The organism is Variovorax sp. LjRoot290 (assembly GCF_964253985.1).
Classification (GTDB): domain Bacteria; phylum Pseudomonadota; class Gammaproteobacteria; order Burkholderiales; family Burkholderiaceae_C; genus Variovorax.
The window spans coordinates 5,181,089-5,291,721 of sequence record NZ_CAXURW020000001.1 but is presented as its reverse complement, the minus strand read 5'-3'; the positions used below and the strand labels follow the sequence as shown (position 1 = coordinate 5,291,721).

The following is a 110,633-nucleotide window of genomic DNA, read 5'->3' as shown; positions in this document are numbered from 1 at the left end:
TGCAAAGCCGGGCTGGTGTTCAACCCGGGCGCGGGGCTGGAGCCGCTGGACTGGGCGATCGACGAGATCGACCTGATCCTGATCATGAGCGTGAACCCGGGCTTCGGCGGCCAGAGCTTCATCGATTCGGCGCTGCGCAAGATCGAACTGGCGCGCAAGCGCATCGAAGAGACCGGGCGCGACATCCGGCTCGAAGTCGACGGCGGCATCAAGGTCGACAACATCGCCCGGGTCGCCAGCGCGGGCGCCGACACCTTCGTCGCCGGCAGCGCGATCTTCAATGCCAAGGACTACGCGAGCGTGATCTCGGCCATGCGCGCTCAACTCCAGACCCCGCTCACGGCTTGAGCTGGTCGTTGTAGACGCGGTCCGTCACCGGCCCGCGGTCGGTGTCGACCACGCCGCGCTCCACGTCCTCCAGCGCCTGGCGGCCCACGCGCGGTGCGCCGCTGCCGTCCTGGTTCTGCTGGCTGTCCGAGGACTGGTCGCGCTCGTGCGGCAGGCGCGGCGCCGATTCGCCGTCCTGTTCGACTTTGGTCTTTCCGCCTACAGCGTCCTTCGCCGGATCGGTCTTCGCGGGGGCTTTGGGCTTGCGGGCCATGGCTTGCTCCTTTGTCATCGATCGCTTGTCGCACGGCGAAGTGCCAAGCCCGGTAGGACCGCCATGCGCCGCGTTGTAGGATGGCCGACGAGATGAGCCCGCAACCCACCGACACCCTTCGCATCCACGGTTACGCCGCCTTGCAATCGGGCCCGCGGCTCATGGTGTTGGGCGGCGTGCATGGCGACGAGACCTGCGGCACCGCCGGTATCGAACGCGTGGTCGCCGAGCTCGACGCCGGGTTGCTGCAGCTGCTGCGCGGCCAGCTCACGATGGTGCCGGTCGCCAATCCGCTCGCGCGCCGCCTGGGCCGGCGCGAGGGCGAGCGCAATCTCAATCGGCTGTTCCGTCCGAGCCGGCCGGGCCTCGATCCGGCCGACTACGAAGGCCGCATCACCGACTTGCTGTGTCCGCTGCTCGACCGGCACGAGGTGCTGCTCGACCTGCATTCCTTCCAGAGTGCGGGCGAGGCCTTCGCGATGATCGGCCCGCGCGACAACACCGGCACGCTCGAGCCCTTCGCGCGCGCTTTCGAAGAGGGCCGGCTCGCGCTGCACCTGGGCACCCCGCGCGTGGTCGAGGGCTGGCTCGACATCTATGCCGCGGGGCTCGCGCAGCGCGCCGGTGGACAGCCGGCCGACGATGCGGCGCTGGCCTTCGGCTGGGGCACCAACGAGTACATGCGCAGCCGCGGCGGCTATGGTGTCACGCTGGAATGCGGGCAGCACGAGGACCCGGCCGCGCCCGAGGTGGCCCACCGGGCGATCCTGGCGGCGCTGCGCCTGCTGGGCATGATCGCGCCCGATCCTCAGGCAGCGCCGCCGGCGGCACCCTCCCTGCTGCGGCTGGTCAGCGTGACCGATCGTCTCGACGAAGAAGATCAGTTCGTGCGCGAATGGGCCACCTTCGATCCGGTGGCGAAGGGCGAGCCCATCGGCGTGCGCGCCGACGGCGGCGTGGTGCAGGCCGATCGCGACGGCTTCATCGTGTTCCCGAATTCGGCCGCGCTGCCCGGCACCGAATGGTTCTATTTCGCGGTCGAGAGCGAACGCGACCTGAGCCGGCCCCTGCCGGGCGTCTGAGGCGCGAAAGCGCCCGCCGCCTCCCAATTTCCTCCGTTTTTGCCGGCGAGCATCGGGTGCCTGTCACCCATTCGGAGCTATTCCCATGGCACTTTCGCCCGCCGTCGGCGTTGCCCTCAGCCTGAGCTGTTTGTTCGTTGCGCTGCCGCGCGTCATCGCCAGGCGCGAGGCCCGCGCCGCAAGTCCCGCCGCCGTGCGTTTCGAGCCCGTCGAGCGCCGCTGCATCGATCTGCGGCAGCTGCTCGAGGAGATGCCCCGCGCAAGCGGTGCGGCGCTGCGAGCTGCCGGCATCGAGATCGATCAACGCTTGCCGGATGGCGCGCTCTGCGTCTGGGCCGACGCGGAGGAGTTGCGGCGCATGCTCGCGCACATCGTGCGCCTGGCCTGCGATGCCATGCCGCGCGGCGGCGTGCTGCGAATACTGGCGCGTTCCGAAGGCGCGCAGGCCGCGGTGAGCTTCATGGATTCGAGCCTCGCGTCGCAGCAGCCGCGGCTGGCGCCGATGTTCGATCGCCTGTCTGCCGCGCGGCAGAAGACGGACCCGGCCGACAGCGAGATCCGCGAGCGCGCCGTGCTGTCGCGGCGGATCGCCGATCGCCATGGCGGCCGCCTGTACGCCGCGCCCTCGTCTCTCGGCGGTCTCGGGATCACCTTGCGCATGCCCTTGGCGAACGTCGATGCGGCACCGGCGCCATGGGGTGCGCTGTCATGATGGCCGGCGATGCCCGGCAGCCCATGCATGCAAAGAGCGGCCCCCCGGATGGGCTCGATGCGCGTGCGATCCTCGAGGCCGTTCTGCCCTATGCGGCAGCGCTGTGCTTCTTGCTGGCGGTCCTCGTCGCGGCGCTGGACGAGCGCCGTTGCGACGGCGCCGCTGCGGACCCCTCGACGCTGGCGCCATTGATGTCGACCGCCCAACCGGCGCCAGCTGCCGACGGCGAATGCAGGCCGCAAGCCGGCGTCAGCGGCGCGCCGACGGAATAAGCGCGGCCGTGCGAGCGCTGCCTTGCAGCGCCTGCGGCCGGCCCGGGCCCGGCATGTCGGGCATCCCGGCGCCGCGGGGCGGGCGCCGGCCCGGAACCGGCGGGCGATCGATCGCCGGGCTGGCCGCCGGATCCACCACCAGCGTCAGCGTGGCCACGTACTGCTTGCCTTCCTCGCGCACGGCACCGATCGTCGTGCCGCCGGCCTGGAGCGCGATTCCGTCGTTGCTGTTCAAGGTATCGCGAAGGCTGGCGCGCCGGTACTGCGGCAGCTGGGTGTAGAGGAATTCGCTGAGCGCATCGGGCAAGAAGAACTGCGAGGTGAGCACGGCGCGCGTTGCGTTGATCACCTTGAAGTGGATGTGCGTGGTGCGGCCCGCGTACCAGCCGGAATAGATGGTGCTGAACACGACGGTACCGTCATGGGCGGTGGTCTGGCTGCCACGCAGGAAGGTCTTGCCCTGCATCGACAGCCCGCGATCGTCGCCCTGGCTGTCATAGCCCGAATAGCGGCCTTGCGCATCGCAGTGCCAGATGTCCACGCGCAGTCCGGGCAGCGGCTTGCCGTTCATGTCCAGCACGGCAAAGCGCACCTCGAGCGGTACGCCTTCGAGGCCTTCGGTGATGTCGGAGCGGACTTTGAGCGCGTCGAAGTAGTAGGGGCCCTCGGTCGTTGCGGCGGTCAGCGGCAGCTTCGGGGCCGCGGCTTGCGCGGCGGGGGCGGCGGCGGCCAGGCCCGCGGCGCCCAGGCTTGCGAGCAGGCTGCGGCGGCGCAGCGTGGGGTGTTGGTCTTGTGTCATGGATCTCTTGTTGCTGAAGTTTTGAATGCTCAGAAAGAGGTTCCGATCTGGAACTGGATTCGCTGAGTCCGGTCCGCGGCAATGCCGTTGGCATCGTCCTGCTTCTGGTAGTTGATCGGAACCGCATAGGCCAGGCGCAGGGGACCGAGCGGAGAGATCCAACTGATCCCCAGCCCCGCGGAGGTGCGGATCCGGTTCTGCGCGCGCCATTGCGCGTCGGTCATGCCGGCCGTGCGCTCGGCGAAGACATTGCCCGCGTCGAAGAAGCTGTAGAGACGCAGGGAGCGGTCGTTGCCCGCGCCGGGAAAGGGCGTGCTGAACTCCATGTTGAAGATGGCCTTGCGCGTGCCGCCGAGCGCGCCGGCCGTGACGGCATCCCGCGGGCCCAGCGAGTTCTGCTCGAAGCCGCGAATCGAGCCCAGGCCGCCTGCATAGAAGTTCTTGAAGATGGGAAAGTCCGTGCCGCCCAGCGCGTTGGCATAACCGAGCTGGCCGTTGACGGCCAGCGTGTACTGCTTCGACAGCGGGAAGTACTGCTGGTACTGGTAGCTGCTCTTCATGTAGCGCACGTCCTTGCCCACGCCCAGCTCGAGGTTGGCGCTCTGCAGCTTGCCGCGGGTCGGCACCAGTGCGCTGTCGCGGTCGTCGCGCGACCAGCCGATGGTGAAGGGAACGGTGTAGATGCTGTTGTTCGCGCAGGTGACGCTGGGTGCAGTGCCGGTGCACTGGAAGTAGTCGAGGTAGGCCTGCGGCGTGGCGGTGTAGACATAGCTGCCGTTGACCAGCGTGTAGCTGCCATTGCTGCCCGGCGTGAAGACGTAGCGCTCCAGGCCGGCGCCGAAGTAGACCGTGTCCAGCTCGCCGAAGGGCACGCCGAACTTCACCGAGCCGCCCTGGCTCACCAGCTTGTAGTTGCCGTCGGCCTCGTAGTACGGGCGGGTCGAGGTGTGGAAGAGATTGATCGTGCGGGAGATCCCGTTCATCGTGAAGTAGGGGTCGGTGGTCGTCAGCGAGAGCGCCCGGTTGTATTTGCTGGTGTTGACCTGAAGGCCGAGGTAGTTGCCGGAGCCGAAAACATTCTCCTGCGCGATACCGAAGGTGAACGACACCTTCTCGGCACTGGAAAAACCTGCGCCCAGTTGCAGCGTACCGGTCGGCTTCTCGGCCACGTTGATCGTCAGGTCGACCTGGTCCGGCGAGCCCGGCACCTCCTGCGTCTCCACATTCACCTCAGTGAAGAAGCCCAGGCGGTCCACCCGGTCGCGCGACAGCTTGATCTTGTCGCCGTCGTACCAGGACGCCTCGTACTGGCGGAACTCGCGCCGGATCACCTCGTCGCGCGTGCGGTTGTTGCCCCCGATGGCCACCCGCCGCACGTACACCCGCCGCGAGGGCTCCGCCTTCAGCGTCAGCGACACACGGTTGTTGGTGCGGTCGATCTCGGGCTCCGCCTGCACGCGCGCGAACGCGTAGCCGAAGGTGCCGAAGTAGTCGGTGAAGGCCTTGGTGGTCTCCGTCACCTGCTCGCCGTTGTAGGGCTCCCCGGGCTGGATCGTCACCAGCGACTTGAACTCCTCCTCGCGCCCGAGGTAGTTGCCCTCCATCTTGACCCCGGCCACCACGAACTTCTCGCCCTCGGTGAGGTTCACCGTGATCGCGAGGTCCTGGCGGTCCGGCGAGATCGCCACTTGCGTGGAGTCGATGCGGAACTCCAGGTAGCCGCGCGTGATGTAGTAGGAGCGCAGCGTCTCCAGGTCGGCGTTGAGCTTGGCGCGCGAGTACTGGTTGCTCTTGGTGTACCAGCTCATCCAGCCGCCCGCGTCCTGGTCGAAGAGATCCAGCAGCGTGCCTTCGCTGAAGGCCTTGTTGCCCACGATGCGCACTTCGCGGATGCGCGCGGCCTCGCCTTCGGTGACGGTGAAGGTCAGGTTGACGCGGTTGCGCTCGATCGGCGTGACGGTGGTGACGACCTGGGCGTTGTACAGGCTGCGGCTGACGTACTGGCGCTTGAGCTCCTGCTCGGCGCGGTCGGCCAGGGCCTTGTCGTAGGGGCGGCCGTCGGCCAGGCCGACCTCGCGCAGCGCCTTCTGCAGCGCGGCTTTGTCGAACTCCTTGGTGCCCACGAAGTCGACGTCGGCGATGGTGGGGCGCTCCTCGACGATCACCACCAGCACGTTGCCGCTGACGTCGATGCGCACGTCCTTGAACAGGCCCAGGTCGAACAGCGCGCGGATGGCAGCCGTGCCGCGCTCGTCGCTGTAGGTGTCGCCCACGCGCAGCGGCAGCGAGGCGAAGATGGTGCCGGGCTCCACGCGTTGCAGGCCTTCGACCCGGATGTCGCGTACCGTGAAGGGCTCGACGGCCCAGGCGGCGCATGCGGACACGGCCATGCCGATGAACGCCGCCACGCGACGGAGGCGGAAGCGAGTACCTGTTGCAGGGATGAATGGGGCGAAGCACGGCACCGCAGGGGCGGTGCCGTCGGGTGAGCGGCGCACATGCCGAGCGAAGTTCATGGCACCGATGATCGATGCCGAGTTCGGAGAAATCTGGGAGCTGCTCCGCACCGCCGGCGTGGGGCCGCGGCAACAGCGATCGAAGGCTGACGGCGCCGATTTGCGAATTCCTCAATGTCTCCGCAGTTGACACACAAAGTCACAGGGCGAAGACCAGTGCGCTGGAGAGGGGTCACACCCAATCAATGCCGGCACTGGCTGTCCATAACCGCTGCCAACTTGAGCTCCAAGTGAACGAACAAAACTCGCCCATTGCGCCATTGCTGCGCACCGCATCTCTTCTGCTCGCGATGGCCGGTGCCGCCGTCGCAGCCCAGGCGCAGAACGCGATCGAATCGGTCACGAGTTCGATGCAATCCGGCTCGGAAATCATCCGTGTCGATCTCGCGCAGCCGTTGGCCGCGCTGCCGAACGGCTTTTCCGTCCAGTCGCCGGCGCGCATTGCGCTCGATTTCCCGGAGGTCGCGAACGCCGTCGGCCGATCGGCCATCGAGATCAACCAGGGCAATCTGCGCTCGGTCAACGTGGTGCAGGCGGCTGAGCGAACGCGCCTGGTGCTGAACCTGAAGCAGGCGACCGCGTACAAGATGGATATCCAGGGCAAGTCGCTGCTGGTGTCGCTGGAGCCGGCGCCCGGCGCGGCGCTGGTCGCGTCCACTTCTTCGGCCTTCGCGGAAGACCGCAGCCGCGCCACGCTGCCGTTGCGCGACGTCGATTTCCGCCCGGGCTCGGACAACACCGGCCGCGTGATCGTCGACCTGGCCAACAACCAGGTGGGCGTCGACATTCGCCAGCAAGGCAAGAACCTGGTGGTCGAATTCACCAAGTCGACCCTGCCCGAGGGCCTGCGCCGCCGTCTGGACGTTTCCGATTTCGGCACCCCCGTCCAGTTGGTGACGACGCAGCAATCGGGCGACCGCGTGCGCATGACCATCGAGCCCAAGGGCGACTGGGAGCACAGCGCCTACCAGAGCGAGAACCAGTTCGTCGTCGAGGTGCGCCCGCGCAAGGTCGACCCGACCAAGCTCACGCAGGGCGCCGGCTACAGCGGCGAGAAGCTCTCGCTGAATTTCCAGAACATCGAGATCCGCTCGCTCCTGCAGGTGATTGCCGACTTCACGAACTTCAACATCGTGACCTCGGACTCCGTCACCGGCACGCTCACGCTGCGCTTGAAGGACGTGCCCTGGGACCAGGCGCTGGACATCATCCTGGAGGCCAAGAACCTGGGCATGCGCAAGAGCGGCAGCGTGCTGCGCATCGCACCCGAGGACGAGATCAACGCCAAGGAGAAACTCAAGTTCGAGGCGCAGGCCACGATCCAGAACCTGGAGCCGATGCGCACCCAGTCCTTCCAGCTGAACTACACCAAGGCCATCGCGATCGCACAGGGCCTGACCGGCACCGGCGCATCGAGCGGCGGTGGCGGCGGTTCGGGAACGACGACGCGCATCCTGAGCCCGCGCGGCAGCGTGATCGCCGAATCGCGCACCAACCAGCTCTTCGTTTCGGACATCCCCTCGCGCCTCGCGCAGGTCGCCGAGCTGATCCAGAAGCTCGACGTCCCCGTGCGCCAGGTGCTGATCGAAGCGCGCATCGTCGAGGCTTCGGACACCTTCAGCAAATCGCTGGGCGTCAAGTTCGGCGGGTCGTCCAGGGGCAGCCGCAGTTCGATCGGCACCCAGCCCACGACGAGCAGCGACGGCACCGCCTCCTTTTCGGAGACCTCCACCAGCAATTTCGTCAACCTGCCGGCGAGCAGCTCAAGCGGCGCCTCGGTGGGAAGCTTTGCCGTCTCTCTCTACAACGCCAGCATGTCGAAGATCCTGAACCTCGAAATATCCGCGCTGGAAGAGGATGGCAAGGGCAAGGTCGTGGCGAGCCCGCGCGTCGTCACCGCCGACCAGACCAAGGCCCTGATCGAACAGGGCACCGAGCTTCCCTACCAGGTGGCCACTTCGAGCGGCGCCACCTCGGTCGCGTTCAGGAAAGCGAACCTCAAGCTCGAGGTCACGCCGCAGATCACGCCGGAAGGCAACATCATCCTGACGCTGGACGTGAACAAGGATTCCGTCGGGCAATCGACAACCGCCGGCTACGCGATCAACACCAAGCATGTGCAGACCGAAGTGCTGGTCGACAACGGCGGGACGGTCGTGATTGGCGGCATCTTCGAACTGACGGACAACAACGACGAGTCGCGCGTTCCGGTGCTGGGCGAACTCCCGGTCGTCGGCACCTTGTTTCGATCGCGCACGCGCGAGATGAAGAAGACCGAGCTCCTGATCTTCATCACGCCGAAGATGATTGCCGACCGCAACGCGGCCAGGTAGGCATCCAGCCCGAACCTCCGGGGTTTCTCGCCTTGGCAATCGGCAGGGGAGCCGTGATGCCAGGCACGGCAAATGGCGCCACTCAGGGCGCCAGGTTGATGACAAGGCCGGGTCGCGACGGGGCAGAGTCCCGTCGCGACTCACAGTGCGCTATCAGAAAGCGTGGCGGATGCCGAAGTCGTAGCCGGTGGAGGAGCGCGGCAGGCCCGTGTAGCTCACGCCGTTGCTGCTGTAGCCCGTGGTGATCGCCGAACTCAGGCTGCCGGTGTAGGCCGCATCGTTGCGGTTGTTCACGCGCGCGACGGTGGCGTACAGCGCGGTGCGCTTGGACAGGTTGTGCACATAGCCCAGGGCCAACTTCTGAACGCGCGGATCCTCGCCGGTGATGCCGGCGGCGCCTTCGTTGTAGCGGACCGTGGAGTACGACGCGCGGATCAGGCCTGCACCCACGGGAACGGTCGCGCCGATCAGGTAGCCGTTGTAGCTGTCATGAGTGTTGCCGAGCGCGGTATCGAACTTGTTCTGCACGTTCGAGAGTTCACCGAACAGCTTGACCGGCCCGAAGTCGTAGGACGCGCCGAGGTTGATGGTCTGCACCTTGCGCGTGAGCGCCAGGGTGTCGACGGCGATGTTCTGGCCCGCCGACACTGCGACGTCCAGCGGCCCGTTCGCCCAGCCGAAGCGCCCGCCGATGTAGCGCCCGGCGTTGCTGTTGGTCGACGCCGTGTCGGCCGCCGTGCTGCTGTCGGTGTTCTCGTGCAGGCTGTACTGGAGCTGGCCGTAGAAGCCGCCCAGGTTCGGCGGCAGGAAGTAGCCGATCGAGTTGCTGGCGCGCACGTAGTTCGTGTTGTTCAGGCCGGTGCTGCCGTTGACGGAGCTGATCACGTTGGTGCCCGATCCGTTGGTGCCGAAGGGGTCGAACACGGTGTCGTTCCAGAAGGTGGGCGTGTAGTCGCGGCCCAGGCGCAGTTCGCCGAAGCCGCCGGACAGGCTCACCGTCGAGCGGCGGTTGAAGGTGGAAATGCCCGTCGCGCCGTCGTCGTTGGTGATCGGCGCTTCGAGCCAGAAGCTGGCGGCGAGGCCGCCGCCGAGGTCTTCGGTGCCGCGGAAACCGATGCGGCTCGAGTTGTAGCCGGAATTGGAGAGCGTCGTCCTGGTCTGCTTGGAGCTGGCGCCGGTCGCCGCATCTCGTGAAGTCGCAGATTGATAGCTGACGCCGGCGTCAACGACGCCGAACATCGTGACGGACGACTGCGCAGCGGCCAGGCCGGTCACAGCGAGAGCGGCGATTGCCGTAAGGGATTTTTTCATTCAGGTTTTCTCCGGTTTCGAACGAGGCACGACCTCTTCGAGCCATGACCCGCTCAACAGGCCGAAATTGGTCCAGGTGCGAGGCGATCCTGGACAACATCGCGACCGCCCTCATCGGGCAGCTGGTCGGATGGTCTCGTTCAAAGTTGGAGGAATCTGGTAAGTGCGGGACGCATCGCATTGCCCGTTGTTTGTACGCACCATCTGCAAAGCGTCGGCTTGGAACCTCGTCTCAAAGAGCCGCTTAGATTTCTCCCCATTCGCACGAAATGATGTCGGCATCGCCCGCTGTCGCAACGCGAAAGCGCGAGCGGGTGAAGACCGACTGCTGGAGATCCACACACATGATTCGCTCCTGGCCACTGATGGCAGTGATCTGCGGCACGCTGGCGCTTGGCTGCGCCGACACAAGCCGCGCTACGACGAGTTCCAATTCGGCCCTCGAAGTCGGATCGTTCCTCGACGGCGCGATGCCCTCCCGTTCGCAGTCTTGGTGGTCCGGCTTTGACGACGAGACGATGACCGAGCTGATCGGGATGGCACGCCGGCATTCCGCTTCGACGAGCGCTGCGAGGCCGCTGAATGCAGTGCCTGTCGAGATTGGTGTTGCCACCGCATACGTCTCGCTCAGGGTACAGGCCTTCAGCCTGACGTACCTGGAGAACGCGCGGTCCGCCGCCGCACGGCAGTTGCAGCTGATGATTGCGAGCAATCCGGAGCACGATGACTTCATCAAGGAACTCGTCGGCCGCAAGACCAAGGCTGACGATGCGATCAGGAAGATCAGGGCGCAGCGCGAAATCCATATCGCGTTTCTTGCCGCCCAGTGCGGCATGTCGGAAGCGGCCCTGACCGAGGTCATCGGCGCCGCCCTCGCAGACCGGACGAGAACGCTTCCCAAGTTCCTTGCGCCGGTGCCGAGCGCGCTGCCGGAGGCGTTGCTCGCAAACCGCGACGATGTCACTCTCGCTGCGGCGCTCTACGGCATCGACTCGGCGGCAGCACTCGCCGACGCGATCGAGGCCACGGATGCGTCGAGCGAGCGCGCGGCGAACGATGAGGCTCAGGCGGCGCTCCTCGGCCCTCCCCTCTATCTCGCCATCGTGGCCCAGGCGCGAAACGAAGTGTCCGAGGCCTTGCAGCGCCTGCAAACGCAAAGCGATATCGCGAACGCCGCATACAACCGGATGCGCGACGCGAATGCCGAATTCGAGGCGGCCAAGAAGCGCCGCGATCGGGGCGAAATGTTGGAAGTCCAGCTCATGGAGGATTTCCTGGGACTGTTGCAGCATCTGCAATTGGTCGCCGTCGCCAACGGCGATCTCGCGGTCGCGTGGATCGCACTCTTCGCTCGGCTGGGCAACGGAACGTCGATCGACGGCAGCCCGGCTTCGAGATCGGCGCTGCTCGATGCTCTACCTAAAGTCTCCCAAAAGACGCGTGATCCTCGGGATTCGAAGGAGCCCTGAATGACCATTTCCTTGCAGAGAACGCACGGCGGCGCAGTGCCCATGCTGCCCCGCCACGGATACCCGACATCGGACCCGGTCCAGAGCCCATACCGCATCCCCGGCACATCGTCTTTCCACGAGCTGGCGGCATCGCTGGGCGTGCAGCAGCTCGTCCGTACATTCGGTCCTGCGTTCCCCCACATGCGCATCTTGCGGGACCTCGTCATCCCGATGCCCGCAGCTTGCCCGGTGCGCACCGCCAGGATCGATGCCGTGATCGTGTGCGAAACCGGCGTCTATCTCTTCGAGATCAAGGCTTGGCGAAATGCCTTTGTCTACCGGAAGAACTCCGACCAGGCGCCGCCGCGCTGGTTCTTGCGCCTCCATGGGTGCAGCAGGGCTCGCGAGGTCTCGGACCCTGCCTTGCAGGGCGGCCGCAAGACCACGCAACTGCGAAGCCTGCTGCCCGACGACCTGAGGCTGCAGTATTTCGTCCTGCTGCCTTGCGAAGGCGTCGAGCTCGAAGGCGTGATGCCGGCCGCCATCGTCACGCATCAGGACCTGTCCTATATCGCGCGCCTGGCACGCAACAACGGCCGTACCGCGCGAAGCTATCCGCTGCTGAATGCCGATGCCATCGAACGGACGGTGCAATTGCTGGTGGACATCCAGGGCGAGCTGACGATCGACGACCACATGCACAACTGCCGGGAAGGCAGGGAAGGCAGGGAAGGCAGGGAAGGAGCCTCGGCCCTAACGACTCAATGAGTCGCGTCCCGGCATCCTGATGGCCCGCATCGTCATCGTCGAGGATCAACTCGACATCGCATCGGTCGTTCAGGACTACCTGCGCGCTGCGGGTTACGAAACCACGCATTTCGCCGATGGCCAAGGTGCGCTCGAGCACATCGTCGAATCGCCGCCCGACCTGACTCTGCTCGATATCGGGCTGCCACGCCTCGATGGCATCGAAGTACTTCGCGGCGCGCGCGAGCACACCGACCACCCGGTCATCATGGTCACTGCCCGGATCGAGGAGGTCGACCGCCTGCTCGGCCTGGAGCTCGGTGCCGATGACTATGTGTGCAAACCCTTTTCTCCGCGCGAGCTGGTCGCACGCGTGGGCGCCGTGTTGCGGCGCTTTTCCCCCAACGATGCAAGGACCCGAACCGGGCAGGACCTGCCAGGCCTGGTGCTCGACGGCGTGTACTGGCGAGCCTCGCTCGACGGAACAGCGCTCAATCTGACGCGCCGCGAGTTCAGCCTCCTGCAGGTGCTGTCGCGGCATCCGGGCCGCATCTATTCGCGAGCACGCCTGCTCGAACTCACGTTCAGCGCCGGAGCCGACGTGACCGATCGCGCGATCGACAGCCACGTCAAGAACCTGCGGCGCAAACTTGGCGTCGTCACGCCCACGCACGAGTGGATCCGATCGGTCTATGGCGCAGGGTTTGCGTGGGAGCCTCCGCTCGGACCTTCTCCCAATTTCCTCCCAATTCGGCTTCCAACATCCGCCCGCCGCGCGTGATGGAACTGCCGCCACGCGCGTGCCGCAGAATGCGGCCATGCGCCGACCTCCCCACCAATGCCACGCCTGACGCTCAGCAGAAAGATCTTCTTCGCCCTGGCCACCCTGCTGGTCGTCCTGCTGCTGCTTTCCGCGGCCTTTTCCATCTTTGCGCTGCAGCGCGGCCTGGGCCCCTATGTCGCGGAGATCGAGATCCGCCGCATGGACTGGCTGGCGCAGTTGCTGCAGAAGCACTACGCCGCCAACGGCAGCTGGGACAAGCTGCGCAAGGACGAGGGCGCCTGGCATCGGCTGCAGATGGGGGATCCGGGCACGGCGCAGGTCGAGACCCGCGACAAGGACGATGCCCGGCTGCCGCCGTGGTACGCACGGCCGCGGCGCTTCGAAGACCGTCCTCCGCCTGGTTTCGCGCCGCAGCTGGAGCTCTTGCCCAGGCATTTCATGCCTCCGCCTCCGCCCGGCTTTTTCGCCGATCCGCGAGAAGCGGCAGATTCGATCTACCAGCGGCTGGGCGTGGTGGACGCATCCGGCGCACGGGTCGCCGGCGCCAGCGTCGATATGGCGTCGGCCGCCCAGCTGCCGATACGCAGCGGCCGCCTGGTCATCGGCCATCTAGTGCTGGCGCCCGTCGAAGGACTCGACAGCGAAGCCGACCGGGCGTTCTTCGCGCGCCAGTCTGGGGTCATCGTGGTGACCGGCCTCGTCGGCCTGGTCTTCGCGCTGGTGCTGTCCTGGCAGTTGGCGCGGCGCTGGCTCAGCCCGATCGATGCGCTCACGCAGGGTGCGCAGGACGTGGCGCGCGGACGGCTCGGCACCCGCGTACAGGTGCGCGGTTCGGACGAACTGGCCTTGCTGGGCCGCACCTTCAACAACATGGCCGAGCGCCTGGACACGGTCGAGACCTCGCGGCGCGCCTGGCTGGCGGACGTGGCGCACGAGCTGCGCACGCCGCTCGCCGCCATGCGCGCCGAGATCGAGGCCTTGCAGGATGGCGTGCGCAGCTTCGACGATCGCACCGCATTGCGGCTGCACCGGCAGGTCATGCGGCTGGGCCAGCTGGTCGACGACCTGCGCAGCAGCATGCGCGATCCGCCGGCCGAATCGTTGACGAGGGCGCCCGTCTTTCCGCTCACCTTGCTGAAGGAGGCCTTGGCCATGACGCGCAATCGCTTCGCCCAGCACCGCATTGCGGTGGATGCGCAGGCTATCGAGGCCCTGGCGGCACAATCGCAACCGGTGGTCGACGGCGATGCGCATCGCCTGCACCAGGTCTTCATGAACCTGCTCGAAAACACACTCTCCTACACCGATGCGGGCGGCGCCCTGCGCATCGGCGCCGCCGTCGAGGGAAGCAGCGGCGCGCAGCGGATGGTGCTGCGCTTCGACGACAGCGCGCCGGGCGTCGCGGCCGACGAGCTGCCGCGGCTGTTCGAGCGGCTGTTCCGCGCCGAAGGGTCGCGCAGCCGCGCGCTGGGCGGCTCCGGCCTCGGCCTGTCCATCTGCCGCGCCACGATCGAGGCGCACGGCGGCGAGATCGACGCCTTGGCGTCTCCCCTCGGCGGCGTGCGGATCACGCTGTGGCTCCCGCTAGCGCCAACGTCATGAGCCGGATCCTCATCGTCGAAGACGAAGCCGACATCGCCTCGGTGCTGCAGGACTACCTGCGCCATGCCGGCTACGAGACCGAGCACGTGGCCGATGGCCACAGCGCGCTGGCCCGCATGCTCGAGGCGCCGCCCGACCTCAGCCTGCTGGACATCATGCTGCCGGGTCTCGACGGCCTGAGCGTGCTGCGGCAGGCCCGCGTGCACACCCGGCACCCGATCATCATGCTCACCGCGCGCATCGAAGAGGTCGACCGCCTGCTCGGCCTGGAGCTGGGTGCTGACGACTACGTGTGCAAGCCCTTCTCGCCGCGCGAAGTCGTCGCGCGCGTGAAGGCAGTTCTCCGGCGCGTTCAAGGCGAGGCCGCGGCGGACCAGGCGACGTCGTCCCTGCAGCTGGACGACGTGCATTGGCGCGCATCCCTGAACGGCACCGCGCTCAACCTGACGCGACGCGAGTTCCGCCTGCTGCAGGCGATGTCGCGGCACCCCGGCCGCATCTTCTCGCGCGCCAGGCTCTTGGAACTGGCCTACGACGACGACGCCGACGTGTCCGAACGGGCCGTGGACAGCCACGTCAAGAACCTGCGCCGCAAGCTCTCGAGCGCCGCACCTTCGCACGACTGGATCCGCTCCGTCTACGGTGTGGGATTCGCGTTCGAGGCGCCGCTCGAATAGGGAACGCTTCCCAGATTTCTCCCAAGTCGATTCGCACACTTCGTCCCATCCCTCGACTGGATGAACGAATGAAAACGACACACGCCTGCACGGCCCTTCTGCTGGCCGCGACCTTGACGGGCTGCATCATGCTGCCGCCCCCGCCTGCACCGTTCGCGCCGCCGCCCCGGCCCGGCGCTTCGATGCCGCCCTTCGCCTACCGCGGACCGCCTCTGGAAGTGTCGGACGCCTGCGCCGGCCAAGCCGAAGGCGCGCGCTTCGAGATGCCGGGGCGGCGCGGCGACACCCTCTCGGGCACCTGCGAGCGAGCTCCCGATGGCAGGCTGATCCTGAGGCCGGACGGTTCGCGCTGACATTTCCCCGCGGAGGGCGGGAAAACCCTGATCGGCAGTCAGCTTGTATATCGATATAGTAAACCGGTACAGTAAATCGATACACCGCGATTCTGTGCACTCTTTCGATACAAGTCTGGAGACAAAGCATGGTTTCGATCCCACGCCGCCGATTCGTGCATGCGGGCGCTGCCGCATCGCTGGCCGCCCTTGCAGGATTTCCTGCCCTCGTCCGCGCGCAATCGACCATTGCGCTGCGCTTCTCCTCCTCGATGCTGGCGGACGACAACGCCGCCCACTACGTGTGGTGCCAGCGCCTGCAGGCCAATCTCAAGGCGGCTGTCGGCGACGCCATCCGCATCGACTACTTCCCCAACAACCAGCTGGGCAAGGAAAGCGACGTGGTTCAGCAGGTCAAGGTCGGCTCGGTCGACATGATGGTGACCGGCTCCTCCATCTTCGCCACCATCTCGCCCGAGATCGGCATGCTCGACCTGGGCTACCTGTTCGACAGCTACGCCCATGCCGGCAAGGCGCTCGAAGGCCCGGCCGGGACAACCCTCAACGAACTGCTGCAGAAGCGCTCGGGCTGCACCATCCTGACCTGGGCCTCGCACTTCGGCGCGCGCAGCGTCTACACCAAGGCACCGGTCAAGTCGCTGGCGGAGATCAAGGGCGTGAAGCTGCGCGTGCTGCCCACGCCGGCCTTCATCGAGACTTTCAAGCTGATGGGCGCGATCCCCACCCCGATTCCCTTCGGCGAGCTCTACATGGCGGCGCAGACCGGCGTGGTCGACGGCTTCGAGCACGATGCGGCCACGGTGCTGGCCAGCAAGCTCAACGAGGTGGTCAAGTCCTGCTGGCTCACCGAGCACCTGTTCAGCCCGATGGTGGTGGTGATCGGCAAGCGCGGCATGGACAAGATTCCCGCCAGCCTGCGCCCGGCCTTCCTGAAGGCGGTCCACGATGCGACCACGCAGCAGCGCGCCATCGCGAGCGACAAGGGCAAGGCCGCGATCGAGGAACTGCAGCGCAAGGGCATGAGCTTCTTCCCGATGGCCGCGGCCGACCGCGCCGCTGTGCGCAAGGAGATGGAAAGCAGGCTCTGGGCCGACTTCGCCAAGCAGTACCCGGCGACGGCGCCCCTCTTCGCCGCGGTCAACGCGGCGCGGGTCTGAGACCATGTCCGCGCTCGCCGCACCCGCGCTGGGCTTTCGCCAAGACACCGTCTCGGGCGGCTGGCTCAGCGCACTGAACCGCTGGACCGAGATCTTGTCGGCCGTCGTGCTGGCGGCCGACGTGGTCGTGGTCTTCCTCTCGGTCGTGTTCCGCTACTTCCTGCACGACCCGGTGGACTGGGCCGAGGAGATCGCACGTGCGCTGATGATCGTGCTGGTCTTCTTCGGTGCTGCCACCGTGCTCGCGCGCAGCCAGCACGTGGGCATCGACCTGTTCCGCCACCTGCTGCCCGCGCACTGGCAGCCGGCGCTGATGCAGGTGAGCCACTGGATCATCGCGGGCGTGGCCGCGAGCCTCTTCGTCTCGTCGACCCTGCTGCTCGTCGACACCTACGGACAGACCACCTCGATCGGCCTGCCGCAATGGCTCTACGTCTATCCGGTGGTGATCGGCAGCCTGTTCATGACGCTGTTCGGCCTGGCCAATGCGCTCAACGGTCCGCGCCGCGTGGTGCTCGGTACGCTGGCTGCCTGCGTGCTGCTCGCGGCGACGGTCTTCGGCTGGAACGCGCTGGTGCCGCAGCATGCGATCCCGAGCGGCCTGCTGCTGGCGGCCGGCTTCATCGGCGGGCTGGTGCTGGGCGTGCCGATCGGCTTCGTGCTGGCCTTCTCGGCGCTGCTCTACTTTCTCTCCGATCCTTCGCTGCCGATGCTGATCTACTCGCAGCAGGTCATGGCCGGCACCGACCACTTCGTGCTGCTGGCCATTCCCTTCTTCGTGCTGGCCGGCCTGCTGATGGAGTCCAACGGCATGTCCTCGCGGCTGATCGAGTTGCTGCTGCGCATCTTCGGCCGCGTGCGCGGCGGGCTGGGCCTGATCACCATCACCGCGACCGCCTTCTTCTCGGGCGTGTCGGGCTCCAAGCTGGCCGACATCGCCGCGGTGGGCGGCATCGTGATGCCGGCGGTGCGCCGCACCAAGCAGGACCCGAACGAAGCCGCGGGCCTCTTGGCCTGCACGGCCGTGATGGCCGAGACCATCCCGCCCTGCATCAACATGATCATCATGGGCTTCGTGGCCAACATCTCGATCGCCGGCCTTTTCATGGCCGGCCTGGTGCCCGCGGCCGTGATGGCGCTGGCGCTGGGCGCGCTGGCGATCATCGTCGGGCGCAAGATCAATCCCGACGATGCCTTCGAAAAGCGCACGCCGCTTTTCAAGCTGCTCGGCGGCGCGCTGGTCGCGATCGTCATGGTGGGCATGATCGGCAAAGGCGTGACCTCGGGCGTCGCGACCTCGACCGAGGTCTCGGCCTTCGCCGTGGTCTATGCGCTGGTGGTCGGCAGCCTGGCCTTCCGCGAGCTCAGCGCGCGCGCCATGGCGCAGCTCTTCGTGCGCTCGGCCTCGATGGCGGGCAGCATCCTCTTCATCGTCGCGGCCGCGTCCAGCGTGTCCTTCGCGCTGACCATCGAGCAGATCCCGCAGCTAGTGTCGTCCACCATGATCGCCTTCGCGCAGCAGTACGGCAGCGTGATGTTCATCCTGCTGTCGGTGGCGATCATGATCGTCTTCGGCGCCGTGCTCGAAGGCGCGCCGGCGCTGATCATCTTCGGCCCGCTGCTGACGCCGATCGCGCAGCAGCTGGGCATCAACCCGCTGCACTTCGGCACGGTGATGGTGATCGCGATGGGCCTGGGCCTGTTCGCGCCGCCCATCGGTCTCGGCCTGTTCGCCACCTGCGCGATCACCGGCACCGAGGTGAAGAACGTGGCCCGGCCCATGATGAAATACCTGGCAGTGCTCCTGGTGACGCTGGTCGTGCTGGTGCTCGTCCCGTCGTTCTCCTTGTGGCTCCCGAACCGGCTCGGGCTGTAGCCGAGAAAACCGAACTCATGACCACCATCCAGGACGTCGCCCGCCATGCCGCCGTGTCGGTGAGCACCGTGTCCAACGTGCTCAATGGCCGCACCGACCGCATGCGCGCCGAAACGCTGGCGCGCGTCGAGGCGTCGATCCACGCGCTGCAGTTCCGGCCCAGCAAGCTGGCCCAGCAGCTGAAGACCGGGCAGACGCCGCTCCTGGGCCTGCTGGTGCCGTCGATGGCGAACCCGATGTACGGCTACATCGCGCGCGAGATCGAAAGCATCGCGCAGGAGCGCTTCGGCTTTCGCCTCCTGATCGGCAGCACCTACCGCGACCGCGAGAAGGAAAGCGCCTTCTTCGAAGACCTGCTGGCGCACGGCGTGCGGCGCGTGATCGTGATCTCCTCGCTGGCCGACGAGCGCCACTTCGAGTCGGCGGTGGAGCGCGGCATGGTGGTGGTGAGCTACGACCGCGGCGCGACGCCGGGCAAGCCTTCGAAGGTGGGCCACGTGATGCCCGACAACTTCGAGGCCGCGCGCCTGGCGACGCAGCACCTGATCGACAAGGGCCACCGGCGCCTGGCCTTCGCCACCGTGGCCGGCATGACCATGAGCCGCAGCGCCAAGATCGACGGCTTCTTCGCCGCCGCCGAGGCCGCAGGCCTGCGTGCGAGTGCTCAGGTGCTCGACGGCGGCGCGCTCAACGAATACGGCGATTCGGTGATCGCCGAGGTCGGCCGCGCGACCGCGCTGCAGATCGCAGGCCTGCCCGAGCATCCGACGGGCATCGTCGCGCTCAACGACCTGATGGCCCTCGGGCTGATGGCGGGACTGCGCGAAGCCGGCCTGCGCGTGCCGGAGGAGGTTTCGGTGGTGGGCATCGACGGCCTGTTCCTCGCGACCTTGTCGAACCCGATGCTGAGCACGGTGCAGTTGCCGGTGCGCGAGATGGCGCGCGCCATGGTCGAGCGCGTGATGCAGCACCCGAGCGAGGCCGGCGAGGACGAGCGCGAGCAGGTCTTCACCGAAGTTCAACTGATCGAACGCGAGTCCGTCGCGCCGCCGCCGCCCGCGGCCGGCCGGCCCCGCAGCACAAGAAAAACCAAGCCCGAGAAGGCAGCCACATGACGACCGTTTTCGTGACGCATCCAGCCGACAAGCTGGCGCAGTACTTCGGCCCCAAGGCCACCCAGGCGCTGGAGGCGATCGCCGAAGTGCGCTTCAATCCCGAGGCGCGCGAGCTCTCGACGCCCGAACTGGTGGCCGCGGCGCGGGGCTGCGATGCGCTGATCGCATACCGGCAGACGCCCGGCCCCGAATCGCTCTTCCGCGACCTGCCGCAGTTGGCAGCCTTCGTGCGCTGCGCGGTCGACATCCGCACCGTCGACGTCCAGGCCGCGAGTCGGCACGGCGTGCTGGTAACGCAGGCCAGCCCGGGCTTCGTGCCGGCGGTTGCCGAGTGGACCGTCGCCGCGATGGTCGACCTCGCCCGCGGCATCGGGCGCTACACGCATGCCTATCACCGCGGCGAGCCGCCGGCGCCCTTCATGGGCCGGCAGTTGCGCGCGTCGACGCTGGGCATCATCGGCTTCGGTGCGATCGGCCGTTATCTCGGCGACTTGGCGCAGGCCTTCGGCATGCGCGTGCTGGTCAACGATCCGCAGCCGATCGCCAGGCAGCCGATGCGCGAGCAGGTCGCGCTGCCGGCGCTGCTGGCGCAGTCCGACTTCGTCGTCTGCCTGGCGCCGGCCAACGCGCAGACCGAGAAGCTCATGAACGCCGAAGCCTTCGCGGCCATGAAGGCGGGCGCCTTCTTCATCAATGCGGCGCGCGGCGAGCTGGTTGACGACGAGGCCCTGCTGGCCGCGCTCGAATCCGGCCGCATGGCCGGCGCCGCGCTCGACGTCGGGCGCGCGCCCGACCAGATGCCCGCGCCGGCGCTCGCGCGCCATCCGCGCGTCGTCGCCACGCCGCACATCGGCGGGCTCACGCTGCCGGCGGTGGAGCACCAGGCGCTCGAGACCGTGTCCCAGATCGCCGCGCTGATGCGCGGCGAGATGCCGCCCGGTGCCGTGAATGCGGCGCATGCCACGCGGATTGCGCAATGGAGGCTTGCCGCATGACGATTGCTCCCATCGACTACGCCGGCGCCTGCGATTGCCATGTCCACATCTACGAAGACGCCTGGCCGCTCGCGCCGACCGCGACCTTCAAGCCGCCGCATGCGCCGGCCTCGGCCTACAGCGAGGTGCAGCAGGCGCTCGGCCTCACGCGCACCATCGTGGTCCAGCCCACGGGCTACGGCTTCGACAACCGCTGCACGCTGTCGGCGCTGGAGCAGCTGGGCGCCGAGGCGCGCGGCATCGCGGTGGTGCCGCCCGAGGTGGCCGATGCCGAGCTCGAGCGCCTGCACCGTGCCGGCATGCGCGGCGTGCGCTTCATGATGTTGTCGGGCGGCCTGCTGCCCTGGTCCAGTCTGGAGGGCATGGCCGCGCGGATCGCGCCGCTCGCCTGGCACATCAACCTGCAGCTCGACGGGCGCGAGCTGCCGCAGCACATGGCGATGCTGGCGCGCCTGCCGGGGCGCTTCGTCATTGACCACATCGGCAAGTTCCTCGGACCCGTGGCGCTCGACGGCGAGGCCGTGGGCGCGCTCTGCCGCCTGCTCGACAAGGGCAACTGCTGGATCAAGCTGGCCGCGCCCTACGAGACCTCCAAGAGCGGCCCGCCCGCGTACGCCGACGCAGTGCCGCTCGCGCGCCTGCTGGCCCGGCGCTATCCCGAGCGCTGCGTCTGGGCCAGCAACTGGCCGCATCCCAACGTCAAGCCCGAGCCCTCCAATGCAGCCCTGCTCGACTGGGCGCTGGCGCTCTTTGACAGCGAAGCCGCGCGCCGCAAGCTGCTGGTGGACAATCCGGCCGAGCTCTACGGATTCCTCGCCTAGAGGCGCGGCCCTTACGACGCGCGCCGTCGCGTTCCTACATGCGGCGCCGGGCAGCCGCTCTACGGTGGCGCTCCGGAGGATCGCCGTCATGCCCACATCCAAAACCCCCGCACCGCGCGTCCTGTGGAAGGGCGCCATCAGTTTCGGCCTGGTCCACATCCCGGTGGCGTTGTACTCGGCCACCGTCGACCACAGCATCGACTTCGACTGGCTCGACAAGCGCACCATGGACCCGGTGGGCTACAAGCGCGTCAACAAGAAGACCGGCAAGGAGATCGCGCGCGAGCAGATCGTGAAGGGCATCGAGTACGAGGACGGCGAGTACGTGGTGCTGAGCGACAAGGAAATCGCCGACGCCTACCCCAAGACCACGCAGACCATCGAGATCGAGACCTTCGTGCCGGCCGACAGCATTCCCTTCGTCTACCTCGAGCGGCCCTACTACGTCGCGCCGATCAACCGCGGCGGCAAGGTCTACGCGCTGTTGCGCGAAACGCTCAAGCGCGCCGGCCGCATCGGCGTCGCCCGGGTCGTGATCCAGACCAAGCAGCATCTCGCGGCGCTGGTGCCGGTGGGGCCGGGGCTGGTGCTGAACCTGCTGCGCTGGGGTGCCGACATCCGGCCATGGAAAGACCTGCCCCTGCCTTCCGAAAGCGCCAAGCAGGTGGGCCTTTCGGAGCGCGAACTCAAGATGGCCGGGGAACTGGTCAAGGACATGAGCTCGGACTGGGACCCCGATGAATTCAAGGACTCGTTCAAGGACGAGATCATGCGGCTGGTCGACCAGAAGGTCGAAGCGGGCCAGACCGAGGAGGTCACGAAACTCGAGCCGATCGAGGAACAGGAAGGGCGTTCTGGCGCGAAGATCCTCGACCTCACCGAGCTGCTGCAGCGCAGCCTGCGCAAGGGTGGCAAGGCGGCGGCTGAAGACGAGGAGGAAGAGCCGGAAGAAGCCAAGCCGACCCGCAAGCCGGCCGCCAAGGCCACGGCCCGCAAGCGCGCGCCGGCCCGCAAGTCCGCATCGCGCCACAAGGCGGCCTGAGGCAGCGCGTGGCGAGCAAACCGAGTGCGCGCGAAGCGCTGGCGCGCTATCACGGCAAGCGCGATTTCAAGAAGACGCCGGAGCCGCACAAGCTCGGCTGCGGCAGCCGAGGCGCGCATTCCTTCGTGGTCCAGAAGCACCATGCGAGCCGCCTGCACTACGACTTCCGGCTCGAGCTCGACGGCACGCTCAAGAGCTGGGCCGTGCCCAAGGGCCCCTGCCTCGATCCGAGCGTCAAGCGCATGGCGGTGCACGTGGAGGACCATCCGGTCTCGTACGCCGACTTCGAAGGCACCATTCCGCCCAGGCAGTACGGCGCCGGCACGGTGATCGTCTGGGACCGCGGCGAGTGGGCGGCCGAGGGCGATGCGCGCCAGGGGCTGGCCGAGGGCAAGCTCAAGTTCGAGCTGTACGGCGACAAGCTGCGCGGCCATTGGACGCTGGTGCGCATGCGCGGCAAGGACGAGAAGCAGGAGCCCTGGCTCCTGATCAAGGAGAACGACGATGAAGCGCGCCCGCTGGCCGACTTCGACGTGGTGGAAGAACTGCCCGACAGCGTGCTGAGCGGCCGCGGCGTCGACGACGCGGTGCCGCCGGTCGCAAAGACGACGACGAAGCAGCCGCCTGCAGCGAAGAAGGCGAAAGCCGCACCCAAGGCCGCGCCGCCGCGCAGCCTCGAACCCGAGCTCGCCACGCTGGTCGCGGCGCCGCCCGCTGCGGCCGACGACTGGCTGTACGAACTCAAGTTCGACGGCTACCGCCTGCTGGCGCGCATCGACGGCGACAAGGTGCAATGCATCACGCGCAACGGCCACGACTGGAGCGCGAAGCTTCCCGGCCTGGTGAAGGCGCTCGCGAAGCTGCCCACGCGCTCGGCCTGGCTGGACGGCGAGATCGTGGTCCATGGCGAGAACGGCGCGCCGGATTTCCAGGCGCTGCAGAACGCCTTCGAACGCGGCGCCACCTCATCGATCGTCTACTGGCTCTTCGATGCGCCCTTCCTCGACGGCCGCGACCTGCGCGAGGCGCCGGTGGAAGAGCGCCGCGCGTTGCTGGCGAAGTTGCTGGGCAAGAAGCCGCCGGCGTCGCTGCGGCTGTCCGAGGCCTTCGAGGCCGCGCCGCGCGCTCTGCTGGCGTCGTCCGCGCAGCTCGGCTTCGAGGGGATCATCGGCAAGCTGAAGGGTTCGGGCTATGTCTCGCGCCGCTCGCCGACCTGGATCACGCTCAAGAACCAGCAGCGGCAGGAGTTCGTGATCGGCGGCTACACCGCACCCAAGGGCGCGCGCACGGGTTTCGGCTCGCTGCTGCTCGGCGTGTGCGACGACCAGGGCGCGCTCAAGTACTGCGGCAACGTCGGCACCGGCTTCGACGCCGATCGCCTGGCGGACATCAAGGCCCGGCTCGACAAGTTGGCGAGCGACGACTGCCCCTTCGACGAGCGACCCGCCGGCGTCAAGGCGCAATGGGTCAAGCCGAAGCTGGTGGCCGAGATCTCCTTCGGCGAGTGGACGCGCGATGGTCGCGTGCGCCAGGCCGTCTTCCAGGGCTTGCGCACCGACAAGCCGGCCACCGAGATCCGCCGCGAGAAAGCGCAGGCGCCGCCCAAGCCGGCTGCCGCCGCGCGCGCCGGCAGCAGCAACAAAGGAGCGAGCCGCACCATGGACCTGCGCATCACCCATGCCGAACGCGTGATCGACAAGAAGAGCGGCACCACCAAGGGCGAGCTCGTCGCCTTCTATCAAGAGGTGTCGGCGCTCCTGCTGCCGCATCTGAAGGGCCGGCCGGTAGCACTGGTGCGCGCACCCGAGGGCGTGGGCGGCGAGCTGTTCTTCCAGAAGCATGCCAACCAGAGCGAGCTGCCGGGCGTGAAGCTGCTGGACCCGGCGCTCGATCCCGAGCACGAAGCGCTGCTGCAGATCGATGCCGCGCGCGGCCTGCTCTCGGCCGCGCAGATGAACGTGATCGAGCTGCACACCTGGAACGCCACCTCCAACGACATCGACCGGCCCGACCGCATGACCTTCGACCTGGACCCGGGCGAGGGCGTCGACTGGTCGAAGATGCTGGAGGCCGCGATGCTGGTGCGCACGCTGCTCACCGAACTCGGCCTGCCGGCCTTCCTGAAGACCAGCGGCGGCAAGGGCCTGCACGTGCTGGTGCCGATCCGGCGCCACTACGGCTGGGATGCGGTCAAGGGTTTCTCGCAGGCGGCGGTCCAGCACCTGGCGCAGACCATCCCCGATCGCTTCGTCGCCAAGAGCGGGCCGCGCAACCGGGTCGGCAAGATCTTCGTCGACTACCTGCGCAACGGCTTCGGCGCCACCACGGTCAGCGCCTGGTCGGCGCGTTCGCGACCGGGGCTGGGCGTGTCGGTGCCGCTCGAATGGGACGAACTGCCCGAGCTGAAGAGCGCCTCGCAATGGACGATCAGGAACATCGGCGAGCGCATCGCCATCGGCAACAAGCCGTGGGCTGCGATGGAGAAGAGCCGAAAGGGCCTGGGCGCGGCGATGAAAACGCTGGGCTACGCGTCGCCGCCGGACTGAAGCTTCAGACCACCTCCTCGGTGGTTACCTCGAAGCGCTGCAGCGTGTTCTCCCCGAACACCATCGTGATCGGCACATCGGCCGCGTCGCGGCCGCGCGCGATGGTGATGCGGCCGATGCGCGGCGTGTTGTGGCGCGCATCGAAGGTGTGCCAGCGCTCGCCGAGGTAGATCTCGAACCAGGCGCTGAAATCCATCGGGTAGGGCACGGGCGGAATGCCGATGTCGCCGAGGTAGCCGGTCACGTAGCGCGCCGGAATGTTCATGCAGCGGCACAGCGTGATCGCCAGGTGGGTGAAGTCGCGGCACACGCCGACGCGCTCGCGCCACGCTTCGAGTGCGGTGCGCGTGGCGCGTGCACGCTGGTAGTCGAAGCGCAGGTGCTGGTGCACGTAGTCGCAGATGGCTTGCGCCAGCGGCCAGCCCTTGGGCACCTGGCCGAAGGTGTTCCATGCGAACTGCAGCAGTTCGCTGTCGACCTCGCAGTAGCGGCTGGGCAGCAGGAAGGGCAGCGTTTCCACCGGCAGATCGGCCGGCATGTGCTCGACGGCCCCCAGGTCGATCGGGTCGGCCCAGCCGGTGTCGAAGACCACCGCTTCGTTGCGCAGACGCACGCTGCTCACGCCGGCGGGCACCTGCACGCGCGCGCAATGGTTGTCGAAGGCGTCGCGGTAGTGGTCGGTGTAGAGCGGCGGACTGATCGTGATGTGTTCGCCGTCCGCGATGTCGGCGGCGCGCGAAGGATGCACCTGCAGCATGTAGAGCAACGCCGTGGGCGCCGTGACGCCGAGTTCGATGTCGAAACCGATTTTGATGAGCATGGTGGCGCGGGCCGGTTGCGAAGGTCAGAAGTGTGATGCCGCACAAGCAGGTTTGGTGCCGAGCGCAGCCGCTTCATCCTATCGCCCGCCGCGCCTGGCGGGCATAGATGGGTACGCGAAGCGGCGTAGGCAAGCCCACAAAGCCGTCAGTGCGGTCCTACTGTGTACTCCTCGCCGCTCCCACACGCCGGAGCGCGCGGCCACTACGGGGTTTGCGCGGTGCCAAATCTAAGCTCATGGCTTGCTCGCAGCCGGCATGCAGCGCCTGTCGAACCGTCCCGCAACGATGATCTGGAGCGAATCATGGAGCTTTCCTCACTGTTTGGCGCGCTCGGAGATACCTGGATCGACGGTGTCCTGTTCTGGGCCATAGCGGCTGCGGCCGGCGTCGTCGGACTCGTGGCGGTGGTCAGCGCACTGGACGTGTTCTTCGACGCGGAAGCCGGCTGATCCTGCGGCGCTTCGAGGCGCCGCATTCCAAGAGAACGAAGGAATCTCGATGACGCCACAGAACAAGGCGGCCGCCGCCCGTCGCCCCAAGCCGGGGGACGGCAGCAATGCCAAGCAGGAACAATTGGCCGCCTTCACGAGCGACAACACCCCGCAGCTCAGCACCAATCAGGGCCTGCAGATCCCGGACAACCACAACTCGCTGAAGGCGGGCGCGCGCGGGCCGACGCTGCTCGAAGACTTCATCCTGCGCGAGAAGATCACGCACTTCGACCACGAGCGCATTCCCGAGCGCGTGGTGCATGCACGCGGCGAGGCGGCGCACGGCTACTTCGAAGTCTACAAGTCGATGTCGCAGTTCACCTCTGCCGATTTCCTGCAGGACCCGGCGATCCGCACGCCCGTTTTCGTGCGCTTCTCGACCGTGGCGGGTTCGCGCGGCTCGGCCGACACGGTGCGCGACGTGCGGGGCTTCGCGGTCAAGTTCTACACGCGCGAGGGCAACTACGACCTGGTGGGCAACAACATCCCGGTGTTCTTCATCCAGGATGCGATCAAGTTCCCCGACCTGATCCACGCCGTCAAGCCCGAACCGCACCACGAGATGCCGCAGGCCGCGAGCGCCCACGACACCTTCTGGGACTTCGCCTCGCTGATGCCCGAGACCACCCACATGCTGATGTGGATCATGTCGGATCGCGCGATCCCGCGCAGCCTGCGCATGATGGAAGGCTTCGGCGTCCACACCTTTCGCTTCGTCAATGCGCGCGGCGAGAGCCATTTCGTCAAGTTCCACTGGAAGCCCAAGCTCGGCATCCACGGGCTGGCCTGGGACGAGGCGCAGAAGATCGCCGGCAAGGATGCCGACTTCCACCGGCGCGACCTGTGGGAGGCCATCGAGCGCGGCGATTTCCCCGAGTGGGAGCTGGGCGTGCAGCTGATTCCGCAGGACAAGGAGCATGCCTTCGGTTTCGATCTGCTCGACCCGACCAAGATCGTGCCCGAGGAGATGGTGCCGGTGCAGCGCATCGGCCGCCTGGTGCTCAACCGCAACCCCGACAATTTCTTCGCCGAGACCGAGCAGGTGGCCTTCCACCCGGGCCACGTGGTGCCGGGCATCGATTTCACGAACGATCCGCTGCTGCAGGGCCGCCTGTTCTCCTACACCGACACGCAGATCTCGCGCCTGGGCGGCGCCAACTTCCACGAGCTGCCGATCAACAGGAGCGTCTGCCCCTTCCACAACTTCCAGCGCGACGGCATGCACCGCCAGACCATCGCGCGCGGCCAGGTGGCCTACGAACCGCACTCGCTCCTCGACGGCAAGGAGTTCCGCATCGACGGCGCGAGCGGCGGCTTCCAGTCCTTTCCCGAGGAAATCGACCCGCCCAAGCTGCGGCGCCGCAGCCCCTCCTTCGACGACCACTTCACGCAGGCGCGGCTGTTCTTCAACAGCCAGAGCGCGGCCGAGAAGGAGCACATCATCGCGGCCTTCCGCTTCGAGCTCTCGAAGGTCGAGGCGCCGGCGATACGCCAGCGCATGGTGGACAACCTCGCGCACGTCGACGAGAAGCTCGCGCGCCGCGTGGCCGAGCCGTTGGGCATCGACGCCCCCGATGCCAAGGCGGCCGCGGGCCGGGCCGGCTTTCGCGAGCACCGCATGACGCTGCCGATCGAGGAATCGCGCGCGCTCAGCATGGCCGACACCGGCGATGGCTCGATCAAGACGCGCAAGGTGGCGATCCTGGTGATGGACGGCATCGACTCGGCCTCGCTGAAGCCGATCCGCGAGGCCCTCGAACAGGCGGGCGCGCAGTGCAAGGTGGTCGGTCCGCGGCTCGGCACCGTCGCGAGCGCGTCGAGGCGCCAGCTCGAAGTCGACGCCACCTTCGTCAACATGCCTTCGGTGATGTTCGACGCCGTGCTCGTGCCGGCCGGCGCGCAGGGCGCCGAGGCGCTGGCGCGCAACGGCGATGCGCTGCATTTCGTGCTCGAGGCCTATAAGCACTGCAAGGCCATCTGCACGGTGGGCGAGGGCGTGAAGCTGCTCGCGACGCTGGGCGTCGGCGCCGACCCGGGCAAGGCGCCGGCCGGCGTGGTGGTGGCCGCCACGCCGACCACCAACCTGGGCGACACCAGCGCTGCCACGCAGATCGCGCAGGACTTCATCGCGGCGATCGCGAAGCACCGGCACTGGGACCGGGCGAACGTGGACGGCGTGCCGGCCTAGGACCGGAGCACTTCCGGCAACGTCTCTACCGCACTCAGCTTCTCCAACACCAACCCGATGAACGCCGACACCGCCAGCGGCAGGTGCCGCCGGCTCGGGTAGAGCACGCTCAGGCCTTGGCTGGTGCGCTGGTATTGCGGCAGCACCGGCACGAGCAGGCCGGCCTGAATGTCGAGCCTGGCCATGGCGGGCGGCAGCAGCGCGATGCCGAGGCCGGCCAGGGTGGCTTTGCGCAGCGCCTGGGCCGTGTTGCCGCTGAAGCGGCCGGCGACCTGCACTTCCTCCTCCACCCCATCGGGGCCGGCCAGGCGCCAGGTGGTGCGGCCGCTTGGGTGGGCGGAGCTCACGCAGTCGTGGTTCGCCAGGTCTTGCAGCGTGGCGGGCGCGCCGCGCGCGGCGATATAGGCGGGGCTGGCCACCATGCCGCCGCTGCGGGCGCCGAGGAGCCGGCGGCCGACATAGCCCGAGTCGCGCAGCGGGCCGCCGCGAAACGCGACGTCGATCTGCTCGGCAATCAGATCGGCCTTGGCATCACTGAGCACGAAGTCGAGCCGCACCAGCGGATGCGCGGCCAGAAAGTCGGCCACCCACTCCATCGGAAAGAAGTCGAAGAAGTCGGCTGTCGCCGCCACGCGCACCAGGCCACTGGGTTCCTGGCTGCCCGTCAACAACGCCTGGCCGGCTTCGACCAGCCCGTCGACCGCACCTGCGCAGCGCTCGTGGAAGGCCTGGCCGGCGTTGGTGAGCGTGAGCTTGCGGGTGGAGCGTTGCATCAGCCGCGTGCCGAGCCGGGCTTCGAGCTGCTGGATGCGCCGGCTCACGGTGTTGGGCGGCACGCCCAGCCGCCGCGCCGCCTCGGCAAAGCTGCCGCAGCGCACCACCTGCACAAACATGGCGATGTCGTTCAGGTCGAACACGAGGCGATTCCTTCTATCTGTGGACGAGTGCAATCCGATTGTGCGGTCTAGTCGATCAATGGGTGCGACCCTAATCTTCTGCGCATCGGGCTCCCACGCCTCAACGCACACGCAAGGACACCTTTCCATGGCTTTTTTTCCGGTTTCCCCCACGCAGCGCCGCATCGTCTGGGGCGTTCGCATTCTTCTGGCGCTGGCTTTCGGCCCGGCTGGCCTCTCCAAGCTGGCCGGCGTGCCGCAGATGGTCCAGGTGTTCGATGCCATCGGCTTCGGCCAGTGGTTTCGTTACCTGACGGGCGCGGTCGAAGTCGTGGGCGCCGTGCTGCTGCTCGTACCTGCAACCGGCTTCTTCGGCGGCCTGCTGCTCGCCGCAACCATGGTCGGTGCGGTGGCGACGCACGTGGTGCTGATCGGCGGCAATCCCGCGCCGGCCGTGGTGCTCGGTGCGCTCGCAGCCTTCGTGGCCTGGCGACTGCGGCCCGTCTCGCTCCTTGGCGGCGGGCTGAAGGAAGCCGCATGACCGCCGCCGTCGACACCAAAGCCCGCGCCATCGTCTACCGCACAAGCGGCAGCTCGCATGGGCCGATCACGCGGCTCGTGAGTCCGGGCGAGCTGGGCGAGTTTCTCAAGCCCTTCGTGTTTCTCGACCTCTTCGGCTTCCAGCCCGAGCCCGGCCACAAGGGCTTCGGCATGCACCCGCACTCGGGCATCGCGACGCTGACCTTCATGATCGAAGGCGACGTGGGCTATGAAGACACGACCGGCAAGAAGGGTGTGCTGCCCGCTGGCGGCGTGGAGTGGATGCGCGCCGGCAACGGCGTGTGGCACACCGGCGCGCCGGTCGGCAACTCGCCGGTCCTGGGCTTCCAGCTCTGGGTGGCATTGCCCGCTTCGGAAGAGAACGCACCGGCTCAGAGCCTCTACCTCGCGCCCTCGCAGGTGCCGCAAGAGGGCCCGGTGCGCGTGCTCCTCGGGCGCTACGGGAAGGCGCAAAGCGCCATTCCGGCGCCGGCGTCGATGAACTATCTGGCCGTGCGCCTGAAAGACGGCGAGCGCTGGCGCTACACGCCGCCCGCCGGCCACACGGTGGGCTGGGTCGCGGTCAATGCGGGCGGGCTCGATGCGGGTGGACCGGTCGTTACCGGCGAGCTCGCGATGTTCGAGGAATCCGAAGACGCCATCGACTTCGTGGGCCACGGCGACACGGCCTTCGTTCTGGGCTCGGCCGTGAAGCATCCGCACGAACTGGTGATGGGCTACTACTCGGTGCACACGAGCAAGGCGGCGCTCGATCAGGGCGAGGCCGGGATCCGGCGCATCGGCGCGCGGCTGCGGGAGGAAGGGCTGCTGGGCTGATCGACGCTGCGAGCGGGTACCTGCCCATCCGGGCAGTGCTTCAGCCCCTTGTGGCTTCACAGAATGAAGCCATCTGAAGCCATGCTCAACACGGAAGGCACCGGCCCCGAGCCGGCCCAGGACGCCCTGATCGACGCCTACTCGCGCGCGGTCGCCGCAGTGGCCGACAGCGCCGGACCGGCCGTCGTGCGGGTGCAAAGCGCAGCGCCCGGCCAGCGCGGCGGCGGCCTCGGATCCGGCGTGGTCATCGCCGGCGACGGGCTGGTGCTCACCAACAGCCATGTGGTGGCAGCGGCGCGGCGCGTGCGTGTCGGGCTCCCGGAAGGCGGCGACCGGGAGGCCGAGGTGCTCGGCGACGATCCGGCCACCGACCTGGCGCTGCTGCGCGTCGAACTCCCGCGCGGCGCCGCGACCGCGACGCTGGGCGATTCGAAGGTGCTGAAGCGCGGTCACCTGGTGGTGGGCATCGGCAATCCGCTGGGCTTCGAATCCACCGTCACGGCCGGCATCGTCTCGGCGCTGGGCCGCTCGCTGCGCTCGCAAAGCGGGCACCTGATCGACGATGTCATCCAGACCGACGCGGCGCTCAACCCTGGCAACTCCGGCGGCGCGCTGGTGGCTGCGTCGGGCCAGGTGGTCGGCATCAACACCGCCATGATCGCCGGCGCGCAGGGGCTCGCCTTCGCCGTCTCCAGCAACACGGCCCGCTTCGTGATCGGCGAATTCATCGCCCATGGCCGGGTTCGGCGCGCGCATCTCGGCATCGCGGCGCAGACGGTGCCGCTGGCGCGGCGCGTGGCCCTGGCCATTCATGCGGGCGCCAACGCGGTGCGCATCGGCGAAGTGCAGACCGGCGGCCCCGCGGACCTGGCAGGGCTGAGGGTGGGCGACATCCTCGTCGCGCTGGAAAGCGTGACGATCGCCGGTGCGGACGATCTCTTGCGATTGCTCAATGCGGAGCGCATCGGGCGGCCGGTCCAGGTGTCGCTGCTGCGGGAAGGGCGGCTCGTGACGCGCACGGTCACGGCGCGGGAGCGCGTGCAGCCGGCGCCTGCACGGCGCTGAGGGTGCCGCTCAGGCGCGCGCGACGGAAAGCAGGCCGTCGATCGCGAGCACCACGCCCTGCTGGGCATCCTGGCTGGGCGGGCCTTCGGCGAGCATCTTGCGCACCAGGCTCAGCGTGTTGAGCAGTTCCGCTTCCATGTCGGTCAGCAAGGGAATCATCTCGTAGTCGGGGTATCTACCTCGCGCTCCCAACGGCCGGCCGGGTCCGGACAGATCGACTTCGTAGCCTTCGCGAATGGCTTCGGTCTGGGTCTTCATGGCGCGACTCAACTCAGTTGCATCAGTTGCGAAAGCCGCTTGCCCATCGCCTGGATCCGCTCGCCTCTTTCCCGCGCGCGGCGCGTGGCGATGTAGTCCAGTGCGGCCGCCACGGACTCTGCCCCTTCGTCGCCCGACTCCGAACGCCTGCGCCACTGGCTGGCCACCTCGGTCAGCTGACGGCTGTCGAGGCGCGCCGGGGGCGCAGGGAGTGGGGTCGCCCCGGGTCCCGCAGGTGGCAGGCTGGCGCGCAAGAGACTGAGCAGCCCCTCGGGGGACCACCGCGGTTGGGAGAGGTTTTGACGTTTCATGTAATACATTGTGCCTAGCTGTGCACGCCGTAACAAGGTATTTCAAGAGCTTTTTACTTACTTCTTAACGAAGACTTGCTCCGGTCGCCATTCAAGCCGCGCCATGCGTTTCCACATAGAGCGCATAAAGCGAGTGGCAACTTGCCATGTAAAGCCGGTTGTTCTTGGCCCCGCCGAAACTGAGGTTCGCACAGCGCTCCGGCAGGCGGATGAAACCGATCGCCTTGCCCTGCGGGTTGAACACCATCACGCCGTCCAGGTCCGCTGGGTTTGCGCCGGGCGCGCCGTTGCTGCCCCAGCCGCACCACAGGTTGCCGTCGACGTCGACCTTGAAGCCGTCGATCGAACCGGGCCCGTTGGCGTCCACCAGCCGGGTCTTGTTGGACAGGCTGGCGCCGCTGCCGACGTCGTAGCTCCAGATCACGCGGTGGGGCTGGGCGCGTCCCTCGACGATGTAGAGCTTCTTCTCGTCGGGCGAGAAGGCCAGGCCGTTGGGGCCGTTCAGGTCGGCGGTGACGAGGCCGATCTTGCCGTCCGGCGCGATGCGGTAGACGGAGTGCGGCAGTTCGGAGGCGGCCTTGTCGCCCTCCCAGTTGCCGCCGATGCCGAAGGGCGGATCGGTGAACCAGATGGAGCCGTCGGACTTGCACACGATGTCGTTGGGCGAGTTGAGCTTCTTGCCGTTGAAGCTGTCGGCCAGCACGGTGATCCTGCCGTCGTACTCGGTGCGCGTGATGCGCCGGGTCAGGTGTTCGCAGGCCAGCAGCCGCCCCTGCCGGTCACGCGCCAGGCCGTTGGAAAAGTTGGACGGCTGGCGAAACACGCCGAAAGTCCCGGTGGCCTCGTCGAAACGCATGATGCGGTTGTTGGGGATGTCGCTCACCAGCAGATAGCGTCCGTCGCCGAACCACACCGGGCCTTCGGCCCAGCGCATGCCGGTGCCCAGTTGTTCGACCGTGCTGCTGTAGATGCGGTACTTGCCGAAGCTCGGGTCCAGCACCTGCACCGCCGGATCGGGGTAGCGCTGGCTGGGCTTGAAGTCGAAGGCCTGCGCGGCGGCGGTGCCGCCGAGCGCGGCCAGCGTGCTGCCCGCGGCCGTCTTCAGGAAAGCGCGGCGCGCGCTCGCGCCTTGTTGTTCTTGCATGCTCGTCTCCAGGGTTGTTGTTCTTCGTCGGCGGCGCGATGCGGCTTCAGGTCTGCGGGTTCGCCACCTCGTGCGCCGCCATCTGCTCCAGCGCCTTGACCAGCGCCGAATGATCGAGCTGGTCCCAGCCGTGGGCGGCGCAAGACTGCATCAGCTGCGCGGCCGAAGCCGTCTGCGGCAGCGCGACGCCCATCGACTTGGCACCGGCAAGCGCGAGGCTCAGGTCCTTCTGGTGCAGCGCGATGCGGAAGCCCGGGTTGAAGGTGCGCTTGATCATGCGTTCGCCATGCACTTCGAGGATGCGGCTGGCCGCGAAGCCGCCCATCAGCGCCTGCCGCACCTTGGCCGGATCGGCGCCGGCCTTGCTCGCGAACAGCAGCGCCTCGCCGACCGCGGCGATGTTGAGCGCGACGATGATCTGGTTGGCCACCTTGGTGGTCTGGCCGTCGCCGTTGCCACCGACCAGCGTGATGTTCTTGCCCATGGCTTCAAGCAGCGGCTTCACCTTGTCGAAGGTGGCTTCGGAGCCGCCGCACATGATGGTCAGGCTGGCGGCCTTGGCGCCGACTTCGCCGCCGGAGACCGGCGCGTCGAGGTACTCGCAGCCGAGCGCGTTGATCTTGCTGGCGAAGGCCTTGGTCTCGATGGGCGAGATGCTGCTCATGTCCATCACCGTCTTGCCGGCGCTCAGGCCGTCGGCGACGCCGTCCTTGCCGAACAGCACCGACTCGACATCGGGCGTGTCCGGCAGCATGAGCACGATGACATCGGCGGCGCGCGCGACGTCGGCGTTGGTTTTGCACTGCGTGGCCTTGGCCAGCGCCTCGGGCACCTTGCTGCGCGTGCGCACGAACATCTCGTGGCCGGCGGCCAGGAGGTTCTGCGCCATCGGCGCGCCCATGATGCCGAGGCCGATGAATCCGACTTTCATTTCGATTTCCTTGGTTCAGTAGGTGGAAGAAGATGCCGCAGGCGCCGGCGTGGCCCGCATCGCTGCGAGCATCTGCTGGGCGCCCGCGGCCATGAGCCGCGCGTCCGAACTCACGGTGACGAACTGGAAGCCCTTGGCAATGCGCGCCAGCGCCACGTCGGGCCTGCCGTTGTGGATGCCGGCGACCAGGCCGTGCGCCTTGGCCCGTTCGAGGATGTGGTCGATGGCCTGCGCGACCGGCGGGTCCACGTCGTCGAAGACGGGACGGCAGCCGAGCGCGAGCGAGAGGTCCGACGGGCCGATGTACACCGCATCCAGCCCTTCGACCGAGAGGATGTCGTCCAGGTTGTCGAGCGCCTGTGCCGTCTCGATCATCGCGAAGGTCACGATGGTGTCGTTGGCATTCTGCGGATAGTCGGCGCCGCCGTAGAGCAGCGCGCGCACCGGGCCGAAGCTGCGCGTGCCGCGCGGCGCGTAGTGTGTGTAGGCCACCAGCCGCTGCGCGTCCTCGCGCGTGTTGACCATCGGGCAGATCACGCCGTAGGCGCCGGCGTCCAGCGTCTTCATGAGGATGCCCGGCTCCAGCCACGGCACGCGCACCACGGGCACCGTGTTGGTGGTCGAGATCGCCTGCAGCATGGGGAGCATGGCCTGGTAGTCGACCACGCCGTGCTGCAGGTCGATGGTCAGCGAGTCCCAGCCCTGGTGGGCCATGGTCTCGGCCGAGAAGCTGTTCGGTATGGCGAGCCAGCCGTTGACGGCAGCCCCACCGGATTTCCACAGCGTGCGCAGGCGGTTTTCTCTCATGGGGCGTCCTTGGTTGGTTTGGCTAACGGTCGAAGGCCGGCCGCTTGGGGTCGAATTTCCAGCCGGGGATGAGGGCTTGCATCGCGACGGCGTCGTCGCGCGAACCCAGCCCGTGCTGCTGGTAGAGCTGATGCGCCTTCTCGACCTCGGCCATGTCGAGCTCGATGCCCAGGCCCGGCTTCTTCGGCACCTGCACCAGGCCGCCCTGGATCTGCAGCGGCTCCTTGGTGAGGCGCTGGCCGTCCTGCCAGATCCAGTGCGTGTCGATCGCGGTCACGCGGCCGGGCGCGGCGGCGCCCACGTGCGTGAACATGGCGAGCGAGACGTCGAAATGGTTGTTCGAATGCGAACCCCAGGTGAGGCCCCAGTCGCGGCAGGTCTGCGCCACGCGCACCGAGCCGGCCATGGTCCAGAAATGCGGATCGGCCAGCGGGATGTCGACCGACTGCAGCGCGAGCGCATGGCTCATCTGGCGCCAGTCGGTGGCGATCATGTTGGTGGCGGTCGGCAGGCCGGTGGCGCGCCGGAACTCGGCCATCACCTCGCGGCCGGAGAAACCTTCTTCGGCGCCGCAGGGGTCTTCGGCATAGGCGACCACGCCGCGCATGTCGCGCATGAGCCGGATCGCGTCCTTCAGCAGCCAGCCGCCGTTGGGGTCCAGCGTGACGCGCGCCTGCGGAAAGCGCTCGTGCAGCGCGGTCACGGCCTCGATCTCTTCCTCACCGCGCAGCACGCCGCCCTTGAGCTTGAAATCGTTGAAGCCGTAGCGCTCGCGCACCGCTTCGGCCAAGCGCACGATGGCCTCGGGCGTCATCGCCTTCTCGTGGCGCAGGCGGAACCAGTCGTTGCCGGCATCGGCTTCGCGCGCATAGGGCAGATCGCTCTTGTCGCGGTCGCCGACGTAGAACAGGTAGCCCAGCATCTCGACCGCCTCGCGCTGCTGGCCTTCGCCGAGCAGCGCGGCGACCGGCACGTCCAGGTGCTGGCCCAGCAGGTCGAGCAGCGCCGATTCGACCGCGGTCACCGCGTGGATCGTGGTGCGCAGGTCGAAGGTCTGCAGGCCGCGGCCGCCGGCATCGCGATCGGCGAACTGCTTGCCCATGTGCTGCAGCACGCGCTGGTGCGCGCCGATCGGCTGGCCGACGACCAGCGGCCGTGCATCTTCGAGCGTCTGGCGGATCTTCTCGCCGCCGGGCACCTCGCCGACGCCGGTGCGGCCGGCGTTGTCGGTCAGGATCAGCAAATTGCGGGTGAAGAAGGGGCCGTGGGCGCCGCTCAGGTTCAAGAGCATGCTGTCGCGGCCGGCGACGGGGATCACGCGCAGTTCGGTGATCAGGGGGGTGGCGTTGAGGGGCATGGGCTGGCTCAGTCGATGGTTATCTTGCCGGTCTCGATGACTTTCTTCCAGCGGGCGAACTCCTGTTGCTGGAAAGTCGCGAACTGTGCCGGCGTGTTGCCGACCACCTCGAGGCCGATGGAAGTGAACTGCTGCTTGATGGCCGGGTCGTTGAGCGCGGCCACCACCGACTCGCTGGCCTTGGTGCGCAGCGCCGTCGGCAGGCCCTTGGGCGCGACGACGGCCTGCCAGGAATAGACCTCGACGTTCTTCACGCCGGCTTCGCTCATCGTCGGCACCTCGGGCAGCACCGGCGAACGCTTGTCGCCGGTGACCGCGAGCGCCTTGAGCTTGCCGGACTTGATGTGCGGCACCACCGCGTTGACGTTCTGGAACGAGGCATCGACCTGGCCGCCGAGCAGGTCGGTCATGGCCGGCGCGCCGCCCTTGTAGGGCACGTGCAGGCCGGTGGTGCCGGTCTGCTGCCAGAACAGCTCGGCCGTGAGGTGGTCGCTGGAGCCGTTGCCGGAGGAGGCGAAGGTCATCTTGCCGGGGTTCTTCTTTTCGTGCGCGATCACGTCGGCCACCGTCTTGTGCAGCGAGCTGGCCGGCACCACCAGCACGTTGGGCGCCTGCACGGCCACCGTGATCAAGTCGAAGTCCTTCAGCGCGTCGTACTGCATGCCCTTGATGAGGTGGGGTGCGATCACCAGTGGGCCGAGCGAGGTGACGAGGAAGCTGTAGCCGTCGGGTGCCGCGCGCTTGACCAGCGTCGCGCCGATGGTGCCGGTGGCGCCGGCCTTGTTGTCGACCAGGAAGGGCTGGCCGAGCTTCTCCGTGAGCTTGGGGCCGATGGCGCGTGCCACCATGTCGGTGGAGCCGCCGGGCGGGAACGGGACGACCAGCGTCACGGGTTTTTGAGGCCAATCCTGTCCTGAGCTTGTCGAAGTGGCCTGGGCGTAGGCGGCTGCACTGGCGGCCAGGCCGATGGCGAGGGCGCCGAGTAGCTTCTTCATGGGTTTGTCTCCTTGAAATTGAAAGAGGTCGATGGCTTAGGTAGCGCTACCATTTAATGGTCTGAATGATAGCGCTACCAACTGCGGCGTCAAGCAGCCGAATCTAGGGGTTTATACGGATCAGGCGCTGTCGCGGTCGACGATCGAGAAGCCGATGTCGACGACACGGGGGTCGACCTGGCGGCCTTCCGCGCGGTCCACGATGAAGCGCGCGGCCTGCCGGCCGATGGCCTTGCTGTCGATGCGCACCGTGCTCAGCGCCGGATTCAGGTCGGCCGCGAACTCGAGATCGCCGAAGCCGACCACCGCCAACTGCGCCGGCACCGCGATGCCGCGCGCCTGCGCCTCGGTCATCACGCCGAGCGCGAGCAGGTCGGAGCTGCAGAACACGGCGTCGATGTCCGGCGCGACCGCGAGCAGTTCGGCCAGCGCGCGGCGGCCGCTCTTCATCGTGGTGGGCGCCGGCACGTAGATCAGGCGCACCTCGCGCAGGCCGGCGGCGCGCGCCGCATCCTGGAAAGCCTGGTGACGCCGCCGCGAGCGTTCGTCGTCGCCCGCCACCACCGCGAGCCGGCTGCGCCCCTTGCTGCGCAGGAAGTCGACCACCGCGCGCCCCACCTCGACGTGCGAGAAGCCGACCAGCATGTCCAGCGGCGTGGGCGTGAGGTCCCAGGTCTCGACCACCGGAATGCCCGCGGCCAGCAGGCGCTTGCGTCCCTCGGCCGAATGCATGATGCCGGTGAGCACGATGCCATCCGGCCGGCGGCCGATGATGGCCTCGAGCAGCGCATCCTCGCGCGATTCGGCATAGCCGCTCTGGCCCAGCATGAGCTGGTATCCGCTCTCGGCGAGGGCCTCGGTCAGCGCCTGCACGGTCTGCAGGAACACCGGCCCGGCGATGGTCGGCACCACCGCGGCCACCAGCCGGCTGCGCGTCGATGCCAAGCCACCGGCCAGGCCGTTGCGCACATAGCCCGTGCGGGCCACCGCGTCGGTGACTTTCTTCAGCACCTCGGCCGACACCTGCGCCGGCGTGTTGAGCGCGCGCGACGCGGTGATGGGCGCCACGCCGGCGAGCTTGGCGACGTCGTGCAGCGTGACGGCGCCGCTGCCGCGGCGGGTGCGGCGTGCCGGGGTGGCCTCGGGGTTCATGGGCCGGATTCTAGCGCCGCGATAGCGCTACCAGTGCAGTGTCGGCGTGTGCACCGGCGCGTCCCACAACCGCTTGGCCTCGTCGTCGAGCGCCGTGACGGTGAGCGAGGCGCCCGCCATCTCGAGCGAGGTCGTGTGGTTGCCCACCAGCGTGCGCGCCACTGTCAGCCCTTCGGCGGCGAGCCGCCGGCGCGCATGGTGCTGCAGCAGGTAGAGCTCCATCAGCGGCGTGCCGCCCAGGCCGTTGACGTGCAGCAGCACCTCGCGGCCACGCGCGAGCGAAAGATCCTTGAGGATTGGGTCGAGCAAGAGGTCGACGATCTCGACCGCCGGCGCGAAGGGCATGCGCTGGCGCCCCGGTTCGCCGTGGATGCCGACGCCGAGCTCCATCTCCTGCTCGCCGATCTCGAAGGTCGCCACGCCCGAGGCCGGCACGATGCAGCTGTTGAAGGCCACGCCCATCGAGGCGGTGCAGCTGTTGATGCGGTCGCCCAGCGCCTTGCAGTCGAACAGGTCGGCGCCGGCCTCGGCCGCGGCGCCGACGATCTTCTCGACGATCACGGTGCCCGCCACGCCGCGGCGGCCGCTCCCGTGGGTCGAATGGTCGATCGCGACGTCGTCGTCGACCACCACCATCAGGTGGTCGAGATCGACCAGCATGTCGCTCGCCATCTGGAAGTTGAGGCGGTCGCCGGCGTAGTTCTTGACGATGAAGAGCACGCCGCGGCCGGCGTTCACGCGGTGCGCCGCGGCCATCCACTGGTCGGGCGTGGGCGAGGTGAACACCTGCCCCGGGCAGGCCGCGTCCAGCATGCCCCGGCCCACATAGCCGGTGTGCAGCGGCTCGTGCCCCGAGCCGCCGCCGGACACCACGGCCACCGCGTCCTTCTTGGGCACGCGCCGGCACACGAAGGTCGGGTCGAACTCGACGGCCAGCAGCGCCTCGTGCGCCGACGCGAGGCCCGACAGGCTTTCGACGACCGCGTCGTCGACGTAGTTGATGAATTTCTTCATCGCGTGTCCTCGCGGGGCGAACATGAAGAGCGCATCGTGGGGCGATCGTGGGCGGCTGTCATGCGAGGTTCTCCGCAGTGAGGATGTCGACCCGCGGATTGCTGACCGCCAGCGCCCCGCGCACGCCTTCGCACAGCGCGCGCAGCACGCGCGCCGCGGTGGTCACCACGTAGTGCACGTCCTGGTGCAGCACGAAGCTCAGCGCACCGGAGATCAGCATGGCGCGATGCATGTCGAGCAGGTCGTGCGCGATCACGCCGAGCGAGGCGTCGTAGCCGTGCTCGGCCAGCGCGCGGTGCACGCCGTGGCTGCCGGGGCCGACGTTGTAGACCGCGGTCAGACGCCCGCCGGTGGCCTGGGGGTCCAGCGCCTCGCGCGCGCGCCGGTAGGCCTCGTCTTCCGATTCCGGCATGTCGTCCACGCGCAGCAGCCGGGCGCCCGCGAAGCGCTCTTCCAGCACCTGCGCGAAGCCGATGCCGCGATCGATCTCGGCCGCATAGCGCGTGGCCGGCGACAGCAGCGCGCAGTGACCCTGGCCGGCCGGCGCCTCGCGCCCGAGCAGCAGGCCCGCGGTGCGGCCGGCGGCGCGGTTGTCGGCGCCGATGAAGGTCTCGCGCATCGAGCCCGCGACGTCGGAGAACAAGGTGACCACGTGCACGCCGGCGCGCACCAGCTCGTTGACGGCCAGCTTCACCGCCGGCGTGTCGGGCGCCAGCAGGGCCACGCCGTCCATGTCCGAGAGGCGCGCGAGCTCCTCGGCGAAGGCCGCCGCATCGTGGGCCGGCAGGCGGCGCGTCACCTCGGTGATGTGCTGGTGCCGGAAATCGCCGGCCGCCTGCGCGATCACGCGATCCACCAGGTCGAAGAAGCCGCGCCGGGTCGAAGGCAGCACGAAGGCGAAACGGTAGCTCTCGGTCGAGCGCGGCCGGCCGCGCATCGGCACGGCGCCGCCCAGTTCCTTCATCGCGTCGCGCACGCGCTGCACGGTGACGGGGTTGACGCCGGGGCGGCTGTTCAGCACGCGGTCGACGGTGGCGGTGCTGACGCCGGCCGCTTCGGCGATCTGGGTGATGGTGACGGTAGTGGCCAAGTGCGGAAAGCGCCTCAATAAATCAATCAGGAGTGTCGCCGATGTCGATCGCCGGGCTTCACCGGACTATCCCGATCCGTCTGAGGTCTTAGGGTTTGCGTTGATTGATTTATTTATTGCCATCTTTATTCTTCAATCGTCCCATGACCAACAGGAGATAAAGCAATGAAGTGGTTGACGAACAAGCGATCGACTTTCGGCACGGCGCTCCTCGCGGCGCTGACGCTGGCCTCCGGTGCCGCGCAGGCCCAGACCAAGCAGCTCACGCTGTGCTGGGCGGCCTGGGATCCGGCCAACGCGCTGGTGGAGCTGTCGAAGGACTTCACCGCCCAGACCGGCGTGCAGATGAAGTACGAGTTCGTGCCCTGGCCGAATTTCGCGCAGCGCATGCTCAACGAGCTCAACTCCAAGGGCAAGCTGTGCGATCTCTTGATTGGCGACAGCCAGTGGATCGGCTCGGCCGCGACCGAGGGCCACTACATCAAGCTCAACGAGTTCTTCGACAAGAACGGCATCAAGATGAGCGACTTCATGCCCGCCACCGTCGAGGGCTACTCGACCTGGCCCAAGGGCACGAAGAACTACTGGGCGCTGCCCGCGATGGGTGATGCCGTGGCCTTCACCTACCGCAAGGACTGGTTCGCCCGGCCCGAGCTGCAGGCGGAGTTCAAGACCAAGTACAACCGCGAGCTCGCGCCGCCCAAGACCTGGGACGAGTTCAAGCAGATCGGCCAGTTCTTCCAGAACCGCACGATCGACGGCAAGAAGGTTTATGGCGCGGCGCTCTACACCGAGCGCGGCTCCGAGGGCATCACGATGGGCGTGACGAACACCCTGTACGCCCACGGCATGCAGTACGACAACCCGAAGAAGCCGTACGACATGAAAGGCTTCATCAACGGGCCCGAGGCCGTGGCCGGCCTCAAGTTCTACAAGGAGCTGTTCGACTGCTGCACGCCGCCCGGGCATTCCAACGCCTACATGACCGAGGACCTCGACTCCTACAAGTCGGGCCAGGTCGCGATGCAGATGAACTTCATCGCTTTCTTCCCCGGCATCGCGAAGGACCCGAACGTGGGCGGCGAGAAGACCGGCTTCTTCACCATGCCCAAGGCCAAGGTCGCCGCGGCGCAGCTCGGCGGCCAGGGCATCTCGGTCGTCAAGTACTCCGACAAGAAGGAGCTCGCGCTCGACTACATCAAGTGGTTCGCGCAGCCCTCGGTGCAGCAGAAATGGTGGGACGCGGGCGGCTTCTCGTGCCACAACGCGGTGCTCGGCAAGCCGGGCTTCGAGAAGAGCACCTCGTACGCGCCGGTGTTCCTCGACTCGATGAAGATCGTGCGTGACTTCTGGCAGGAGCCGAGCTATGCGCAACTGCTGCTGGCGATGCAGAAGCGCACGCACGACTACGTGGTGGCCGGCAAGGGCACGCCGCAGGAAGCGCTCGACGGTCTGCTCAAGGACTGGACCGAGGTCTTCAAGGAAGACGGGAAGATCAAGCCTTGAAGCGTGAGACGGCGGAGCCGACCATGAGCGCCCTACCGTTGGCCACCACCGTTCGCGCCGAGCCGGGCATCGCCGTTCGCGGCAGGGTGCCCGGCCAAGGCCTCTCCGACCGCGCGCTGGCATGGCTTTTCGTCGGCCCGACGATCCTGCTGCTGCTGGCCTTCAACATCTTCCCGCTCATCTGGACGATCTGGCTGTCCTTCACCAACTTCCGCGCCAACCGGCCGGGCGCCGAGGTGCTGTGGGTCGGCATCGGTAACTACTCGCGGGTGCTCAACGACGAGTCGATCTGGGAGAACATGCGCGCCACCGCGCACTTCCTCACCTGCTCGATCACGCTGCAGCTGCTGCTCGGCTTCGGCCTGGCGCTGATGCTGAACCGGCGCTTTCGCACGCACAGCTTCTGGAGCACCGCGATCCTGCTGCCGATGATGCTGGCGCCGGCCGTGGTCGGCACCTTCTGGAAGTATTTCTTCGAGCCGCAGTACGGCATCTTCAACTACATCGTCAACTTCTTCGGCGGGCCCGGCACCTTCACCATGCTCGGCGATACGAAGCTCTCGCCCTGGGCCATCGTGCTGGTCGACACCTGGATGTGGACGCCCTACGTGATGCTGCTGCTGCTGGCTGGCCTGCGCTCGATCCCGCCCTATCTCTACGAAGCCGCCGAGATCGACCGCGCGAGCGAGTGGACCAAGTTCTGGCGCATCACGCTGCCGATGGTGATGCCCTTCATCATCCTCGCGGTGCTGTTCCGCGTGATCGAGAACTTCAAGATGTTCGACCTCGTGGACCAGCTCACCAACGGCGGCCCGGGCTCGGTGACCGAGCTGGCGTCGATCAAGCTCAAGCGCGAGGCCTTCGAGAAATGGCGCACCGGCTACAGCTCGGCGCTGGCCATCATCCTCTTCGTGGCCATCTACGGGCTCTCGCTCGTGACGGTGCGATTCCTCGATCGGGTGAAGCAGCGATGAAGAACGCCGTCCACAGCCCGCTCGACCCGACGCCGCGCGCGAAGGCTTTCGCCGGCATCGTCGTGATCGGCTACGCGCTGATCTCGCTGATCCCGCTGGTGTGGATCCTGCTGACCAGCTTTCGCACGCCGCAGGATGCGATCGCCTATCCGCCGCAGGTCATCACGCAGCCTTCGCTGATCGGCTACGTCAACCTCTTCACCACCCGCTCGCGCGTGGGCGCGCAGGAGCTGGCCGCGCTGCCGCCACCGGCCACCTGGTACGAAGGCCTGGTGCGCGAGCAGCAGATGATCCTGGCCGGGCCCTCGCGCTTCTCGGACCGCTATCTCAACTCGGTGCTGATCGGCTTCGGCTCGACGCTGCTGTCGGTGGTGCTGGGCACGCTCGCGGCCTATGCCTTCTCGCGCTTTCGCGTGCCGGGCAAGGACGATCTGCTGTTCTTCATCTTGTCGACGCGGATGATGCCGCCGATCGCGGTGGCGATCCCGATCTACCTGATGTACCGCGCGGTCGGCCTGTCGGACACGCACCTCGGGCTGATCCTGCTCTACACGGTGGTCAATCTCTCGCTCTCGGTCTGGCTGCTCAAGGGCTTCATGGACGAGATCCCGCGCGAGTACGAGGAGGCCGCCATGGTCGACGGCTACACGCGCTTCCAGGCCTTCATCAAGGTGGTGCTGCCGCAGGCCGCCACCGGCATCGCGACCACCGCGATCTTCTGCCTGATCTTCGCGTGGAACGAGTACGCATTCGCGCTCCTGCTCACCAGCGGCACGGCGCAAACCTCGCCGCCCTTCATCCCGACCATCATCGGCGAGGGCGGCCTCGACTGGCCGGCCATGGCCGCGGGCACCACGCTGTTCCTGCTGCCGGTGCTGGTGTTCACCGTGCTGCTGCGCAAGCACCTGTTGCGCGGCATCACCTTCGGAGCGATTCGGAAATGAAGAAGAACTGGTTGTCCCGCGCGCGCTGGGAGCCCGCCAGCATCGCCCTCATCGGGCTCGGCCTCGCGATGCTGATGCAGCCCTGGTCGCTCGAGATCTACAGCTGGTCCTTCGCCGTTCTGCTGGCCGGGGTCGCGGGCTACACGGTCGCCGGAAAGCTGCACTGACATGGCCGAGATCCGCATCGAAAAGCTGCACAAGCGCTTCAGCGATTTCGTCGCCGTGCGCGACTCCACACTGACGCTGGAAGACGGCAAGTTCGTCGTGCTGCTCGGCCCCTCGGGCTGCGGCAAGACGACCACGCTGCGCATGCTGGCCGGCCTCGAGTTCCCGACCTCCGGCTCGATCACGCTCGCGGGCCAGGACGTGACCTACCTGCGCCCGCGCGAACGCGACATCGCGATGGTGTTCCAGCTCTTCGCGCTCTACCCGCACCTGGGCGTGCGCGGCAACCTCGAGTTCCCGCTGCGCAACGAAGGCTTGAAGCGCGCCGAGATCGATCGGCGCGTAGCCGATGTCGCGGCCATCCTGCGCATCGAGCACCTGCTCGGCGCGCGGGTGGGCGGGCTTTCGGGCGGCGACCGGCAGCGCGTCGCGCTGGGCCGCGCGATCGTGCGGCAGCCCCAGGCCTTCCTGATGGACGAGCCGCTGGGCACACTCGACGCCGAGTTCCGCGAGCTGATGTGCGTGGAGCTGCGCAAGTTGCACGAGCGCTTGCGCACCACCACCGTCTTCGTCACGCACGACCAGAACGAGGCGATGGCGCTGGCTGACCACATCGTCGTGATGAACCAGGGCGAGATCCTGCAGGCCGACGAGCCGGGCGGCATCTACAACTTTCCGAGCTGCATGTTCGTCGCGCGCTTCATCGGCCGGCCGCCGATGAACTTCGTGCCGATCTCGGGCGCGGTGCGCTCGGGCGATGACGCGGTCTCGCTGGCCGGCTTGCCGGTGACGGTGCCGCGCATCGAGCAAGGCGCCGGCGCGGCGGTCCTCGGCGTGCGGCCGGAGCACGTTCAGGTCGGCGCGCCGGGCGAAGGGCTCGCGGCCGAGGTGCGGCATGTCGAGTACTTCGGCTCCCACTGGATCGCCGAGCTCGCCACCGCGGCCGGCGCGCTGAAGGCGCTGATCGACAAGTCGCAACGGCCGGCATTGGGCGACCGTGTCGCCATCGGCTTCAACACCGCGCGCATCGTGCTCTTCGACGCCGGCACCGAGCAGCTGCTTGCCAGCGCGACCACGCGCCACCACCGGGAGGCCTTGCGCCATGGCCAGCATTGAACTTAGCGGCGTGAGCCGCGCCTTCGGCGAGGTCAAGGCGGTGACGGAGCTGAGCCTCCACGTCGCCGACGGCGAATTCCTCGTGCTGCTGGGCCCCAGCGGCGCCGGCAAGACCACCACGCTGCGCCTCATCGCCGGCCTGGAGCGTCCCGATGCCGGGCGCATCCGCATGGACGGCCACGACATCACAGACAGCCTGCCCGCGAGCCGCGACTGCGCCTTCGTGTTCCAGCAGTACTCGCTCTACCCGCATCTCACCGTCTTCGACAACCTCGCCTTCCCCTTGCGCTCGCCGCTGCGGCGCAGCGAGCCGGCCGAGGTCAAGCGCCGGGTGGAGGAAGTGGCGGCCATGCTGCACATCGAGGCCAAGCTCACGCGCCGCGCCACCGAGCTCTCGGGCGGCGAGATGCAGCGCGTGGCCATCGGCCGCGCGCTGGTGCGCCGGCCGCGCGTGTTCCTGATGGACGAGCCGCTCTCCTCGCTCGATGCGCAACTGCGCGAGGAATTGCGCGTCGAGCTCCGGCGCCTGCAGCGCAGCACCGGCGCTACCGTGATCTACGTGACGCACGACCACGTGGAGGCCACCACCATGGCCGACCGCATCGGCATCCTCGAACGCGGCGTGCTGCAGCAGGTGGGCACGCCGCTCGCGGTCTACGGCGACCCGCACACGCTGCCGGTGGCGCAGCGCCTCGGCTCGCCGGCCATCAACGTGCTGCCGGCGCAATGGTTCGACGGCCGCTCGCCGGCCGGCACCGCGCACGTTGCGATCCGCCCCGAGGACGTGCTGCTCTCGCCGGAGGGCGAGGCGGCCGGCTTTCAGGTCATCGAGTGCTCGCTGGTCAAGCACCAGCTGGTGGCCGAGCGGCAGGGCGTGGAGGTGCATGCGCGCGTGATGCTCGACGCGCCGCTCGCGCCGGGTTCCGAGGCGCGCTTCGGCTTTCCCGCCGAGCGCTGTCTTTTCTTCGATGCGGCCGGATGCCGCATCGCCGCACCCCGAATCCAGGAAGTCTCATGAAAACGGTACACATCATCGACGCGCTGGAAGCCGTGCAGGCGGCGATCCTCGCCAACGAGAGCCAGATCGAATCGCTGGACCGCGCCATCGGCGACGGCGACCACTTCATCAACGTGCGCCGCGGCTGCGATGTGCTGATGGCGATGCGCGACGAGCTGGCGCCGCTCGCGCCCGGTGCGGCCTTCGGCAAGATCGGCCTGAAGCTGCTGTCGACCATCGGCGGCGCCTCGGGTCCGTTGATCTCGAGCTTCTTCATCGCGATGGGCAAGATCCTCGCCGGCATCGACGAGCCCGACCGCCGGCAGTTCGCCGCCGCCTTCGCGGATGGCGTCGAGGCCATCAAGAGCCGGGGCAAGGCCGACCTCGGCGAGAAGACCATGCTCGACGTGCTGATCCCGGTCTCGCGCCTGCTGCAACGCCTCGCCGAAGAAAACACGCCGCTGCCGCAGGTGTGCGAGCAGCTCACGGCCGAGGCCCACCGCAACATGCTCGCCACGCGCGACATGACCGCCACCAAGGGACGCGCCTCCTTCCTCGGCGAACGCGCGCTCGGCCACATCGACCCGGGCTCGAAGACCTGCGAAGTCGCCATTACCGCGGTGTGCGACACATGGAAGGAAATCGCATGAAGAAGTTCGTCAACGACGTGGACGCGATGCTGCGCGAGGCGCTGGCCGGCATGGTGGAGGCGCATCCGCAGCTGCTGCGCGTCGAGTTCGAGCCCACCTTCGTCGCCCGGCGCGAGCGCAGCGCGAACAAGGTGGCGCTGATCTCCGGCGGCGGCTCGGGCCACGAGCCGCTGCACGCCGGCTTCGTCGGCCGCGGCATGCTCGATGCGGCCTGCCCGGGCCAGGTGTTCACCAGCCCCACGCCCGACCAGATGCTGGCCGCCGCGGCCGCCACCGAAGCCGGCCAGGGCGTGCTCTTCATCGTCAAGAACTATGCCGGCGACGGCATGAACTTCCAGATGGCGAGCGAGATGCTCGAGACCGAGAACGCGACCGTGCTGGTCAACGACGACGTGGCGGTGGAGAACTCAACCCACACCACCGGCCGCCGCGGCGTGGCCGGCACGCTGGTCGTCGAGAAGATGGTCGGGTCGCTGTCCGAGCAGGGCGCGACGCTGGCCGAGTGCAAGGCGCTAGGCGACCGCGTGAACGCGGCCACGGCTTCGATGGGCGTGGCCTTCACGAGTTGCACGGTGCCGGCGGCCGGGCGGCCCACTTTCGACATCGGACCCGACGAGATCGAGATCGGCGTCGGCATCCACGGCGAGCCGGGGCGGCGGCGTGCGGCCCACATGCCGGCCGACGAGATCGTGCGCACGCTGATGGATGCGATCCTCGGCGATCTGAAGGCCCAGGCCGGGCGCCAGGTGCTGCTGCACGTCAACGGCTTCGGCGGCACGCCGCTGATGGAGCTCTATCTGCTGCACCATGCGGCGAACCGGCGGCTCGCTGCCGAGGGGCTCAAGCCCGTTCGATCGCTGGTGGGCAACTACACGACCTCGCTCGACATGGCGGGCGCCTCGCTGACCGTGACCCTGCTCGACGACGAGCTGGTGTCGCTGTGGGATGCGCCGGTTCATACGGCGGCGCTGCGCTGGTAGGGGCGGTGCGCTGCATACTTGGGGTTCAACTCCCTCCCACTCTGCATGACGCCTGAAACGCAGAAGATCTCCATTCCCGTCGACGGCAGCGTGAGCGTCTCCGCGCTCGTGCAGGCGCCGGCTGATCCGACTGCCTGCTACGTGTTCGCTCACGGCGCGGGTGCGGGCATGGCGCATCCGTTCATGAGCGCGGTATCGGACGGCTTGGCCGCACGAAGGATCGCAACCTTGCGCTACCAGTTCCCCTACATGGAGCTCGGCAGCAAGCGTCCCGATTCACCTCGCGTTGCCCATGCCGCGGTTCGGGCCGCTGCCACGCGGGCCTCCGAGATGTTCGGCGCGCTCCGCCTCTTCGCCGGCGGCAAGTCATTCGGCGGCCGAATGACATCGCAGGCGCAAGCGCTGGCGCCGCTGCCCGGCGTGGCCGGCCTCGTCTTTCTGGGTTTTCCACTGCATCCGGCAGGGGCGCCTTCGACCGAACGCGCGGCGCATCTGTTCGACGTGCAGTTGCCCATGCTGTTCATTCAAGGCACCGAGGACAAGCTCGCCGAGCTCGGCAGGATTCGCTCGGTAGTCGAGGAACTGGGAGACTGCGGGTCGCTGATGGAGGTCGCCCATGCGGACCACTCTTTTCATGTGCCCCGGCGCTCCGGCCGCGACGACGGCGAGGTGATGGAAGAGCTGCTCGACGGGATGGCGATCTGGATGCAGGCTTGGCACCCGGCAATGCCATAGAAGACCGGGCGTGCGAGCGCAGGGCCCGCACTTGTCCTCAGTGAATGAAACGAGAAGGCCGGAATGGCGCCGGGTCGAAGGCGCAAGCTTCGCCGACCATCATGGACGCCAGCAAGGAGGCGGTGCCGGGGCCGGTGCTGAAGCCGATGTGCTGATGGCCGAACGCGAGCCACAGGCCGGGATGTCGAGGGCATTCACCGATCATCGGCCGACTGTCCGGAAGCGTGGGTCTGCTCCCGAGCCAAGGGTCTGTTTCGAGCCGTCCGTCCAAGGGAAAAGCTTCCCGTGCCGATCGTTCTGCGAGTTCGAGCTGGATCAGGTTTTTCGGCGCATCGCGCGCGGTGAGTTGCACACCGGTGGACAAGCGCAAGCCTTGCTCCATGGGTGAAAGCACATACCCGCCTCCGGTGTCGTAGATCGGGCGACCGAGCGTGGCGCCGCCGGCGGCGCCATAGTGCATGTGATAGCCACGCTCGAACGCCATCGGCACCGATATGCCGAGCGACTTCCTGGCAAATTCCTTGGTCCATGGTCCCAGGGCGAGCACGACCCGAGAGACCTCATGGGCTCTGCCGTCCTCCTCGACGATCTGCCACGCGTCATTTGCAGCCGCCCGGCGAAGTCCGCCGACGAGTGCCTGCTTGATCCGTCCTCCTCGTGAGACGAAAAGCTTCGCGTACGCTTCCACCACTCGGCCGGGACTGTCGACAGAGGACGTGTCCTTGATCCAGAGTGCACGGGGAAAAAGATGCTTCAGATCAGGCTCGAGGTCCGAAAGCTCTTGCGCATCGAGCGCTTGTGTCGAGATGCTGAACTTGTCGAAGGTGTCGCGAGACAGCCGGCTGCCGTCGAAGCCCTGTTCGCTTCGATAGAGAAAAAGCCAGCCATTGGCGCGCAATCGGTGTGCGGCTCCCGCCTCGGCGAGCAAGCGTTGGTGCTCCTTGGTCGAGAGCTGGATCAATGCGTCGAGCGCGGCGGTGGTCTCGTTGAAGACACTCGAGCGCGCGCTGGAAAGAAAGCCCAGCGCCCAAGGCAGGTTCCTTGCCAGGAACAGTGGGTCGTAGCGGAACTGCGCCGAATTGTTCTTCAACAGCTTTGGAAGAGATGCCCACAGCCCGGGATTGTTGAAGGGCATCAGCGAGCTGCGTGCGATGACGCCGGCGTTTCCGTACGAGGTCTCGCGACCTGGCGCCACGCGATCGAAGATCGTCACGTCGTGGCCCCGCCGTTGCAGCTCGAGCGCGCATGACACGCCAACGATGCCGGCGCCCAGAATGGCAACGGTGTTTTTCATCGGGTGAACAGATCCATCCGAGTTTGCATGCCGGCGGCGCAGGGCGCAGTCGGATCAATCGACCGTGATGGCCTGCGCCAGCGGCAGCCGGTCCATGGCGCCGGATGGCGCGATCTCGCTGCGTGCGCTGATATCCACATTTACGCGGCGAGCGCGATGCGTTGCTTTTCTACGATCTTCCAATCGATCTCGACGCCGATTCCCGGGCCGCTCGGCACATGCACGTGCCCTGCTTCGGCCGGTGTCATCTGCACAAGAATGTCCTCCTGGAAGACATACTTGGGCATGTAGAACTCGCAGCCCAAAGACACGTTGGAGCTCGCGGCAATGAAATGAGAAGCCGCAGCGAGCGCGACGCCGCCCTCCCATAGCGTGCCGCCGTAGCATGGAAGACCTGCAGCTTCGGCCACCGCATTCACCTTCATGGCCTTGCCAATTCCGCCGGCTTTCATGAGCTTGATGCTGATGATGTCGGCGGCGCGCTCCACGATAGTGCGAAGCGCCTCGGCCGGCGAGAATACGCTTTCGTCGGCCATGACAGGCGTGTCCAATGCCGCCGCGATCTGCGTCATCGCCGCGATGGCATCTCGCGGCACCGGTTGCTCGATAAAAGTGGGCTTAAACTGTTCGACATCGCGCAGCTGCTGAAGCGCGTTGTAGGGCTGAAGACCCTGGTTGTAGTCGATCCGGAGATCGAATTCGAAGCCAAGATGTTCTCTAAGTAGCGAGAGCCTGCGCATGTCTTCGGCATGCGATGCGAAGCCAGTCTTTATCTTGAAAATGTGATGTCCATCGGACAGCATCTGTTTTGCCAGCTCGATGTCGGCGTCGATGTCTGGATTGGCGATGGAGAAGGAAAAGGGAATCTTGTCCCTTACCTTGCCGCCGATCAACGCGTACAGGGGCACGCTAGCCGCCTTGCCGCAAATGTCGAACAGCGCCATTTCCACGGCCGCCTTCGCTTCTGGGCTACCGACCAGCGCGCGGTCGCACTCCATCATGCGCAGTGGGATATCGCGTGGATCCTTGCCCAAGAGCACGGGCCGCAAGTACTGCGCGATCCCATGGAACAGGTTCTCGTTGGTTCCCGAAAAAACCTCCCATGCCTGCCCTTCGCCGATGCCATCGATGCCTTGGTCGGTTCGAACACGGACCACCACGCGTTTGATGGAGGCGGCAATGCTTCCGACACCTTGCGAACGCTTCATCTTGATGGGCGATTCGAGCAGGTGTACCTCAATGTTTTGGATTTTCATGATGTGTGATCGTGATCTTTAAAGGTCAAACGCGGTCCGTTTTCTGCTGAGACCATGGGCCCCGACGGTCAGACCTTGATCTGGGGCGGAATCTTGTCTTCGCTGACGCCCCCGACAGATTTGAGGTTCGAGATGAAGATCTTGCGAATGTTGCCGCTTGCGCGTTCGGCGGCAAGCCAGCCATTGACATGTTTGAGCCACCTCGAGTCGGCCTCCTTGCGAACGCCGCCGTTAGAGGTCGCATTTTCTTCGGGCGTCAGTATGACCACTTGACCCACCGCGGGATTCTTGCTGGCCAGGCTCAGGGCCAACGGCAAGACAAGGATCTGAGCGTCAGCGCGACCGACCTGCAACGCGAGCGTCGCATCAACCGCGCTTTCCAGGCGCGTGATGTTCGCGCTCTTGAGTAGCCGCGTGACGAGGGTGTCATGCGAAGAGCCCTTGTCCACCACGATCCTGATGTTGGGCTGATCGAGATCTGCCCAGGATTTGGGCGTGAAGCCCTTTCTGCACACTGCGGTGAATGCGATATTGAGGATCGGATCTGTGAAGTCGATCGCCGCCAGGCGTGCGGGCGTCGGATTCAGGCCGAAGAAGATATCGATCTTCTGCGACTGCAGTTCGAGCACGGAGTTGCCCCAGCTGGTCGGTGTGATGTCGAGCTTTGCATCCATGCTTTTCGCCAGACCGCGGTAAAGGTCGGCCATGCAGCCGAGCCACTCACCGCTCACGAGATCCTTCTTGTAGTACGGGAGTCCGCCATCCACGGCGCCGACGCGCATGACCTTGGTGCGCGTCACACGCTCCCAAGTCGATTCGTTCGCTTGCGCGAACGCCGCCGTCCACGGGGCGGCGGAGGCCACCAACATCGAACCAGCAACAAAATTGCGACGCTTCATGATCGACTCCATTTCGGATGCGTTGAGGAAAGGGAAGGAAGAGGGGCGCAGCGCCGGTTGAGCTCAGAAGAAGCTGATGCCCTGGGCCAAAGGCAGTTCGGTCGAGTAATTGATGGTATTGGTGGTGCGACGCATGTACTGCTTCCAGGAATCGGAGCCACTTTCACGATCGCCGCCGGTTTCCTTCTCCCCACCGAAGGCGCCGCCGATCTCGGCGCCATTCGGCCCGATGTTGACGTTGGCCATCCCGCAGTCCGAGCCGGCTGCGGAGATGAAGGTCTCGACCTCGCGCATGTCGTTCGAGAAGATGCAGGATGACAGGCCCTGCGGCACATCATTGTGCACTTCGATCGCGTTGTCGAAGTCGTCGTAGGTCAGCACATAGAGCAGGGGGGCGAAGGTCTCGTGACGCACGATGGCAGTTTGCTCTGGCATCTCGACGATGGCTGGATGCACGTAGAACCCCTTCGGAAACTCCTGCTCGAGCGTGCGCTCTCCGCCGATCAACACCTTGCCGCCTTGCTCCTTGGCGGCCGCGATCGACTTCTGCAGCGCGTTGTAGGCGTCTTCGTCGATCAGCGGGCCGACCAAGGTGCCGGATGTCAGGGGATTTCCGATCCGCAGTGTCGAATAGGCCTTCAACAGCTTCTGGAGGAGCGCGTCCTTGACGGAGCGATGAACGATCAGGCGGCGCAGCGACGTGCAGCGCTGCCCCGCGGTGCCGACAGCGCCGAACAGGATGGCACGCAGCGCCATGTCAAGGTCTGCCGCCGGCGTGACGACCATGGCGTTGTTGCCGCCGAGTTCAAGGATGCGCTTGCCGAACCGGCTGGCGACCTTGGGGCCGACGGCGCGACCCATCCGCGTGGATCCAGTCGCCGAAATGAGCGGAATCGATGGGCTTTCGACCAGGGCTTCGGCCAGTGGCGCCTTTCCGATCACGATCTGGGCCAGTCCTTCAGGCGCCTTGTTGCCGAAGCGGGCGATGGCGCGCTCGAGCGCCTTGAATGTGGCGAGCCCCGACAGCGGTGCCTTTTCCGACGGCTTGAAGATCACCGGATCGCCGCACACCAGGGCGAGCGCTGCATTCCACGCAAACACCGCGCTCGGAAAGTTGAACGCGGTGATGACCGCGACCGGGCCCAGCGGATGGTATTGCTCCATGATCCGATGGCCAGGACGCTCGGACACGATGGTCTTGCCGCAAAGCTGCCGCGATTGGCCCAGCGCGAACTCGCAGATGTCGACGCCTTCCTGAACCTCGCCCTGGCCTTCTTCGATGATCTTTCCGACCTCGATCGAGACGATGTAGCCGATGTCTTTCTTCGCCTGGCGCAACTCCTCGCCCCACAGGCGCACCAGTTCGCCGCGCACGGGGGCCGGCACGGTGCGCCACTTGAGAAAGGCGGCCTTGGACTTGGAGATGATCTCGTTCATCTGCGACGCTGGCGTCTCGTGCAGGCGGGCCAGCTCGGCGCCGTCAACGGGAGAGCGCACGGCAAGCGAGCCGCCTTGGTATTCGCCCGGCTCGATGCCGCAGCGCTGGAAGACGGACAGCAGTTCACTCATGTTGTTTCCTCGACTCATCGGCAACTGGGCGTGCGGCTGCGCGCGCCCACGGGTCTACAGGTAGGCGACGTCTTCGGGTTGCAGCGCCAGGGGGTCGAGCCCCTTCTTGGTGAGCCAGGAATAGACTGGCGGCACTCGATCGGCGAGCGATTCGACGCGGATGTCCATGAGGCAAGGGCCGTCGTATTCGAAAGCTTCGTCCAGCGCCGCGATCAACTCGTCCGGCGTCGTGACGGTCCAGGCCTTGATGTCGAAGGCCTCCGCAATGGCTTGGCCGCGCGGCGGCAGGAAGTCGACGCCGAAGCACTCGTCGTGACCCTTCAGGCGATGAAGCCCCTTGATCCAGCCGAAGCAGCCATTGTTGAACAGCATCATCAGCGCGGGGACCTTCTTGCGCACCAGCGTCTCGAGTTCGCCTACGGTCATGTTGAAGGAGCCGTCGCCGAACATGCCGATCGGCCGCCGGTTCTTGTCCGCGTACCAGGCGCCGACCACCGCCGGGATGGCCGAACCCAAGCCACCGAATGCACGGGGAATCACGAAACGAGTGCGACGATCGCCGATCCGCAGGAAGCGGGTCATGTAGGGGGTCGGCGTGCCGGCGTCCGAAAGAATGTGGACGGCCTTGCCGTACTTCTCCAGGCGCTTGTTGAACTCGCGAACGACGCGCTCGGGCCGCAGCGGCACGTCGTCCAGGGACAGCACCGACTCGGCATGCTCCCAAAAATTCGAACGGTACTCGTTGAGGTGGTCGACCCACTTCTGGTGCTTCGACGTGTCGAAGTCCACGGGAGTCTCTTTCAACATCTGCTGCAGAACGAGCTGCGCATCGCCGGCGATCGACAGCAGGTTCTCGTAGTTGTTCGCGAGACGCTCGGGATTGATGTCGATCTGCACCACGCGCTTGTTCAGCGTCGATTTCGGGAAGGTCCACCCCACCGTGACCACGGAGCCCATCCGCGAGCCGACGAAGATCACCAGGTCGGACTCTTCCAGGGCGCGGTTGGCGTGGGGGTGGAAGCCGTTGTCGCCGATGACGCCGATGGCCAGGACATGGTCGTCCGGCAAGGAGCCCTGCCCGGTGATCGTGTTGACGACCGGAACGTTGAGCCTGGCCGCGATGTCGGTGAGAGCGCTTCCGGCGCACGAACGGTTCACGCCACCGCCTGCGACGAACAGCGGCTTGCGCGCCGCCTTGAGCAGGCCGAAGAGTTCGTCCAGCTTTCCAGGAGCCGGCGCCATCGGAAATGCAGGGAAGGTCTTGCACTCGGGCTCGGCGTGCAGCGAGATCGTGTTCGGGTCGATCTCGGCGAGCAGCATGTCCTCCGGGATCTGCAGGTGCACTGCACCGGGGGTTCCGGAGCAGGCGACACGGAACGCGCGCCGGATGATCTCGGGGAGCTTGTCCGCCGACTTGATCTGCACCGACATCTTCGTCACCGGCTCGAACAGCTTCGCGCAATCGAGTTCGGTGATCATGCCGCGGCCTTCGCCCGGCAGCGGGAGGTCGATCGTCAGGAGAATGACAGGCACCGAGGAGGCGTTCGACTCGGCAACCGGAGGAAGCGAGTACATCGCGCCGGCTCCCGACGGACACTCGAAGATGCCCGGCTTGTCGGTCAGGCGCGCGTATGCGTCGGCCATGTACCCGGCGGAGCGCTCGTCGCGCGCCATCACGTGTTCGATATCGCCCGTGCGGCGCTGGAGCGCCTCATAGAAGGGAACGTTCGTGTCCCCGGGGACGCCGAAGAGAACGTCGACGCCGTAGTTGATCAACATTTGCACGAGCACATCTGCACCACGCATGGGAAGCTCCACTTTTGGATTGCGAAAGAGGGCAGCGGTGCCGACCCGATGCCGGCACCGCCGAAGAACTGATCAGGCGTGCGCGGGTTCGCCTGTGGCCGCGCTGGCGGCGGACGAGACGCCGAGGCCCTTGTAGTAGTGACCGACCCTGGTCGCGAGGAACTGTTCGAGCGGGGCCTGCTCCTGGCCGACGAAGCCGCGCGCCGGAAGCTTTCCCTGCTGCAGCAACTCGAACACGCCGACAACGCCAGCGGCGGTGGTGAGTTCGATGGCTGTGCGGTCCTTTCCGCGCAGCGGAGCACCAAACACACGTCCGACGCGCGTCTCCTGTTCGAAGCGGCCGTCGCGCAGGCCGGACGCCGAGGCAAACAGGATCACGACGTCTTCACGGCTGTGCGGGACGGCGTGCTCGAGCACCTGGCGCAGCAGGTCGCGGCGCTCGATCAGGCGCAGGTCGTGCAAGAGGAAGTCCATCGCCGCGCGGTGCCCCGGATAGCGGATGGTCTTGTAGTCGAGGTTTCTGACCTTCCCCTTCAGGGTCTCGCACAACGTACCCAGGCCGCCCGACGTGTTGAAGGCTTCGAACGCTTCTGCGTCGAGCGTGAAGGTCTCGTGTCCCTCCATCGGTTGCACCGATACGAGCTGGCCGTTGACAATGGCATCGCACGGGTTGCAGTACTCGTTGATGACGCCGTCGATGCTCCACGTGAAGTTGTACCGCAGGCTGTTCGTTGCGTTGCGCGTCAGGGCGCCGACGCGCAGACGCAGGTCGTAGAGCTCGTCGAAGCGGCTGGCCAGGTAGCCTCCGAGCATGCCGATCACGCCGGGCGCCAGGCCGCTCTGCGGCATGAGGACCGAAGTCGCATCCTTCGAGATCTCTCGGATGGCCTTTGTCGCAGCCACGTCCTCGGTGAGGTCGAAGTAGTGGACGCCGCGCCTTGCAGCCTCGGTGGCCACGCGCTGCGCGAGGTAGAAGGGCAGGCAGTTGATCACGACCGAATGGGCCGAGAGCGCCGCACCCAGATCCTTCGCGCTCTCAACGTCGAGCGCGATTCGGCGTACCAACGTGTCGCTCTCAACACCGCGACCCGGCTTCACATCGGCGAGCGTGACCGGCAAGCGGTGGTACTCCGCGATCATGTCCGCCACCGTGCTGCCGACCTTGCCAGCACCCAGAACCAGAACGTTGTCGATCTGCAGCTTCGTCATTTCATTCCCCAGTGAGCATGTGTGCCCGTTGAATGAAAATGTAGAAGCGAGTCTTGACAGATGGTAGAGAGCAGATCGTCGAAAGAGCCAGCCGCTTCGTCAAACTGACGAGGGTGTTCGTCGAGTTGCCAGCGTGCGAGGTTGAGCGTGTGTGAGCACGCAGCGCCCCACTCGCGTTTTTCCCGATTGGCTGGATGCGTCGCGGTTGAGATCCTCGTGCCGCTTGCAACTGGTGCACCACGCGCCTCAAGTTGTCCATCGCAGACGCATTCCGAACGCAAGATCGCCGAGGCTGATGAGCTTTAGGTCTGAAGTCGGCCTGCGCGCCCGTTGCGGCAGTCAGCGGCTAAGAAACCGCGGAAAGGCGAGATAGCATACGTTTCGCCGAGAACGCTGTCGGTATGACGATAGATTTTCGTCGTATTGACGATGTGCCACGTTGTTTGTGACAGCACTGACTTCTAGACTTCATCCCGAGCTGGAAAGCGTTCTTTCCTTTTTTTCAATGGCGAGCTTCTTGCTTGGAGATACCGTGTTTACCAAACGAAACTTCTTCCGCGCTCTCGTGGCCGTGTCTACCGTCTGCGCTTTCGGTTCGGCTTCCGCGCAAGAGCCTGAAAGCTCGTTGGCAAGGGTGCAACGAACCAAGGTCCTGCGCGTCGGTGCGGTTGCCGGCGCCGTTCCGTATTTCGCCAAGGACATCAGCAGTGGCAAGTGGGAAGGCTTCGGACCGGACTTCGCGGAAAGCCTTGCACAAAAGCTCGGGGCCAAGGTCGAGTACGTCGAGACCACCTGGGGCAACGCCGTGCTCGACCTGCAATCCAACAAGATCGATGCCATGTTCGGCATGGCGCCGACGCCGGCCCGCAAGGAAGTTGTGAACTTCTCCGAGACGCTCTTCGACAACACCTACACCGTGGTTTGCAAGAAGGGCGTTCCGCAGAAGACCTGGGAGCAGCTGAACACGCCCGAGACGAAGATCGTCGTGGACGTCGGCTCGAGTCATGACCAACTGGCGACGCGCGTGCTGCCCAAGGCTGAGGTCACGCGCCTGGAAAACTCGGGCGCCGCCACGATGTCCCTGCAAGCGGGACGCTCTGATTGCCAGATTCTCGTGATCTTGCTGGCGCAGCCGTTGCTCGCGAAGCGCGGCTCCATCGGCACCATGCACATCCCGCAGCCCGTCTACACCGCGCCGGTGAGCATCGGCCTGCGCAAGGAGTCGGATCCGGGCATGCAGAAGGCGGTCAACGCCTGGTTGTCCGAAGTTCGCGGCAAGGGCGAAGTCCGCGGCGTGATCCTCAAGAACATGGAGAAGCTCGCAGGCGTTCCCGCAAGCGCATTCCCGCCTGAAATCAAGTTCTGAGGAGACTCTCATGGACTACGCGGACACCTCGAACGAGCCGAAGAGCCGTTCTCAACTTGGCATAGCGCTCCTGGTGCTTTTCGCCCTTGCTGGCATCTGGGCGGCCATGAAGCACTTCTCCGGCGGTGGTCCGGTCCCCGGGGCAGCAGGGTATGACTGGGACTTCGCCGTGTTGTGGAAGTACCGGGGCTTGTTGCTCAGCGGCCTGATGTACACGCTGATCTTCACGGTGGTCTGCGTCATCCTGGGGCTGTTGGTTGGCTTGGTGACCGGCCTGGGCCGGCTCTCCAGCAGTCCCTTGCTGACCGCGCCACTGCGCGCTTACATCGAGGTGTTCCGCTGCACGCCCGTGCTCGTTCAGCTTGTCTGGTTCTACTACGCCTTGCCTGTTCTGACCGGCATCGAGATGTCGGCCATGGTGGCCGCCACGCTCTGCCTGACGCTCTATGGCGGCGCCTTCTACTCGGAGATCGTTCGCGGGGGGATCATCTCGATCGACGCCGGACAAACGGAGGCAGCGAAGGCGCTCGGCATGACGCGCCTGCAACTGCTGCGACGCGTCATCCTTCCTCAGGCGTTCAAGAAGATGGTCCCGCCGCTGATGAACCAATCCATCATGCAACTGAAGAATACTTCGCTGCTCTCCGTACTGGCCGTCCCCGACCTGCTGTATCAAGGTCAGGTGATCGCACACGACACCTACCGTCCTCTGGAGATCTACACCTTCATCGCGATCACGTACTTCGCGGTTCTGCTGCCCATCACGATCTGGGCCAAACGCATGGAATTCGGCGCTGGCCCGAAGGAGGTGTGAAGTGTCCCGTCCCCTGATCGAAATCTCCAACTTGAAAAAGGCCTTTGGACAGAACGTGGTCCTGAAGGACATCACGCTCGCGATCGAGCGTGGTCAGGTGGTCGCGATGATCGGGCCGTCCGGGTCCGGCAAGTCGACACTTCTGCGCTGCATCAATCTTTTGTCGATCCCGAACGGTGGCCGCATCACGGTGGGCGAGCAGACGATCGAGTTCAACGGCGCGCACACGGCGCTGCCCAACGAGCGAAAGCTCGCGCGGTTCAGGGCGTCTACGGGGATGGTGTTCCAGCACTTCAATCTCTTTCCGCACATGACGGCCCTCCAGAACGTCATGGAAGGCCCGGTCACCGTCCTCAAGACGCCAAAGGCGCAAGCCGAGTCCGAGGCGCGCGCGCTGCTGGCCAAGGTGGGTTTGCTGGACCGAGCGGACTACTACCCGGACAAGCTTTCCGGCGGACAGAAGCAGCGCGTCGCGATCGCGCGAGCACTCGCCATGAAGCCAACGGTCATGCTGTTCGATGAAGCCACTTCGGCCTTGGATCCGGAACTGGTCGGGGAAGTCTTGAACGTCATCAAGGCCCTGGCCAAAGAAGGCATGACGATGATCCTGGTGACGCACGAGATCGGCTTCGCGCGAGAGGTCGCCGATCAGGTGATCTTCATGCGCGACGGCGTTGTCGCGGAATGCGGCCCGCCGAGCGTTGTGATCGACAACCCGCGGCAGGAATCGACGCGCGCCTTTCTCGGGCGATTCAAGGCGTCGGAGTCTGCCAACGCTGCGTTGGCATGAGCGTGGAGGCGCGACTGTCCTGGCACCCTGGACAATGCCACTGCGGTGCGGTCCGCTTCTGTTTTTCTTCGGATCTCACCAAGGGTGTGCGCTGCAACTGCAGCTATTGCGTGCGCAAGGCTGCACTGCATCACCGGGTCACGGCGGAGCGCTTCGTTCTGAAGTCGGGAGCAGACGAGCTGTCCGTGTATCGCTTCGGCACGCTACGCGCCAATCACTACTTCTGTCGGCACTGTGGCATCCACACGCACTGCAACCCGCGCTCGGCGCCTGAACAGGTGAACGTGAACCTGAATTGCGTCGACGAGGTCGCGACAGCGGGCCGCGCCATCGAGGTTTCAGCGTACGACGGCCGCAGCTGGCTCGCGTGATTTCGTCTGGCCGCGCGGCCGCGCCGCGGCGGCCTCGCCAACGAGCCAGTCCCGAAATGCCAGCACAAGGCGATTTTCTGCGCCGGTCTCTGGAACGACGACGTAGTAGGCCCGCTGGGTGATCAGCGCCTCACGGAACAGGACGATCAATCGATCGGATGCGAGCTCTTCCTCGACGAGAAACTTGGGTACCAGCGCCACCCCGAGTCCATTCGCCGCGGCCTGCGCGAGCATTGCGAATTGCTCGAAGCGCGGGCCGCGCATGGCATGCGGCGCCGCGATCTTGACCTGCTCGAACCATTCCGCCCACTGCATGGGCCGCGACGATTGGTGAAGGAGGCACTGACCCGCAAGATCCTCGCGGGTGTGAATGCCGCTGCGGCGCTTGAACTCAGGACTGCAAACAGGGACGACGCTTTCGCCGAGAAGGTAATCGCAGGAGGCGCCCGGCCAGAAGTCGACGCCGAAGTGGATGGCCGCGTCGAAGGGCTCGCGCGCAAAGTCGAAGGGTTCCGTTCTTGACGCGAAATTGACCGTGACGCCAGGCTGCAGCGCAGCGAAGCGCCTCATCCGGGGAATGAGCCATCGCGTCCCGAACGTCGGCAGCACGGCCAGATTGAGAACCTCGCCGATGCCGCCCATGGTCATCACGCGCTGGGTGGCGTTCGACATTGTCTCCAGGCCTGCGCGCAGCTCCGCCGCATAGACGCGGCCCGCATCCGTCAGCACGATGCGCTGACGCACGCGATGAAAGAGTGCTGTGCCGAGCTGATCCTCCAGCTGCTTGATCTGGCGCGAGATCGCACTTTGCGTGAGATGGAGTTCCTGTGCTGCGCGCGAAACGCTTGCATGGCGCGCAGCGCTTTCGAACGCCATGAGCTGCCCCATGGAGGGAAGAAATTCTCGTCTGAACATGATGATCAATGCGCAATAGGTTGAAGGGCTGCCCCATATACAGCGTGCGCGCCTTCCGAGCGAGTTGATTCCATTTTGACATGAAATCGTTCCAACATATCGCTATCAATCGCTCGCCCTTTTGACGATAGTTGCCCCTCCGAATTCTTCACAGGAACCGCCCATGAAGACGAACGCTTTTGTGGAACCCGACGACATCCGTACATTGTTTTCGCGGGCACTGTCCGGCATGTACAAGACCGAGGTGCCTCAGTACGGTGCTCTGCTCGATCTCGTCGCCGATATCAATGCCGAGGTGCTGCAAGAGAGCAAAGAGCTCGCCGACCGCCTGCGTGAGGCCGGCCAGCTCGATCGCCTGGACGTGGAGCGTCACGGCGCGATTCGTCTCGGGACCGTCGAGGAACTCGCGGTCATGCGCCGCTTGTTCGCCGTCATGGGCATGCGAGCGGTCGGCTACTACGACCTTTCGGTGGCCGGCGTTCCGGTGCACGCGACAGCCTTCCGTCCCGTCGAAGATTCTTCGCTCAAGCGAAACCCCTTCCGGGTGTTCACGTCGCTCTTGCGCCTGGACTTGATCGGCGACGCCGCACTGCGCGAGCGTGCCGCGAAGATCCTCGTCGGGCGCAGCATCTTCACGCCGCGTTGCCTCGAGCTCATTGACCGCGCGGAGCGCGATGGCGGCCTGTCCGGCCGGGACACGCAAGAGTTCGTCGCGCAGGCGCTCGAGACCTTTCGCTGGCACAGCGAGGCGACCGTCGACATCGAGACCTATCGGCAGCTGAGAGCGTCGCATCCGCTCATCGCCGATGTGGTGTGTTTCAAGGGGCCGCATATCAACCATCTGACCCCCCGCGTGCTCGACATCGACCAGGCGCAGGCGGCGATGCTGGAGAAGGGCATCCGTGCGAAAGACGCGATCGAAGGTCCGCCGAAGCGCAAGTGCCCGATCCTGTTGCGCCAAACGAGCTTTCTCGCCCTGGAAGAGCCGATCCGCTTCCAGGGAGCCGAAGGCGCTGACGGCACCCACACGGCCCGGTTCGGCGAGATCGAACAGCGCGGTTGCGCGCTCACGCCCAAAGGGCGTGCGCTCTATGACGATCTATTGAAAGCTTCTTTGGAGGCCGGGCGCGATGCAGGGTCGAGGGCATCGGCTCTGGCGCGAGTCTTCGAAGCCTTCCCGGATGATGCACGGGCGCTGCAGCGGGCGGGACTTGCATATTTCCGTTATTCGGTCGACCGACGCAACCTGGTCCGTTCGAGGCCGGTATCGGCGAACGCGAGCGTCGACGAGCTTCTGGACCAGAGCCTGGTGCGTGCGGAGCCGCTTGTGTATGAAGACTTCCTCCCTGTCAGCGCCGCAGGCATCTTCCGCTCGAACCTGGGATCGGAAGGAGCCGCGCACTACGTCGCCGGCGGCAACCGGGAAGCTTTCGAAACCGCGTTGGGCGCGAGCGTCATGAACGAGTTCGCCTTGTACGAGGCCGCGCAAGCAGCCTCACTCGAAGAGTGCAGGCGCGAACTGGCCAACGTACCGGTCATGGCGTCGAACTGAACGCCATGAACTCGGAAACCCATCATTCTTCCGTTGCGGCGCAAGCACCGGACCATGGCCTCATCGACAGGCTGGCCAGCCGATTGGGTGTGCAGGGACTTCTGACGGACGCGGGCGACAAGGCGCCATTTGAAGCCTCCGCTCGACACGGGCGGGGCATCGCGCGTGCCGTGGTGCGGCCGGCAAGCGCCGAAGAGCTGGCATGGGTGGTCCAGGAACTCGTCGGCGCAGATGCTTCCTTCGTTGTCCAGGGCGCTGCCACGGGCCTCGTCGGAGCGGCTACGCCGAGCGGCAGCGGCACGCAATGGGTGCTGTCCACACAGCGCTTGCGAGACAGATTGGAGATCGACCCGGTCAATCGAAGCGCGGTCGTGGCTGCCGGGTACCGGCTGTCGGACGTCAACCGCGCCGCCGCCGAGCATGGTCTGACCTTTCCAATCGATCTCGGTGCGGATCCGTCCATTGGCGGGATGGCGGCCACCAACACTGGAGGTTCGAGACTGATCCGCTATGGCGGTGTTCGCGAGAACGTGCTGGCCATTGCTGGGGTTCTCGCGAATCCGCCGGGCGCACGTTTCGGATCGACGCGCGGATTACGCAAGAACAATACCGGTCTCGATTGGACCCAGCTGATGACGGGCACCTTCGGTGCCTTCGGCGTCGTGACTCATGCCACGCTGAAGCTCCATCCTGTTCAGCGGCAAACCGCCGCTGCGCTCGTTGCGGTCGATTCCGCGGAAGTGGCTATGGAGCTTCTTTGCTCTTTCGAGGATGCGCTCGGCGAGTTCGTGAGCGCGTTCGAAGGTATGTCCGGCAGCGCGTTGACTGCAGCCGTCGAGCATCTTCCGGGCGTGTCTGCCCCTTTCCCGGTCGCGCCGCCGTATGCCGTCCTGCTGGAGGTGTCGAGCGCGGTATCGAAGGCCTCCGGGCTCGACCTGGAGTCGATTCTTATGGGCTGGCTCGAGACGCAGATCGAGCGCCCAGGGATGCTGGACGCCGTGGTGGACAAGCCAGAACGTCTTTGGCGGATCCGCCATGCCATCAGCGAATCGGTGCAGGCGCTCGGGAAGCTCGTCGCCTTCGACGTGTCCGTCAGTCGCTCGCGCTTTGCCGCATTTCGCGCGCGTTCCGTGGAGCTGATCGCCGCCGAAGTTGCGTCCGCCCTTGTGTGCGACTTCGGTCACTTGGGCGACGGCGGGGTGCATCTCAACATCGTCGTTGCTCCGGAGACCAGCGCCGATGCCATTGTTCGGCTGCGCTCGAAGCTGTACCAAGTTGTCGTCGAGGAGTTCGACGGAAGCTTCAGCGCCGAGCATGGAGTCGGCCCCTACAACCAGGCGTTCTACCGGTGCTTCACCGATCAGCCGACGCGCGCGCTGGCTGGCGCTCTTCATGCCCAGCTCGACCCCCAAGGGCGGCTCGGGAACGTTCGGCTCGATTGAAGGAAGCAAATGCCCCACATCTCATTCGTCAACGATCGCTACGCCAATGCGCCGGGGTCCCCGATACGCGAGTTGAAGCGCTTCACGGAACTGCCGGGGATGATTTCGCTGGCCGGCGGATACCCGGCTCCGGAACTGATGGATTCCGGCGGATTGCAGAGGATCTTCGGCAGTCTGACGGGAGCTGCATTCGCAAGCGCGCTCGAATACGGCGGCACTGAGGGCGCCATTGCCCTCCGCACGGAACTGGCGCGGCTGTCCAATTCGCGCGGTATCACCGTGGAACCCGGCGAAGTCCTGACCTTGAGCGGTTCGCAGCAAGGGATCGATTTGCTGGCGCGCACGCTTTTGTCCAAGGACGACACTGTCCTGGTCGAGGCGCCTACGTACCCGGCCGCGATCTCCGCCTTTCGCTTCGCAGGCGCAGCCATCCATCAGGTCGCCACCGATGACGAGGGACTCGTTCTCGAGGATCTGGAACGGGCGCTGATCCGGCTGAAGCCCAAGGCCCTCTACACCGTACCCACGTTCGGCAATCCGAGCGGCCGCACCCTCGGCGAGGGCAGGCGGCGCGAACTGCTGAAACTGGCGGTTCGGCATCGATGCCTCGTGATCGAGGACGACCCGTATGGGGATCTCTGGTTCGACCAGGCGCCCCCGCAGCCCCTCTACTCGATGCGGCACACGGTGGATGGCGCCGAAAGCGTGCTGACCTACCTGTCGAGCCTCTCGAAGACGCTGGCGCCGGGTCTGAGGCTCGGCTGGATGCTGGGGCCGGCCGAGCTGCGACGCGCGTGCGTGCTCGCCAAGCAGACCGACGACATGCACGCGTCGACGCTGACGCAGGCGGCCGCGGCTGCGTACCTGGCCCAGGGCCTCTTCGCCGAGAACCTGCCCCGGCTGCGCTCCATCTACGGCAAGCGCGCCAAGGCACTGGTGCGCGCTTTGAACCTGCAGTTGGGCAACCGCATCGAGTTCACCGCGCCGGGCGGCGGCATGTTCGTCTGGGGGCGTGCGCCGGGGGTCGATACGGCTGAATGGCTCAAGGCGGCCATCGAGCGCAGTGTGCTCTTTGTGCCGGGGGCTGCCTTCTATGCGCAAGAAGCGGACAACGCGACCTTTCGACTCTCGTTCGCCAGCCAGGACGAGGCGGGCATCGCGATCGGGGTGTCGCGCCTCGAAGAGGCGCTGCGCTTCCTGTAGACCCACGAGCACCTACTCGGCCGCGCCACAATCGCTGATCTCCGCTGCAAGGCCGCCCATGGACCTACGACTCGATGACCTTGATCGCCACCTTCTGACCTTGCTGCAGGCCAATGCCCGCGAGCCGGCGGCCAACCTGGCGCGCAAGCTGAAGATAGCCAGGACCACGGTGGTCGCGCGAATCGCGCGACTGGAGCGGGAGGGCGTCGTCTCGGGCTATGGGGTTCGCCTCGGCCAGCGGCTCGAGCAAGCGGCGGTTCGAGCGTTCTGCGGGCTCAGCGTCAACGCCAAGGCTGCGCCCGCGGTCATCAAGGCGCTCGAGCGTCTGCCCGAGGTGGAGGAGGTCTGGGCCGTGAGCGGCCAGTTCGACTACATGGTCCTTCTCCGGTGCGAAACGCCTGAACAGTTGGACAAGCTGCTCGATCAGCTGGGTCAGATCGACGGCATCAACCAGACACACACCTCCATCGTGCTCAGTCGAAAGATCGATCGTCGCAGCACCGTCTCGAAAAGCGCATAGCCATCCCAGCCAGAAATGACCCCCAGCCCTGACAGATTCCTCGGTGTTCTGATGCTCGATACGCGGTTCCCGCGGCCGCCTGGCGACATCGGCAATCCGGAGACCTTCAGCCGCAACGGCATTCCGGTTCGTTTCCGGGTTGTCGAGGGCGCGTCACCCCGACGGATCGTGAAGGAGGCTGATCCCGCGTTGCTTCGACCATTCGTCGACGCCGCCTTGCAGCTGGTCGAGGAGGGTGCCGCGATGATCACGACCAGTTGCGGTTTCCTGGCCGCCTACCAGAACACGCTGGCCGAAGCAGTGCCCGTGCCGGTCTTCACCTCGAGCCTGTTGCATTGCCGGGAGTTCGCGCGTCCCGGTATCGTCACCTTCGACGCGGCTGCGTTGAACGCAAGCATTCTCAAGGCGGTCGGCGTTCCGGAGGCGACGCCTGTGCAGGGCGTGGAGCCAGGATGCGAGTTCCACCGGCGCATACTCAACAACGAAGATCGGCTCGATCTTGTCGAAGCGCGCAGGAACGTGGTCGACGCCGCACGGCGCCTTGTGAATCTGTTTCCCTCGGTCGAAGACATCGTGCTCGAGTGCACCAACATGCCACCCTACCGCGAGGCTGTTGCGCGAGCGACGGGGCGCCACGTGCATGACATCGAAACCTTGGTGGTTGCCCGGTGGAGGATCTCCACCGCGTCGTCATAGCAGGTGGGCGAAAAGAGATGTCCTGGACGCGCGACGCACCCGCGCAAGCGCGCTCAGGCGTACTGGATGCGCCGGTTGGAGCGCTTCACCAGGAGTTCGTCGGCAACCTCGACGGCGCGGTGTCCCATGACCGCGACCGGATAGCTGCCGATCATGACGTTGTCGTAGGTGATGGTGGCGTAGCTGAATTCGGCGCCCAGCGCAGCCGCCGCGTCCTGCAGGCATTCGGCCACCGAGGGCAGGCCTTCGCGCTCGTAGCGCCGTGTGCCGTCGCCGATCCCGACATACGAGTTGAAGTTTCTTTCGCCGCGCTTGGTGATTTCAACGGCAGGTTGCATCGCTTTCTCCCAGAGTTCGCTGCGGCGATTGTGTTCAGGCCTGTCTGCTGTCGGTAGTGGCCATTGGTATTACCCGGCCGTCCGTCGTAATCAGGCCGACGCGCATTCACGCTATTGACGTGGCACATCCCCCCGGCCGGGAATCCCGCCGCTGGCGAGCGCGACGCCCAGCACGGCGCTGGCCACCGCCAGGGCATCGACCGCAGTCAACCGATCGCCGAGCCACCACCACCCGCCTAGCGCCGAGACCACGGGCGCCAGCGCGCCGAAGGCCGCCGCCCGTGCAGCGCCCAGCCGGACGATGGCGGCGGAAAAAAACCACAGCCCCAGCAGCCCGGCGAGCACGCCCTGCCACAGGGCCTGCCACAGCAGATCGCGAACCGGCGCATCGAAGAGGTGGATCTCGCTGCCGCGCCACCCGAGCCACGGCAACAGGAGCAGCGTCGACCAGGCGTTGACCAGCGCGGCGCCCTGCCATGCGCCGAGGCCGCTCTGCCGGAACGAGAGCGTGAAGCCGGCCCACAACGCGGCGGCCAGCAGGAACATCAGATCGCCCTGCCATGCGCCGGCGTGCCCCGCCGTGCCGAACTTGCTGCCGAGCCGGGCCACGCCCAGGGCCATGCACGCGAGGCCGAGCGTGCGCCAGCGGTCGGGGCGTTCGCGCCAGAGAACCCACGCGAACACGGCGGCGAAGAGCGGCGAGGCGCCCGCCATCAGAACGCCCATGTGGGCAGTGGGCGCAAACATCGTTCCGGTCATCGCGATGAGCCCGAAGGGCAGCCCGGCGCCGATCACCATGCCGGCCAGCAACCGGCGCGGCACGCCGCGCGGCAGCAACATCAGCGCGGCGATGCCGTAGCGCAGGATCGCCAGGTCGGGCGGAGCGATCGTGGTCGTCGTCGACTGGCGGGTCACGACCTGCCATGCGCCGCCGACCAGCGCGGCGGCGACGCCGGCCAGCATGCCGGCAGCGAGACGGGAAGGGTGCAACAAGATCGGCTCCACAGGCAGCTGCGAAGCCGGCAGTGTCGGGTCAGCGAAGTGCGGGCGCTGCCAGATTCGTGCGCATTCGGCTCGGCGTGAGGCCGAAGTTGCGGCGGAACACGCCCGTGAAGTGGCTGTGGCTGGCATAGCCGAGTTCCGCGGCCAGTGCGCTCAGGTTGCGCTCGCCCTTCCGCAGCCGGTCGAGCGCCAGCGTCATCCGCAGCCGCGTGCGAAAGCCGTGCAGGCTCAGGCCGGTTTGCAGCCGGAAGCGCCGCGCCAGGTGGAATGCCGAACAGTTTGCCGCCCTGGCGATCTCCGTGAGGGCGTCGTCTCGCTGCGGCTCGGCGGCGATGTATTCGCGAGCCCGTTCGACGGCGCGGTGCGGACGCCGCATCGACGCCTCGCCGGTCGTGGGCACCAGCGCGCGCACGACGGCGGCCAGCGGTTCTTCGATATCCAGCCGCTCGAGCTGCTGCGCCGCCAGCGCCTGCGACCAGCCGGCCATCTGCAGATGCACCGCGAGCGGAAGCGGCGATCGGCCCGACGGGCCGAGGTCCTCGCCGACGATCAGCAGCGCGCTGCGCTTGTCCGCCCAGGGCCGACGGAGGCGGTAGCGCTGCGACGGGGAGAGCCACAGAGCGGACGCCGGATCGCAAACGAATCCGTGGGCGCCGATACGGCACTCGAAGCAGGCTGATAGCGGCAGCAGCAGGCGCGGGCCGTCGACCCGGTAGCTGTCGCTCCACGCAGGGTCGGGCGCGGCGAGCGTCAGCTGCTGCCAGCTCAGCAAGGCACTCTCGAAAACGATGCGGCGCGAATAGGCCATGGCGCCGACATTGTGGAGCGCCTTGGGCGCGCCGTGCAGCCCCGTCGGTCAGCGGCGCGCGCGCGCCTCGTCGCGCAGCAGCTTGATCTGGTCGTGGTTGCGCTGGGCGCCCTCGGCTTGGCGCTCGACCACCGCGCGCGCATCGGCCGGCAGGTTTTGCTTCAAGGCCTTGCGGTAGCGCGCCACGGCCGCGTCTTCGCCGCGTTCGCATTCCTCGAGCATCGAGAGCTCGCTGTTGGCGCCCACCAGGCCCTTCACATGCACCCAGCCGCGGTGCACCGCGCCGCTGGCGGTGCCGCCTTCGGCCGGCTTGCCGCCGTAGCCCAGGATCAACTGCGCCAGTTCGCTGGCCGCCTGGCCGCAGGACGCGGCGCGGTCGTTGAACAGCTGCTTCAGGCTGGCCGATTTCACTTCCGCGGCGCAGGTGCGAAAGCCGTATTCGCCGTCGCGCGCGTTCTCGACCAGGTCGTTCAGCACGTCGACCACCTCGTCGGCGGCCAGAATGTCGGTGTCCATTGCCATGATGAAAATACTCCTTGGTTGCCTCCGCGAGGAGGGTTGCTGGAGCTTTCATGATTGCGCCGCACCGTGCCGGGAACGTCAGTGCCGCCTGACGGCGCGTGTAGGGTTTCGCCGCCCTGGGGCGGGCCGCTGTTCAGGCGCGCACGAGGTCGTCGAGCAGCCTGTAGTCCGGCAAGCGCGTGTCGATCGCGCGGCCGGCGCGCAGCACCGTGCGGTCGAACTGTGCGCGCGCGAGCATCTCGGAATAGCTGCGCGCCTTGAGGACCAGCAGGTCGGCCACAGCGCCGGCCTTCAGCACGCCGTGGGCGGTGCCCATGATCGCGGCCGGCGTCTCGGTGGCGGCGCGGATCCAATCGGAAAGCGGATGGTCCAGGTGCAGGATCTTCACCGCCTGGGTGAAGGTGTCGAGCATGTCGTGGTCGCCGTAGGCATAGAAGGGATCGCGGCAGTTGTCGCCGGCCACCGCCACGCGCAGGCCGCGCGCCTTCATCTCGTGCAGCACCGTCACGCCGCGCCAGCGCGGCGTGCGCGCTTCCTGGCTGCGGTCCTGCAGGTACATGTTGACCGTGGGCAGGCTCACGATGTCGATGCCGGCGTCCTTGCAGGCCGCGATGGTTTCTTCGATGAACTCGTCGGTCTGCAGCGCGAGCGCGGTGCAGTGGCCGCACAGGATGCGGCCGGCGAAATCCTGCGCCGTGGCCGTGCGTGCGACGCGGATCAGCGCGCGCGAGCGCGGATCGGTGGATTCGTCGACGTGCAGGTCGAGGTCGAGCCCGCGCTCCGCGGCGAGTTCGAACACGCGCACCAGCGCCGCGTCCAGGTCCGGCGGCATCGGGTCGCCGGGGTAGGCGCCCGAACGCGTCACGCAGCCAAGCCGGCCGCCGCTCTCGGCGACGATGTCGGCGAGCTGGCGGCCTTCTTCGGTCAGGAAGATGTCGAGCGGCGCGATCGACGACGCCTGCAGCTCGACGCGTCCGGCCCAGCGCTCGCGCAGCTCGCGGAACACGGGAAACGAGATCGCGGCCTGCGGCGCCAGCGAATCGAGGTGCGTGCGAATCGCGACCACGCCCTTGGCATAGGCGGTGGCGAGGCCGAACTCCATGCGCCGGCGCACGTCCTCGGCATGCCAGCGCGCGTTGCGGTCGCGCTGCGTGGCCATCGAGGCGCCAGCGCCATCGCCGGTGGGATTGGCCTGGCGCGGCCAGATGTGGCCCTTGTCCAGGTGCGTGTGGCAGTCGACCATGCCCGGCAGCAGCATCGATGCGTCGAGATCGGGGCCGAGTTCGGCCGGCAGCGTGCCGGCGGGCTCGATGGCGGCAATGCGGCCGTGGTCCACCAGCAGGTCGACGGGTGCGAGTTCATCGTCGGCCCCGGCCGGCACATCGGCCTGGACGAGGCAGCGGGGCGCACGCAGATTGCGCAGCGCGAAGCGCGGACTGGTGGGCGGATGAAAGAAGGCGTGGGTCATCGAAAGAATCGTAGCGAGCTCCCGGCGTTGCAAGGAGCATGCCGCGAGGGTTGCGCCGCCGCGCCTTCGTCGATGTCGGCAAGCCGGGCGCAGCGTCGCCGGGCGTTCCGTATCAACGGTAGCTGCGCGCGTCCTCGATCACCTTGCCGTCGTTGGGCAGGCTGCCCGGCGCCACGAATTCGACCGTGCCGCGCAGCTTGGTGATATCGCGGATGGCCTCGGCCACGCGCTCCGCCAGGCCTTGCGCGGCCGCGGCGCATTCGAGCCTGAGCGTCATGCGGTCGTCGCCCATCTCGCCTTCGACCACCAGCCGTGCGCGCTGCACTTCCGGAAAGCGCCGTGCGATCTCCGCCACCTGGCCCGGATGCACGAACATGCCGCGCACCTTGGTGGTCTGGTCGGCGCGGCCGAGCCAGCCCTTGATGCGCGTGTTGGTGCGGCCCGTGGGGCAATGCCCCGGCAGCACGGCCGAGAGGTCGCCGGTGCCGAAGCGGATCAGCGGGTAGTCGGGGTTCAGCGTGGTGACGACGATCTCGCCGACCTCGCCCTCGGGCACCGGGTCGCCGGTGCCCGGGCGCACGATCTCCACGATCACGCCCTCGTCGAGCACCAGGCCTTCGCGCGCCGAGGTCTCGTAGGCCACCAGGCCCAGGTCGGCCGTCGCGTAGCACTGCGTGCCGGCCACGCCGCGCTCGGCGATCCATTCGCGCAGGCTGGGCGGAAAGGCCTCGCCTGACACCAGCGCCTTGGTCAGCGAGGGCAATGCGATGTTCTTCTCCGCAGCCTTCTCGAGGATGATCTTCAGGAAGCTCGGCGTGCCCACATAGCCCGCGGGCTTGAGGTCCGCGATGGCTTCCACCTGCTGCTCGGTCTGTCCCGTGCCGCCCGCGAACACGGTGCAGCCGAGCGCGTGTGCGCCGCTCTCCATCAGCGCGCCGGCCGGCGTCATGTGGTAGCTGAAGCAGTTGTGCACCAGTTCGCCGCCGCGAAAGCCCGCGGCATGCAGCGCGCGTGCGGTGCGCCAGTAGTCGCGCGCCTCGCCTTCGGGTTCATAGATGGTGCCGGGGCTGGCGAACACGCGCGTCATGCGCGGCCCGAAGTGGATCGCCGCGAAACCGCCGAAGGGATCGTTCGCGCGGTGCGCCTTCTGCAAGTCGAGCAGCTCGGACTTGCGCGTGACGGGCAGCTTCGCCAAGGCGTCGCGGCTCGTGATGTCGCGAGCCTTGATGCCGTCGAGGATCTTCGCGAAGGCCGGCGCCGCGGTCTGCGCCTGCGCAATCTGCTTGGGCAGCGCGGCCAGCAAGTCCTGCTCGCGTTCGGCTGGATCGCGCACTTCCAGCTTGTCATAGAAATCGGTCATGCGAGCCACCTCTTGCGCCGCTTGTAACTCTTGATATCGCGGAAGCTCTTGCGGTCCGCGCCGCCGACGCCGAGATAGAACTCCTTGACGTCCTCGTTCTCGCGCAGGCTCTGCGCCTCGCCGTCCATCACGATGCGGCCGTTCTCGAGGATGTAGCCGTAGTCGGCATAGCGCAGCGCCATGTTGGTGTTCTGCTCGGCCAGAAGAAAGGTCACGCGCTCCTTCTCGTTCAGGTCCTTCACGATGCCGAACACCTCTTCGACGATCTGCGGCGCCAGGCCCATCGAGGGCTCGTCGAGCAGCACCATGTTCGGGTTGGCCATCAGCGCGCGGCCGATGGCGCACATCTGCTGCTCGCCGCCCGAGGTGTAGGCGGCCTGCGAAGCGCGGCGCGTCTTCAGCCGCGGGAAGTAGGCGTAGACCTTCTCCAGCGTCTCGGCGACGGCGGCCTTGCCATCGGTGCGCGTGTAGGCGCCGGTCATCAGGTTGTCCTCGATCGTCAGGTGGGCGAAGCAGTGGCGCCCCTCCATCACCTGGATCAGTCCGCGCTTGACCAGCTCGGCCGGTGTGAGCGCCTCGATGCGCTCGCCGCGCAGCTCGATCGTTCCCTTGGTCACCGCGCCGCGCTCGCCGGCCAGCAGGTTCGACACCGCGCGCAGCGTGGTCGTCTTGCCCGCGCCGTTGCCGCCGAGCAGCGCCACGATGCCGCCCTCGGGCACCTGGAGCGAAACGCCCTTGAGCACCAGGATCACGTGGTTGTAGATGACCTCGATGCCGTTGACGTTGAGAACGATGTTCGCTGCGCTCATGGGCTGTGCTTCGTCAGGACTGGCATTCCGCGGGCGTGCGCGCCGTGAGCTTCTTGTCGGCGGCGTACTTGGCGGCCGTGCTCCTGACCAGCGGCTTGATCACCTGCTCGTCGGCCTGCAGCCAGTCGGAGGTGAACTTCCACTCCTTGCCGTCCCAGGTGTGGATGCGCGCCCACGATGCACCCATGTGGTCGACGCACGAGGTGCTGATCGGCCGCATCACGCCCGCGAAGCCCAGCGCGTCGAGCTTGGCCTGCGTCAGGTTCAGGTTCTCCAGGCCCCAGCGCACCTGTTCGCCCGTCATGATCTTGCCCTTGCCGAAACGCTCCTGCGCCGAGCGGATGCCTTCCAGCGCGAGCATGGCGCTTATGGCGCCGCGCATGTAGAGCACCTGGCCGACATCGCCCTTCGGTCCCGTGCCCTGGCCCTTGTCGTGCACCAGCGCGAGAACGTCCTTGACGAACTTGGATTGCGGCTCCGCACCATGCTGCAGCGCCACCGCGTTGTAGCCCTTGGCACCGTCGGCCACGTCCTTCACGTCGGGCTCCGCGCCCGACCACCACACGCCATACATCTTCTCGCGCGGGTAGCCCGTGGCCTGCGCTTCCTTCAGTGCGGTGGAGTTCATCACGCCCCAGCCCCACAGCAGCACGTAGTCGGGCCGGTTCTGGCGCACTTGCAGCCAGGTCGCCTTCTGCTCCACGCCGGGCGCCGTCACCGGTAGCAGTTGCAGGTCGAAGCCGTGCATCTTCGCGCGCTCCTGCAGCAGGGGGATCGGCTCCTTGCCGTAGGGGCTGTCGTGGTAGAGCAGCGCGAACTTCTTGCCCTTGAGCTTGTCGAGCCCGCCTTCCTTCTTGGCGATGGCCTGGAGGATGGCATCGGCCGCCACCCAGTAGGTGCCGCCGATCGGGAAGTTCCACTTGAACACCGTGCCGTCGGCGCTCTCGCTGCGGCCGTAGCCCACGGTCACCACCGGAATCTTGTCGACCGGCGCCTTCTCGGTGATGGCGAATGTCGCGCCGGTGGACAGCGGTTGCACGAAGGAGGCGCCGCCGCCCTTGCCCTTCAGGCGCTCGTAGCACTCGACGCTGCGGGCGGTGTCGTAGCCGGTTTCACACTCCTCGAAAGTGAGCTTCACGCCGTTGAGGCCGCCGCGCGCGTTGACCAGCTTGATGTAGTCGACGAAGCCGTTGGCCCATGGCGCACCGTTGGGGGCGTAGGCGCCGGTCCGGTAGGACAGCACGGGAATGAACTGCTCCTTGTCCTGGGCCAAGGCGCCCGTCGTCGTCAGGCAGGCAGCGCCGGCAGCCAGGGCGATCATCAGTTTGCGAAGTTTTTTCATGTGTGTCTCCTAGTCGAATGAATGAACGAAGCACTACCCGGTCAACAGAAAAACATGCGCGGCGGCGTCAATGGGGGAACGGCCATAGCTGCAGCTTCTGCTTGGCGGTCGACCAGAGCTTGGCCAAGCCATGCGGCTCCACGATCAGGAACCAAACGATGAGGCCGCCGAAAATCATCAACTCGGCGTGCGCAATGCCGGCGGTGGAGATTTCGATGCCGAACACGCCGGCCAACATCGGCAGCAACTGGTTGAGCGCGATCGGCAGCACGACGATGAAGGCGGCGCCGAAGAAGCTGCCCATGATCGATCCCAGCCCGCCGATGATCACCATGAACAGCAGGCGGAACGAGTAGTCCACCGAGAAGGCCGAGGGTTCCCAGGCGCCGAGGTACACGAAGGCCCACAGCGCGCCGGCCACGCCGATGATGAAGGAGCTGACCGCGAAGGCGCTGAGCTTGGCGTACATCGGCCGGATGCCGATCACCGCGGCGGCCACGTCCATGTCGCGGATCGCCATCCATTCGCGGCCGATGGCGCCGCGCACCAGGTTCTTGGCCAGGATCGCGATGATCACCAACACCACCAGGCAGAACAGGTACTTGCTCAGCGCGCTCTCCAGCGGCAGGCCGAACACCTGCAGGTTCGACACCGCGACCGAGCCCGAAGGCGTGTCGAGCGTGAACCACTTGATGCGCAGGAACATCCAGTCGGCGAAGAACTGCGCCGCCAGCGTCGCCACCGCCAGGTACAGCCCGCGCACCCGCAGGCTGGGCAGCCCGAACAGGATGCCGAAGGCGGTGGCACACAGCCCGCCCAGGATCAGTGCGGGGATCAGCGGCATGCCCGGCACGCGGACGAAGAAGTTGTAGGCGCCGTAGGCACCCACGGCCATGAAGGCGCCCGAGCCGAGCGAGATCTGGCCGCAGTAGCCGACCAGGATGTTCACGCCGACGGCCGCCAGCGAGAAGATCAGGAAGGGAATCAGGATGGCGCGGAACAGGTAGTCGCTCGCCATGAGCGGCACGCCGACGAAGGCGAAAGCCAGCACCAGGGCGACGAAGACGCGGTCCTGCAGGATCGGGAAGACCTGCTGGTCGGCGCGGTAGGTGGTCTTGAACTGGCCGTTTTCTCTATAAAGCATGCTCAGACCCGATCGATGATCTTCTCGCCGAACAATCCCTGCGGCCGGAACAGCAGGAACACCAGCGCCAGCACGTAGGCGAACCAGATCTCGATGCCGCCGCCCACGTAAGGGCCGAGGTAGACCTCGGACAGTTTTTCGCCCACGCCGATGATCAGCCCGCCGAGGATGGCGCCGGGCACCGAAGTCAGCCCGCCGAGGATGACCACCGGCAGCGCGCGCAGCGCGACCGTCGCCAGCGAGAACTGCACGCCCAGCTTGCTGCCCCAGATCATTCCGGCCACCAGCGCCACCATGCCCGCCACGCACCACACGGTGACCCAGATGCGCGCGAGCGGAATGCCGACGGATTGCGCCGCCTGGTGGTCGTCGGCCACGGCGCGCAGCGCGCGGCCGGTGCCGGTCTTCTGGAAGAAGAGCGACAGCAGCGCCACCAGCGCGGCTGCGATGGCGGCGGCGATGAGGTCTTCCTTGCTCAGCAGGATGCCGCCCTGGAACACCGAATCGAAGGCGAAGATCGGATCCTTGGGCATGCCGATGTCGATCTTGTAGATGTTGCTGCCGAAGATCGTCTGGCCCAGCCCGTCGATGAAATAGGCGATGCCCAGCGTGGCCATCAGCAGGGTGGCGCCGTCCTGGTTGACCAGGTGACGCAGCACCAGCCGCTCGATTGCCCAGGCGAGCGCGAACATCAGCGCGCCCGCGAGCACGAAGGCCGCGATGTTGGCGAACCAGGGGTTGGCGATGCCGCTCCAGACCGGCACCCATTCGGCGAAGCGCGCCATCGCCAGCGCGGCGAACAGCACCATCGCGCCCTGCGCGAAGTTGAACACGCCGGAAGCCTTGAAGATCAGCACGAAGCCCAGCGCGATCAGCGCATAGAGCATGCCGACCATCAGGCCGCCGAACAATGTCTCGAGGAAGAAGGCCATGCTAGTGCTCCGTCCCGAGATACGCCCGGATCACGTCTTCGTTGTTGCGCACCTCGTGCGGCGTGCCGTCGCCGATCTTCTTGCCGTAGTCGAGCACCACCACGCGGTCGCTGATGTCCATCACCACGCCCATGTCGTGCTCGATCAGCACGATGGTGGTGCCGAACTCGTCGTTCACATCCAGGATGAAGCGGCTCATGTCCTGCTTCTCTTCCACGTTCATACCGGCCATCGGCTCGTCGAGCAGCAGCACCTGCGGCTCCATCGCGAGCGCGCGGCCGAGGTCCACGCGCTTCTGCAGGCCGTAGGGCAGGCGGCCCACCGGCGTCTTGCGGTGCAGCTGGATCTCGAGGAAATCGATGATGCGTTCGACGAACTCGCGCTGCGCGATCTCCTCGCGTTCGGCCGGCCCCCAGCGCAGTGCCTGGGCGAGCAGGCCACTCTTCATCTTGAGGTTGCGCCCGGTCATGATGTTGTCGAGCACGCTCATGCCCTTGAACAGCGCCAGGTTCTGGAAGGTGCGCGCCACGCCCATCTCGGCCACCTGGCGCGAGTTCATGTGATGGAAGGTCTGGCCGCGGAAGGTGATGGAGCCCTGCTGTGGCTGGTAGACGCCGTTGATGCAGTTGAGCATCGAGCTCTTGCCCGCGCCGTTGGGCCCGATGATCGCGCGCACCTCGTGCTCGCGCACGTCGAAGCTGATGTCGGCCAGCGCCTTGACGCCGCCGAAGCTCAAGGAGATGTTCTGCACGTCGAGGATGACCTCGCCGATCTTGCGTGCGCTGCTCACTGGGTAACCTCCGCGCCATGCGCTGCGGTGCTATTCAACTTGGGAGCGGCCCGGCGTCTCATGCTGCCGCCTTCAAGATCGGATACGTGTTCGCTTCCACGATCTTCAGCGTGGCATTCACCACACCCGTGCGCCCGTCCTCGAACTTGACCTGGGTCTCGATGTACTGCTCGGTCTTGCCGCCGTAGAGCGCATCGACCAGCACGCGGTACTTGTCCGCGATGAAGCCGCGCCGCACCTTGCGCGTGCGCGTGAGTTCGTCGTCGTCGGGGTCCAGTTCCTTGTGCAGCACCAGGAAGCGGGCGATCTGCGTCTCGCCCATGCCGTCCTCGCTCGCGAGATCGGCATTGACCTTGGCGATGCATTCGCCGATGAGCGCCAGGGCCTCGGGCTTGCCCGCGAGGTCGACGTAGCCGCCATAGGCCAGGCCGTGCCGCTCGGCCCAGTTGCCCACCGCCTCGAAGTCGATGTTGATCGCGGCGCAGACCTCGTCGCGCCCGTTGCCGAAGCACACGGCTTCCTTGATCTGCGGGAAGAACTTGAGCTTGTTCTCGATGTAGTTGGGCGCGAAGATCGCGCCGCCGGCGAGCCGGCCGACGTCCTTGGCGCGGTCGATGATGCGCAAGTGGCCCTCGGCGTCGATCACGCCGGCGTCGCCGGTGTGGAAGTAGCCGTCGGCATCGAGCACTTCGGCCGTCGCGTCGGGCCGCTTGTAGTACTCCTTGAGCACCGACACGCCGCGCACCAGCACCTCGCCGTCGTCGGCGATGCGCAGCTCGATGCCCGGCGCCGCGCTGCCCACGGTCTGCAGCTTGACCTTGCCGTCCTGCTGCAGGCACACGTAGGCGCAGGTCTCGGTCTGGCCGTAGAGCTGCTTGAGGTTGACACCGATCGAGCGGTAGAAGCGGAACAGGTCGGGCCCGATCGCCGCGCCCGCGGTGTAGGCCACGCGGATGCGGCTCATGCCCAGCACGTTGCGCAGCGGCCCGTAGACCAGCAGGTTGCCGAGCGCATACATCGCCCGGTCGCCGAAGCCGACCTGCGCACCGGTGAGGATGTCGGAGCCCACGCGCCGCGCCAGCGCCATGAACTTCGCATAGAGCCAGCGTTTGGGCGCGGCCGCGTCTTCCATGCGGATCGACACGGCGGTGAGCAGGCCTTCGAAGGTGCGCGGCGGGCCGAAGTAGTAGCTCGGCCCGATCTCGCGCATGTCGTTCATCACCGTCTCGCTCGACTCGGGGCAGTTGAGCGTGAAGCCGCCGACCAGCCATTGCGCCACCGAGAACAGGTGGTCGCCGACCCAGGCCATCGGCAGGTAGCTCATGACGTTGTCGCCGGGGCCGAGACGGTCGGTCTCGACGCCGCCGCGGCCCGCCGCGATGAAGCTTGCATGCGTCTGGCACACGCCCTTGGGCCGGCCGGTGGTGCCGGAGGTGTAGAGAATCACGGCGACATCGCCGGGCTCCACGCTCGCCACGCTTTCGTCGAAGAAGCGCGGGTGGGCGGCATCGAAGGCGCGGCCCAGTTCGCGCAGCTTGTCGTAGCCCAGCAGGCCCGGCTGGTCGTAGTGGCGCAGTCCGCGCGGGTCGTCGTAGACGATGTGGCCGATGCCGGCACCCTGCTTCTTCAGCTCGCGGCATTCCAGCAGCTTGTCGACCTGCTCCTGGTCCTCGGCGATCACGAACTCGATCGATGCGTCCTCCAGCATGAAGACCATCTCGCCGGCCACCGCGTCCTGGTAGAGCGGCACCGGCACGCCGCGCAGGCTCTGCGCTGCCAGCACCGCCATATAGAGATGCGGGCGATTGGCGCCGACGATCGCGAGGTTGTCGCCGGCTTTGAAGCCCAGGCTGGCGAGCCCGCAGGCGATCTCGCGCACCTCGCGCGCCACCATCGCCCAGCTCCAGGTTTGCCAGATGCCGAGGTCCTTCTCGCGCACGGCCGGCGCGTCGGGCTGCTGTTGGGCATGGGCCAGCAGCAGGCGGGGAAAAGTGGTGGCTTTGGTCTGCACGATGGGCCGGACTGTAGAACCAAGCTTGTCGTCATCTTGTCGTTTCAACGACAATCCTAGGGACACCCCTCCCCGGAGTTTCCCGATGACCCCCGGCAGTTCCAGCGGCACTTCGTCGATACGCGATCGCGTGCGGCCGGCCACGCTCGAAGAGCTGGCCAACATCCCCTGGCTGCGCACGCTCACGCCCCCCGAGCGGCGCCGCGCAGAGGCGGCCGTGGTGGTCGGCGAGGCCGAGCCGGGCGACCTGGTGTGCCGCATCGGCCGCGCGCCGACCTACTGGTTCGGCGTGGTCGAAGGGCTGCTCAAGATGAGCAACGACAACGCCGACGGCACCTCGATGACCTACAGCGGCCTGCCGCCGGGCGGCTGGTTCGGCGAAGGCACGGCGCTCAAGCGCGAGCCCTACCGCTACAACATCCAGGCGCTGCGCCGCAGTGTGGTGGCGGGCCTGCCGATCGACGACTTCCACTGGCTGCTCGACCACTCGATCGGCTTCAACCGCTTCGTGATGAATCAGCTCAACGAAAGGCTCGGCCAGTTCATCGCCGCGCGCGAGGCCGACCGGCTCAACAACCCCGATGCGCGGGTGGCGCGCAACCTCGCTGCGCTGTTCAACCCGGTGCTGTTCCCCGGCGTGGGCGAACTGCTGCGCATCACGCAGCAGGAGCTGGCCTACCTCATCGGCCTCTCGCGCCAGCGCGTCAACGAGGCCTTGCGCACGCTGCAGGCGCAGGGCGCGATCCGTGTCGAATACGGCGGGCTTCGGGTGCTCGACCTCGCGGCCCTGCGCGAGGGCGCGGTGGGAGGCAAGGGCGCCGCCTGAGGCCTCAGGCGGCGGGCGCCCGCTCCGGCAGGGGAATGCTCGGGTCGTGCACGATGGTCCGGCGCACCAGCTTGTCGAGGGCGTAGGGCCGAAGGTAGGCGGCCGTTTCCTCGACCGGGCAGTGCAGCCAGTCGTCGATCCACGCCTCGCGAAGAAAGACCACCCATCGGAGTTCGCGCTGATCCAGCGCAGGCAGCGTCAGCAAGGCGAAGCTCTCCACGCACTCGCCCTCCGGCGAGCGCCATCCGTTCCATAGTCCCGCCATCGCCAGCGGTTGGCCGTCGGCACGCGAGACGCGCACCACCGAGTCTTCGCTGTCGCCGCGGCGGAACAGCGCATCGGCCAGGATCACGCACCGATGCCCGCGCTTCCACGGCTGGTAGAAATTGCGCTCGCTCGCGGCGCTCTCGCCGCGCGCTTCGAAGGTGAAGGGGTATTCGCGCTCCTTGGCGAAGAGGGGAATCAGGCCCCAGCGACCCGGGGCGATCTCGAATCGCGCCGCCGCGGCGCTGCCCTCGCGGTCGGCGCGCGGCCGGCGGATGAAGAGCCCTTGCCCGCCGGGCCGGACCAGCGGCGCCTGCACGGGACACGCGAGGCCGAAGTGCGCAGCGTAGTGGCGCTGATCGCGGCTGGGCTCGTATTGGATCGGCATGGGTGACTTTAGAAAGCCGACGCGCGTTTAGTCAACTCGCCTTTAGCATCAATGCCGCACGGCGCTTCGCCGTCAATGAACCATTTCACGAGATCGCATGAATTCATCCCAGCTCACCGTCATCACCGGTGCTTCCCGCGGCCTCGGCCGCGCCATGGCCGAACTATTGCTGCAGCCCGGACAGCGCCTGTTGTGCATTTCGCGCCAGGCCGACGAGCAGCTCGCCGCGCGCGCCCGCGAGGCCGGCGCCGAGCTCGAACAGTGGCAGCAGGACCTGGCCGACCCGGTCGCGGCCGCGGCGCGGCTGGCCGCCTGGCTGCAAAACCTGGATGCGAAGGCTTTCGACAGCGCCACCCTGATCAACAACGCCGGCACCATCGGCCGCCCGCGCCCCTTGTCGCAAGCGATGCCAGCGGAGTTGGCGCACGCATTGCGCGTGGGGCTGGAGGCGCCGATGCTGCTGACTTCCGCCTTCCTCGCCGCCACCCAGGGCTGGCACGCCGAGCGCCGTGTGCTCAACATCTCCTCGGGCCTCGGCCGCAACGCGATGGCCAGCCAGGCGCCTTACTGCGCGGCCAAGGCCGGCATGGACCATTTCTCGCGCGCGGTGGCGCTGGAGGAGGCGGCGCTGGGCGGCGGCGCGAAGATCGTCTCGCTCGCGCCCGGCGTCATCGACACCGACATGCAGGTGCAGCTGCGCGGGGCGGAGGCCGAGATGTTCCCCGACCGCGCGCGCTTCGAGCGGCTGAAGGCCGAGGGCCAGCTCGACACGCCGGCCACCGCGGCGGCGAAGGTGCTCAAGTACCTGGCGCGTGCGGACTTCGGCACCCAGCCGGTGGCCGACGTCCGGGACGCCGGCTGACCCGCCGCAACCGGCTTTCAGACGGACAGCGCGATGCGCGGTGCGGCGCGGCTCAGCAGGCTGCACGCCTTGACCGCGCAGCCGGCATCGCCGAGCGCGCGCGAGAGCACGTCCTTGAGGCGCGCGATGTCCGCGCCGGCCGACGCGTGGATGGCTTCCGCCACGATCAGCACCTGCCGCGTCTCGCCGCGCACGGCCGAGCGCGCGCTCTGGCGGTGGCACCAGCGCCGCGCGTGCGCATGCGAATGCGCGTCCGCGAAGATGATCTCGCCGGCGCCGGGCGCCTCGTGCACGCCCGCAAAATCCTCGTGGCTTTCGCTGCCGCTTGCGAAGCGCACCTCCAGCGATCCGGCGATGTGCGCGAGGTCGAAGACCGCGATCGGCGTGGCGAAGGCCATCGAGACGGCATTGCACAGATCCACCAGCGGATGCAGCGGCGGCAAGGCGTCCTCCTTGCGAAAGCGGCGCAGCAGCGATTCCGCCGCGCAGCGCACCTGCGTGGGCTTGAGGCCCATGGACGAGAACACGCGTCGCCAGGCCTGGATCTCCGGAAACTCGCCTTCCGGACTGGCGGCCAGGCGCGCACGCGCGATCGTCCGCTGCGCCTCGACCTGCGCGGCCACGGCCAGCCGGGGCGTCACGCCATCGACCACCCATGCGCAAGGCACGAGCGCGGGATGCGCGGACCAGATCTCGTCTCGATGAAAGAAAGCATTCGGCACGGCGCTTGTCCTGAGTTGATCAGCCGCCGAGTCTCGAACCGCGCACCCGATCGCGTCTTGAACGTTATTGCAGCCGGCCCGCGGTGGCGACGCGCTGCCAGGCACCCGGCGTGAAGCCGAACTGCCGCGCGAACACGCGCGTCATGTGGCTCTGGTCGGCGAACCCGCTGGCCAGCGCGGCCGCGGCCAGCGTGTCGCCCGCGCGGATGCGGCGCCGCGCACGCTCCGCGCGCTGCTGCAGCAGCCACGCGTGCGGCGGCATGCCGTAGGCGGCGGCGAAGCGGCGCAGCAGCTGGTACTTGCCGAGCCTGGCCATGGCCGCGAGTTCGGCGAGCGAGGGCGGCGCGAGCAGGTCGTCGGCGATGCGCTCGCGCACCTGCGCGAGCCCACGATCCACATCCGCCGGGGGCGGCGCGACGTTGGCGTGGTGCGCGAGCATCAGGCCGCAGGCCTGCACCAGCGATTCCTCGCACGCCAGCGCATCCGCATCCGTGCGCCGGCCCGCGTCCCAGTTGTCCAGCCGCCGCAGCAGGCGGACCAGCACCGCGCGCAGCTGCGCGTCGCGGATCACGGGGCGTGTCCATTCCACATCGCCGGCCGGCCGCTCCGGCCCGCCTATCGACACCAGGACCTCGGCCTCCAGGTGGACCATGTGCCAGCGCCGGGGCGTTTGGCCCTGCGCGGGCCGCCCGTCATGCACTTCGCCGGGATTGCTCGCGAGCAGGTCGCCCGCGCAGGCCTCCACCTGCCCGCGTCCGCTGGCGGACTTGTGCGCCCCCTGTGCCAGCACGCCGATGCCGAAGCTCGCATGCGAATGCCTGGCGAAACTGCGCGCGCTGTCGGTGTGGACGCTATGGACGCCCGGCCAGGGCGAGGCGATCACGCGGCACCGATGGCGGGGCGCGGAGGAGGACATCACTACTCGATCGTCGCGCCCGAAGCCTTCACGATGTCGCGCCACTTCAGGTAGTCGTTCTTCAGCAGCGTGCCGAACTGCTCGGGCGTCATGCTTTGCGGCTCGGCGCCCTGGGCGATGATCGCGGCCTTCATCTCGGGCGTGGCCAGCAGTTTGTTCACCTCGGCATTCACCGTGACGATGATCTCCTTCGGCGTGCCCGCCGGCACGAAGAGCCCGTACCAGGTGCTGACGTCGAAGTCCTTGTAGCCCAGCTCGGCGACGGTCGGCACCTCGGGCAGCGAGCTGCTGCGGCGCGCCGAGGTCACGGCCAGCGGGCGCAGCTTGCCGGACTTGATCTGCCCCATGGCCGAGGGCAGCGAGGACACCATGAGGTCGACGTTGCCGGCCAGCACGTCCATCATCGCGGGGTTGGAGCCCTTGTAGGGCACGTGCCGCATCTTGATGTTGGCCGCGGTCTTGAAGATCTCGCCGGCCAGGTGGATGGTGGTGCCGTTGCCGGGCGAGCCGTAGGTGATGCTGTCCGGCGCGGCGCGCGCGGCGTTCACCACATCGGCCAGCGTCTTGAACTTCGACTCGGCGCGGGTCACGATCACGACCGGCGTGTAGGCCACGTGGGCCACGGCCGTCAGGTCTTTGGTCGAGTCGTAGCTGAGGTTCTTGTAGAGCCAGGGCGCGACGACCATGTTGTCCTTCTGGCCCATCACCATCTCGTAGCCGGTGGGCGCGGCGCGCACGGCCTCGGCGATGCCGATGGTGCCGCCGGCGCCCGCGCGGTTGTCGGGCACCACCGTCCACTTGCTGACTTCGGTGAGCTTGGTCGCCACCAGCCGCGAGAGGATGTCGGTGCCGCCGCCGGGCGGGAAGGGCACGATCAGGCGCACCGGCTTGGCGGGATAGGGCTGGGCCTGCACGGCGGCGAACGCCAGTGCCAGGACCGCGGAAGTCAGCAGCTTTCGGATCATGGGGTTGTCTCTTCGTTTCAGGCGCAGCCTGAATGCTGCGCGATGGGCCGGCGAGTGTGCCGGATCGGGGGCAACGAAGAGTACGCGATTCGAGATGGCTGCCTTCTCGAATCGCGAATTCCCGCGAGCGGGGCGCGGGAAGCCGGGGCTCAGTGCAGGGTCTGCGCGCCGGGGTTGGTGCGCGCATCGCTGCGGCGCTGCAGCGCCGCGATGCCGGCCATCATCGCCGCGCCGTAGGTCGGCATCGGCCCTTCGGCGGCATCGACGGGGCGGCAGTCCGAGCCGTCCTGCTTCTGCAGCACCCAGTAGAAATGGCCGGCGATCGGCTCGTCGACGATCAGTGCAATGGCTTCCGTGTCCATGGTGTCCTCATCTTTCAATCCATGCGTCGGGTTGTACGCAGTGAGAGGACGAATCGCTAGCAACGAATTCACAGGAAGACACCCGAGGTCGCAAAAAGCCCGCGCATGTGTGCAATACGCACGGGGCAGTGCCTTCATTCATATTTGCACTCGCGTCCCCAGTTCGACCACAGCGTTGTGGGGGAGTCGAAAGAAATCCCCCACGCTGCCGGCATTGCGCGACATCGTGGCAAACAGAGCTTCGCGCCAATGGGCCATTCCGGGTCCGCGCGTCGGAATCACGATCTCACGACTGAGGAAGTATGAAATCGCGGCCTCGTCGACCTTGAGCCCCTCGCGCATGCACAGGCGCAATGCGCGCGGCACGTCGGGCTCGTCCTTGAAACCGTAGTTCACTCGCACTCTCCAGAATCCATCGACCAGGGGCTCCACTTGCAGGCGTTCTTCCTCTGGCACCCACGGCACCTCCTGAAAGCGCACGGTGAGGATCACGTTCTGCTCGTGCAGCACCTGGTAGTGCTTGATGTTGTGCAGAAGGGCCTGTGGCACCGTGTCCGGATTGGCCACGGCATAGACCGCAGTTCTGGGAGTGCGGCGCACATGTTCGTCGGCTGCCAGCTCCGTGATGAAGGGCAACAGGTCCGGGTCGTCTTTTTGAATGTGCTCGATCAGGAGTTCGCGGCCACGCCGCCAGGTCGCCATGATCGCGAATATGGCGCTGCCGAGGACGATCGGAAACCAACCGCCCTGCCAGAACTTGAGCGCACACGAAATCACGAGCACAGCATCGACCAACAGAAATGCTCCGGTCGCTGCCCAAGCAAGCGGCAGTGGATACCCCCACGCATGCCGAACAACAAAGAAGGTGAGCAAGGTCGTGATGAACATCGTTACCGTGACCGCAATTCCATATGCGGACGCGAGCGCAGAAGAACTTCCGAAGCCCACCATCGCGAGCAGTACCGCAACCATCACGACCCAGTTGACGAAAGGCACGTAGATCTGCCCGACTTCCTTCTCTGAGGTGTGCAGCACCTGCATTCGTGGAAGCAGGCCCAACTGGACGGCCTGCTTGGTCAGCGAATAGGCTCCGGAGATCGTGGCTTGCGATGCGATCACCGAGGCCATCGTCGCGAGCACGACGGCGGGAATCAGCAAGAACGTCGGAAAGAGCCGAAAGAATGGGTTCTCGAGCGCGCTGGCATCGCTGAGGAGCAGGGCTCCTTGTCCCATGTAGTTGAGCGCCAGGGCCGGAAGTACGAAGGTGTTCCAGGCCAAGCGAATCGGCTTCTTGCCGAAGTGGCCCATATCCGCGTAAAGGGCCTCGGCACCCGTCAGCGCCAGGACGATTGCACCCATGACGACGAACAGGTGCCACCCGCGCGCCTGCATGAATTCAATGGCCCGCAACGGATTGAGGGCCGCCAGGATGGCCGGATGCTCGACGATTTGCGCCACACCGGTGATAGCGAGCACGGCGAACCACACGACGACGATGGGGCCGAACAGCTTGCCTACTGCCGCGGTGCCAAAGCGCTGCCCAAGAAACAATCCGATGATGACAGCCGTCGAGATGGGCAGCACATACGGTTTGAGCGCAGGCGTGATGGTTTCCAAGCCTTCCATCGCACCCAGGACGGATATTGCCGGCGTGATGACAGCGTCGCCGTAGAAGAGTGCTGCGCCGAGCACGCCAATCAGGAGGAGAAGCGTGTGACGCTTGGGCGTGCTCCCCGCCGCTTTGGCTGCGAGAGCGGTCAGCGCCATGATTCCGCCTTCGCCCCGATTGTGGGCACGCAAGATCAGCACCACGTACTTGAGCGTGACGACGACCATCAGCGCCCACAAGATCGTCGAAACGGCGCCGATGACGTTCGCAGCATTGAGGGCGAGCGAATGGGCCGGGTTGAAGACCTCCTTCATGGTGTACAGCGGGCTCGTCCCGATGTCGCCATAGACGACCCCCAGCGCGCTCAGCGTGAGAATTCCAAGACCTTGCCGAGGTGGATGCATGCGCAGATACCGTTTGTTGTCGAGACTGCGGTTATAGGCGAGCGCTCGGCATGCGCTGGTGGGGGCTTGCGATTTTTATGCTTTCTTTACGCCTCCCAGCGCACTCTGTTTCCCGCTTTTATGCAACCGTGCGGACACTGACTGCATTGTTTCTCGATGCAGGAGTGGTGAATGGACTTCGTATGGATTGCCGCCATTGCGGTGCTTTGGGTCGTGATGGCCGAGGCCGTGGTCGGGCTGTGCAAGCTTGACGCACCCAAGGGAGAGCGCACGTGATCGGCCTCGATGCTCTCTATGGATTCGCGGGCCTCGTCGCCGTGATCCTGTTCGCCTACCTGGTGTTCGCGCTGATCTGCGCCGAGGAATTCTGAGATGGACGCCTCCGCCTGGACCCTGCTGGGCCTCTTTCTCATCGTGCTGGGCGTGCTCGCCTGGCCGCTCGGCCGCTACCTGGCGGCGCTGTGCGACGGCCGCCTGCCGCGCTGGATGCAGCGCGCCGAGGCGCCGCTCTACAAGCTTGCCGGCGTTTCGCCCGAGCAATCGATGCACTGGCGCAGCTATGCGCTGGGCTTGCTGGCCTTCAATGCCATCGGTGCGCTCGCCGTCTATGGCCTGCAGCGGCTGCAGGCCGTGCTGCCGCTCAACCCGGCCGGCATGGGCGCCGTGTCGCCCGACTCGGCCTTCAACACCGCGGTGAGCTTCGTCTCCAACACCAACTGGCAGGGCTATGCCGGTGAGTCGACCATGAGCTACCTCACGCAGATGCTGGGGCTCTCGGTGCAGAACTTCCTCTCGGCCGCCACCGGCGTCGCCGTGGCCTTCGCGCTGGCGCGCGGCTTCGCGGCGCGCAGCACGGACGGCAAGGGCTTCGTCGGCAACTTCTGGGTCGACATGACGCGCATCACGGCCTGGCTGCTGCTGCCGATCTCGTTCGTGATCGCCATGGTGTTCGTGGGCCAGGGCGTGATCCAGAACTTCGACACCTACAAGACGGTCACCACCCTCGAGGCCACCGCCTACCAGAACCCCAAGCTGGACGCCGCCGGCCAGCCGCTCAAGGACGCTTCGGGCAACGCGGTGGCGGAAGACGCGAGCACCGCCACGCAGACGCTGGCCATGGGTCCGGTCGCTTCGCAGGAAGCCATCAAGATGCTGGGCACCAACGGCGGCGGCTTCTTCAACGCCAATTCGGCGCACCCGTACGAAAACCCCACGGCGCTCGCGAACTTCGTGCAGATGATCGCGATCTTCCTGATCCCGGCGGCGCTGTGCTTCGCCTTCGGCCGCCTGGTCGGCGACCAGCGGCAGGGCTTCGCCATCCTCGCCGCGATGACCGTGATGTTCGTGCTCGCGGTGGTCGCGGTCATTCCGGCCGAGCAGGCCGGCAATCCCCTCTTGCCGCCGCTCGGCGTCGACCAGGCCGCCAGCGCGCTGCAGGCCGGCGGCAACATGGAAGGCAAGGAAGTGCGCTTCGGCATCAGCGCCTCGGCGCTGTTCGCGGCCATCACCACCGCGGCTTCGTGCGGCGCGGTGATTTCGATGCACGACTCGTTCACCCCGCTGGGCGGCATGGTGCCGCTGGTGCTGATGCAGCTCGGCGAAGTGGTGTTCGGCGGCGTCGGCACCGGCCTCTACGGCATGCTGATCTTCGCGGTGCTGGCGGTGTTCATCGCCGGCCTGATGATCGGCCGCACGCCCGAATACCTGGGCAAGAAGATCGAGGTGCACGAGATGAAGCTGACCTCGATCGCGATCCTGGTCACGCCCATCCTGGTGCTCGCCGGAACGGCCGTCGCCGTGATCGCGGGTGCCGGCAAGGCGGGCATCGCCAACCCGGGCGCCCACGGCTTCTCCGAGATCCTCTACGCGCTGACCTCGGCCGGCAACAACAACGGCAGCGCCTTTGCCGGCCTGTCGGCCAACACGCCCTTCTACAACGCGCTGCTCGCGGTCGCGATGTGGTTCGGCCGCTTCGGCGTGATCGTGCCGGTGCTCGCCATCGCGGGCTCGCTGGCGGCCAAGAAGCGCCTGCCGGTCACGGCCGGCACCATGCCCACGCATGGCCCGCTGTTCGTGGCGCTCCTGATCGGCACCGTGCTGCTGGTCGGCTTGCTCAACTATGTGCCGGCACTTGCGCTGGGCCCGGTCGTCGAGCACCTGATGCTCTGGAAGTGAGACCGCAGACCATGAAAAAGAACCCTTCTCCCATTGCCCTGGGCGAGCCTGCCCAGGCGGCGGCCGTGGCCGAAGCCAAGGCCCTTGCCAAGAAGAAAAAGCAGCTCTCGCTCTTCGATGCCGAGCTGCTCACGCCCGCGCTCTGGGGCGCCTTCGCCAAGCTGAGCCCGCGCGTGCAGTGGCGCAACCCGGTGATGTTCATCGTCTACATCGGCAGCATCCTCACGACGCTGTTGTGGGTGCATGCGTTGAGCTTCCCCGGAGACACGGGCATGTCGCCGGCCTTCGTGCTCGCGGTCTCGATCTGGCTGTGGTTCACGGTGCTCTTCGCCAACTTCGCGGAAGCGCTGGCCGAGGGCCGCAGCAAGGCGCAGGCCGCGTCGCTGCGCGGCCTGCGCAAGGACACCTGGGCCAAGAAGATGACCGAGCCTTTCCATGGCGGCAAGTGGCTGCCCTTGCAGGCGCCGGAGCTGCGCCGCGGCGACGTGGTGCTGGTCGAGGCGCACGACGTGATCCCGCTCGACGGCGAGGTGATCGAAGGCGTGGCCTCGGTCGACGAGAGCGCGATCACCGGCGAATCGGCTCCCGTGGTGCGCGAGTCGGGCGGCGACTTCTCGGCCGTCACCGGCGGCACGCGCGTGCTGTCCGACTGGCTGGTGGTGCGCATCACGGTCAACCCGGGCGAGTCCTTCCTCGACCGCATGATCGGCATGGTCGAAGCCGCCAAGCGCCAGAAGACGCCGAACGAGATCGCGCTCACCATCCTGCTGGTGGCGCTGACGCTGGTGTTCCTGATGGTCACCGTCACGCTGCTGCCGTACTCGATCTTCAGCGTCGACGCGATGGGCGCGGGCACCGTGGTGTCGCTCACCGCGCTGGTCGCGCTGCTGGTGTGCCTGATCCCGACCACCATCGGCGGCCTGCTGTCGGCGGTCGGCGTGGCCGGCATGAGCCGCATGATGCAGGCCAACGTGATCGCCACCTCCGGCCGCGCGGTGGAAGCCGCGGGCGACGTCGACGTGCTGCTGCTCGACAAGACCGGCACCATCACGCACGGCAACCGTCAGGCCAGCGCTTTCCTGACTTCGCCCGGCGTCCCGCAGGACAAGCTGGCGCGCATCGCTCTGCTCGCTTCACTGCCCGACGAAACGCCCGAGGGCCGCAGCATCGTCGAGCTGGCCCGCCGCGGCGGCACCGACGACAGGAGCATCGAAGGCGCGCACTTCGTGCCCTTCACGGCCCAGACCCGCATGAGCGGCGTCAACCTGCCCGCGGCGCCGAACAGCCTGGATACCGATGCGATCCCGCTGCGCAAGGGCGCGGTCGACGCGGTGCGCCGGCATGTGGAAGCGCTCGGCGGCTCGATCGCGCCCGAAGTGCTGCGCGCCGCCGACGAGGTCGCGCGCCGCGGCAGCACGCCGCTGGCGGTGGCCGAGGGTTCGCGCGTGCTCGGCATCGTCGAGCTCAAGGACATCGTCAAGACCGACATCCGCGAGCGCTTCGCCGAACTGCGCCGCATGGGCATCAAGACCGTGATGATCACCGGCGACAACAAGCTCACCGCCGCCGCGATCGCGGCCGAGGCCGGCGTCGACGACTTCCTGGCAGAGGCCACGCCCGAAGACAAGCTGGCGCTGATCCGCAAGTACCAGTCCGAAGGCCGCCTGGTCGCGATGACCGGCGACGGCACCAACGACGCACCCGCGCTCGCGCAGGCCGACGTGGCCGTGGCCATGGGCACCGGCACCCAGGCCGCCAAGGAGGCCGGCAACATGGTCGACCTCGACTCGAACCCGACCAAGCTGCTCGAAGTGGTCGAGACCGGCAAGGCCCTCTTGATGACGCGCGGCTCGCTCACCACCTTCTCGATCGCCAACGACGTGGCGAAGTACTTCGCCATCATCCCGGCGATCTTCGTCTCGACCTACCCGCAGCTCAGTGCGCTCAACGTGATGCGGCTCGCGAGCCCGTCCTCGGCCATCCTGTCGGCGGTGATCTTCAATGCGCTCGTCATCGTGTTCCTGATCCCGCTAGCGCTGAAGGGCGTGCGCTACCGGCCGGTGGGCGCCGCGGCGCTCCTGCGCCGCAACCTCGCGATCTACGGCCTGGGCGGGCTCGTCGTGCCCTTCATCGGCATCAAGCTCATCGACTGGCTGCTGGTCGCCGTGCATCTCGTCTGAGAACCTCACCATCATCATGAAAACCATTCTTCGTCCCGCGCTCGTGCTCTTCGTGCTGCTCAGCGTGATCACCGGCCTCGTCTATCCGCTGGCCGTGACCGGCGCCGCGCAAGCGATGTTCCCGGCTGAGGCCGCCGGCAGCCTGGTCGTGCGCGACGGCAAGCCCGTCGGCTCCACGCTGATCGGGCAGAACTTCAGCGACCCCAAGCACTTCTGGGGCCGCCCTTCGGCCACCGCGCCGATGCCCTACAACGCGGGCGCATCGAGCGGCTCCAATCAGGGCCCGCTCAATCCCGCGCTGACGGAGGCGGTCAAGGGCCGCATCGAGGCACTGCGCGCGGCCGACCCGGGCAACACGCAGCCGGTGCCGGTGGATCTGGTCACGGCCTCGGCCAGCGGGCTCGACCCGCACATCAGCCCGGCGGCGGCCCGCTACCAGGCGACGCGCGTGGCGCGCCTGCGCGGCATGCCGGCCGACCATGTGGCCCGGCTGATCGAGGACCACACCGAAACGCCGCTCCTGGGCCTGCTCGGCGAAGCGCGCGTGAACGTGCTCGCGCTCAACCTGGCGCTCGACGCCGCACGCTGAGCAAGGAGCGCCTGCCATGCCCGATGAGCTGCTCCATGCGCTGTGCGCCCTCGCAGCCTTCTTCATCCCGATGGGCTTCGCGTGGTTCATGGTGTCGCGCACCGCGCGGCGGCACGCCCGTCGCGATCGGCGCAAGGAGCGGCCGATGCGATAACCTGCAATGCATCGCATGAACGAAATCGCCCGCCCCGACCCCGACGCACTGCTGGCCCAGCTGCGTGCCGACGAGGAGCGCGCCCAGCGCGGCAAGCTGCGCATCTACTTTGGCGCCAGCGCCGGCGTCGGCAAGACCTGGGCCATGCTCAGCGCCGCGCAGAGCGAGCACGCGGCCGGCCGCGACGTGGTGATCGGGGTGGTCGAAACGCATGGCCGCAGCGAGACCGCGGCGCTCCTGGCCGGTCTCGAAACGCTGCCGCTGCGCGACGTGGCCTACCGCGGCCGCACGCTGGCCGAGTTTGATCTCGACGCCGCGCTCGCGCGCAAGCCGGCCGTGCTGCTGGTCGATGAGCTCGCGCATTCCAACGCGCCGGGTTCGCGCCATGCCAAGCGCTGGCAGGACGTGCAGGAACTGCAGGCCGCGGGCATCGAGGTCTGGTCGGCGCTCAACGTCCAGCATCTGGAAAGCCTCAACGGCACGGTCGGCGCGATCACCGGCGTGCGCGTGCACGAGACCGTGCCCGACACGGTGCTCGACGAGGCCGACGAGGTGGTGCTGGTCGACGTCACCGCGGACGAACTCACCGCGCGGCTCGCGGCCGGCAAGGTCTACATCCCGCAACAGGCCGATCGCGCGGCGCAGAACTTCTTTCGCAAGGGCAACCTGATCGCGCTGCGCGAGATCGCCTTGCGCCGCACCGCCGAGCACGTGGAAGACGATGTGCGCGGCTGGCGCATCGAGCAGTCCGGCCGCGAAGGCGAGGTCGGGCCGCCGGCCTGGAACACCTCGGGCGCGCTCCTTGCCTGCGTCGGCCCGCACGAGGGTGCGGGCCAGACCGTGCGCACCGCGGCGCGGCTGGCCGGCCAGCTCAACGTGCGCTGGCATGCGGCCTACGTCGAAACCCCGCGCCTGCAGCGGCTCGATGCGCCGCAGCGCGACCGCATCCTCGGTGTGCTCAAGCTGGCGGAGGAACTGGGCGCGGAGACGGCGGTGCTGACCGGTGTCGATGTGGCCGAGGAGCTCGCCGCGCAGGCCCGGCGGCTCAACTGCGCGACGCTGGTGGTGGGCCGCGCCGAGCCGGCCCAGGGCTGGCAGCGCTGGTGGCCGCAGCGCGTGCTCACGCGCGAGCTCGCGCGCCATGCGCCGGGCATCGACATCGTCGAGGTCGCGCGCGCCGACAGCTCGCGCCGCATCGCGCAGGTGCGTCCGGGCGGACGGCGCGGCGACCCCGAGGTGGAGGACAGCGATCGTCCGCATGCGCGCTGGCCCGGCTATGCCTGGGCGGCCGCCAGCAGCGTCGCGATCACGCTGCTCGCCGCGCCGCTGGTCGGCGTGCTGGAGCTGGCCAACATGGTGATGCTGTTCCTGTTGGGCGTGGTCGGCGTGGCGATGCGTTTTGGGCGCGGGCCTGCGGCCTTCGCCGCGACGCTCAACGTGGCGGCGTTCGACTTCTTCTTCGTCTCGCCGCGCTTCTCCTTCGCAGTCAGCGATGCGCAGTACGTCGTGACCTTCGCCGTCATGCTGGGCGTTGGCCTGCTGGTCGGGCAACTTACCGCGGGCCTGCGCTTCGCGGCCGGCGTCTCGACCAGCCGCGAGCGGCGTGCGCAGTCGTTGTTCGAGCTCACGCGCGAGCTCTCGGCGGCGCTCGAAACGAACCAGGTCGTGGCGCTCGGCGCGGCCGCGGTGCAGGGCCACTTTGGCGGCCATGCGCTGGTGCTGGTGCCCGACGCGTCCGACCGCCTGGTGATGCCCACCCAGCCACCGCCCGGTTTCGATGCCAGCGTGGCCGACTGGACCTTCAGGCAAGGCCAGCCGGCCGGCCTCGCGACCGCCACGCTGGCCGCGCAGCCCTGGCATTACGTGCCGCTCAAGGCGCCGATGCGCGTGCGCGGCGTGCTCGCGCTCGAGCCCGCGCAGCCGCGCTGGCTGATGATCCCCGAGCAGGCGCAGCAGCTCGACACGCTGGCGCGGCAGATCGCGATCGCGCTGGAGCGGGTGCACTATGTCGACGTGGCGCAGCAGGCGGTGGTCGAGATGGAATCGGAGCGCCTGCGCAATGCGCTGCTCGGCGCGATCTCGCACGACGTGCGCACGCCGCTCACCGCGCTGATCGCGCTGGCCGAATCGCTGCAGGCGCTGCCGCCGGCGCCCGGCGATCAACGCGAGCGCGATATCGCGCGCGCCATCGTCGCGCAGGCGCACCAGCTGCATGCGCTGGTCAGCAACCTGCTGGACATGGCGCGGCTCGAAAGCGGCATCGCCGGCGGCACGGTCAACCTCCGGCGCGAGTGGCAGTCGGTGGAGGAGGTGGTGGGCTCGGCCATCCGCGCCGCGCGCCCCGCGCTCGGCGACATGGCGGTGCAGACCGCGCTGCCGGCCGAGCTGCCGCTGGTCGAGTTCGATGCGGTGCTGATCGAGCGCGTGCTGGTCAACCTGCTCGAGAACGCTGTGAAGTACGGCGCGGCGCCGATCGAGGTCGGTGCGCGCGCCACCGAGCGCGCGCTGGCGCTCAGCGTGCGCGACCACGGCCCCGGTCTGCCGGCCGCGCTCCACGGCCGCGAGCAGACGCTGTTCGACAAGTTCACGCGCGGCCAGGCCGAATCGGCCACCCCGGGCGTCGGCCTCGGCCTCGCGATCTGCAAGGCGGTGGTGAGCGCCCATGGCGGCGAGATCGCGGCGGCCAACGCGGCCGGCGGCGGGGCAGAATTCACCGTCACGCTGCCGCGCCGGGAACCGCCCGAGCCGGCAGAGTCGAGCGACCTTGCCGCCTGAACCATGCCCAACCCCACCGCCATCGTGATCGAGGACGAGCCGCAGATCCGCCGCTTCGTGCGCGGCGCGCTCGAGGCCGAGGGCTGGCAGGTGCACGAGGCCGCGACGCTGCGCGAGGGCCTGGCGGCGGCCGGCACGCGCCAGCCGGACCTGTTGGTGCTCGACCTCGGCCTGCCCGACGGCGACGGCGTCTCGCTGATCCGCGACGTGCGCGGCTGGTCGAGCGTGCCGATCATCGTGCTCTCGGCGCGCACCGACGAGGCCGACAAGGTCGCCGCGCTCGATGCCGGCGCCGACGACTACCTGACCAAACCCTTCGGCACCGGCGAGCTGCTGGCCCGCGTGCGCGCCAACCTGCGCCGGCCGCGCACGGCAAGCGGCGCCGAAGAGCCCGAGCCGGTGTTCCGCTTCGGCGAGGTCGAGGTCGACCGCACGGCGCGGCTGGTGCGGCGCGCCGGCGCCGAGGTGCACCTCACGCCCACCGAATACCGGCTGCTCTCGGTGCTGGTCGCCAACGCCGGCCGCGTGCTCACGCAGCGCCAGCTGCTGCGCGAGGTGTGGGGCCCGTCGCACGGCGAGCAGAGCCACTACCTGCGCATCTACATGGGCCATCTGCGGCAGAAGCTCGAGGCCGACCCGGCGCAGCCACGGCACCTGCTGACGGAGACCGCGGTGGGTTACCGCTTGATGCCGTGACAATCGCCGGATGACCGACGCGCCTGTACTTTCACGCCTCAACAAACGCATGGCCGAACTCGGCCTGTGCTCGCGCCGCGAAGCCGACGACTGGATCGCGCAGGGCTGGGTCAAGGTCAACGGCCAGGTGGCCGAGATGGGCGTCAAGGTGGGGCCGGCCGACCGCATCGAGGTCGACAGGAAGGCGCAGAACCAGCAGCAGCAACAGGTCACGATCCTCTTGAACAAGCCGATGGGCTATGTGAGCGGCCAGGCCGAGGACGGGCACGAGCCGGCCGTGGTGCTGATCAACCCGCGCACCCACTGGCGCGAGGACCCGAGCCGCCACCGCTTCTCGCCGCCGCAGCTGCGCGGCCTGGCGCCAGCCGGCCGGCTCGACATCGATTCGGTGGGCCTCCTGGTGCTCACGCAGGACGGCCGCGTGGCGCGTCAGCTGATCGGCGAGGACTCGGAGATCGAGAAGGAATACCTGGTGCGCGTTTCCTACGGGCCGGTCGCTCAGAATTCTCAGGCCGCCTTTCCGCGCGAGCAGCTCGCGCGCCTGCGCCATGGCCTCGCGCTCGACGGCCAGCCGCTCAAGCCGGCGCAGGTCGAATGGCAGAACCCCGAGCAGCTGCGCTTCGTGCTCACCGAAGGCAAGAAGCGCCAGATCCGGCGCATGTGCGAGCTGGTCGGGCTCAAGGTCGTGGGCCTGAAGCGCATCCGCATCGGCCGCGTGGTGCTGGGCAACCTGCCGGTGGGGTTGTGGCGCTACCTGGGGCCGCACGAGCGCTTCTGACTCTAATGCGCCGCTAATACTTGCGGCCTAGGCTCGGGGACTCCTTCATGCAGGGGCCCCACATGAATTCCCCATCCACTGCCACCCTCGAACTCCAGGTCAACGGGACGCGCCATCGCGTGGCGGTCGCGCCCGAGGAGCCGCTCCTGTGGGTGCTGCGTGAGGACCTCGGCCATACCGGCGTCAAATTCGGCTGCGGCGTCGCGGCCTGCGGCGCCTGCACGGTGCACCTCGACGGCCAGGCCGTGCGCAGTTGCGCGCTGCCCGTTGCCGCGGCGGCCGGGCACCAGATTCTCACCATCGAAGGCCTGGCGGCGGCGCAGGGCGGAAGCGGCAAGGCGCTGCTGCATCCGCTGCAGCGCGCCTGGATCGCCCACCAGGTGCCGCAATGCGGCTACTGCCAGTCCGGCATGCTGATGGCCGCTGCCGCGCTGCTGGCGCACACGCCGAAACCGACCGACGAGCAGATCGACGGCGCGATCACCAACATCTGCCGCTGCGGCACCTACCCGCGCGTGCGCAAGGCCATCCACGCGGTGGCGGCCGGAGCCTTTGCATGAAGCGCCGCACGCTGCTGATCGGCTCGGCCGCCGCGACGGCCGGCGGGCTGGCCTTGGGCTATGTCGGGATGGCGGCCATGGGCCGCGGCCGCGGCTTGCCGGCCTCGGCCGCGGCGCCCGGCGAAGCGATCCTGGCCGGCTGGGTCAAGATCGGCGAGGACGACAGCGTGACCGTCTACCTGCCGCACGCCGACATGGGACAGGGCGTCGGCACCGCTCTCGCGATGATGCTGGCCGAGGAGCTCGACGCCGACTGGCCGCGCGTGCGCACCGAGCCGGCGCCGGGCGACGCGCGTTTCGCCAACCGCTTTCTGGCGCGCGGCTGGGTGCTGCAGAACCGGCAGATCCCGGCGCTGTTCGACGGCGTCATCGACACCACCTTCGGCACCATCGCGGGCTTCATCAAGCTGCAGATCACCGGCGGCTCCACCGCCGTGCGCTTCACCGGCCAGAGCGGCATGCGCATCACCGGCGCGCTGGCGCGCATGATGCTGGTCGAGGCGGCGGCGCAGCGCTGGGGCGTGCCCGCCGGCGAACTGAGCACGGCGGCCAGCCGGGTGCTGCACGCCGCCAGCGGCCGCAGCCTGCGCTACGGCGAACTGGCCGCAGAAGCAGCACGGCTGCCGCTGCCGTCGCAGCCGCGCTTCAAGCAGCCCGGTGACTACCGGCTGGTCGGCACTTCCGTGCCGCGGCTCGACATCCCGGCCAAGGTGGACGGCAGTGCGCAATACGGCATCGACGTGCGCCTGCCCGAGATGCGCTATGCCGCGGTGCTGGCGACGCCGCGGCACGGCGGCCGGCTGGTGGCGGTCGATCCCGCGCCGGCGCTCGCGATGGCCGGCGTCGAGCGCGTGGTCTCGCTGCCCGATGCGGTGGCGGTGATCGCGACGCGCTACACCACCGCGCGCCGCGCGCTGGCGGCGCTGCGGCCGCGCTTCGAGGGCGGCGATGAGAGTCTCTCCAGCGAACGCCTGTTCGCGGGCCAGCGTGCGGCGCTGGAGGGCGAAGGCAAGAGCCGGGTTGCGATCGGCAACGTGGTGCAGGCCTCCGTGGACGGCCGGCGGCGCGTCGATGCGCACTACCAGGTGCCCTTTCTGCACCATGCGGCCATGGAGCCGATGAACGCCACGGCGCAGCAGGCCGAAGGCCGCTTCAGCTACTGGGGCGGCACGCAGAACCTGTTGTGGGCGCGCAGCGAACTCGCAAAGCTCGCCGGCCTGCCGCTCGAGCGGGTGACGATGCACCCGATGCCGCTCGGCGGCTCCTTCGGCCGCCACGGGCTGCCGGAGATGTCCAACCACATCCCGCAGATCGCGCGCCTGGCCGCCGAGGCCAGTCCGCATCCGGTCAAGATGATCTGGAGCCGCGAAGAAGACTTCGCGCAGGGCGCCTACCGGCCGGCGCTCAGCAGCCGCGTGCAGGCGGTGCTCGACGCGGACGGGCGGCCCCTGAGCTGGGAGCAGCGCTACATCGACACCGCGGGCCGCAACGAGGCCTTCGAGATTCCCTACGCCATCGCGAACCAGTCGATCGAAGCGGTGGACCACCCGCACCCGATCCGCACCGGCGCCTGGCGCAGCGTCTCGCACACGCAGCACGGCTTCTATACCGAGACCTTCATCGACGAGCTCGCGCATGCCGCTCGGCAGGATCCCGTCGAATACCGCCGCGCGCTGCTGCCGGCCGGCTCGCGCCTCGCGCGCGTGCTCGACGAGGCCGCGCGGCGATCCGGCTGGCGCAGCGCGACGCCGGCCGGGCGGGCCCGCGGCATCGCGCTGGTGGAAAGCTTCGGCACCGCCGTGGCGCACGTGCTGGAGCTGTCGCTGTCGGACGAGGGCGTGCCGCGCGTGCACCGCATCACCTCGGCGGTCGATTGCGGCCGCGTGATCCATCCGGACACGGCGCGCCAGCAGGTCGAGGGCGCGATCCTCATGGGCCTGAGCGCGGCGCTCGGCGAGCAGATCACCGTGCAGGGCGGCGCCGTGCAGCAGCGCAACTTCACCGACTACCCGATCCTGCGCATGGCGCAGGTGCCGCCCGAGCTCGACATCCACTTCCTGGCCAGCGAGGGGCCGCTCGGCGGCCTGGGCGAGCCCGGCGTGCCGCCGGTGGCGCCGGCGCTCGGCAATGCGCTGTTCGCGCTGACCGGCCTGCGCATCCGCGCGCTGCCGGTGCTGCCGCAGCTGGCAGCCAGCGCTTCGGCGCGGCGGCTCGCAAAGGCCACGACGTCATAGGGCCTGTCGAAACGATCGGGAGGGCCGTGCTACCGTCGCGGCCAGAGAGAAAAAGCAATGCGTGTACTGCTGGTGGAAGACGATGAAATGATCGGGCGCAGCCTGCAGCAGGCGCTCGAGGGTGGAGGCTGGTCGGTCGACTGGGTGCGCGACGGCGCGCTGGCCCAGAGCGCCTTTGCCGACGGCGGCTACACCTGCGTGCTGCTCGATCTCGGGCTGCCCAAGCAGGACGGCACCGAGGTGCTGCGCCGCGCCCGCGAGCGCGGCGACACCACGCCGGTCCTGGTGCTCACCGCGCGCGACGGCCTGGAAGACCGCATCCAGGGCCTGGACCTCGGCGCCGACGACTACCTGCTCAAGCCCTTCGAGTTCCGCGAGCTGCTGGCGCGCATGCGCGCCGTGATCCGGCGCCGCGACGGCGCCGCGCATTCGGTGATCGGCAGCGGCGGGCTGCAGCTGGACCTGACCACGCGCGAGGTGCTGCGCAACGGCACGCGCGAAGCGCTGACGGCGCGCGAGTTCGCGCTGCTGCACGCGCTGCTGGAACGGCCCGGCGCGATCCTCTCGCGCGAGCAGCTGGAAAACCGCATCTACGGCTGGGGCGAAGAAGTCACGAGCAACGCGGTCGACGTGCTGATCCACGGCATGCGGCGCAAGCTCGGGCCCGAGGCGATCCGCAACGTGCGCGGGCTCGGATGGCGGGTGGCGGCGGCATGAAGAAAGCCTATCCCCGTCCCTGGTACATGCCCTGCTCGCTGCGCGGCAAGCTGCTGCTGTGGCTGGTGTCGCTGCACCTGATCGCGGCCGGCGCGGCGGCCTGGACCTCGTACATGAGCTACGGCCGCATGGTCCATACCTTCATGGACGACCAGATGCAGCTGCTGGCGAATTCCTATGCGGCCAACGACAGCACGCCGGACCTGCAGCCGCTCGGCGACCAGAGCGTCTTCAAGTGGGGCGCCTTCATCGTGCAGATCTGGAGCCCCGACGGCCGCCTGCTCGCGAGCTCGTGGCCGAAGCTGGCCGTGCCGCTGCAAGCCGAGCCCGGGCTGCGCGACGTGCGCACCGGTACCCGCCACGACGATGTCTGGCGCGTCTACACCGCGGCGCCGGGCACGCGGGCCGGGCAATCCCGCGTGCAGATCGCGCAGAGCGGCAGCTTCCTGCACCACGAGGTGAAGCACCGCGCCCTGTTCGCGGCCTTGCCGATCGTGCTGCTCTTGCCCGTCTCGCTGGCGGTACTGTGGCTCGTGGTGTGGCTCACCTCGTACTCGCTGCACGCGGTGGCGCGCGAGGTGGCGGCGCAGGACGAGCGCAGGCTGTCGGAGCTCTCGCTTGCGCGCGTGCCGGACGAGATCGCGCCGCTGGTGAGCGCCTTCAACAGCTTGCTCGCCCGCTTGCGCGAAGCCTTCGCGACGCAGCGGCGCTTCGTGCAGGACGCCGCGCACGAGCTGCGCACGCCGGTCGCCGCCATCGGGCTGCAGCTCGAGAACCTGCGCGCGCACGTGCCGCCCGGCGATGCGGCCGAGCGCTTCGGGCAGCTCGAGGCCGGCGTCACGCGCGCCCAGCACCTGATCGAGCAGCTGCTGCGCCTGTCGCGGCAGGAGAGCGCGGCGCCGGCCACGGCGCCCGAGCAGGTCGACGTTGCGGCGCTGCTGCGCGAAAGCCTGGGCCAGCTGATGGTGGTGGCCGACCGGCGCCGCATCGACGTCGGCTTCGACGGCGAGGTGGCGCCCGTGGTCAGCGCCCCGGCAGCCGAGCTGCGCAGCGTGTTCGACAACCTGATCGACAACGCGCTGCGCCATGCGCCCGAAGGCGGCGTGGTCGACGTGCGGCTGCACGAGGTGCAGGGCCAGCCGGTGGTCGACGTGATGGACAACGGGCCCGGCATCCCGGAGGAATTCATGGCCCGCGTCTTCGACCGCTTCTTCCGCGTGCCCGGCACCTCCGCCGGCGGCAGCGGCCTCGGCCTCGCGATTGCGCGCACCGCGGCGCTGCGCAACGGCCTGCGCATTGCACTGAGCAACCGCAGCGACGACGCGCGGGGCGGCACCGGGCTGGTGGCGCGCGTGTACCTGACGGGATAGGGGCCTGGCGTCCGGGGCCTCCTTTCGGCTAGTGCTTCCGGTGAATGCTTTCGTACTCCGTGCGCAGTAGAGTGGGCGCTCACGACTGGGGGTCCTCCGTGATCACACTCGACATGCGCACCGTGCCCGGCCCGGTGACGGGCTTGGGCGCACACGACACGCCGGCACCGGCCTGGGACGCCCCCAACCGGGACAGCGCGCACATCCTGCCCGAGGGCACACGGCTGCTCGACTACGAGATCGTCGGCCCGATCGGCGAGGGCGGCTTCGGCATCGTCTACCTGGCCTGGGACCATGTCCGCGAGCGGCATGTCGCGATCAAGGAATACCTGCCGGCCGTCCTGGCTTCGCGCGCCAGCGCCTCGCCCGGGGTGGTGCTCAAGTCGCAGCGCCATGGCGACAGCTTTCGCATCGGCCTGCGCAGTTTCGTCAACGAGGCGCGGATCCTGGCGCGCTTCGATCATCCGGCGCTGGTCAGGGTGCTGCACTTCTGGGAAGGCAACGCAACGGCCTACATGGCGATGCCGTACTACGCGGGGCCCACGCTTGCGCGCGCGCTGGCCGAGATGGGCCGCGCACCCGACGAGGACGAAATCCTCGGCTGGCTGCGTCCGCTGGTGGACGCGCTCGGCACCATGCACGCGCTGAGCTGCTTCCATCGCGACATCGCGCCCGACAACATCCTGCTGACCGACGACGGCCCGGTGCTGCTGGATTTCGGCGCGGCGCGTCGCGTGATCGACGGCATGGGGGCCTCGCCGACGGTGGTGTTCAAGCCCGGCTTCGCGCCGATCGAGCAGTGCGGAGACGGCGCCTCGATGAAGCAAGGCGCATGGACCGACCTGTACGCGCTGGCCAGCGTGGTGTACATGGCGATCAGCGGGCGGCCGCCGGTCCCCTCGATCGAGCGCCTCATGGGCACCCCGCTGCAGCCGCTGTCCGAACTCGCGCGCGGCCGCTACAGTGTGTCTTTCCTGGCCGCCATCGACGCCGCGATGGCACTGCACCCGCACAACCGTCCGCAGAGCGTGGCCGAGTTCTGGGCGCAGCTGGGCGGTGATGGCGCGCGAGCTTCCCGCGCCGCGCCGCGCCCGTCGAAGCGGCGCGGCAGCAAGGGCAAGATCGCCGCGCTGGCGGCGACGGTGCTGGTGGTCGGCTTGGCTGCGGCCGGCTATTCCCGCTTCGGCGATCCGATCCGCACGGCGCCGCAGGCCTCGCTCGCGGCTCTGCCCGCGAGTTCGCTGCAAGCGAGTCCCGTGGCGACCAGTCCCGCGCCGGCCAAACCGGTGCAGGCACGCGTGATGCCGGCCAGTCCCCAGCGGGCGACGCCGGAGGCACCGACGCGCGCGATCGCTGCATGGCCCCCGGCCCCGCTCGACACGCTGGAAGAGCCGTCCGGCGCGGCTGAAGCCGCGCTGCGCGCGCTGGGCATCCAGCCGGTGCCGCAGCCGACGACGAGCGTGTCCATCGAGCCACCACCCCCCGCGCGGCGCGAGATACGACGCGAGGCGCGGCGTGAGGCGAGGCGCGAGGCGCGGGCACCGGCGCCGGCGCCGGAGCTCGAGCAAGCCCCGCGTCCGGCCCCGGCCCAGGTCGCCCGGACCGAAGCCGTGCCGCAGGACAACCGGTGCGCCGAGATTCTTCAACGGGCCTCGCTCGAACCCCTGTCGCCCGGCGAGGCTGCCTTACTGAGAAGGGGATGCGAATGATCACCACGACCTTCGCTCGCTGGCTGCCGGCCGTGTTCGGGTCCGGCGCCGTGCTGCTCGTCTGGGGGCTGGCCGGCTGCGCCGCGCCGCCTGCCGCTCCGTCCAAGGGCGAACTGTCCTTCGAGCAGGCCGTCGCGCAGGTCACTGACGGCCTCGTCGTGCAGACGCAGAAGCAGCCGGCCTTCATCGCCAGGATGGGCGCCAAGCGCGGCGTGGTGCTCGATCCGATGATCGATGCCGGCAGCGCGCAGCAGACCGTGGCCACGCAACTGCTGCAGGAGCGGGTCGGCGAGCGGCTGGGCTCGAAGTACGACGCGATCGAGATCCTGCCCTTCCAGAGCGCCAACCTGGGCAAGGCCCGCTACCTGCTCACGGGCACCATGACGCGGCTGTCGGTGAGCGAGGCGCGCAGCCCGCTGCGCATCGATCTCGCGCTGACCGAACTGGCCACCGGCATCGTGGCCGCCCAGTCCTCGGCCGTGGCGCGCGACGATGGCCTGGACCACACGCCGCTGCCCTACGACCGCGACACGCCCGTGCCCACCAAGGACCTGGTCATCGAGAGCTACGTGCGCACCACCGCCACGCCGCCCGGCCAGCGCGCCGATCCGTACTACCTGGAGCGCCTCGCGGTGGCACCGGTGATCAAGGAGGCCACCACGCACTACAACGCCGAGCGCTATGAGGAGGCGCTGACCCGGTACAGCGCCGCCGGCGCAACGTCCAACGGCGAACAGCTGCGCGTGCTCAACGGCATCTATCTGAGTTCGGCGAAGCTGGGCCGCACGGCCGAGGCCGAGCTGGCCTTCGGCAAGATCGTCGCCTACGGCATTGCCAACCGGCAGCTCGGCGTGAAGTTCCTGTTCAATCCGGGCGGCACCGCGTTCTGGTCGGACGCCAAGATCAGCAGCCCCTACGCCATGTGGCTGCGCGAGATCGCCAGGGCAAGCGCCGATGCCAGGGTCTGCATGGACATCGTCGGCCATACCAGCCGCACCGGCTCGGTGGCGTTCAACGACACGCTGTCGATGCAGCGCGCGCGCTACATCCGCCAGCGGCTGGTCGGCGAATCCACCGTGCTGGGCGAGCGCACCACGCCCAGCGGCAAGGGTTTTCGCGAGAACATCATCGGCAGCGGCACCGACGATGCGGTCGATGCGCTGGACCGCCGGGTCGAGTTCAGGATCGTGGGCTGCGGCTGATACGGTCACGCCAGGTCGAAAGGCAACTGGCGCAGCGGCTTGCCGGTCAGTCGCGCAACGGCATTGGCGAACGCGGGGGCCAGCGGCGGCAGGCCGGGCTCGCCCATGCCGGTGGGCGGCTCAGCGCTGGGCACGATGTGGACATCGAACTCCGGCATGTGGGTGATGCGGGCCACGGTGAAATCGCCGAAATTGCTCTGTTGCACAACGCCCTCCTTCAATGTGATGGCGCCGCCGGGCAGGCACATCGACAGACCCATGGCCGCCGCGCCCTGCACCTGGGCTTCCACACTGCGCGGGTTGACCGCCAGATTGCAGTGCACACCGCTGGTCACCCGGTGCAGCACCGGCTGGCCGTCCCGCACGGAGGCTTCCACCACATAGGCCACCACGGAGTCGAAGGACTCATGCACCGCCACGCCCCAGGCACGGCCGTCCTGCACTTGCTTCTTGCCGTAGCCGCTCTTGTCCACAGCCAACTGCAGCGCGGCGCGGTGGCGGGGGTGCTTGTCTCCGAAGAGCTGCATCCGGTAGGCCACCGGGTCCTGCTTCGTGCTGCGGGCGATCTCGTCGATCAGGGTTTCCATCACGAAGGCGGTGTGGGTGGAACCCACGCTGCGCCACCACAGCACCGGCACGTTGAGCTTGGGGTGATGCACGGTCAGCCGCATCGGCAGCGCGTAGGGATCACGCATGCCCTCCGTGGCCGTGGCATCGATGCCGTTCTTCACCTGGAAGGGCTCGAACACCGAGCCCGTGGTGATGGACTGGCCGACGATGACGTGGTCCCAGGCCAGGACCTTGCCGCGCTCGTCGAAGCCGATGCGTGCGCGATGCAGGTGCATGGGGCGGTAGTAGCCGCCCTTGATGTCGTCCTCGCGGCTCCACAGCAGGCGCACCGCCACGTTGAGGCCGGCGGCACGCGCGGCCTTGGCGATCTCGCAGGCCTCGACCACGAAGTCGCTCGTGCTCGAGAAACGCCGGCCGAAGCCGCCGCCCGCCATCTGCACATGCACCATCACCTGCTCGGGCTTGAGGCCCAGCACGCGCGCGACCGCGGCAGCGTCCAGACCGGGGCACTGGGAGCCGGTCCACACCTCGGCGCGCCCTTCGGACAGCTTGACGGTGCAGTTCAGCGGCTCCATCGGCGCATGGGGCAGGTAGGGAAACACGAACTCGGCTTCCAGTTGCCGGGGCGCCGTGGCCAGCGGCGCCATGTCGGCGTCGAACTTGCGTGGACCGGGCTGAGCCGCCAGCTCGCGGTACTGGGCCAGTTGCTTTTCGCTGTCCACCTTCTCGACGGCGGCCGTGTCCCACTGAAGCTTCAGCGCGTCGCGCCCCAGCTTGGCTGGCCAGTAGCCGTCGGCCACCACGGCCACGCCTTCGGCACCGCGGTCCAGCGGCACGCGCAGCACGGCCTTCACACCCTTGATGGCACGCGCCGCGCTGTCGTCCACCGAGGCCAGGCGGGCACCGAACACCGGCGGATGGGCGACGACCGCCGTGAGCTGGCCGGGATGCTTGACGTCGATGCCGAAGTCCTGGCGCCCGCTGCTCTTGGCGCGCGCGTCCAGGCGCGTGGTGGGGCGGCCGATGAGGCGGAAGTCCTTGGGGTCCTTCAGCGTGACCTTCTCGGGCACCGGCAGGGCCATGGCCGCTTCGGCCAGCTCGCCGTAGCCCAGCCTGCGGCCACCCGGGCCCAGCACCGTGCCGGCCTGCGTGCGCAGCGTGGCCGCGTCGACGTTCCAGCGCGCCGCCGCCGCCGCCAGCAGCATGGCCCGGGCGCGCGCACCGAGCTCGCGGTACTGCGTGAAGCTGTTCTTGATCGAATTCGAGCCGCCGGTGAGGTGAATGCCGAAGGCCGGGTCGAGGTAGGCGGCGTCGTTCGAGCCGTTGCGGCTGCGCACCAGGCGCCAGTCCGCATCCAGTTCCTCGGCCAGGATCATCGGCAAGCCGGTCTGCACACCCTGGCCGAACTCCAGCCGGTTGATGGTCACCGCGACTTCGCCGCTGGGTGCGATCTGCACGAAGGCCGAGGGCTGCTGCGTCGGCTTGAGGGCGCTGGCCGCCTGGCCGGCGCCGTTGGCCTGCGCCGTTGCCAGGTGAGGAAAGGCGCCGAGCGCCAGGCCGCCGGCACCGGCCAGCTTCAGGAAGCTGCGGCGAGGCAGCGTGGCGGCTTCGTCGGCCGGGCCTCCGGCCATCAGGCGCTGCATGGCGCGTGGCAGTTCGCGATAGTCGATGTTGGGCAACATGGCGCCTCCTTCAGGCGAGGGTTTTGGCGGCATCGGCCACCGCGGCGCGGATGCGGGCGTAGGTGCCGCAGCGGCAGATGTTGCCGGCCATGGCCGAATCGATCTCCGCAGCGCTGGGCTGCTTGCCCCGAGGCAGCGATTTGAGGAAGGCCGTCGCGCTCATGATCTGGCCGCTCTGGCAGTAGCCGCACTGCGCCACGTCGTGCTTGACCCATGCGGTGTGTACCGCTGCACCGACCCGGTCGCTGCCATCGGTCGTTGCTTCGATGGTGGTGATCTTCTTGCCCTCGGCGGCGGAAATGGGCGTGACGCACGACCGGATGGCCTGGCCATCCAGATGCACGGTGCAGGCGCCGCACAGCGCGGCGCCGCAACCGAACTTGGTGCCGGTCATGCCCAGCGTGTCGCGCAGGGCCCAGAGGATGGGGGTGCCGGGGTCGGCGTCGACCGTGCGCTCACGGCCGTTGATGTTGAGCGCGCTCATCGGAAGCTCCCGTCGGTCGACGTGGAAAGGTCCTCGAGGGCGTGCACCGCCTTCAGTCGAGCCTCCACGGCCGGCGCAACCACTGCTATCGCGTCACCCCCCGCCACGAACAACCGCGGCGGAATCGCCATGCCCGAGAGCTTCACCAGGACTTGGCCGAGCTTCTCGGGATCGCCCGGCTGCTGGCCAGCGTAGGGGGACCACATCTCCTGGGCGCCTTGCTCCGCGGCAGCGTAGTCGTCGATGCGGCCGCTCGGCCATTTGACATTGGCCGCGTCCAGCAGGTCCGTGCGGAAGAAGCCCGGCTCTACAGCCGTGACCTTGATCCCGAACTTCTCGACTTCCTCGGCCACCGCAAGTGAAAGGCCCTCGACGGCGAACTTGCTCGCGCCGTATGCGCTGCAGTGCTTCAGCCCGACAACGCCGGCAACGGAACTCATGTTGATGATGTGACCGGAGCGCTGCTTGCGCATGACCGGCAGCGCTGCCCGCATCACGTTGCTCACGCCCCAGAAATTGGTTGCGAACTGGCGCTCGATGTCTTGCGTGCTCAGCTCCTCGAAGTTGCCAAGCAGGCTGTAGCCGGCATTGTTCAGCACCACGTCGATGCGGCCGAACCTTTTCACCGCCTGGTCGACGGCAGTCGATGCTTGCGCCTCATCGGAGACGTCCAGCTGGAGAATCTCCAGGTCGTCGCTCGCAACGTCGCGCAGGGCATTGCGCAGTTTCTGCATGTTCCTGCCGGTGGCGACGACGCGATCACCGGCCGTCAATGCGGCCTTGACAGTGCCGGCACCGATACCGCTTCCCGCACCGGTGATGAACCAGACTTTGCGCATGATGTGTTCCTTGTGATTACTTGGCGCCGTCGAGCGCCCATTGCGCAAGCGACTGCAGATCGGCATCGGGGATCTGGGCTTGCGCCGGCATGGGCATCGCGCCCCACTTTCCCGAGCTGCCGGCCTTGATGCTTGCAGCCAGCTGTGCGGCAGTTCCTTTTCCCTCGCCGTACCGTGCCCCGATGTCTTTCCAGGATGGGCCAACCGCTTTGGCCGTGGGCTGGTGGCATGCGACGCACGCGTACTTCTGCGCCAGCGCCTGGCTGGCCACTACGCGGGTCGGCCACGCGACGCTCACACAGATACCCAGAACCACAACGAGAGAGGCCGCCAAGGAACTGTGGGTGGCCGTGCCGTGGTCAGTGCTGCGTTGCTGTTTCCAGTCTTGCGTCATTTCTGTTTCATCCTCTATGGGGTGGGTCGACTCTAGGAGCTGGCATAAAAAAGAAAAAGTGGTCAATGCTGAATGCCTTGTGAAGCTAAGCTTCAAGGTATGAAACTCAGCCAACTGGATGGATTGATGGCGTTCTGGAAAGTGGCAGAACATCGCGGGTTCACCGCTGCTGCTGCGGACCTGGAGGTATCACCTTCTGCCCTGAGCCAGGCTATCCGGCAGCTGGAGACACGGTTGGGCGTGCGCCTGCTGAATCGGACCACGCGAAGCGTCAGCCTGACTGAAGCCGGCCAGGCCTACCTCGCCCGGATCGGCCCCGCCCTCGGTCAAGTCATCGATGCGGGGGAGGAACTGCACGTCCTTCAGGGGCGGCCTGCCGGCACATTGCGCCTGAACGCCGCGCGGATTTCCACCGCGCTGGTCCTGCAACCCATACTGGCCGGCTTCCTCCAAGAGCACCCCTACGTTCAGCTTGAACTCACCAACGATGAGGGCTTCGTAGACATCGTCGAGAAAGGTTTCGACGCTGGAATCCGTTTTGGCGAGAGCATCCACCGGGACATGGTCGCAGTGCCCATCGGCGGACCGGTCGCCGTCGCGGTGGTTGCGTCACCGGAGTACCTGCGGCGGATTCCCGCGCCTCGTCATCCGAATGACCTTGTGCGTCACAACTGCGTGCGCTTTCGCTTTGCGGCCACAGGTGCAATCTACAAATGGGAATTCGAGGTGGACGGTCGCCCGGTGGACTACGAGATCACGGGCAACCTCACCATCAGCGACACGATGTTCGGCCTGGAAGCTGCGCTCGAAGGCGTCGGATTGGCCTACACCTTCGAGCAGCTGGCGCGGCCCTACATCCGAGCCAAGCGCCTGAAGCGCGTATTGACTTCGTTCTCGCCGACGTTCCCTGGCTTTTACCTGTACTACCCCAGCAGGCACGACCAGCCTTCGAAACTGAAGGCGCTGATCGAGTACGTCAGCCGGCGCACGTCCTGCACGGAACACAATCTTGCCGCGCTCAAGGCGGCATTGAGCATGCAGCGCGCGCACTAACTCGACCAACTTGCCGGCGTCGGCAAAGGCGAGCGCCCGGCTCAGCTGCTGCGCCGGCTGAAGCGGTGGTGGGGTGGACTCGCCTAACTCTCGCCTAACTCTTCGCTAACGATCGGCTCAATCTGCCTGCCTAGAGTGAAGCCCAGGTCAGCCGCGATGCATGTCGCATGCGGCGCGAGACCTGCCGGTCATCCCAGTCTTGGAGTTCATCACCATGCAAGCAGCCTCCCTGAAGTTTCTCGCCGTCACCACTTTCAGCGCCCTTGCCGCGCTGGGCTCGGTCGCCGCCCAGGCCGAAAGCTATGACGGCGTGCACAGCCACGTGTCGGCCCTGAGCCGCGCCGATGTGGACGCGGAAGCGGTTCGCAGCGCCGTCGCGCCCAATCAGAACGTGGTGCGCGGCTCGCGCGGCGCGGAACCCTTCAAGGCGGTCGCCGACCGTTCCGCCGTGGCCCAGGAAGCGATGCGCGCAGCCTACGCGCCGGACCAGAACGTGTCCTCCGGTTCGCGCGTGAACAGCAAGGTGATCTCGACGATGCGCAATCCGATGGACCGGCGCACCGCGGCCGGCGCGAGCAGGCTCTGATTGGCGCCGCCCGTCCACCGAACGCGGCCGCTTGCGGCCGCGCTGCTTTTCATTGTGATTGCCTTCATGACCACCCTCGGATTGAGCGCCTGCGGGACCGCCCGCTATCCCGAATCGCCGCAGTTCCGCGACGGCAGTTTTCGCAACCCCGTGACGCCCCAGACCGTCGGCTGGCGCGAGATGCCCAGGGTCCTCTGGCGCTTCATGTTCGACAAGCCGGCCGAGGCCTCGCCTGCCGCGCCCTTGCCCGTGGCCAGCCTTACGCGCGAGCAGCTGCTGGCCGCGCCTGACCAGACGCTGGTGCGCCTCGGGCACTCGACCGTGCTCATGAAGCTGCAAGGCGCCTTCTGGTTGACCGACCCCGTGTTCTCCGAGCGCGCCTCGCCGGTGCAGTGGGCCGGGCCGAAGCGCTTTCATGCGCCGCCGATTTCGATCGACGGGCTGCCGCCGATCAGGGGCGTGGTGCTGTCGCACGACCACTACGACCATCTGGACCGTGCCGCGATCCTGCAGCTGGCGGCAAGAGTCGATCACTTCCTGGCGCCGCTGGGCGTCGGCGACCTGCTCGTCGAATGGGGCGTGGATCCGGCCAAGGTCCGGCAGCTGGACTGGTGGCAATCCACCACGGTGGACGGCATCCGCTTCGTCGCGACGCCGGCGCAGCATTTCTCGGGGCGCAGCCTGTTCAGCGACAACCCCACGCTGTGGGCCTCGTGGGTCATCCAGTCGGAATCGTTCAGGCTCTTCTTCAGCGGCGACACCGGCTACTTCGACGGCTTCAAGGCGATCGGCGAGAAGTACGGGCCCTTCGACGTCACGCTGATCGAGTGCGGCGCCTACGACCGCCAATGGTCCGGCGTCCACATGCAGCCCGAAGAGACTTTGCAGGCCCATCTGGACTTGCGCGGCAAGCGCCTGCTGCCGGTGCACAACGGCACCTTCGATCTGGCGCTGCACGACTGGCACGACCCGCTGGCGCGCATCGCCACCCTCGCCGCGGCGCGCGGCGTGGACCTGATGACACCCCAGATCGGGCAGGCGGTCGACATGAAGGCGCCGTCGGTGGTGACCGCCTGGTGGGCGCGGGTCGACTGAGGACACGAGAAGCCAAGCCATGTCGCAAGCGAACTGGGATCGCAGCACGATCGGCCGCGCGGGCCGTTTCGAAGGCAAGCTGATCGTCGTGGCCGGCGCCGCCTCGGGCATCGGCCGCGCCGTGGGGGCCGCTTTCGCGGTCGAAGGCGGCCGCGTGCTCTTCTGCGGCCGCGGCGAAGCGCTGGGCCCCGAGGTCGAGGCCGCCATCCGGGCGGCCGGCGGCGAGGCGCTCTGCGTGCGCGCCGACATGCTGAGGGAAGAAGAGCTCAAGGCCTTCGTCGAGCGAGGTCGGCTTGTCCTAAGCGTGGCTTCCTAGAGTCCTCGATGGACGATCCGTCGCGGCGCATGTCGCGCCCGCGGCGCGATCGGCCCATCCTTGTCGAGGAGACAACCATGCATGCTTCCACACGCTGGATGGCGCTCGCCGCGGTCGCCGCGCTCGCATCCTTCGGCGCTGCATTCGCGCAGGCGCAGGAGATCACCGACGGT

107 protein-coding genes (2 of these 107 running past the window's edge) are annotated in these 110,633 nt (G+C 67.5%); 62 read left to right on the top strand and 45 right to left on the bottom strand.

The features are described from left to right. Positions 1-348, top strand: the end of a protein-coding gene (rpe, locus tag ACSQ9A_RS26125; protein ID WP_436305821.1) for a ribulose-phosphate 3-epimerase. It extends 348 nt beyond the left edge of the window; only the last 348 of its 696 coding nucleotides appear in the window; its start codon lies beyond the left edge, outside the window; its stop codon occupies positions 346-348. On the opposite strand, the gene ACSQ9A_RS26120 is transcribed toward rpe, so the two are convergent. Next, positions 338-601, bottom strand: coding sequence for a hypothetical protein (locus ACSQ9A_RS26120; protein ID WP_436305820.1), 264 nt, complete (start codon positions 599-601; stop codon positions 338-340). The two genes, rpe and ACSQ9A_RS26120, sit on opposite strands and share 11 nt — an antisense overlap. 92 nt (positions 602-693) lie before the next feature. Here ACSQ9A_RS26120 and ACSQ9A_RS26115 point away from each other — a divergent pair, with 92 nt between their 5' ends. From ACSQ9A_RS26115 to ACSQ9A_RS26105, 3 genes are all read left to right on the top strand, one after another. Then, positions 694-1,683, top strand: a complete 990-nt coding sequence (locus tag ACSQ9A_RS26115; RefSeq protein WP_436305819.1) for a succinylglutamate desuccinylase — start codon at positions 694-696, stop codon at positions 1,681-1,683. An 85-nt stretch (positions 1,684-1,768) separates the two neighbouring features. Continuing rightward, positions 1,769-2,395, top strand: coding sequence for a sensor histidine kinase (locus ACSQ9A_RS26110; RefSeq protein ID WP_436305818.1), 627 nt, complete (start codon positions 1,769-1,771; stop codon positions 2,393-2,395). A gap of 23 nt (positions 2,396-2,418) precedes the next feature. Next, positions 2,419-2,667, top strand: coding sequence for a hypothetical protein (locus ACSQ9A_RS26105; protein ID WP_139191740.1), 249 nt, complete (start codon positions 2,419-2,421; stop codon positions 2,665-2,667). On the opposite strand, the gene ACSQ9A_RS26100 is transcribed toward ACSQ9A_RS26105, so the two are convergent. After that, positions 2,645-3,466, bottom strand: coding sequence for an intradiol ring-cleavage dioxygenase (locus tag ACSQ9A_RS26100; RefSeq protein ID WP_436305817.1), 822 nt, complete (start codon positions 3,464-3,466; stop codon positions 2,645-2,647). The two genes, ACSQ9A_RS26105 and ACSQ9A_RS26100, sit on opposite strands and share 23 nt — an antisense overlap. 29 nt (positions 3,467-3,495) lie before the next feature. Beyond that, positions 3,496-5,856: an outer membrane protein assembly factor BamA gene (bamA, locus tag ACSQ9A_RS26095; protein ID WP_436306366.1), complete on the bottom strand. Its 2,361-nt coding sequence runs from the start codon at positions 5,854-5,856 to the stop codon at positions 3,496-3,498. A gap of 416 nt (positions 5,857-6,272) precedes the next feature. On the opposite strand from bamA, the gene pilQ reads away from it, so the two are divergent. Continuing rightward, on the top strand, positions 6,273-8,315 hold the full coding sequence (gene pilQ / locus ACSQ9A_RS26090; RefSeq protein ID WP_436306365.1) for a type IV pilus secretin PilQ: 2,043 nt from the start codon (positions 6,273-6,275) through the stop codon (positions 8,313-8,315). A 153-nt stretch (positions 8,316-8,468) separates the two neighbouring features. Here the strand turns inward: pilQ and ACSQ9A_RS26085 are convergent, their stop codons facing one another. After that, on the bottom strand, positions 8,469-9,626 hold the full coding sequence (locus tag ACSQ9A_RS26085) for a porin (protein WP_436305816.1): 1,158 nt from the start codon (positions 9,624-9,626) through the stop codon (positions 8,469-8,471). A 344-nt stretch (positions 9,627-9,970) separates the two neighbouring features. On the opposite strand from ACSQ9A_RS26085, the gene ACSQ9A_RS26080 reads away from it, so the two are divergent. The 13 genes from ACSQ9A_RS26080 (at position 9,971) to ligD (ending at position 24,792) form a co-directional block, all read left to right on the top strand. Beyond that, on the top strand, positions 9,971-11,095 hold the full coding sequence (locus ACSQ9A_RS26080) for a hypothetical protein (protein ID WP_436305815.1): 1,125 nt from the start codon (positions 9,971-9,973) through the stop codon (positions 11,093-11,095). Continuing rightward, positions 11,096-11,845: a nuclease-related domain-containing protein gene (locus tag ACSQ9A_RS26075; protein WP_436305814.1), complete on the top strand. Its 750-nt coding sequence runs from the start codon at positions 11,096-11,098 to the stop codon at positions 11,843-11,845. Positions 11,846-11,864: 19 nt separating this feature from the next. Then, positions 11,865-12,605, top strand: coding sequence for a response regulator (locus ACSQ9A_RS26070; protein WP_436305813.1), 741 nt, complete (start codon positions 11,865-11,867; stop codon positions 12,603-12,605). 57 nt (positions 12,606-12,662) lie between these two features. Then, complete coding sequence (locus ACSQ9A_RS26065) at positions 12,663-14,210, top strand: ATP-binding protein (protein WP_436305812.1); 1,548 nt, start codon at positions 12,663-12,665, stop codon at positions 14,208-14,210. After that, on the top strand, positions 14,207-14,887 hold the full coding sequence (locus tag ACSQ9A_RS26060) for a response regulator (RefSeq protein WP_436305811.1): 681 nt from the start codon (positions 14,207-14,209) through the stop codon (positions 14,885-14,887). Before ACSQ9A_RS26065 ends, ACSQ9A_RS26060 begins: the two co-directional genes overlap by 4 nt. Positions 14,888-14,955: 68 nt before the next feature. After that, entirely contained in the window at positions 14,956-15,240 is a 285-nt protein-coding gene (locus ACSQ9A_RS26055) for a hypothetical protein (RefSeq protein WP_436305810.1), read from the top strand. Positions 15,241-15,368: 128 nt separating this feature from the next. Next, entirely contained in the window at positions 15,369-16,397 is a 1,029-nt protein-coding gene (locus ACSQ9A_RS26050; protein WP_436305809.1) for a TRAP transporter substrate-binding protein, read from the top strand. A gap of 4 nt (positions 16,398-16,401) precedes the next feature. Further along, positions 16,402-18,273, top strand: coding sequence for a TRAP transporter large permease (locus ACSQ9A_RS26045; protein ID WP_436305808.1), 1,872 nt, complete (start codon positions 16,402-16,404; stop codon positions 18,271-18,273). A gap of 17 nt (positions 18,274-18,290) precedes the next feature. Next, entirely contained in the window at positions 18,291-19,388 is a 1,098-nt protein-coding gene (locus ACSQ9A_RS26040) for a LacI family DNA-binding transcriptional regulator (protein ID WP_436305807.1), read from the top strand. Next, on the top strand, positions 19,385-20,383 hold the full coding sequence (locus ACSQ9A_RS26035) for a hydroxyacid dehydrogenase (protein WP_436305806.1): 999 nt from the start codon (positions 19,385-19,387) through the stop codon (positions 20,381-20,383). The genes ACSQ9A_RS26040 and ACSQ9A_RS26035 overlap by 4 nt, the downstream gene beginning before the upstream one ends. Next, on the top strand, positions 20,380-21,204 hold the full coding sequence (locus ACSQ9A_RS26030) for an amidohydrolase family protein (RefSeq protein ID WP_436305805.1): 825 nt from the start codon (positions 20,380-20,382) through the stop codon (positions 21,202-21,204). The genes ACSQ9A_RS26035 and ACSQ9A_RS26030 overlap by 4 nt, the downstream gene beginning before the upstream one ends. A gap of 88 nt (positions 21,205-21,292) precedes the next feature. Beyond that, positions 21,293-22,246, top strand: coding sequence for a Ku protein (locus ACSQ9A_RS26025; protein WP_436305803.1), 954 nt, complete (start codon positions 21,293-21,295; stop codon positions 22,244-22,246). 8 nt (positions 22,247-22,254) lie between these two features. Next, complete coding sequence (gene ligD / locus ACSQ9A_RS26020; RefSeq protein WP_436305802.1) at positions 22,255-24,792, top strand: DNA ligase D; 2,538 nt, start codon at positions 22,255-22,257, stop codon at positions 24,790-24,792. Between the two features lie 4 nt (positions 24,793-24,796). Here ligD and ACSQ9A_RS26015 read toward each other — a convergent pair whose 3' ends face one another. Beyond that, positions 24,797-25,612, bottom strand: a complete 816-nt coding sequence (locus tag ACSQ9A_RS26015; RefSeq protein ID WP_436305801.1) for a transglutaminase-like domain-containing protein — start codon at positions 25,610-25,612, stop codon at positions 24,797-24,799. 303 nt (positions 25,613-25,915) lie between these two features. Here ACSQ9A_RS26015 and ACSQ9A_RS26010 point away from each other — a divergent pair, with 303 nt between their 5' ends. Then, positions 25,916-26,062, top strand: a complete 147-nt coding sequence (locus ACSQ9A_RS26010; protein WP_436305800.1) for a hypothetical protein — start codon at positions 25,916-25,918, stop codon at positions 26,060-26,062. Between the two features lie 49 nt (positions 26,063-26,111). Further along, entirely contained in the window at positions 26,112-28,292 is a 2,181-nt protein-coding gene (katE, locus tag ACSQ9A_RS26005) for a catalase HPII (protein WP_436305798.1), read from the top strand. Here katE and ACSQ9A_RS26000 read toward each other — a convergent pair. Further along, positions 28,289-29,209, bottom strand: coding sequence for a LysR family transcriptional regulator (locus tag ACSQ9A_RS26000; RefSeq protein WP_436305797.1), 921 nt, complete (start codon positions 29,207-29,209; stop codon positions 28,289-28,291). The genes katE and ACSQ9A_RS26000 overlap by 4 nt on opposite strands. A gap of 127 nt (positions 29,210-29,336) precedes the next feature. On the opposite strand from ACSQ9A_RS26000, the gene ACSQ9A_RS25995 reads away from it, so the two are divergent. The 3 genes from ACSQ9A_RS25995 to ACSQ9A_RS25985 all read left to right on the top strand — a co-directional run bounded on the left by ACSQ9A_RS25995 (position 29,337) and on the right by ACSQ9A_RS25985 (position 31,630). Next, positions 29,337-29,729, top strand: a complete 393-nt coding sequence (locus ACSQ9A_RS25995) for a DoxX family protein (RefSeq protein ID WP_436305795.1) — start codon at positions 29,337-29,339, stop codon at positions 29,727-29,729. Beyond that, entirely contained in the window at positions 29,726-30,565 is an 840-nt protein-coding gene (locus tag ACSQ9A_RS25990) for a pirin family protein (protein ID WP_436305794.1), read from the top strand. Before ACSQ9A_RS25995 ends, ACSQ9A_RS25990 begins: the two co-directional genes overlap by 4 nt. A 63-nt stretch (positions 30,566-30,628) precedes the next feature. Further along, entirely contained in the window at positions 30,629-31,630 is a 1,002-nt protein-coding gene (locus tag ACSQ9A_RS25985) for a S1C family serine protease (protein ID WP_436305793.1), read from the top strand. 9 nt (positions 31,631-31,639) lie between these two features. Here the strand turns inward: ACSQ9A_RS25985 and ACSQ9A_RS25980 are convergent, their stop codons facing one another. From ACSQ9A_RS25980 to ACSQ9A_RS25935, 10 genes are all read right to left on the bottom strand, one after another. Next, the gene (locus ACSQ9A_RS25980; RefSeq protein ID WP_436305792.1) at positions 31,640-31,888 is read right to left on the bottom strand and encodes a hypothetical protein; all 249 of its coding nucleotides are present in this window, start codon (positions 31,886-31,888) and stop codon (positions 31,640-31,642) included. A gap of 8 nt (positions 31,889-31,896) precedes the next feature. After that, on the bottom strand, positions 31,897-32,199 hold the full coding sequence (locus ACSQ9A_RS25975) for a hypothetical protein (RefSeq protein WP_436296577.1): 303 nt from the start codon (positions 32,197-32,199) through the stop codon (positions 31,897-31,899). A 91-nt stretch (positions 32,200-32,290) separates the two neighbouring features. Further along, positions 32,291-33,343 (bottom strand): SMP-30/gluconolactonase/LRE family protein, encoded by a 1,053-nt coding sequence (locus tag ACSQ9A_RS25970; RefSeq protein ID WP_436305791.1) that lies wholly within the window; start codon positions 33,341-33,343, stop codon positions 32,291-32,293. Between the two features lie 46 nt (positions 33,344-33,389). Continuing rightward, positions 33,390-34,274, bottom strand: coding sequence for a 2-hydroxy-3-oxopropionate reductase (locus tag ACSQ9A_RS25965; protein ID WP_436305790.1), 885 nt, complete (start codon positions 34,272-34,274; stop codon positions 33,390-33,392). Between the two features lie 15 nt (positions 34,275-34,289). Beyond that, positions 34,290-35,081 (bottom strand): HpcH/HpaI aldolase family protein, encoded by a 792-nt coding sequence (locus tag ACSQ9A_RS25960; RefSeq protein ID WP_436305789.1) that lies wholly within the window; start codon positions 35,079-35,081, stop codon positions 34,290-34,292. A gap of 22 nt (positions 35,082-35,103) precedes the next feature. Beyond that, positions 35,104-36,438, bottom strand: a complete 1,335-nt coding sequence (gene gudD / locus ACSQ9A_RS25955) for a glucarate dehydratase (protein ID WP_436305788.1) — start codon at positions 36,436-36,438, stop codon at positions 35,104-35,106. 8 nt (positions 36,439-36,446) lie between these two features. Further along, positions 36,447-37,433: a Bug family tripartite tricarboxylate transporter substrate binding protein gene (locus ACSQ9A_RS25950; protein WP_436305787.1), complete on the bottom strand. Its 987-nt coding sequence runs from the start codon at positions 37,431-37,433 to the stop codon at positions 36,447-36,449. A gap of 120 nt (positions 37,434-37,553) precedes the next feature. Then, positions 37,554-38,585 carry a LacI family DNA-binding transcriptional regulator gene (locus ACSQ9A_RS25945; RefSeq protein ID WP_436305786.1) on the bottom strand — a complete coding sequence of 344 codons (1,032 nt, stop codon included), beginning with the start codon at positions 38,583-38,585 and terminating at the stop codon, positions 37,554-37,556. Positions 38,586-38,612: 27 nt separating this feature from the next. Continuing rightward, positions 38,613-39,599, bottom strand: a complete 987-nt coding sequence (gene dhaK, locus ACSQ9A_RS25940; protein WP_436305785.1) for a dihydroxyacetone kinase subunit DhaK — start codon at positions 39,597-39,599, stop codon at positions 38,613-38,615. Positions 39,600-39,657: 58 nt separating this feature from the next. Beyond that, positions 39,658-40,689: a LacI family DNA-binding transcriptional regulator gene (locus ACSQ9A_RS25935; RefSeq protein WP_436293976.1), complete on the bottom strand. Its 1,032-nt coding sequence runs from the start codon at positions 40,687-40,689 to the stop codon at positions 39,658-39,660. A 165-nt stretch (positions 40,690-40,854) separates the two neighbouring features. Between ACSQ9A_RS25935 and ACSQ9A_RS25930 the strand changes: the two genes are divergently transcribed. Genes ACSQ9A_RS25930 through ACSQ9A_RS25890 form a run of 9 tightly spaced genes read left to right on the top strand, consistent with a single transcriptional unit; the run spans position 40,855 to position 48,756 of the window. Then, on the top strand, positions 40,855-42,195 hold the full coding sequence (locus ACSQ9A_RS25930; protein WP_436305784.1) for an ABC transporter substrate-binding protein: 1,341 nt from the start codon (positions 40,855-40,857) through the stop codon (positions 42,193-42,195). A 23-nt stretch (positions 42,196-42,218) separates the two neighbouring features. Next, the gene (locus ACSQ9A_RS25925; RefSeq protein ID WP_093108492.1) at positions 42,219-43,169 is read left to right on the top strand and encodes a carbohydrate ABC transporter permease; all 951 of its coding nucleotides are present in this window, start codon (positions 42,219-42,221) and stop codon (positions 43,167-43,169) included. Continuing rightward, on the top strand, positions 43,166-44,113 hold the full coding sequence (locus tag ACSQ9A_RS25920) for a carbohydrate ABC transporter permease (protein ID WP_093108327.1): 948 nt from the start codon (positions 43,166-43,168) through the stop codon (positions 44,111-44,113). Before ACSQ9A_RS25925 ends, ACSQ9A_RS25920 begins: the two co-directional genes overlap by 4 nt. Then, a complete protein-coding gene (locus ACSQ9A_RS25915; RefSeq protein WP_170855626.1) occupies positions 44,110-44,280 on the top strand; it encodes a hypothetical protein in 171 nt (56 codons plus the stop codon). Before ACSQ9A_RS25920 ends, ACSQ9A_RS25915 begins: the two co-directional genes overlap by 4 nt. 1 nt (position 44,281) lies before the next feature. After that, positions 44,282-45,394: an ABC transporter ATP-binding protein gene (locus ACSQ9A_RS25910; RefSeq protein WP_436305783.1), complete on the top strand. Its 1,113-nt coding sequence runs from the start codon at positions 44,282-44,284 to the stop codon at positions 45,392-45,394. Next, positions 45,381-46,412 (top strand): ABC transporter ATP-binding protein, encoded by a 1,032-nt coding sequence (locus tag ACSQ9A_RS25905; RefSeq protein WP_436305782.1) that lies wholly within the window; start codon positions 45,381-45,383, stop codon positions 46,410-46,412. Before ACSQ9A_RS25910 ends, ACSQ9A_RS25905 begins: the two co-directional genes overlap by 14 nt. Further along, positions 46,409-47,041 (top strand): dihydroxyacetone kinase subunit DhaL, encoded by a 633-nt coding sequence (gene dhaL, locus ACSQ9A_RS25900; protein ID WP_436305781.1) that lies wholly within the window; start codon positions 46,409-46,411, stop codon positions 47,039-47,041. The genes ACSQ9A_RS25905 and dhaL overlap by 4 nt, the downstream gene beginning before the upstream one ends. Then, positions 47,038-48,021, top strand: coding sequence for a dihydroxyacetone kinase subunit DhaK (dhaK, locus tag ACSQ9A_RS25895; protein WP_436305780.1), 984 nt, complete (start codon positions 47,038-47,040; stop codon positions 48,019-48,021). The genes dhaL and dhaK (ACSQ9A_RS25895) overlap by 4 nt, the downstream gene beginning before the upstream one ends. A 45-nt stretch (positions 48,022-48,066) precedes the next feature. Beyond that, entirely contained in the window at positions 48,067-48,756 is a 690-nt protein-coding gene (locus ACSQ9A_RS25890; RefSeq protein WP_436305779.1) for an alpha/beta hydrolase family protein, read from the top strand. Between the two features lie 37 nt (positions 48,757-48,793). Here ACSQ9A_RS25890 and ACSQ9A_RS25885 read toward each other — a convergent pair whose 3' ends face one another. The 6 genes from ACSQ9A_RS25885 to ACSQ9A_RS25860 all read right to left on the bottom strand — a co-directional run bounded on the left by ACSQ9A_RS25885 (position 48,794) and on the right by ACSQ9A_RS25860 (position 56,789). Further along, positions 48,794-50,050, bottom strand: coding sequence for an NAD(P)/FAD-dependent oxidoreductase (locus tag ACSQ9A_RS25885; RefSeq protein ID WP_436305778.1), 1,257 nt, complete (start codon positions 50,048-50,050; stop codon positions 48,794-48,796). A gap of 140 nt (positions 50,051-50,190) precedes the next feature. After that, positions 50,191-51,306, bottom strand: coding sequence for an enolase C-terminal domain-like protein (locus ACSQ9A_RS25880; RefSeq protein ID WP_436305777.1), 1,116 nt, complete (start codon positions 51,304-51,306; stop codon positions 50,191-50,193). A 68-nt stretch (positions 51,307-51,374) separates the two neighbouring features. Next, the gene (locus ACSQ9A_RS25875; RefSeq protein ID WP_436305776.1) at positions 51,375-52,205 is read right to left on the bottom strand and encodes a transporter substrate-binding domain-containing protein; all 831 of its coding nucleotides are present in this window, start codon (positions 52,203-52,205) and stop codon (positions 51,375-51,377) included. A 63-nt stretch (positions 52,206-52,268) separates the two neighbouring features. Beyond that, the gene (gene amaB / locus ACSQ9A_RS25870) at positions 52,269-53,774 is read right to left on the bottom strand and encodes an L-piperidine-6-carboxylate dehydrogenase (protein WP_436305775.1); all 1,506 of its coding nucleotides are present in this window, start codon (positions 53,772-53,774) and stop codon (positions 52,269-52,271) included. A 54-nt stretch (positions 53,775-53,828) separates the two neighbouring features. Beyond that, positions 53,829-55,580, bottom strand: coding sequence for a thiamine pyrophosphate-binding protein (locus ACSQ9A_RS25865; RefSeq protein ID WP_436305773.1), 1,752 nt, complete (start codon positions 55,578-55,580; stop codon positions 53,829-53,831). A 72-nt stretch (positions 55,581-55,652) separates the two neighbouring features. Continuing rightward, entirely contained in the window at positions 55,653-56,789 is a 1,137-nt protein-coding gene (locus ACSQ9A_RS25860; RefSeq protein ID WP_436305772.1) for a saccharopine dehydrogenase family protein, read from the bottom strand. 445 nt (positions 56,790-57,234) lie between these two features. On the opposite strand from ACSQ9A_RS25860, the gene ACSQ9A_RS25855 reads away from it, so the two are divergent. The 4 genes from ACSQ9A_RS25855 to ACSQ9A_RS25840 all read left to right on the top strand — a co-directional run bounded on the left by ACSQ9A_RS25855 (position 57,235) and on the right by ACSQ9A_RS25840 (position 60,130). Then, positions 57,235-58,155, top strand: a complete 921-nt coding sequence (locus ACSQ9A_RS25855; RefSeq protein ID WP_436305771.1) for a transporter substrate-binding domain-containing protein — start codon at positions 57,235-57,237, stop codon at positions 58,153-58,155. A 106-nt stretch (positions 58,156-58,261) separates the two neighbouring features. Continuing rightward, positions 58,262-58,969, top strand: a complete 708-nt coding sequence (locus tag ACSQ9A_RS25850) for an amino acid ABC transporter permease (protein WP_244503918.1) — start codon at positions 58,262-58,264, stop codon at positions 58,967-58,969. Position 58,970: 1 nt separating this feature from the next. Then, complete coding sequence (locus ACSQ9A_RS25845) at positions 58,971-59,759, top strand: amino acid ABC transporter ATP-binding protein (RefSeq protein WP_436305770.1); 789 nt, start codon at positions 58,971-58,973, stop codon at positions 59,757-59,759. Continuing rightward, positions 59,756-60,130, top strand: coding sequence for a GFA family protein (locus ACSQ9A_RS25840; RefSeq protein ID WP_093108341.1), 375 nt, complete (start codon positions 59,756-59,758; stop codon positions 60,128-60,130). The genes ACSQ9A_RS25845 and ACSQ9A_RS25840 overlap by 4 nt, the downstream gene beginning before the upstream one ends. Here the strand turns inward: ACSQ9A_RS25840 and ACSQ9A_RS25835 are convergent. Continuing rightward, positions 60,098-61,045 carry a LysR family transcriptional regulator gene (locus ACSQ9A_RS25835; protein ID WP_436306364.1) on the bottom strand — a complete coding sequence of 316 codons (948 nt, stop codon included), beginning with the start codon at positions 61,043-61,045 and terminating at the stop codon, positions 60,098-60,100. The genes ACSQ9A_RS25840 and ACSQ9A_RS25835 overlap by 33 nt on opposite strands. A gap of 163 nt (positions 61,046-61,208) precedes the next feature. Between ACSQ9A_RS25835 and hglS the strand changes: the two genes are divergently transcribed. The 5 genes from hglS to ACSQ9A_RS25810 all read left to right on the top strand — a co-directional run bounded on the left by hglS (position 61,209) and on the right by ACSQ9A_RS25810 (position 66,458). Beyond that, on the top strand, positions 61,209-62,597 hold the full coding sequence (hglS, locus tag ACSQ9A_RS25830) for a 2-oxoadipate dioxygenase/decarboxylase HglS (protein WP_436305769.1): 1,389 nt from the start codon (positions 61,209-61,211) through the stop codon (positions 62,595-62,597). Positions 62,598-62,602: 5 nt separating this feature from the next. Then, positions 62,603-64,039 (top strand): FAD-binding oxidoreductase, encoded by a 1,437-nt coding sequence (locus tag ACSQ9A_RS25825; RefSeq protein WP_436305768.1) that lies wholly within the window; start codon positions 62,603-62,605, stop codon positions 64,037-64,039. A gap of 72 nt (positions 64,040-64,111) precedes the next feature. Then, on the top strand, positions 64,112-65,242 hold the full coding sequence (locus ACSQ9A_RS25820; RefSeq protein WP_436305767.1) for a PLP-dependent aminotransferase family protein: 1,131 nt from the start codon (positions 64,112-64,114) through the stop codon (positions 65,240-65,242). A gap of 58 nt (positions 65,243-65,300) precedes the next feature. Continuing rightward, on the top strand, positions 65,301-65,762 hold the full coding sequence (locus ACSQ9A_RS25815) for an Lrp/AsnC family transcriptional regulator (protein WP_436305766.1): 462 nt from the start codon (positions 65,301-65,303) through the stop codon (positions 65,760-65,762). 15 nt (positions 65,763-65,777) lie between these two features. Then, a complete protein-coding gene (locus ACSQ9A_RS25810; RefSeq protein ID WP_436305765.1) occupies positions 65,778-66,458 on the top strand; it encodes an aspartate/glutamate racemase family protein in 681 nt (226 codons plus the stop codon). A 53-nt stretch (positions 66,459-66,511) separates the two neighbouring features. On the opposite strand, the gene ACSQ9A_RS25805 is transcribed toward ACSQ9A_RS25810, so the two are convergent. The 12 genes from ACSQ9A_RS25805 to ACSQ9A_RS25750 all read right to left on the bottom strand — a co-directional run bounded on the left by ACSQ9A_RS25805 (position 66,512) and on the right by ACSQ9A_RS25750 (position 78,984). Further along, on the bottom strand, positions 66,512-66,796 hold the full coding sequence (locus tag ACSQ9A_RS25805; RefSeq protein WP_436305764.1) for a hypothetical protein: 285 nt from the start codon (positions 66,794-66,796) through the stop codon (positions 66,512-66,514). A gap of 111 nt (positions 66,797-66,907) precedes the next feature. Then, positions 66,908-67,789 carry a DMT family transporter gene (locus tag ACSQ9A_RS25800; protein ID WP_436305763.1) on the bottom strand — a complete coding sequence of 294 codons (882 nt, stop codon included), beginning with the start codon at positions 67,787-67,789 and terminating at the stop codon, positions 66,908-66,910. Positions 67,790-67,829: 40 nt separating this feature from the next. Then, the gene (locus ACSQ9A_RS25795) at positions 67,830-68,606 is read right to left on the bottom strand and encodes a helix-turn-helix transcriptional regulator (RefSeq protein WP_436305762.1); all 777 of its coding nucleotides are present in this window, start codon (positions 68,604-68,606) and stop codon (positions 67,830-67,832) included. 48 nt (positions 68,607-68,654) lie between these two features. After that, positions 68,655-69,128, bottom strand: coding sequence for a ferritin-like domain-containing protein (locus ACSQ9A_RS25790; RefSeq protein ID WP_436305761.1), 474 nt, complete (start codon positions 69,126-69,128; stop codon positions 68,655-68,657). Positions 69,129-69,261: 133 nt separating this feature from the next. Then, the gene (locus ACSQ9A_RS25785; protein ID WP_436305760.1) at positions 69,262-70,596 is read right to left on the bottom strand and encodes a cytosine deaminase; all 1,335 of its coding nucleotides are present in this window, start codon (positions 70,594-70,596) and stop codon (positions 69,262-69,264) included. Between the two features lie 112 nt (positions 70,597-70,708). After that, positions 70,709-71,956 (bottom strand): phenylacetate--CoA ligase family protein, encoded by a 1,248-nt coding sequence (locus tag ACSQ9A_RS25780; protein WP_436305759.1) that lies wholly within the window; start codon positions 71,954-71,956, stop codon positions 70,709-70,711. Then, on the bottom strand, positions 71,953-72,765 hold the full coding sequence (locus ACSQ9A_RS25775) for an ABC transporter ATP-binding protein (RefSeq protein WP_436305758.1): 813 nt from the start codon (positions 72,763-72,765) through the stop codon (positions 71,953-71,955). The genes ACSQ9A_RS25780 and ACSQ9A_RS25775 overlap by 4 nt, the downstream gene beginning before the upstream one ends. 13 nt (positions 72,766-72,778) lie before the next feature. Further along, entirely contained in the window at positions 72,779-74,107 is a 1,329-nt protein-coding gene (locus ACSQ9A_RS25770) for an ABC transporter substrate-binding protein (protein ID WP_436305757.1), read from the bottom strand. Positions 74,108-74,174: 67 nt separating this feature from the next. After that, positions 74,175-75,251 (bottom strand): branched-chain amino acid ABC transporter permease, encoded by a 1,077-nt coding sequence (locus ACSQ9A_RS25765; protein WP_436305756.1) that lies wholly within the window; start codon positions 75,249-75,251, stop codon positions 74,175-74,177. A gap of 2 nt (positions 75,252-75,253) precedes the next feature. Beyond that, complete coding sequence (locus ACSQ9A_RS25760) at positions 75,254-76,183, bottom strand: branched-chain amino acid ABC transporter permease (protein ID WP_093108355.1); 930 nt, start codon at positions 76,181-76,183, stop codon at positions 75,254-75,256. Between the two features lies 1 nt (position 76,184). Then, positions 76,185-76,973 carry an ABC transporter ATP-binding protein gene (locus tag ACSQ9A_RS25755; RefSeq protein ID WP_436305755.1) on the bottom strand — a complete coding sequence of 263 codons (789 nt, stop codon included), beginning with the start codon at positions 76,971-76,973 and terminating at the stop codon, positions 76,185-76,187. 58 nt (positions 76,974-77,031) lie between these two features. Further along, complete coding sequence (locus tag ACSQ9A_RS25750; protein WP_436306363.1) at positions 77,032-78,984, bottom strand: AMP-dependent synthetase/ligase; 1,953 nt, start codon at positions 78,982-78,984, stop codon at positions 77,032-77,034. A gap of 85 nt (positions 78,985-79,069) precedes the next feature. Between ACSQ9A_RS25750 and ACSQ9A_RS25745 the strand changes: the two genes are divergently transcribed. Beyond that, positions 79,070-79,810 (top strand): Crp/Fnr family transcriptional regulator, encoded by a 741-nt coding sequence (locus tag ACSQ9A_RS25745; RefSeq protein ID WP_436305754.1) that lies wholly within the window; start codon positions 79,070-79,072, stop codon positions 79,808-79,810. 4 nt (positions 79,811-79,814) lie between these two features. Here the strand turns inward: ACSQ9A_RS25745 and ACSQ9A_RS25740 are convergent, their stop codons facing one another. Next, a complete protein-coding gene (locus tag ACSQ9A_RS25740; RefSeq protein ID WP_436305753.1) occupies positions 79,815-80,462 on the bottom strand; it encodes an SOS response-associated peptidase family protein in 648 nt (215 codons plus the stop codon). Positions 80,463-80,559: 97 nt separating this feature from the next. Between ACSQ9A_RS25740 and ACSQ9A_RS25735 the strand changes: the two genes are divergently transcribed. Further along, positions 80,560-81,324 carry an SDR family NAD(P)-dependent oxidoreductase gene (locus tag ACSQ9A_RS25735; protein WP_436305752.1) on the top strand — a complete coding sequence of 255 codons (765 nt, stop codon included), beginning with the start codon at positions 80,560-80,562 and terminating at the stop codon, positions 81,322-81,324. A gap of 17 nt (positions 81,325-81,341) precedes the next feature. On the opposite strand, the gene ACSQ9A_RS25730 is transcribed toward ACSQ9A_RS25735, so the two are convergent. From ACSQ9A_RS25730 to ACSQ9A_RS25710, 5 genes are all read right to left on the bottom strand, one after another. After that, positions 81,342-82,046, bottom strand: a complete 705-nt coding sequence (locus ACSQ9A_RS25730; protein ID WP_436305751.1) for a B3/B4 domain-containing protein — start codon at positions 82,044-82,046, stop codon at positions 81,342-81,344. Positions 82,047-82,110: 64 nt separating this feature from the next. Continuing rightward, entirely contained in the window at positions 82,111-82,962 is an 852-nt protein-coding gene (locus ACSQ9A_RS25725; protein ID WP_436305750.1) for a helix-turn-helix domain-containing protein, read from the bottom strand. A 2-nt stretch (positions 82,963-82,964) separates the two neighbouring features. Beyond that, positions 82,965-83,927, bottom strand: a complete 963-nt coding sequence (locus ACSQ9A_RS25720; protein ID WP_436305749.1) for a Bug family tripartite tricarboxylate transporter substrate binding protein — start codon at positions 83,925-83,927, stop codon at positions 82,965-82,967. Positions 83,928-84,076: 149 nt separating this feature from the next. Further along, positions 84,077-84,289 (bottom strand): hypothetical protein, encoded by a 213-nt coding sequence (locus tag ACSQ9A_RS25715; RefSeq protein ID WP_126835705.1) that lies wholly within the window; start codon positions 84,287-84,289, stop codon positions 84,077-84,079. Between the two features lie 138 nt (positions 84,290-84,427). Further along, positions 84,428-86,302 (bottom strand): potassium transporter Kup, encoded by a 1,875-nt coding sequence (locus ACSQ9A_RS25710; RefSeq protein ID WP_436305748.1) that lies wholly within the window; start codon positions 86,300-86,302, stop codon positions 84,428-84,430. Between the two features lie 272 nt (positions 86,303-86,574). Here ACSQ9A_RS25710 and kdpF point away from each other — a divergent pair, with 272 nt between their 5' ends. The 14 genes from kdpF (at position 86,575) to ACSQ9A_RS25640 (ending at position 103,441) form a co-directional block, all read left to right on the top strand. Next, complete coding sequence (kdpF, locus tag ACSQ9A_RS25705; RefSeq protein WP_436294005.1) at positions 86,575-86,673, top strand: K(+)-transporting ATPase subunit F; 99 nt, start codon at positions 86,575-86,577, stop codon at positions 86,671-86,673. A gap of 1 nt (position 86,674) precedes the next feature. Next, the gene (gene kdpA, locus ACSQ9A_RS25700; protein WP_436305747.1) at positions 86,675-88,477 is read left to right on the top strand and encodes a potassium-transporting ATPase subunit KdpA; all 1,803 of its coding nucleotides are present in this window, start codon (positions 86,675-86,677) and stop codon (positions 88,475-88,477) included. Positions 88,478-88,488: 11 nt separating this feature from the next. Continuing rightward, positions 88,489-90,657: a potassium-transporting ATPase subunit KdpB gene (kdpB, locus tag ACSQ9A_RS25695; protein WP_436305746.1), complete on the top strand. Its 2,169-nt coding sequence runs from the start codon at positions 88,489-88,491 to the stop codon at positions 90,655-90,657. A 16-nt stretch (positions 90,658-90,673) separates the two neighbouring features. Continuing rightward, positions 90,674-91,246, top strand: a complete 573-nt coding sequence (gene kdpC / locus ACSQ9A_RS25690) for a potassium-transporting ATPase subunit KdpC (protein WP_436305745.1) — start codon at positions 90,674-90,676, stop codon at positions 91,244-91,246. 16 nt (positions 91,247-91,262) lie between these two features. Further along, complete coding sequence (locus tag ACSQ9A_RS25685) at positions 91,263-91,400, top strand: hypothetical protein (RefSeq protein WP_170855629.1); 138 nt, start codon at positions 91,263-91,265, stop codon at positions 91,398-91,400. A 15-nt stretch (positions 91,401-91,415) separates the two neighbouring features. Next, entirely contained in the window at positions 91,416-94,175 is a 2,760-nt protein-coding gene (locus ACSQ9A_RS25680) for a DUF4118 domain-containing protein (protein WP_436305744.1), read from the top strand. Positions 94,176-94,178: 3 nt separating this feature from the next. Next, the gene (gene kdpE, locus ACSQ9A_RS25675) at positions 94,179-94,871 is read left to right on the top strand and encodes a two-component system response regulator KdpE (protein ID WP_436305743.1); all 693 of its coding nucleotides are present in this window, start codon (positions 94,179-94,181) and stop codon (positions 94,869-94,871) included. A 10-nt stretch (positions 94,872-94,881) separates the two neighbouring features. Then, the gene (locus ACSQ9A_RS25670; RefSeq protein WP_436294010.1) at positions 94,882-95,649 is read left to right on the top strand and encodes a pseudouridine synthase; all 768 of its coding nucleotides are present in this window, start codon (positions 94,882-94,884) and stop codon (positions 95,647-95,649) included. Between the two features lie 62 nt (positions 95,650-95,711). Further along, on the top strand, positions 95,712-96,209 hold the full coding sequence (locus ACSQ9A_RS25665) for a (2Fe-2S)-binding protein (RefSeq protein ID WP_436305742.1): 498 nt from the start codon (positions 95,712-95,714) through the stop codon (positions 96,207-96,209). Beyond that, complete coding sequence (locus ACSQ9A_RS25660) at positions 96,206-98,443, top strand: molybdopterin cofactor-binding domain-containing protein (RefSeq protein ID WP_436305741.1); 2,238 nt, start codon at positions 96,206-96,208, stop codon at positions 98,441-98,443. Before ACSQ9A_RS25665 ends, ACSQ9A_RS25660 begins: the two co-directional genes overlap by 4 nt. 57 nt (positions 98,444-98,500) lie before the next feature. Further along, positions 98,501-99,160 carry a response regulator gene (locus tag ACSQ9A_RS25655; protein WP_436305740.1) on the top strand — a complete coding sequence of 220 codons (660 nt, stop codon included), beginning with the start codon at positions 98,501-98,503 and terminating at the stop codon, positions 99,158-99,160. Then, on the top strand, positions 99,157-100,530 hold the full coding sequence (locus ACSQ9A_RS25650) for a sensor histidine kinase (protein WP_436305738.1): 1,374 nt from the start codon (positions 99,157-99,159) through the stop codon (positions 100,528-100,530). Before ACSQ9A_RS25655 ends, ACSQ9A_RS25650 begins: the two co-directional genes overlap by 4 nt. A gap of 98 nt (positions 100,531-100,628) precedes the next feature. Beyond that, the gene (locus tag ACSQ9A_RS25645; protein WP_436305737.1) at positions 100,629-102,239 is read left to right on the top strand and encodes a serine/threonine protein kinase; all 1,611 of its coding nucleotides are present in this window, start codon (positions 100,629-100,631) and stop codon (positions 102,237-102,239) included. Next, positions 102,236-103,441, top strand: a complete 1,206-nt coding sequence (locus ACSQ9A_RS25640; protein ID WP_436305736.1) for an OmpA family protein — start codon at positions 102,236-102,238, stop codon at positions 103,439-103,441. The genes ACSQ9A_RS25645 and ACSQ9A_RS25640 overlap by 4 nt, the downstream gene beginning before the upstream one ends. 5 nt (positions 103,442-103,446) lie before the next feature. Here the strand turns inward: ACSQ9A_RS25640 and ACSQ9A_RS25635 are convergent, their stop codons facing one another. The 4 genes from ACSQ9A_RS25635 to ACSQ9A_RS25620 are packed head-to-tail and all read right to left on the bottom strand — an operon-like array spanning position 103,447 to position 107,410. Continuing rightward, entirely contained in the window at positions 103,447-105,693 is a 2,247-nt protein-coding gene (locus ACSQ9A_RS25635; protein ID WP_436305735.1) for a molybdopterin cofactor-binding domain-containing protein, read from the bottom strand. Between the two features lie 10 nt (positions 105,694-105,703). Beyond that, positions 105,704-106,177, bottom strand: a complete 474-nt coding sequence (locus tag ACSQ9A_RS25630; protein ID WP_436305734.1) for a (2Fe-2S)-binding protein — start codon at positions 106,175-106,177, stop codon at positions 105,704-105,706. Next, the gene (locus ACSQ9A_RS25625) at positions 106,174-107,082 is read right to left on the bottom strand and encodes an SDR family oxidoreductase (protein ID WP_436305733.1); all 909 of its coding nucleotides are present in this window, start codon (positions 107,080-107,082) and stop codon (positions 106,174-106,176) included. The genes ACSQ9A_RS25630 and ACSQ9A_RS25625 overlap by 4 nt, the downstream gene beginning before the upstream one ends. Next, positions 107,033-107,410, bottom strand: coding sequence for a c-type cytochrome (locus tag ACSQ9A_RS25620; RefSeq protein ID WP_436305732.1), 378 nt, complete (start codon positions 107,408-107,410; stop codon positions 107,033-107,035). The genes ACSQ9A_RS25625 and ACSQ9A_RS25620 overlap by 50 nt, the downstream gene beginning before the upstream one ends. Before the next feature lie 99 nt (positions 107,411-107,509). Between ACSQ9A_RS25620 and ACSQ9A_RS25615 the strand changes: the two genes are divergently transcribed. From ACSQ9A_RS25615 to ACSQ9A_RS25595, 5 genes are all read left to right on the top strand, one after another. Continuing rightward, a complete protein-coding gene (locus tag ACSQ9A_RS25615) occupies positions 107,510-108,463 on the top strand; it encodes a LysR substrate-binding domain-containing protein (protein WP_436305731.1) in 954 nt (317 codons plus the stop codon). Positions 108,464-108,677: 214 nt separating this feature from the next. Continuing rightward, positions 108,678-109,049 carry a DUF4148 domain-containing protein gene (locus ACSQ9A_RS25610; protein ID WP_436306362.1) on the top strand — a complete coding sequence of 124 codons (372 nt, stop codon included), beginning with the start codon at positions 108,678-108,680 and terminating at the stop codon, positions 109,047-109,049. A 66-nt stretch (positions 109,050-109,115) separates the two neighbouring features. Next, the gene (locus ACSQ9A_RS25605) at positions 109,116-110,144 is read left to right on the top strand and encodes an MBL fold metallo-hydrolase (protein WP_436305730.1); all 1,029 of its coding nucleotides are present in this window, start codon (positions 109,116-109,118) and stop codon (positions 110,142-110,144) included. A 19-nt stretch (positions 110,145-110,163) separates the two neighbouring features. After that, positions 110,164-110,460: an SDR family NAD(P)-dependent oxidoreductase gene (locus ACSQ9A_RS25600; RefSeq protein WP_436305729.1), complete on the top strand. Its 297-nt coding sequence runs from the start codon at positions 110,164-110,166 to the stop codon at positions 110,458-110,460. Positions 110,461-110,537: 77 nt separating this feature from the next. Continuing rightward, positions 110,538-110,633 carry the beginning of a hypothetical protein gene (locus ACSQ9A_RS25595; RefSeq protein WP_436294023.1) on the top strand. The gene runs 243 nt beyond the window's last position, so the window shows 96 of its 339 coding nt (coding positions 1-96); its start codon is at positions 110,538-110,540; the stop codon falls past the right edge of the window.

Bases quoted from the DNA above. Each gene is read 5' to 3' on its own strand.
- ACSQ9A_RS26120 (WP_436305820.1), bottom strand. From the start codon at position 601: ATGGCCCGCAAGCCCAAAGCCCCCGCGAAGACCGATCCGGCGAAGGAC.
- ACSQ9A_RS26115 (WP_436305819.1), top strand. From the start codon at position 694: ATGAGCCCGCAACCCACCGACACCCTTCGCATCCACGGTTACGCCGCC.
- ACSQ9A_RS26110 (WP_436305818.1), top strand. From the start codon at position 1,769: ATGGCACTTTCGCCCGCCGTCGGCGTTGCCCTCAGCCTGAGCTGTTTG.
- ACSQ9A_RS26105 (WP_139191740.1), top strand. From the start codon at position 2,419: ATGCATGCAAAGAGCGGCCCCCCGGATGGGCTCGATGCGCGTGCGATC.
- ACSQ9A_RS26100 (WP_436305817.1), bottom strand. From the start codon at position 3,466: ATGACACAAGACCAACACCCCACGCTGCGCCGCCGCAGCCTGCTCGCA.
- bamA (WP_436306366.1), bottom strand. From the start codon at position 5,856: ATGGCCGTGTCCGCATGCGCCGCCTGGGCCGTCGAGCCCTTCACGGTA.
- pilQ (WP_436306365.1), top strand. From the start codon at position 6,273: ATGGCCGGTGCCGCCGTCGCAGCCCAGGCGCAGAACGCGATCGAATCG.
- ACSQ9A_RS26085 (WP_436305816.1), bottom strand. From the start codon at position 9,626: ATGAAAAAATCCCTTACGGCAATCGCCGCTCTCGCTGTGACCGGCCTG.
- ACSQ9A_RS26080 (WP_436305815.1), top strand. From the start codon at position 9,971: ATGATTCGCTCCTGGCCACTGATGGCAGTGATCTGCGGCACGCTGGCG.
- ACSQ9A_RS26075 (WP_436305814.1), top strand. From the start codon at position 11,096: ATGACCATTTCCTTGCAGAGAACGCACGGCGGCGCAGTGCCCATGCTG.
- ACSQ9A_RS26070 (WP_436305813.1), top strand. From the start codon at position 11,865: ATGGCCCGCATCGTCATCGTCGAGGATCAACTCGACATCGCATCGGTC.
- ACSQ9A_RS26065 (WP_436305812.1), top strand. From the start codon at position 12,663: ATGCCACGCCTGACGCTCAGCAGAAAGATCTTCTTCGCCCTGGCCACC.
- ACSQ9A_RS26060 (WP_436305811.1), top strand. From the start codon at position 14,207: ATGAGCCGGATCCTCATCGTCGAAGACGAAGCCGACATCGCCTCGGTG.
- ACSQ9A_RS26055 (WP_436305810.1), top strand. From the start codon at position 14,956: ATGAAAACGACACACGCCTGCACGGCCCTTCTGCTGGCCGCGACCTTG.
- ACSQ9A_RS26050 (WP_436305809.1), top strand. From the start codon at position 15,369: ATGGTTTCGATCCCACGCCGCCGATTCGTGCATGCGGGCGCTGCCGCA.
- ACSQ9A_RS26045 (WP_436305808.1), top strand. From the start codon at position 16,402: ATGTCCGCGCTCGCCGCACCCGCGCTGGGCTTTCGCCAAGACACCGTC.
- ACSQ9A_RS26040 (WP_436305807.1), top strand. From the start codon at position 18,291: ATGACCACCATCCAGGACGTCGCCCGCCATGCCGCCGTGTCGGTGAGC.
- ACSQ9A_RS26035 (WP_436305806.1), top strand. From the start codon at position 19,385: ATGACGACCGTTTTCGTGACGCATCCAGCCGACAAGCTGGCGCAGTAC.
- ACSQ9A_RS26030 (WP_436305805.1), top strand. From the start codon at position 20,380: ATGACGATTGCTCCCATCGACTACGCCGGCGCCTGCGATTGCCATGTC.
- ACSQ9A_RS26025 (WP_436305803.1), top strand. From the start codon at position 21,293: ATGCCCACATCCAAAACCCCCGCACCGCGCGTCCTGTGGAAGGGCGCC.
- ACSQ9A_RS26015 (WP_436305801.1), bottom strand. From the start codon at position 25,612: ATGCTCATCAAAATCGGTTTCGACATCGAACTCGGCGTCACGGCGCCC.
- ACSQ9A_RS26010 (WP_436305800.1), top strand. From the start codon at position 25,916: ATGGAGCTTTCCTCACTGTTTGGCGCGCTCGGAGATACCTGGATCGAC.
- katE (WP_436305798.1), top strand. From the start codon at position 26,112: ATGACGCCACAGAACAAGGCGGCCGCCGCCCGTCGCCCCAAGCCGGGG.
- ACSQ9A_RS25995 (WP_436305795.1), top strand. From the start codon at position 29,337: ATGGCTTTTTTTCCGGTTTCCCCCACGCAGCGCCGCATCGTCTGGGGC.
- ACSQ9A_RS25990 (WP_436305794.1), top strand. From the start codon at position 29,726: ATGACCGCCGCCGTCGACACCAAAGCCCGCGCCATCGTCTACCGCACA.
- ACSQ9A_RS25985 (WP_436305793.1), top strand. From the start codon at position 30,629: ATGAAGCCATCTGAAGCCATGCTCAACACGGAAGGCACCGGCCCCGAG.
- ACSQ9A_RS25980 (WP_436305792.1), bottom strand. From the start codon at position 31,888: ATGAAGACCCAGACCGAAGCCATTCGCGAAGGCTACGAAGTCGATCTG.
- ACSQ9A_RS25975 (WP_436296577.1), bottom strand. From the start codon at position 32,199: ATGAAACGTCAAAACCTCTCCCAACCGCGGTGGTCCCCCGAGGGGCTG.
- ACSQ9A_RS25970 (WP_436305791.1), bottom strand. From the start codon at position 33,343: ATGCAAGAACAACAAGGCGCGAGCGCGCGCCGCGCTTTCCTGAAGACG.
- ACSQ9A_RS25965 (WP_436305790.1), bottom strand. From the start codon at position 34,274: ATGAAAGTCGGATTCATCGGCCTCGGCATCATGGGCGCGCCGATGGCG.
- ACSQ9A_RS25960 (WP_436305789.1), bottom strand. From the start codon at position 35,081: ATGAGAGAAAACCGCCTGCGCACGCTGTGGAAATCCGGTGGGGCTGCC.
- gudD (WP_436305788.1), bottom strand. From the start codon at position 36,438: ATGCCCCTCAACGCCACCCCCCTGATCACCGAACTGCGCGTGATCCCC.
- ACSQ9A_RS25950 (WP_436305787.1), bottom strand. From the start codon at position 37,433: ATGAAGAAGCTACTCGGCGCCCTCGCCATCGGCCTGGCCGCCAGTGCA.
- ACSQ9A_RS25945 (WP_436305786.1), bottom strand. From the start codon at position 38,585: ATGAACCCCGAGGCCACCCCGGCACGCCGCACCCGCCGCGGCAGCGGC.
- dhaK (WP_436305785.1), bottom strand. From the start codon at position 39,599: ATGAAGAAATTCATCAACTACGTCGACGACGCGGTCGTCGAAAGCCTG.
- ACSQ9A_RS25930 (WP_436305784.1), top strand. From the start codon at position 40,855: ATGAAGTGGTTGACGAACAAGCGATCGACTTTCGGCACGGCGCTCCTC.
- ACSQ9A_RS25925 (WP_093108492.1), top strand. From the start codon at position 42,219: ATGAGCGCCCTACCGTTGGCCACCACCGTTCGCGCCGAGCCGGGCATC.
- ACSQ9A_RS25920 (WP_093108327.1), top strand. From the start codon at position 43,166: ATGAAGAACGCCGTCCACAGCCCGCTCGACCCGACGCCGCGCGCGAAG.
- ACSQ9A_RS25915 (WP_170855626.1), top strand. From the start codon at position 44,110: ATGAAGAAGAACTGGTTGTCCCGCGCGCGCTGGGAGCCCGCCAGCATC.
- ACSQ9A_RS25910 (WP_436305783.1), top strand. From the start codon at position 44,282: ATGGCCGAGATCCGCATCGAAAAGCTGCACAAGCGCTTCAGCGATTTC.
- ACSQ9A_RS25905 (WP_436305782.1), top strand. From the start codon at position 45,381: ATGGCCAGCATTGAACTTAGCGGCGTGAGCCGCGCCTTCGGCGAGGTC.
- dhaL (WP_436305781.1), top strand. From the start codon at position 46,409: ATGAAAACGGTACACATCATCGACGCGCTGGAAGCCGTGCAGGCGGCG.
- dhaK (WP_436305780.1), top strand. From the start codon at position 47,038: ATGAAGAAGTTCGTCAACGACGTGGACGCGATGCTGCGCGAGGCGCTG.
- ACSQ9A_RS25890 (WP_436305779.1), top strand. From the start codon at position 48,067: ATGACGCCTGAAACGCAGAAGATCTCCATTCCCGTCGACGGCAGCGTG.
- ACSQ9A_RS25885 (WP_436305778.1), bottom strand. From the start codon at position 50,050: ATGAAAAACACCGTTGCCATTCTGGGCGCCGGCATCGTTGGCGTGTCA.
- ACSQ9A_RS25880 (WP_436305777.1), bottom strand. From the start codon at position 51,306: ATGAAAATCCAAAACATTGAGGTACACCTGCTCGAATCGCCCATCAAG.
- ACSQ9A_RS25875 (WP_436305776.1), bottom strand. From the start codon at position 52,205: ATGAAGCGTCGCAATTTTGTTGCTGGTTCGATGTTGGTGGCCTCCGCC.
- amaB (WP_436305775.1), bottom strand. From the start codon at position 53,774: ATGAGTGAACTGCTGTCCGTCTTCCAGCGCTGCGGCATCGAGCCGGGC.
- ACSQ9A_RS25865 (WP_436305773.1), bottom strand. From the start codon at position 55,580: ATGCGTGGTGCAGATGTGCTCGTGCAAATGTTGATCAACTACGGCGTC.
- ACSQ9A_RS25860 (WP_436305772.1), bottom strand. From the start codon at position 56,789: ATGACGAAGCTGCAGATCGACAACGTTCTGGTTCTGGGTGCTGGCAAG.
- ACSQ9A_RS25850 (WP_244503918.1), top strand. From the start codon at position 58,262: ATGAAGCACTTCTCCGGCGGTGGTCCGGTCCCCGGGGCAGCAGGGTAT.
- ACSQ9A_RS25840 (WP_093108341.1), top strand. From the start codon at position 59,756: ATGAGCGTGGAGGCGCGACTGTCCTGGCACCCTGGACAATGCCACTGC.
- ACSQ9A_RS25835 (WP_436306364.1), bottom strand. From the start codon at position 61,045: ATGTTCAGACGAGAATTTCTTCCCTCCATGGGGCAGCTCATGGCGTTC.
- hglS (WP_436305769.1), top strand. From the start codon at position 61,209: ATGAAGACGAACGCTTTTGTGGAACCCGACGACATCCGTACATTGTTT.
- ACSQ9A_RS25825 (WP_436305768.1), top strand. From the start codon at position 62,603: ATGAACTCGGAAACCCATCATTCTTCCGTTGCGGCGCAAGCACCGGAC.
- ACSQ9A_RS25815 (WP_436305766.1), top strand. From the start codon at position 65,301: ATGGACCTACGACTCGATGACCTTGATCGCCACCTTCTGACCTTGCTG.
- ACSQ9A_RS25810 (WP_436305765.1), top strand. From the start codon at position 65,778: ATGACCCCCAGCCCTGACAGATTCCTCGGTGTTCTGATGCTCGATACG.
- ACSQ9A_RS25805 (WP_436305764.1), bottom strand. From the start codon at position 66,796: ATGCAACCTGCCGTTGAAATCACCAAGCGCGGCGAAAGAAACTTCAAC.
- ACSQ9A_RS25795 (WP_436305762.1), bottom strand. From the start codon at position 68,606: ATGGCCTATTCGCGCCGCATCGTTTTCGAGAGTGCCTTGCTGAGCTGG.
- ACSQ9A_RS25790 (WP_436305761.1), bottom strand. From the start codon at position 69,128: ATGGCAATGGACACCGACATTCTGGCCGCCGACGAGGTGGTCGACGTG.
- ACSQ9A_RS25785 (WP_436305760.1), bottom strand. From the start codon at position 70,596: ATGACCCACGCCTTCTTTCATCCGCCCACCAGTCCGCGCTTCGCGCTG.
- ACSQ9A_RS25780 (WP_436305759.1), bottom strand. From the start codon at position 71,956: ATGACCGATTTCTATGACAAGCTGGAAGTGCGCGATCCAGCCGAACGC.
- ACSQ9A_RS25775 (WP_436305758.1), bottom strand. From the start codon at position 72,765: ATGAGCGCAGCGAACATCGTTCTCAACGTCAACGGCATCGAGGTCATC.
- ACSQ9A_RS25770 (WP_436305757.1), bottom strand. From the start codon at position 74,107: ATGAAAAAACTTCGCAAACTGATGATCGCCCTGGCTGCCGGCGCTGCC.
- ACSQ9A_RS25765 (WP_436305756.1), bottom strand. From the start codon at position 75,251: ATGCTTTATAGAGAAAACGGCCAGTTCAAGACCACCTACCGCGCCGAC.
- ACSQ9A_RS25760 (WP_093108355.1), bottom strand. From the start codon at position 76,183: ATGGCCTTCTTCCTCGAGACATTGTTCGGCGGCCTGATGGTCGGCATG.
- ACSQ9A_RS25745 (WP_436305754.1), top strand. From the start codon at position 79,070: ATGACCCCCGGCAGTTCCAGCGGCACTTCGTCGATACGCGATCGCGTG.
- ACSQ9A_RS25740 (WP_436305753.1), bottom strand. From the start codon at position 80,462: ATGCCGATCCAATACGAGCCCAGCCGCGATCAGCGCCACTACGCTGCG.
- ACSQ9A_RS25735 (WP_436305752.1), top strand. From the start codon at position 80,560: ATGAATTCATCCCAGCTCACCGTCATCACCGGTGCTTCCCGCGGCCTC.
- ACSQ9A_RS25725 (WP_436305750.1), bottom strand. From the start codon at position 82,962: ATGTCCTCCTCCGCGCCCCGCCATCGGTGCCGCGTGATCGCCTCGCCC.
- ACSQ9A_RS25720 (WP_436305749.1), bottom strand. From the start codon at position 83,927: ATGATCCGAAAGCTGCTGACTTCCGCGGTCCTGGCACTGGCGTTCGCC.
- ACSQ9A_RS25715 (WP_126835705.1), bottom strand. From the start codon at position 84,289: ATGGACACGGAAGCCATTGCACTGATCGTCGACGAGCCGATCGCCGGC.
- ACSQ9A_RS25710 (WP_436305748.1), bottom strand. From the start codon at position 86,302: ATGCATCCACCTCGGCAAGGTCTTGGAATTCTCACGCTGAGCGCGCTG.
- kdpA (WP_436305747.1), top strand. From the start codon at position 86,675: ATGGACGCCTCCGCCTGGACCCTGCTGGGCCTCTTTCTCATCGTGCTG.
- kdpB (WP_436305746.1), top strand. From the start codon at position 88,489: ATGAAAAAGAACCCTTCTCCCATTGCCCTGGGCGAGCCTGCCCAGGCG.
- kdpC (WP_436305745.1), top strand. From the start codon at position 90,674: ATGAAAACCATTCTTCGTCCCGCGCTCGTGCTCTTCGTGCTGCTCAGC.
- ACSQ9A_RS25685 (WP_170855629.1), top strand. From the start codon at position 91,263: ATGCCCGATGAGCTGCTCCATGCGCTGTGCGCCCTCGCAGCCTTCTTC.
- ACSQ9A_RS25680 (WP_436305744.1), top strand. From the start codon at position 91,416: ATGAACGAAATCGCCCGCCCCGACCCCGACGCACTGCTGGCCCAGCTG.
- kdpE (WP_436305743.1), top strand. From the start codon at position 94,179: ATGCCCAACCCCACCGCCATCGTGATCGAGGACGAGCCGCAGATCCGC.
- ACSQ9A_RS25670 (WP_436294010.1), top strand. From the start codon at position 94,882: ATGACCGACGCGCCTGTACTTTCACGCCTCAACAAACGCATGGCCGAA.
- ACSQ9A_RS25665 (WP_436305742.1), top strand. From the start codon at position 95,712: ATGAATTCCCCATCCACTGCCACCCTCGAACTCCAGGTCAACGGGACG.
- ACSQ9A_RS25660 (WP_436305741.1), top strand. From the start codon at position 96,206: ATGAAGCGCCGCACGCTGCTGATCGGCTCGGCCGCCGCGACGGCCGGC.
- ACSQ9A_RS25655 (WP_436305740.1), top strand. From the start codon at position 98,501: ATGCGTGTACTGCTGGTGGAAGACGATGAAATGATCGGGCGCAGCCTG.
- ACSQ9A_RS25650 (WP_436305738.1), top strand. From the start codon at position 99,157: ATGAAGAAAGCCTATCCCCGTCCCTGGTACATGCCCTGCTCGCTGCGC.
- ACSQ9A_RS25640 (WP_436305736.1), top strand. From the start codon at position 102,236: ATGATCACCACGACCTTCGCTCGCTGGCTGCCGGCCGTGTTCGGGTCC.
- ACSQ9A_RS25635 (WP_436305735.1), bottom strand. From the start codon at position 105,693: ATGTTGCCCAACATCGACTATCGCGAACTGCCACGCGCCATGCAGCGC.
- ACSQ9A_RS25630 (WP_436305734.1), bottom strand. From the start codon at position 106,177: ATGAGCGCGCTCAACATCAACGGCCGTGAGCGCACGGTCGACGCCGAC.
- ACSQ9A_RS25625 (WP_436305733.1), bottom strand. From the start codon at position 107,082: ATGCCGATCTGCAGTCGCTTGCGCAATGGGCGCTCGACGGCGCCAAGT.
- ACSQ9A_RS25620 (WP_436305732.1), bottom strand. From the start codon at position 107,410: ATGACGCAAGACTGGAAACAGCAACGCAGCACTGACCACGGCACGGCC.
- ACSQ9A_RS25615 (WP_436305731.1), top strand. From the start codon at position 107,510: ATGAAACTCAGCCAACTGGATGGATTGATGGCGTTCTGGAAAGTGGCA.
- ACSQ9A_RS25610 (WP_436306362.1), top strand. From the start codon at position 108,678: ATGCAAGCAGCCTCCCTGAAGTTTCTCGCCGTCACCACTTTCAGCGCC.
- ACSQ9A_RS25605 (WP_436305730.1), top strand. From the start codon at position 109,116: ATGACCACCCTCGGATTGAGCGCCTGCGGGACCGCCCGCTATCCCGAA.
- ACSQ9A_RS25600 (WP_436305729.1), top strand. From the start codon at position 110,164: ATGTCGCAAGCGAACTGGGATCGCAGCACGATCGGCCGCGCGGGCCGT.